Below are 114289 nucleotides of genomic sequence, written 5' to 3' on the forward strand. Positions count from 1 at the left end.
CGCGCTGTGCGCCGCCGCGATCGCGATCCACGCCGCCCTGGTCGCCTCCCACGTCGCCAACCAGACCCTGGCCCTGACGACGACCTCCACCCCGGCCACCGCCAACACCGCCTACGTCGTCTCCGGTTTCGCCGGCGGCGCGCTCGCCTCGGCCGCCGCGGGCCCCGCCTTCGGCCACTGGGGCTGGGGCGGGGTGTGCGCGGTCGCGGCAGTGTGGCTGGTGCTGGGCTGGGCAGCCACGGCGAGCCGGCCGGGGCGGTAGGAGCGGTAGGAGCGGTCCGGGCGGGGATGAGTGCCCCGCCCGGACGGGCAGGGCGCCGACGGCATCACCGGCCCCGGGCCGTACGGCGCCCATCAGGCCGTACGGCACCCCTCGGGCCGTACGACTCCTGCCAGGAGAGCGCCCGCGTCGCTCAGAGAGTGGTGATGTCCAGGCGGCCGTCCGCGTAGTGGCTGCGCAGCACCTTCTTGTCGAACTTGCCCACGCTCGTCTTCGGCACCGACTCGATCACCGTCCAGCGTTCCGGCAGCTGCCACCTGGCGATGTGGCCCTCCTCGGCGAGGAAGGCGCGCAGGGCGGCGAAGTCGGTGGTCGCGCCCTCGCGCAGGACGACCGTGGCCAGCGGGCGCTCGCCCCACTTCTCGTCGGGTACGGCCACCACGGCGGCCTCGGCGACGTCCGGGTGGGACATCAGCGCGTTCTCCAGCTCGACGGAGGAGATCCACTCGCCGCCGGACTTGATGACGTCCTTGGCGCGGTCGGTGAGGGTCAGGAAGCCGTCGGGGGAGATCGTGCCGACGTCACCCGTCTTCAGCCAGCCGTCGTCGCTGAACTTGTCGGCGGGGCGCAGGGGTTCGGCGTCGGGTCCGTTGTAGTAGGCGCCGGCGATCCAGGGGCCGCGCACCTCCAGCTCGCCCGCCGACTCGCCGTCCCAGGGCAGGCGTCCGCCGCCGGGGCCGGTGAGCCGGGCCTCGACGCCGGCCGGGAAGCGACCCTGGGTGAGGCGGTAGGCCAGTTCCTCCTCGGTGCCGACCGCGTGGGCCGGCGGGCGGGCCACCGTGCCCAGCGGGGAGGTCTCCGTCATGCCCCAGGCGTGACAGACCCGCATGCCCAGCTTGTCGAAGGCCTCCATCAGGGAGGGCGGGCAGGCGGAGCCGCCGATGGTGACCTGGGTGAGGGAGGAGACGTTCCGGGGGCGGGCGGTGAGTTCGGCGAGCAGGCCCTGCCAGATGGTGGGCACGGCCGCGGCGTGCGTCGGCTGCTCGGTCTCGATCATCTCGGCGAGCGGGGCGGGCTGGAGGAAGCGGTCGGGCATCAGGAGGTTGACGCCGGTCATGAACGTGGCGTGCGGCAGGCCCCAGGCGTTGACGTGGAACTGAGGGACCACGACCAGGGAGGTGTCCTGGTCGGACAGGCCCATCGACTGGGTCATGTTGACCTGCATGGAGTGCAGGTAGATCGAACGGTGGCTGTAGACGACGCCCTTGGGGTCGCCGGTCGTGCCGGAGGTGTAGCACATGGCGGCGGCCTGCCGTTCGTCCAGCTCCGGCCAGTCGTAGTGGGTGGACCGGCCGGCGATCAGCTCCTCGTACTCGTGCACCCGCGCGCCGGCGCCGGCCAGCGGGGCGCGGTCGCCGGGGCCGGAGACGACGATGTGCTCCAGCGTCGGCAGCTTGGGGAGCAGCGGCGCGAGCAGCGGGATGAGCGAGCCGTTGACGACGACGACCTTGTCGGCCGCGTGGTTGACGATCCACACCAGCTGCTCGGCGGGCAGCCGCAGGTTGAGGGTGTGCAGCACGGCGCCCATGGACGGGATCGCGAAGTACGCCTCGACGTGTTCGGCGTTGTTCCACATGAGCGTGGCGACCCGGTCGTCACCGGTCACCCCCAGTTCGTCGCGCAGGGCGTGCGCCAGCTGGGCGGCACGGGCGCCGATCCCGGCGAAGGTGCGCCGGTGCGGCTCGGGCTCCCCGGTCCAGGTGGTCACCTGTGACGAGCCGTGGACCGCCGCCCCGTGGGTCAGGATCCTCGAGATCAGCAGCGGTACGTCCTGCATGGTGCTCAGCACGGCGGCGTCCTCCTGGGCGACATTGCCTACGCGGTGGGAGAGGTTGCGCTGATTCTGCGCACATACCGCGCGGTATGTCACTAGCGGGAGGAAAATTGGGGTCAGCGGACGAGCATCAGCTCCTCGTCCTCCCGCAGCTTGCCGAGCGCGCGCGACACCGCCGACTTCACCGTGCCCACCGACACCCCGAGCACCTCGGCGGTCTGGACCTCGCTGAGATCCTCGTAGTAGCGCAGGACGACCATCGCCCGCTGCCGCGCCGGCAGCTTCATGACCGCGCGCCACATGGCGTCGTGCAGGGCCTGCCGCTCGGCCGGGTCCTCGCCGCCGGGCGCGTGGTCCGGCTCGGGCAGCTCCTCGCAGGCGAACTCGTCCACTCTGCGCTTGCGCCACTGCGAGGTCCGGGTGTTCAGCAGCGCCCGGCGCACATAGCCGTCGAGCGCCCGCTGGTCCTCGATCCGCTCCCACGCCACGTACGTCTTGGCGAGCGCGGTCTGGAGCAGGTCCTCGGCGTCGCACGGGTTCGCGGTGAGCGAGCGTGCGGCGCGCAGCAGGACCGGCTGGCGGGCGCGCACGTACGAGGCGAACGACGGGTAGGCGGGGCTCCCCCCGCCCGGGCGGGGCCGGGAGTCGTGGAGGGTCTGCCGCGCTGGTGCGGCGGCGGCCGAGGCGCTGGTGCAGACGGGCGTGGTCATGACTCCACGCTAGGAGCGGGTCCCACTCCGCGGATCGGCCGCAGGTCCCGAAGCGGAGTCCCCCTCAGGTTGTAGGGGTGGGGCCGGCTCCACCTCCTGTAGGTGGAGTACGGGGTGCGTTCCGTCTGCGGGTAGGCCCCGAGACCGCGGCCGCCCGGGCCCCCGCGGCTCTCCGCACGACGCCGCCTTCCCTTTTTCGAACATACATACGAGCATAGAGCCATGGCCACCACCGACCGGCAGGCCACGACGCTGGCCCTCGCACACGCGCTGTCAGCCGCCGAACGCGGCCTGGCCGTCATCCCCCTCTCCCGGACGAAGCTCCCGGCCCTGCGCTCCCCCCACCACGCCGACCCCGACCCGGCCGGACCCCGCTGCCACGGCGGCTGCGGCCGGTACGGCCACGGCGTGTACGACGCCTCGGCCGACCCCGCCCGCATCCGCGCCCTCTTCGCCGCCGCCCCCTGGGCCACCGGCTACGGCATCGCCTGCGGACTGCCCCCGTACCACCTGATCGGCGTCGACCTGGACACCAAGTCCGCCACGGACTCCTCGGCCGCCCTGCGCGAACTGGCCCTGCGTCACCTGTTCACGATCCCCGAGACGGTCGTCGTCCTCACCCCCAGCGGAGGCCGCCACCTGTGGCTGACCGGCCCGCCGGACGTCACGGTGCCCAACTCGGCGGGCCGCCTCGCCCCCGGCATCGACATCCGCGGCGCCGGCGGCTACCTGGTGGGCCCCGGCTCCCGCACCGACCACGGCGTCTACGCCACGGCCCCCGGCACCGCCGCCCTGCCTCCCGCCCCCTGTCCGCCGTCCCTCCTGCGCCTCCTCCTGCCCCCGCCGCGCCCGAACCGTCCGGCCCCGCCCGTCCCCGGCGACCACGGCCGCGGCCTGGTCCAGTTCGTCCTCGCCGCGCACGAGGGCCAGCGCAACACCCGCCTGTTCTGGGCGGCCTGCCGCGCCTACGAGAACGGCTTCGGCCCGGCCCTGGAGGCCCCCCTCACCGAAGCGGCCCTGCACACCGGCCTCTCGGAACGCGAGGCCCGCGCGACGATCACATCAGCGGCCCGCATGACGGGCCACCGCCCCTGACGCGGCGGTGGTCAGCTCATTGCCCGCTCGACGGCCTGGATGACGTCGGCGTCGGCCTCCTGCCGCTGCGTCAGCAGGACGGGCACAGCGGACGGCCCCCGACCGGCGTATCCGGTCGGGGGCCGTTCACCCGCGGTGGGTGTGGGATTTGAACCCACGGTGACATCGCTGCCACGACGGTTTTCAAGACCGTTCCCTTAGGCCGCTCGGGCAACCCACCTCGCCCCCGCCCACCTGGGGCGGAGCGGGTACAGCGTACCGGTCCCGAGCTTCACGCGGGGTTCGCGGTCCACACAGGGTCCACCGGCTCCGTTGCGCCCTGCATGATCTCTCACAGCAGTCCCTGGTTCGACACTGCGGAAGCCCAGTGTCGCGCCGCGTCTTGCCAGACCACGTTCCACGCCGGCTCCCGCGTTCGTGTCACCCACCACGCCTCCAGTCCGTAGGAGCGTGCGGATCCGACCGCTCCGCCCCGCGTGGGCCTGTCAGGAGGTGAGGATGGAGATGCCGTCTCCGAGCAGTTTCAGCCCGAGGACGAAGAACAGGACAGCCATCACAGCGACATTGTGCTGAGCTGCCCAGTCTTTCCAGTTTCCGAGCGTTGTCCTGGCCCGCTCTCCCCCGAGGAGGAAAACGCCGACCGGGATCAGCAGGCCGAGCGTGGCGATGACGACGAAGATCGCCAGTGATGCGACCTGCTGCCCGACCGGCAGTCCGGCCGAGCCGATCGCGGCGCCCGCGGCGATGGTCAGCGGGGCGTTCTTGGCGTTGAGCGCGGCCAAGGCCGCTCCGAGTCCGAAGACCTTGACCGGTGTGAGGCGGTCGATCGCTCCCATCCACTTCGGCAGTTTTGCCTGCGAGGGATCCTTTGGGCGCCGCTGCCACTGCCGGGCACCGAAGAGGAGGAGGAATACGCCGAGAGCAAGCTTGAGAGCCCCCACCCAGGTGGCCGGGTGCTTGTGGGCGGAGGCACCGGCGGGGGAGGCGATCGCCAGCATCACCGCGCCCAGTGCCGACAGTCCGAGGATCCAGCCGACGGTGAAGAGGATTCCGCTGAGACGTCCCCGAGGCGTGGCGAGGATGAGGATGACGGCGATGATCGGAAGCGGGCTCACCGCGACGCCGGCCGCGAATCCCAGCACGTCACCGAGAACTGCGCCCATGGCTGCCTCCAGCTGGGGTCAGGGTGGCGATCCAGTCGAGCAAAGGTCTGGCAGGGGCAGGGGCCCGGCCGCCTGTGCGGCGCGGCGGTTCTTGTGCGATCGGTTGCCCCGCGGTTTCACGGCCACGCGGAAGCGGCTGACCGAGCAGGTGACGACCCCGTACTCAGCAGGCACGACCCAGTCCCATCTTCCTGCGCCTGGCTCGATCTGTCCTCGGGAGCTTCTCGGGACGCGAAGATCGCGGCGTCGGCCTGCCGCACCCGTGCTGGCTTTGCCAGGGGCCAAGGTGCGCGGCTGCGCATCCGTGGTGAGGATTGAATCGGGAGGGCGATGGTGCCCTGGTTAGGGCGCTTGGTGACCCTCACACCGATCCGTGGCAGGGGAGTCTCACGATGACAGCACCGGCACAAGCGTCTCAATCAGGTCACCCCGAACGTCCGGGCAGGTCGGATGGGGTCTGCAGCGAGTTCACCGTCTTCACCAAGATCAAGCCGGGTGAGGCCGATGCGCTGCGTGAGGATCTCGCCACGCTCTCCGACGCGGCGGATGCCGAGAGGGTGCATGCGGCGGTGCGCCAGATCGGCACTCTGCATGACGCACGGCACGTGATCTTCGACAATGACACCCGGTTCATGTTCGCCAGCGTCTTCGACGGCTCCTGGGACGCCTACATCGACGACTTCGCCAAGACGGTGGTCGGGGAGCGCTTCGACAAGGTCTTCTCGCACAGCGAAGGTTTCCCCGGCGTCAGCGATCCAGGAGCGAAGGACTGGTTCGTCGCGCACCAGGCGCCCGCGGGGGTCTTCGTCAGCGCCTATCCCGATCTGACCGTCCAGCAGATCTACAAGGACCACCGTGTGGAAGAGGCGTTCGAGGAGGTGCTGGACACCGCCGAATTCCGGGCGGCGCTGGAGAACCCGGCCAACTCGGAGCTGGTGGCGACACCTGCCTTTCAGAAGCTGCTGGAGGAAGCCTCCGCCTAGACACCGGACACGACCGGACCCAACCCTCGGAGCCGACCCGCCACCGGTGGACCGCGTCGGCGCAGGCGGCCTCGGCCGCTGGGGGGCCGCCCAGGCAAAGGCGACGTGGAGGCACGAGCGATCATGAACGCGACGGCAAGCAGCGACGCGGCCAGCGCGCACGTGGACATCGATGACATCCAAAGCGGGGCGTTGCGTCCGCGGCCCGTGCCGTACGAGGGAAAGTTCATCTTCCTGCGTGTCGACGACCGCGACGCGGGGCGCGCCCTGCTGCGGCGGCTGCTCCCGTTGACCTCGGGTGGCCTGCCCAGTGTGGACCTGAGCCAGGATGCCTGGGTGGCCGTGGCGTTCACATATCAGGGGCTGAGGGCCCTGGGGGTGCCCCAGGAGTCGCTGGACAGCTTCCCCCGGGCGTTCCGTGAGGGCATGGCCGCTCGGGCGGAATTGATCGGCGATGTGGGCGAGAACGCCCCGGCCCACTGGGAGGAACCGTTCGGAACGGGCGACGTCCACATCGCGCTGAGCGCCCTGTCCTCCGATGCGGCGCGACTGGACGAGGAACTGGAGCGGGCCCGCGTCGCGTACCAGGAAACCCCGGGCGTCCAGGTCATCTGGCAGCAGGACGTCCACCAGCTTCCGACCGGGCGCACCACCTTCGGCTTCCGCGACGGCATCAGCCATCCGAACATCGAGGGCGTCGGACTGCCGGGCTCCAACCCGCAGGAAGCCCCCATCAAGGCCGGCGAGTTCATCCTCGGCTACCCCGACGAAACCGGCAATCTGCCACCCATGCCCAGCCCCGATGTACTGGGACGCAATGGAACCTACGTGGCCGTTCGCAAGATTCACACCGACGTGGCGGCCTGGCGCCGTTACCTGCGCGCCAACAGTTCCAACGCCGAGGAAGAAGCGCTCCTGGCGGCGAAAATGGTCGGGCGCTGGCCGAGTGGGGCGCCGCTGACACTGTCCCCGGAGCACGACGACCCGGAGCTGGCAGCGGATCCGCAGCGCGTCAACAACTTCCTGTACCGGGAGAACGACGATCGCGGCTTGCGATGCCCCGCCGGCGCGCACATCCGCCGGAACAACCCCCGCGACGCCACCATCATCGGCGACGCACGGATGCACCGGCTCATCCGCCGCGGCACCACCTACGGTCCGCCGCTGCCCGAGGGCGTGCTGGAGGACGACGGTGCCGACCGGGGCCTGGTGGGAGTCTTCATCGGGGCCCACCTGGAGCGGCAGTTCGAATTCATCAAGGCCGAGTGGGTCAACGACGGCAACTTCATCGGCTACCCCGGCGAGACGGACCCGGTGGCCGGACATCACGACGGAACCGGCAGCGTCACCATCCCCGACAAGCCGGTCCGGCGCCGCCTGCGGAACCTGCCCAGCTTCGTGGTCACCCGCGGCGGCGAGTACTGCTTCGTGCCGGGTCTGCGTGCCCTGCGCTGGCTCGCCGAACTGGAGGACTGAGAGGGATTGTCACCCCTTCTGACATCCGGTCACACTCTCTGAGGAGAGGTCGAAGTCATGGCAGCACAGTTCGTCCCCTACACGCCTGACGTCGAAGTCGATGACCCGGCCTTCGACCAGAATCTGCAGACGGTGATCGAGAAGACCGAGAGCTACATCGCCGAGTCCGTCGAGGCCGGTGGCACCGGACAGGCCCTACGGGACGCCCACGCCAAGGGATACGGACTGATCCGAGGAGAGGTGGAGATCCTGGACGGGCTGCCCCCCGAGTACGCCCAGGGCATCTACGCGACGCCGGGAAGCCACGATGCGCTCATCCGTTTCTCCAACGGCTCGCCGCACGCCGGAGCCGACGCGCGACTGGGCGCCGCCACCGGACTGGCACTGAAGATGTTCGACATCCCCGGCCCGACCCTGCTGGAAGACGAACCGGACACGGGCACCTTCGACTACGCCAACATCAACGGACCGATCTTCTTCTGCAACACCGTCGAGCACTATCTCTTCATCCAGGAACTGTTCCTGGACGCGCCGTCCTACTTCTCCCAGGGCCGACCCGGCGCACATCGCTTCTTCACCGAGTTCGTGACCGGCAAGGGAACGCTGAGCCAGGGAGACTGGGCGTGGGACGAATTCCTGGCCTTCCTGCGCCTGTCGAAGACTCCTCCGGCGAACCTGCTGCTGTCGAGCTACTGGACGATGGGCGCGGTCCGGCACGGGGACTACATCGCCAAAGTGCGCATCACCCCCGACCCGGACTCCGCCGCCGCGGTGGTCCGGCGCGCCATCGACCCGGCCTCCGCGCAGGAGGTCTTCCGACCGGCCCTGCAGGCCGAGCTACAGGAGCGGCCTTACACCTTCGACATTCAGGTCCAGCTCTGCACCGACCTGGAGCGGATGCCGGTGGAGGACACGACCGTGGAGTGGCCCGAGCGGCTCTCGCCGTCCGTCACCGTGGCGAAGCTGCGACTGCCGAAGCAGGACATCTCCGGGCCCGAAAACCTGGCGAAGATGGACTCACTGTCCTTCACGCCCTGGCGAGTCACCGCCGAGCACGCACCCCTGGGCAACATCATGCGGGCCCGCAAGGAGGTCTACCGGCGATCCTCCATCGCGCGTCACAAGCTCAATCAACAACCGCGCACAGAGCCGAAGAGCGCGGACGAGGTACTCAGCCCGGCCCAGTGACACCAGCGGCACCGATACGACCGCCTTCAACGGTTGGCCCTTCCTGACCTGTAGCACTCCACACGCGGCGCGCGGCCGGCGGGCAGAGCGACCGGGGCCGGTGCGACGGCGACCGGGGCGGGTTCCTCGGCCGGTGCCGCGTCAGTCACCGAGGTCGCGTCGGACGCGGAAGCCGGGGCAGCATCGTCTGCCGGTTCCGCATTGCCCACGGATGCCGGGTCGGCTGCTTCGGTGGCGCATCCCACCACGCCGAGCACGGCGAACCCATCACAGTGGCCCAGCTCGAACGGCGCCCCTCACCGAGGGACACCCCTTCTGACCAGCACGTCTATGGCCTCTGCGGAGGCGGTGGGATTTGAACCCACGGTGACATCGCTGCCACGACGGATTTCAACACCGTTCCCTCAGGCCGCTCGGGCAACCCACCTCGCCCCCGCCCACCTGGGGCGGAGCGGTACAGCGTACCGGGCTCGGGGCCGGGTGCGTCAGCTGTCGCCCTCTCGGGCTCCCAGGGTGAGGTCGACCGTGTGTTCCTGACCGCCCCGCTTGTAGGTGACCGTCACCTTGTCGCCCGGCTTGTGGGTCCAGATCTCGCCGATCAGGGTGGGGCCGCTGTCGATCACGTGGTCGTCGAGCTTGCTGATGAGGTCGCCGGGCTTGAGGCCGGCCTTGTCCGCGGGGCCGCCGGACTCGACCGCGGCGGAGCCGCCCGTGCCCTGGTCGGTGATCTTCGCGCCGTTGGTGGTGTCCTCCAGGGAGACGGAGGCGCCGATCTTGGCGTACACCGGCTTGCCGGTCTTGATCAGCTGCTGGGCGACGTACTTGGCCTGGTTGATCGGGATGGCGAAGCCCAGGCCGATCGAGCCGGACTGGCCCGAACCGCCGAATCCGCCGCCGCTGCTGCTGGACTGGATCGCCGAGTTGATGCCGATGACCGCGCCGGAGGAGTTCAGCAGCGGGCCACCGGAGTTGCCCGGGTTGATGGACGCGTCCGTCTGGAGGGCGCTCATGTACGACGCCTTGCTGGTGGAGCTGCCGTCGCTGGAGGCCACCGGACGGTCCTTGGCGCTGATGATGCCGGTCGTCACCGTGTTGGACAGGCCGAAGGGGGCGCCGATGGCGATGGTCTCGTCGCCGACGGCCACCTTGTCGGAGTCGCCGAGGGCGAGGGGTTTCAGGTCCGAGGGGGCGTTCTTGAGCTTGATGACGGCGACGTCGTAACCCTGCGCGTGGCCGACGATCTCGGCGTTGTACTTCCTGCCGTCCGGGAAGGTGGCCGTGAGCTTGCCGCCGTCCACCGCGTCCGCGACCACGTGGTTGTTGGTGACGATGTGGCCCTGGGTGTCGAAGACGAACCCGGTGCCCGTGCCGCCCTCGCCGTTGCTGCTCTCGGCCTCGATGGTGACCGTGCTGGGCAGCGCCTTGGCGGCCACGTTGGCGATCGTGCCGGGTGCGCGCCTGACCTGGGCGGCGCCGCTGTCGGAGGCCGAGACGGTGGTGGAGCCGTGGTCGTCGTGGTCCCTGGCCAGGGTGTAGCCGAGGCCACCGCCCAGACCGCCCGCGACCAGCGCGGCCACCAGGACCGCCGCCACGAGGCCGCCGCGTCCGCTGCGCGGCTTGGGGGCGGGCTGCTGGTACGCGGCTCCCCAGCCGGCGCCGGGGCCGCCGGAGCCGCCGTCGCCGTAGGACGGGGTGCCCGGCGGCGGAGGCGGCCAGGAGCCGTCGGCGGCCTGGCCGGGCTGGTGCGCCGGACCGTGCCCCGAGGCCGCGAACGCCGCGGGGGTCTCGGGCGCCCCGAAGGCCGCGGGCGCCTCGTGGGGGACGGGCGGGAGCGGTGCCGTCGGCGCGTTGCCCCCGGGCACGGGGCCCTGCGGGGAGGCGTCGTGAGGGGCCACCGGCACGGGAGGTGCGGACGGGGCCGGGGGTACCGCGTTGCCCTCGTTCTCGGTGCTCACAGCTCTTCTCCTCGATCCACGCCTGTGTCGTCGGTCGCACTCGGTCAGTAGTCAGCTTTTCCCACGGGCCGTCAGAGCACCATAAGCGGTGGCTGTGGGTCCCGGACTCTTCTTTATATAGGATCTTTGACGCAAAGGTCATACAAAGGAACAGGGCGGTCGCCCTCGTTCGCCGACCGGCCGTGCGGGCGCCCCCCGTGCACCCGATGACGGTGGCACCATGACGCCGTGACCCACGCACCACAGCACTCCATCCAGGTCGTCGCCCACCGAGGCGCCTCCGAGGACGCACCCGAGCACACCCTGGCCGCCTACCGGAAGGCGATCGAGGACGGCGCGGACGCCCTGGAATGCGATGTACGGCTGACCGCGGACGGCCATCTGGTCTGCGTCCACGACCGGCGGGTGAACCGTACCTCCAACGGCCGCGGCGCGGTCTCCGCACTGGAGCTGGCCGATCTGGCGGCCCTCGACTTCGGGTCCTGGAAGACGCGCGAGGCCTGGCACGGGCGGGACGAGGAGCCCGACTGGGAGCACCGCCCGGAGGACCGCGAGGAGACGTCGGTGCTCACCCTGGAGCGGCTGCTGGAACTGGTCTCGGACGCCGGGCGGCGGGTGGACCTGGCCATCGAGACCAAACACCCCACGCGCTGGGCCGGTCAGGTCGAGGAGCGGCTGCTGACCCTGCTGAAGCGGTTCGGCCTGGACGCGCCGGATCAGGCCGCCGGGTCGCAGGTGCGGGTCATGAGCTTCTCGGCACGTTCGCTGCACCGCGTGCGTGCCGCCTCGCCGACGCTGCCGACGGTCTACCTGATGCAGTTCGTCTCGCCCCGGCTGCGCGACGGGCGACTGCCCGCGGGCGTGCGGATCGCGGGCCCCTCGATCCGGTTCGTGCGCAGCCACCCCGCGTACGTGGAGCGGCTGAAGCGGGCCGGCCACCAGATCCACGTGTGGACCGTGAACGAGCCCGCCGACGTCGACCTCTGTGCCGGACTGGGCGTCGACGCCATCATCACCAATCGCCCGCGCGCGGTGCTGCGGCAACTGGGGCGCTGACCCCGGAATTCGGAAATCTCGGGATCCGAGACCGGGAAATTCCGTGATTCCGGCCGCTTCCCGGGCGGGAGAAATCACGCCATATCGGTCCATATCTCGCGAACCACGTCACGGAAAGTGCTCCGGCGCGTTCGCTGCGTACGGTCGTGTTCCGAATGCGTCACCGGAAGGGGACTGGCCGGTTTCCGGCACAGACCGATGGGGCATCCACACCGTGGCGTGGGGCGAAGGAGGTCTCGGGGGTGGCGTTGGTGGTGGCACAGGAGGTGCCCACGTCGTCGAGCATGGCCGTACCCCATGGTCCTGCGGGCGTGGGGAAGGCGCGGCGCCGGATGCGTGCGCAGCTGAGCGGCGGTGGCGTCGCGGAATCGGTTGTCGACGATGCCGTACTGATCCTTTCCGAACTCTTGAGCAACGCCTGCAAACACGGCCGGCCCCTGGGCGACGCGCCGGCCGGTGACGGGGACGTCCGCGCCGCCTGGCGCGTCGACGCGCGCGGACGGCTCATCGTGGAGGTCACGGACGGCGGCGGCCCGACCCGCCCGGCGCCTGCTACCCCGTCGGTGACCGCACGCGGCGGTCGCGGGCTGAACATCATCACGGCTCTCGCCGACGACTGGGGCGTCCGGGACGACGTCCACGGTGAGGTGACGGTCTGGGTGGTGGTCCACGAGGACGTCCACGATCCCGATGCCGGGTGCCGTCGCGGCACCCTCCCTACGCGCGTCACACCCGCCGCACCCGGCGCACTGCCGGAGATGACGCTGGCGGACCTGACGTCCACGGACATGACACGCCCGGACCTCGCGGCGGCGGACGTGGCCCTCCCGGACCTGACCCTCCCGGACCTCACGTGCACCGACGGCACCCTCCGGAATCCGGCGTCCGCCGACGGATCCCTGCCGGACCTGGCCCTCCCGGACCTGGCCCTCCCGGACCTGACACTTCCGGACCTGACACTTCAGGGGCTGCCCGCCCTGGGCCTCGCGGACGCCTTCGAGGACCTCGACTGACCCGGCGGCCGGGGCCGGCTCCGGTTCCGGCCGGTCTCGGCCCGTCGTCCACAGGGGGCACACCTCCGGTGCCGAGCGCGCGTACGTTGTCCACAGGTCCCCGTCGCTCCTGGCCCGAACGGCTAGGCTCCGAGCGTACGAGAAGCGCCGTAACCGGGAGACCCCACCATGGCCAAGAAGCGACCCCAGACGAAGGCCAAGCCGCAGCTGACCGACGGGGAGATCCCGGTCGTCGGCGCCCGCGAACCCTGCCCCTGCGGCAGCGGCCGGCGTTACAAGGCCTGTCACGGCCGGGCCGCCGCGCATGCCGCGACCGAGCTGGTGCACCGCCCCTTCGAGGGACTGCCGGGCGAGTGCGACTGGGTCGCCCTGCGCGAGCTGGTCCCGGCGGCGACGGCGGAGCTGACCCTCAGGGACGGCCTGCCCGCGGGCGTCCCGTCGGTCACGCTGGCCACCGTGCTGCCGATGGCGTGGCCCGCGCTGCGCCGCGACGACGGCTCGATCCTGATCGGCCTCCAGAACGACACGGCGTCCGGCGACATCAGCCGCGACCTCGCGGACACGCTGCTGCGCGCGCTGGAGGCGGAGCCCGGCAGCCCGGTGCAGGGCCGCCGTGCCCCCGCCGAGGGTCCCCGGCTCCAGGACCTGCTCGACCCGGAGGGCGCTTTCGAGCCGGTCGTGCACAGCGGCTTCGAGTTCTGGGTGCCGGACGCGGAGAACGCCACGCCCGAGGTGACCGCCTCCCTGGAGCGGGCCAACGCCGCCGCCATCCCGACGGTGAAGCTGGCCGGGGTGGACGCCGCGTACTGGTGCCGGACGCCGGAGAAGAACCACCTGCGCTGGGTCATGCCGCACCCGGAGGAGCAGCTTCTGGACGCTCTCGCGCGGCTGCACGCGGCGGGACGCTCCAGCCTCGGTGACGGCACCCGGCTCGTGGGCTCCTTCCGTGCTCACGGCCTCACCGTGCCGGTCTGGGACCTGCCGAGCGAGGTCGAGGCGGAGGACGTGGAGAAGCCGGCCGCCGAGTTCGCCGAGCGACTGGCCGCCGCGCTCGCCGTCACGGAGCCGCTCACGGCGGACGAGCGCCGGGCGCGCGGCGGACTCACCAACCGGCAGGTCACGCTCAGCTGACGCCCCGCGCGCGAGGGCCGCGGCTGACCGGTCGGTCAGCCGCGGCGCCGGACCGCACACCAGGTGACTCCTGTCACAACTCCCCGCCGCGACAGGGAAATCGGTGTCCGAATAGCCCAGACGGAATTTGCTAACCGCCGATCTCTTGTTACCGTTCCAGTAGCCCGGTTGCTGGTGCATCCCCCGTCGCCAGCAACCGGGTCTCTCCATGTCCGCAGCCGGTGCACAGCACCCCCTCGGGCGCCAACTGCCCCGGGTGCGTTACGAGTTGCTGCCCGAGCGCAACAGCAGCGCCCCGTCGGTGCCGTGCGCGGCGAACTCGGTGACGGCCGTGTAGTCGTCCGGCCGGCCCCGGCTGTGTTCGCGGGGCGTCTCACAGGTGGCGGGCTCGTCGCCGGTACCCGTGACACAGCGCATCTGCACGGTCCGGCCGCCCGGCCCCATCAGGCTCAGCACGGAGTCCAGCGACTCGCCGGTGGCGTTGCGGTAGTAGGTGCGCGCCCAGGTGTCCGCGCCCTGCGTCAGCACACAGGTCTGTGCCTCGATACCGCCGGGAGAGGTGAGTCCGGGGCCGCAGCGGGCGGCGGTGGCGAGGCCCAGGCCGAGCAGGAACGGGGAGCGGCCGGAGTGGGCCGTGCGGGCCTTGGCGTCGCCACGGGGCGCGGCCGGCGCGGCGGCCCGGCCGGTGCCGGCCCCCTGCCCCGCGGACGCCACGGCCAGCGGCAGCGCGGCGACGGCCGCCACGACGCCCAGCAGGGCGAGCAGACGAAGCTTTCGGCCGTCCGGCCCGCCGCGGAACGGCTGGGGGGCGCTGTGTCCCCGGGAATGACGCGGCATGAGCGGAACAGTACGAGCGGACGGGGCCCGTCCGCCGCGTCCGCGCCCGACACCCCCTACAACTCGGGTGCGCTCACACCCGTACGAGTGAGGGCGTCGACCACGGCGTCCACCACGGCCTCCACGTCGGGCACCCACGGCGAGGCCGAGCCGGGCAGCGGGGCACGCTCCCAGCGGACGGCGCCCTGGCCGGTCTCGGACGGGGGCAGGGCGACATAGCCGCCCTCGCCGTGGAAGCGCAGGGAGCCGGGGACGAAGTCCTTGGCGTAGAGCAGTTCGCCGAGCTGCTCCATGGAGTACGGCTTGACCAGCAGCGCCCACCGGGTCGGCGCGGCGATCACCGGGCCCAGCCGCATGCCGCGCCGGTCGAGCAGGGCGAGCGCGCGGGAGGCCGCGAGCGCCGGCAGGCTGACCGCGCAGGGCGCCTTGCCGCCGGTGGCCATGACGACCGGCGCGGCCGGCCGATTGGTCCACCACCAGCGCACCAGGCGCGCGTCGGTGGTGGCCGCGAGCAGGCCGGGGTCGAAGGGGTGCGCGCCGGGCACCGTGCATTCCGGGTCCGGGCAGGCGCAGCGGGCCCGTCCCTGTGGGTCCGGGGCCACGCCCGGGAGTACGGGCCACTGCCATTGCGTCGCGAAGGTCAGGGCCGCGCCGATCAGCTCAGGCTGCCCGTCGTTCCGCCTGGACAGGAGCCTGCGTCGCCTTCCGAGGATCTCGCGCATGAGCGCTCGTTCCTTTCCGTTGCACCGCTGGCAACACCGTGGTCCACATCACACCATGTGTCGATCGCTTCACTGTGCGTACCTGTTGGCGCATCACACCCTTGCGCACGGCAGGGGGAACCCCCGGGGGTCGAGCGTGGGCCGCGTCCATGGTGCGTCTATCACATGCACGGCTGCGGCACGGGGGTGGCGAAGTCTGGCGTTTCGCCGTCGCGCGTGGTTCTTCCGCCTCCGCCACGGGAGGATGGGGCTCGGCCGTCGGTGGCTATGACGCCCGGGTCCGTCGCCAGGTTCCGGGCGGTCCCCAACCACCCCTGGCCTTCTCCGAGTACGTACCCAACACGACCGCTGTGACGCTCCGTGGAGCAAGGCCAGTCGACCGCAATGAACCGATACCTAAGACAGTTTTGAGCCAACTTGCCGGTAAGGCAAGGAGTTCGGGAAAAACCTCGCCCGCCCCATGGACACCAAGAATCCTCGCAGGACAATGCTGGACATCTCCTCACGAGTGCGTGTACATGTGGAGACACTGCCAGCGGCGCAGAATGACATGGGGGTTTGCGATGCTTCTGAGCTATACGCACCGGTCTGAAAGCCGGACACCATGAACGCCCCGCACCCTCCGAAAGTGGCCGGAATCGATCCGGCGGTTCCCACGCCCGCCCACACTGTCGCGCCCACCTCTCCCGCCTCCGTCCCCGCACCGGTCCCCGCTCCGCACCCGCCCGCGCCCGGCGCCGTCCTCCAGGACCGGCTGGCCGGCTGGGTCTCGGACCTCACGACCCTGCACGAACTCACCGAGCGCCTGACGCGCACCAGCGCCCTGGACGCCGCCCTGCACGAACTGCTGGGCGCCGGGGCGTCCCTCGTCGGCGCCCGCCGCGGCCTGGTCGTCCTGGAACCCGGCGACGGCCCCCGCACCACCCTCGGCCTCGGTCTCGGCCGCGCCGACCTGGGCCTCATCGAGACCGTCCCGCACGGCGCCCTGCCGTACGACACGGGCGGCGGCGCCGAGATCGTCCACCCCGATCTGCTCGCCGAGGACGGCCTCGACCCCCGCCACCGCGAGGTGGCCGCCCGCCTCGGCTACGCCGCCAGCTACGCCGTGCCCCTCGCCACCGCGTCCGCCGGCCGCCTCGGTGCCGCCGTCTGGTTCTACGACGAACCGGCCGAACCGCACGAACGGCGGCGCCACCTCGCCGGCCTGTACGTCCGGCACGCCACCGAGCACCTCGCCCGGTTGCTGGAGGTGGAGCGCACGCGTGCGTGCATGGCGACCATCACCGAGGAGCTGCTGCCCGCCCGGCTGCCCCGGGTGGCCGGTGTGCAGCTCGCCGCCCGGCACCGCACCGGCCCGCGCGGCGGCGGCGACTGGTACGACGCCCTGCCGCTGCCGGACGCCGCGCTCGGCCTGTCCGTCGGCTCGGTCACCGGCTCCGGGCCCAGCGCGGTGGCCGCCATGGGCCGGCTGCGCGCGTCCCTGCGGGCGTACGCCGTGATGGAGGGCGAGGACCCGGTGGCCGTCCTGTCCGACCTGGAGCTGCTGCTGCGGCTGACCGAGCCCGCCCGCTCGGCCACCGCCCTGTTCGCCTTCTGCGAGCCCGCCCTGCGCAAGGTCACCCTGGCCGGCGCCGGACACAGCCCGCCGCTGCTCATCGGGGAGCGGCGCACCCGGTTCGCCGAGACCTCCGTCTCCGCCCCGCTCGGCATGCTCGCCTGCTGGGAGGCGCCCAGCGTGGAGATCCAGGCACAGGCCGGGGAGACGGTCCTGCTCTACACCGACGGGCTGCTGCACCGTACCGGCGACCCGATGGACCGCGCCTTCGCCCGGCTGCACGCGGCCGCCGCGGGCGTCCCGCGCGCGGTGCGCCACGATCCGGGAGCCGTCGCCGACCACGTCCTGCGCACGGTCCTGCCGGACGGACTGGACGCGGCGGACAGCGACGAGGACGTGGTCCTGCTGGCGGCCCGCTTCGACTGAGCCCCGCGCCCCGGGACCGGCATGACCGGGCATAACAGGTCATCCGGCCCCGGTCCGCCCGCGGTACGACCGTACGATGATGGAGGTCCCCGCTCGGCCACAAGCAGGAGCGTCGCGGGCCCCGGGGGAGATCACATGGCGTATCGAGGAGGATCACGTGTCCGACGAGCTCAACCCGGCTGTGCCCGACTCCGCTACCGCGGAGGGCCCCGAGACCGAGTCCGACGAGCCCATCAAGCAGCGGAAGAACGGCCTGTACCCGGGCGTCTCCGACGAGCTGGCCGAGAACATGAAGTCCGGCTGGGCCGACACGGAGCTGCGTGACCTGGAGCCGGTGGAGCAGGCCGGGCACACCGCCCGCCGCCGTGCCGCGCTCTCCGCCCGCTTCCCGGGCGAGCGCCTGGTGATCCCGGCGGGCAACCTGAAGACCCGCTCGAACGACACGGAGTACGCCTTCCGTGCCTCCGTCGAGTACACCTACCTCACCGGCGACCAGACCGAGGACGGCGTCCTCGTCCTGGAGCCCACCGCGGACGGCCACCAGGAGACGATCTACCTCCTGCCGCGCTCCGACCGCGAGAACGGCGAGTTCTGGCTCTCCGGCCAGGGCGAGCTGTGGGTCGGCCGCCGCCACTCCCTCACCGAGTCCGAGGCGCTCTACGGCATCCCGGCCGCCGACGTGCGCGAGCTGGCCGAGCAGCTGCGTGAGGCCACCGGCCCGGTCCGCGTCGTGCGCGGTCACGACGCCGGCATCGAGGCCGCCCTGACCGACAAGGTCACCGCCGAGCGCGACGAGGAACTGCGCGTCTTCCTCTCCGAGGCCCGGCTGGTCAAGGACGAATTCGAGGTCGGCGAGCTCCAGAAGGCCGTCGACTCGACGGTCCGGGGCTTCGAGGACGTCGTGAAGGTCCTCGACAAGGCCGAGGCGACGAGCGAGCGCTACATCGAGGGAACGTTCTTCCTCCGTGCGCGCGTGGAGGGCAACGACGTCGGCTACGGCACCATCGCCGCCGCCGGCCCGCACGCCTGCACCCTGCACTGGGTCCGCAACGACGGCCCGGTCCGCTCCGGCGACCTGCTCCTGCTCGACGCGGGTGTGGAGACGCACACCCTGTACACCGCCGACGTCACGCGCACGCTGCCCGTCAGCGGCACGTACAGCGAGATCCAGAAGAAGATCTACGACGCCGTGTACGAGGCCCAGGAGGCCGGCATCGCGGCCGTACGGCCGGGCGCCAAGTACCGCGACTTCCACGACGCCGCCCAGCGCGTCCTCGCCGAGAAGCTCGTCGAATGGGGACTGGCCGAGGGCCCGGTCGAGCGCGTCCTGGAGCTGGGCCTCCAGCGCCGCTGGACGCTGCACGGCACCGGTCACATGCTGGGCCTGGACGTGCACGACTGCGCCGCCGCGCGCGTGGAGACGTACGTCGACGGCACGCTGGAGCCGGGCATGGTGCTCACCGTCGAGCCGGGCCTGTACTTCCAGGCCGACGACCTGACGGTGCCGCAGGAGTACCGGGGCATCGGCGTCCGCATCGAGGACGACATCCTCGTCACGGAGGACGGCAACCGGAACCTGTCCGCCGGACTGCCGCGGCGGTCCGACGATGTCGAGGCGTGGATGGCCGCCCTGAAGGGCTGAACGGTACGAACAGGATGATGGCCGGGCACCGCGGCGGTGCCCGGCCATCGGCACGGGGGCGGGCGCGCGAAGGTCTCACGCGCCCGGGGGAAGGGTGTGCGTGGACGGTTTCCGGTCCGGCGTGGGCGTGGACCTGCATCTCGAACCCGACGCGGCGGACGGGCGCCGGGCCGGGCTGGAGCGGGCCCTGCGGAACGCCGTGCGGGACGGGCGGCTCACCCCCGGCGCCCGGCTGCCGGCCACCCGGCGCCTCGCGGCGGAACTCGGCATCTCGCGCGGCACCGCCAAGGCCGCCTACGACCAGCTCGTCGCCGAGGGCTACCTGACGGCCCGGCAGGGCTCGGGCACCCGGGTCGCCGAGCTGCCGGCCGTCCGGGCGCCGCGGCCGGAGCCGTCCCCACGCGCGCGTGCCCCGCGTCTCGACCTGCGCCCCGGCAGCCCCGACGTCGGCGCCTTCCCGGCCGCGGCCTGGCTGCGCGCGCTGCGCCGCGCCATCGCGACGGCACCCTCACCGGCGTACGACTACGGCGACCCGCGCGGCCGGAGCGAGCTGCGCACCGCGCTCTCCGGCTACCTGGGCCGGGCCCGCGGGGTATGCGCACCACCGGAGCGGATCGTCATCACCTCCGGGTACGTACAGGGCCTGGCGCTCCTGACCCGGGTGCTGGACGGCGCCGCGGTCGCCATGGAGGACCCCGGGCTGCCCTTCCACCGGGACGTGGTGCGGCGCAACGGCGGGACGGTGCTGCCCGCCCCGGTCGACACGCGCGGCGTACGGCCCGGGGAACTGGGCGAGGCGGCGGCCGTGGTGGTCACGCCGGCCCACCAGTACCCGACCGGGGTGACCCTGCATCCCGAGCGGCGCCGGGCGCTGACCGACTGGGCACGCGCGCGCGGCGGCCTGGTCGTCGAGGACGACTACGACGGCGAGTTCCGCTACGACCGGCAGCCGGTGGGCGCGTTGCAGGGGACGGCGCCCGGTCACGTGGCCTATCTGGGCACGGTCTCCAAGACCCTCGGCCCGGCGCTGCGGCTGGGCTGGATGGTGCTGCCGCCGCACCTGGTCGACGCGGTCACCGACGCCAAGCTGCACAGCGACCACCACACCGAGACCATCGGCCAGCTGGCGCTCGCCGAACTGATCGACAGCCACGCGTACGACCGGCACGTGCGCGCGTGCCGGCTGCGCTACCGGCGGCGCCGGGACCAGCTTCTGGACCGATTGGGGGCGCACCGGAGCGTGCGCGGGATCGCGGCCGGGCTGCACGCGCTGATCGAGGTCCCGGACGAGGCCGAGGTGCTGGCCCGCGCTGAGACGGAGGGCCTGGCGCTCGGCACCCTCGGCGACCACTGGCACACCCCGGCCCCCGACCGGCCCCAGGGTCTGGTCGTCGGCTACGGCACACCCCGGGAAGGGATGTATCCCCAGGCACTGGAGGCGCTGGCGAAGGTGCTGGACACCGGCGGCTGAGGCGACACACCGACGCCGGGACGCGCCGACGAGGCGGCGCCGATGACGGGACGCGCCGACAAGGAAGCGCGCCGGCGGCCCTGCCCGGCCGTCAGGCCGTCACGCCGTGAGCAGGGACGGGTCCTTCGTCCACTTGAGGATCTTGTCGAAGCTGACGACCGTCCCGCCCCGGCCCGGCTTGGGCCCGATGTGGACGTGGTCGGCGAGTTCCCGGATCAGACACAGGCCGCGGCCGTGCTCGGCGTCCGGGCGGGCGGGCCGGATGTCCTGGGTGCGGACGGTGCCGGACCCCCAGTCGGCCACCTCGATACGGCACGTCTCACCGTCGAGGTACGCGGTCACCCGGTACGCCTCGGAGGCGCCGGGCGCGAGGTCCCCGCCGTGCTCGACAGCGTTCGCGCAGGCCTCGCTCAGGGCGACGGACAGGTCGTAGGAGATCTCCGGGTCGACGCCCGCCGTCTCCATGGTGCCGATCAGCAGCCGCCGGGCGAGCGGCACGCTCGCGGCGTCGCGCCGCAGATGGAGTGACCACCAGATGCTCATGCTCCAGCCTCCCGGCCGCGGCTCGACATACCGTTACCTATTGCCGCCTGTAGGCGCCCGTAAGCACTGCGTGGGCGTGACGCCGCCCATACAGCCGATGCGCCGGGGGAGGAATCGGTGTATGAGAGGACGGGCTCGGCCGCCCTGCCGTAGGCGCCCGGCGGGCGCAGTGCGATGATGACCCCGCCATGACTGCCCCCCACCCGCGCACGGTGCGCCCCGGAGCCGGTCTCCGGATGCTGCGGGCCGCGGTGTTCACCGCGGTCTGCGTCGCGCTGGCCGCGGCCGGGCACACCCTGGCCTCCTGCGCGCGCGTGCCGCTGTGGACGCTGGGCGCGGGCTTCCTCGGCTCCCTGCTGCTCGTGGCGCCGCTCACCGGTCGGACCCGTTCGCTGCCGGGTATCGCCGCGCTCCTCGCCCTCGGCCAGACCGTGCTGCACACGCTGTTCGGGCTGGGCCAGCAGGGGGCCGCGGCGGCCACCGGCGGGATGACGTCGATGGCGTCGTCCGGACCGGGGTCCGCCGCCGGCGGGACGCTGAGCGACAGCGCGCTCGTCGAGCAGGCCGCGCGCCTGGTGTGCGGCTCGGCCCCGTCGTCCCTCACCCCGGGGCACGCCTTCCGGCTGCTGCTCGACGCGCACCTCATCGACCGCACCGGCCGGCCGACGGGCACCCTGCCCGCCCTGCACCACGCGCACGACGCAACCGGCGCCGCCATGGGGCTGCTGCCCTCGCTGCCGATGCTGCTCGGCCACGTGCTCGCGGCCGTCGTCGCCGGCTGGCTGCTGCGCCGCGGGGACCTCGCCGTGCTGCGGCTGATCGAGCTGTCGGCGCACGGAGTCGTGGAGGGGGCGCTCGTACGGTCCCTGCGCGCGGCGCTGGCGCTGGCGCACGCTCTGTGCGCCGGGCTGCTGCCCGCGGCCGACCCCGGCCCGCGCGGCCGTCGTACCGACCGCGACGAGGCACCGGCCCCGCACACCGCCGTACTCCAGCACACGGTGATCCGGCGCGGCCCGCCCGCCGCCGCGTTCCTCCTCGCCGCCTGACGCGACCCCCGCTCCACGGACCCGGTGGGCCGCCGACACGCGGCACGCGCGCGTGCACACCTTTTTCCAGCGGTACGGCCGGCACACCGGCCCCGCACGCGCGTATTCCTCCTCACCACCGGACCTCACTCAGAGTGGAGTACTTCCTTCCATGAAGGCTTCTCGTATCGCCGCCGCCGCTGCCGTCGCCGGCTCGGCCGTCCTCGTCCTGTCGGCTCCCGCTTTCGCGCACGTCGGCGTGCAGCCGGAGGGCATCGCGGCCAAGGGCGGATACGCGGTCGTGGACTTCAAGGTCCCCAACGAGCGCGACGACGCCTCGACCACCAAGCTCGAGGTCAACCTCCCCGCCGACCACCCGATCGCCTCGGTGATGCCGCAGCCGATCCCCGGCTGGAAGATCGACGTCACCAGGTCCAAGCTGGCCAAGCCGCTGACCATGCACGGCGAGAAGATCGACGAGGCCGTCACCAAGGTGACCTGGACCGCCGACGGCAAGGGCATCGCCCCCGGCTACTTCCAGAAGTTCCCCGTCTCCCTGGGCGCCCTGCCCGAGAACACCGACCAGCTGGTGTTCAAGGCGGTGCAGACGTACTCGAACAAGGAGGTCGTGCGCTGGATCGAGGTGCCGCAGAAGGGCCAGGACGAGCCGGAGAACCCGGCGCCCGTCCTGGAGCTGACCGCCGCCTCCGGTGACGACCACGCCGGCACGACGGCCGCCGCCGACGACACGGACGGCAAGAGCCAGAAGACGGCCGCCGCCGGGGACTCCGGCAGCGGCAGTGACACCACCGCGCGCGTGCTCGGCGTGATCGGCATCGTCGTCGGCGTCGCGGGCGTCGCCTACGGCGTCCTCGCCGGCCGCCGCCGCACCGCCTGAGCCCTTTCCCCAGCGCGCGCCGGGCGTCGTACGGCGCCGTCCGCCGGCCCCGGCCGATGGACCCCGTCGTACGACCCCGGTGCGCGCCGGAATTCACACATCTGGGACATTTTTCTATGCGCAAGAAGACGTTCGCCGCGGCCGTGACGCTCGCCGCCGCCACCCTGACCCTCTCCGCCTGCGGCACCGACGGCAACAGCGACGCGCCGGTCACCGTCGTCTCGGGCGGGTCGGACGCGGGCAAGGCCGCCACCGTTCTCGACCAGCCGTTCAAGAAGCCGGACCTGGTCCTCACCGACACCCACGGCAGGAAGTACGACCTCCGCAAGGAGACCCAGGGCCACCCGACCCTGCTCTACTTCGGTTACACCCACTGCCCCGACATCTGCCCCACGACGATGAGCAACATCGCCGTCGCCCAGAAGACGCTGCCCAAGGCCGAGCAGAACGATCTGCGGGTCGTGTTCGTCACCACCGACCCCGGCCGCGACACCCCCGCCGAGCTGGGCAAGTGGCTCAAGGGCATCGATTCGCGGTTCATCGGCCTCACCGGCGACTTCGCCGCCGTCAAGGCCGGTGCCCGCTCGGTCGGCATCGCCGTGGAGCCGACCACGAAGGACAAGAACGGCAAGCTCGTCTCGGTGCACGGCACCCAGGTCATCGCCTTCTCCCCGAAGACGGACGCTGGTTACGTCCTCTACGGCGAGGACACCACGGTCGACGACTACAGCCGGGACCTGCCCAAGCTCGTCAGGGGAGCCAACCCGTGAGGCGTCGCACGGCCGTCCTGGCCGCCGGTGGGCTCGCGGGCGCGCTGACGCTCACGGGCTGCTCCGGATCCGGTTCCGCTTCCGGCCCGGACCGGGCCGAGCTGTCCGTCAGCTCCCCGTACATGCCCCAGCCGGTCTCCGCCGAGATGGCCGCCGGCTTCCTGACGATCACCGACAAGGGCGGCGCCGGGGACGAGCTGACCTCGGTCAGCAGCGATGTCGCCGGCCAGGTCACCATGCACAGCACGGAGGGCGGCGCCATGGCGGAGAAGTCCTCCTTCGCGGTGCCCGCCCACGGCCGGCTCGTGTTCGAGAGCGGCGGCAACCATCTGATGTTCGAGAAGCTGAAGCGCGCGCCGAAGCAGGGCCAGACGGTCACCGTGAAGCTCACGTTCGCCCGGTCGGGCCGCCTCACCGTCGAGATGCCGGTGGAGTCCGCCACGTATCACCCGTCGACCGGCCACTGAGGGAGGGACCACCGTGACCCGGACCATCACCCCCCGCCTGCGGTACCTGGTGCTGCTGTTGCTCGCCGTCACCGGCGCGCTGCTGGCGGGCGCCGGACCGGCCTCCGCGCACGCGGCACTGACCGGCAGCGACCCCGCGCAGGGGGTGGTGGCCGACAAGGCGCCCACCCAGGTGTCGCTCACCTTCTCCGAGAAGGTGGCGATGAACGACGACTCCCTGCGCGTCCTCGACCCCAGGGGCAAGCCGGTCCAGACGGGCAGCCCCGCGAACATCAGCGGAACGACGTACGCCGTGCGGCTCAGGAGCGGCCTCGGCAAGGGCACCTACACCGTCACCTACCAGGTCGTCTCGGCGGACAGCCACCCCGTCTCCGGCGCCTACACCTTCTCCATCGGCGCGCCCTCGCAGACCGTCGTGCAGGACACCGGGCCGGCCGCGGGCGGCGGAGTCGTGGGCGCGCTGTACGCGTTCGGACGGTACGTGTCCTACGCCGGTTTCCTCGTGCTCGCCGGCGGTGCGGCCTTCGTGCTCGTCTGCTGGCAGCGCGGCGCGGGCGTACGGGCCCTGCAACGGCTGGTGGCCGGCGGCTGGGTCGCGCTGACCGCGGCCACCCTCTGGCTGCTGCTCCTGCGCGGCTCGTACACCACCTCCGGCAAGCTCGCCGATGTCTTCGACCTCGGTCTGCTCGGCCAGGTGCTCCAGACCAAGACCGGTGCCGCGCTGGTCTCCCGGCTGCTGCTGCTCGCCGCCGCCGCGCTGTTCGTCGCCGTCCTCTTCGGCACCTACACCCGGCGCGAGGAGCAGCAGGAGAAGCGCGACCTGACCTTCGGGCTCGCGGTCGGCGGGGGCGTCGTCGCGGCCGGACTGGCGACCAGTTGGGCGATGGCCGAGCACGCCTCCACCGGACTCCAGCCGGGCATCGCCATGCCGGTCGACGTCGTCCATCTGCTGGCCGTCGCCGCCTGGCTGGGCGGGCTCACCGCGCTGCTGGTCGCCCTGTACCGGGCGCCCGCAGATACCCCGGTCGGGGCCGTCGCCGTGCAGCGGTTCTCCCGGGTGGCCGCCGGCTCCGTCGTCGCGCTGGTCGCCACCGGCGTCTACCAGTCCTGGCGGCAGCTCGGCTCCTGGTCGGCGTTCACCGGCACCGGGTACGGGCAGCTGCTGCTGGTCAAGATCGGGCTGGTGGCGCTGCTGGTCGGCGTCGCGGTGATGTCCCGGCGCTGGACGGCCCAGCTCAGGGACCCGGCCGTCCGTGCCGAAGAGACGGAGAGGTCCGAGGCCAGGGAACCGGTCCCCGTATCGAGGGTGACCGGTGGCGACACCGACGCCGAGACCGAGGCCTGCGGCACGGCGGCGGGTGGCGGCGACGGAACCGCTGGCGGCGGCAAGGAGGCCGACGACGGCTCCGCTTCCACCGCCGGTGCCGACCAGGGCCCCGGCGAGGACGCCGCTCCCGGTGACTCGCGGCGTGCCGCCCAGCTCGCCCGGCAGCGCGTGGCCGTCGACGCCGCCCGGCGAAAGCGGCTGCGCGACGCCGATCCGCAGCGCTCGGGCCTGCGCCGCTCGGTGCTCGCCGAGACCGGCGTCGCCCTGGTGCTGCTCGCAGTCACCACCGCGCTGACCCAGACCGAGCCGGGCCGCACCGAGCAGGAGGCCAAGGCAGCCACCTCGGCCGCGTCCGGCTCCGCCACCTCGTCCCCGTCCGGGGCCCTCACCCTGGACATGCCGTTCGACACCGGCGGCACCGACGGCAAGGGCGTCGTCAGCATCGACCTCGACCCCGCGCGGGTGGGCGGCAACGAGATGCACGTCTACGTCCAGCGCCCCAACGGCCGGGCCTTCGACGTCCCCGAGGTGAAGATCTCCTTCACCCTCCAGGCGAAGAAGATCGGCCCGCTGCCCGTGACGCCCGACCACATCACCACCGGCCACTGGTCGGCGACCGGGGTGCAGATCCCGATGGCCGGCGACTGGACCGTCGCCGTCACGGTCCGCACCTCCGACATCGACCAGACGACCGTCTCCAAGCACGCGCAGATCGGCTGAACCACCATGTCCGACCAGTCCCTCCCGCAGACCCGTACGCCCGGCACGCCGGTGGCCGGGCCCGTGTCCGGGGCGCGCGGTGTCTCCCGGCGCGCCCTGCTGGGCACGGCCGGCGCCGCCGGGCTCGCGCTCGGCGCGGCGGGCGGTGCCGTGGGGTACGCCGCCGCGCCCGCCCAGGCCGCTCCGCTGTCCTCGGTGGGCTCGGGCCGGGCGATGTTTCACGGGAAACATCAGCCCGGCATCACCGAGGGACTCCAGGCCTGCGGCCATCTCGTCGCCTTCGACCTGGCGGCGGGCGCGGGCCGCAGGGAGGCGGCGGCCCTGCTGCGCCGCTGGTCGGTGACGGCGGAACGGCTGATGGCGGGCGAGGCCGCCCCACACGACGACACCGCGGTGGCCCGGGACGCGGGTCCCTCCTCGCTGACCCTCACCTTCGGCTTCGGTCACGGCTTCTTCGCGCGGACCGGCCTGGAGAAGCAGCGGCCCGGCGCCCTCGACCCGCTGCCGGACTTCTCCTCCGACCGTCTCGACCGGGCGCGCAGCAACGGCGACCTGTGGGTGCAGATCGGCGCGAACGACGCCCTGGTCGCCTTCCACGCCCTGCGCGCGATCCAGAAGGACGCGGGCTCCGCCGCGCGGGTGCGCTGGCAGATGAACGGCTTCAACCGCAGCCCGGGCGCCACCGCCCACCCCATGACGGCCCGCAACCTCATGGGCCAGCTCGACGGCACCCGCAACCCCAAGCCGGCCGACACCGACTTCGAGAAGCGGATCTTCGTGCCCGCGTCGGGCGAGCCCGCCTGGATGGCGAACGGCTCCTACGCCGTCGTACGCCGCATCCGCATGCTCCTGGACGACTGGGAGGGGCTGTCGCTCACGGCGCAGGAGCAGGTCATCGGGCGCCGCAAGGCCGACGGGGCACCGCTGTCCGGGGGCGGCGAGACGACCCCGATGGACCTGGAGAAGACCGACGCCCGCGGCGAGTACGTCGTCCCGCTCACCGCGCACGCCCGGATCACCCGGCCCGACAAGAACGGCGGCGCGGCCATGCTCCGGCGCCCCTTCTCCTACCACGACGGCATCGGCCCGGACGGCACGCCCGACGCCGGGCTCCTCTTCATCTGCTGGCAGGCGGACCCGTTGCGCGGCTTCGTACCGGTGCAGCGCAAGCTCGACCGGGGCGACGCGCTGTCGAAGTACATCCGTCACGAGGCGAGCGGTCTGTTCGCGGTGCCGGGAGGCGCGGCCGAGGGCGAGTACGTGGGGCAACGGCTGCTGGAGGGCTGACGGGAAAACGGCCGCGGGAGGGCCGATGCGCGTACGCGCATCATCGCCCGTCCGGGGGACGATCCGGGTTGAAACCACCCGGTCGAGTGGCGCCCATGAGATGGCGGGACCGGCCGGCCCCGCGGCCATTAGGGTGAGGGCATGCCAGCGAGCTATGCCTATCTCGGCCCGGAGGGCACCTTCACGGAGGTCGCCCTGCGCACGCTTCCGGAGGCGGCCACCCGGGAGCTGATCCCGTACGTGTCGGTGCAGTCCGCGCTGGACGCGGTACGGGCCGGTGAGGCCGAGGCCGCGTTCGTGCCGATCGAGAACTCGGTCGAGGGCGGGATCACCACCACCCTGGACGAGCTGGTCGCGGGCGCGCCGCTGACGATCTACCGCGAGGTGCTGCTGTCCATCACCTTCGCGCTGCTGGTCCGTCCCGGCACGAAGCTCGCGGACATCAAGACAGTCTCCGCCCACCCCGCGGCCCAGCCGCAGGTGCGCAACTGGCTGCGCGCCCACCTCCCGGAGGCGCTCTGGGAATCGGCCGCCTCCAACGCGGGCGCCGCCCGCCTGGTCCAGGAGGGCCGCTACGACGCCGCGTTCGCCGGTGAGTTCGCCGCCGCCCGGTACGGTCTGGAGGCGCTGGAGACCGGCATCCACGACGCGGAGAACGCCCAGACGCGGTTCGTGCTGGTCGGCCGCCCGGCCCGGCCCGCCGCGCCGACCGGTGCCGACAAGACCTCGGTGGTGCTGTGGCAGCGGGACGACCACCCCGGTGCCCTGCGCGACCTGCTCGGCGAGTTCGCCTCGCGCGGCATCAACCTCATGCTGCTCCAGTCCCGGCCGACCGGCGCCGGCATCGGCAACTACTGCTTCTGCATCGACGCCGAGGGCCATATCGCCGACCGGCGGATGGCGGAGACGCTGATGGGCCTGAAGCGCATCTGTCTCCAGGTGCGCTTCCTGGGTTCCTACCCGCGCGCGGACGTCACGCCGGACGCGGTCCGTCCGACGCTGCCGGGGACGTCGGACGAGGAGTTCATGGCGGCGGCGGACTGGGTGGCGCGCTGCCAGGACGGCCGGTTCTGACCAGCCGTTCCAGCCGGTCGTACCTGCACACCAACGTTATCCACAGAAGTTATCCACAGGCTCCCTTCTCGACCTGGGGACAAGTCGACAGTGGAGGCACGGCAGGTCGACAAATCGCCCTAGACCACCCGGGCGCCGCTACCCTCCGTAGGATCACCCTTCGTTCAGCCGTTTGCTTCGATTCATCTATCAGGGCGACCTTTTTCCACCCGAACGCGGGTGTCGATGGGGTTTGACCCGGGAATTCTTCGGCCCGTCCGGGGTTTCCGGAGTGATCAATTCCGAAATCCACAGATCTTCCACACAGCCTGTGGATAACTTATCGGGGGGTGCGGATCTCTGTGGACAACCGAGTCGCCAAATCCCCTCCCCCGCAAGGAGATCCGGTCAACGCGGCGGCCGTCGCGTGCCCCGTCCCAGGGAGTGGGACACCTTTCCTTGACACGTTCGGCAATTAGCTCATACCGGAACGTAAGCGGCGAATCACAACACCCCGAATAGTGATTCGTGAGCCACGACCGCGCACCGGTAGCCTTGGCCCCGTGATTGACCTTCGCCTGCTCCGTGAGGACCCCGACCGTGTGCGCGCGTCCCAGCGCGCCCGTGGAGAGGACGTCGCGCTCGTCGACGCCCTCCTGTCTGCCGACGAGCGGCGCAGGTCCTCCGGCGTCCGCTTCGACGAGCTGCGCGCCGAGCAGAAGCAGCTCGGCAAGCTGATCCCCAAGGCCTCCCCCGACGAGAAGGCCGAGCTGCTCAAGCGTGCCGAGCAGCTGAAGGCCGACGTCAGGGCCGCCGACACCGAGCGCGACGCGGCCGACACCGAGACCCAGGAGCTGCTGCTCCGGCTCGGCAACCTGGTCCACCCCGACGTGCCCGTCGGCGGCGAGGAGGACTTCGTCACGCTGGAGACGCACGGCGCTATCCGTGACTTCGGTGCCGAGGGCTTCGAGCCCAGGGACCACCTGGAGCTGGGCCAGCTGCTCGGCGCGATCGACGTCGAGCGTGGCGCCAAGGTCTCCGGCTCCCGTTTCTACTTCCTCACCGGTGTCGGCGCCCTGCTGGAGCTGGCCCTGGTGAACGCGGCGATCGCGCAGGCCTCCGCGGCCGGTTTCACGCCGATGCTCACCCCGGCGCTGGTCCGCCCGCAGTCCATGGCGGGCACCGGCTTCCTCGGCCAGGCCGCCCAGGACGTCTACCACCTCGACAAGGACGACCTGTACCTGGTCGGCACCTCCGAGGTGCCGCTGGCGGCCTACCACATGGACGAGATCATCGACGCCGACAAGCTGCCGCTGCGGTACGCGGGCTTCTCGCCCTGTTTCCGCCGCGAGGCCGGCTCGCACGGCAAGGACACCCGGGGCATCTTCCGCGTGCACCAGTTCGACAAGGTCGAGATGTTCTCGTACGTCGCTCCCGAGGACTCGCAGGCCGAGCACCAGCGCCTGCTGGCGTGGGAGAAGCAGTGGCTGGAGTCGCTGGAGCTGCCGTTCCGCGTCATCGACGTCGCCTCCGGCGATCTCGGCTCCTCGGCCGCCCGCAAGTACGACTGCGAGGCGTGGATCCCGACCCAGGGCAAGTACCGCGAGCTGACCTCGACCTCCGACTGCACCGAGTTCCAGTCCCGCCGCCTGTCCATCCGGGTCCGCGACGGCAAGCAGGTCAAGCCGCTCGCCACGCTCAACGGCACGCTGTGCGCCGTCCCGCGCACGATCGTGGCGATCCTGGAGAACCACCAGCTGGCCGACGGCTCCGTCCGGGTCCCCGAGGTGCTGCGCCCCTATCTGGGCGGCCGTGAGGTCCTGGAGCCGGTGTCCCGGTGACCTTCCCGTACGGGCTCATCGCCACCGACCTCGACGGCACGCTGCTGCGCTCCGACGAGTCGATCTCGCGGCGCACCCGGGACGCGCTCGCCGCGGCGACCGCGGCGGGCGCCGCGCACATCGTCGTCACCGGCCGCGCGGTGCCCTGGACCCGGCACATCCTGGACGACCTCGGCTACGACGGCCTCGCCGTCTGTGGCCAGGGCGCCCAGGTGTACGACGCCGGCAGCCACCGCCTGCTGACCTCCGTCACCCTGGACCGGCAGCTGGCGGGCGTGGCCCTGGCCAAGATCGAGGCCGAGGTCGGCCCGCTGTACCTGGCGGCCAGCCGGGACGGCCTGGACGGCGAGGTGCTGGTGGGCCCGGGATACGCGGTCACGGGCAGGCTGCCCGCGACACCGTTCACGGACGCGTCCGACATCTGGAGCGCTCCGCTGAACAAGATCTACATACAGCACCCGTCGCTGGGCGACGACGAGCTGGCGGAGGCCGCCCGGCAGGCGGCCGGCGGCTTCGTCACGGTGGCCATGGCGGGCGCGGGCATCGTGGAACTGCTCCCGCTCGGCCTGTCCAAGGCCACGGGCCTGTCCCTCGCCGCCCGCCGGCTTGGCCTGAAGGCCGCCGACACGATCGCCTTCGGCGACATGCCCAACGACATCCCGATGTTCGCCTGGGCCTCCAGGGGTGTGGCCATGGCCAACGCCCATGAGGAACTGAAGGCGGTGGCCGACGAGGTGACGGCCTCCAACGAGGACGACGGGATCGCGGTCGTACTGGAGCGTTCGCTGGCGTAGCGCTCGCGTGTCGGGCCCGCGGCCCGGCATCGAGCGCGGAATGCGACGGGGGCCGCTCGCGCGGCCCCCGTACCTCTTGCTCTTCGCCCCGCGTACCTCTTACTCCTCGCCCGCCAGCGTCAGCGCCCGCAGCTTCTGCCCGGCGTACCAGGTGGCGAGCACGGTGACCGCCACCAGCAGCACGGTGGCCGTCGGCAGGCTCACCTCGGAGGTCACCAGGTCCCCGCCGGCCAGCTTGTGGGCGACGGCGAGCGACCACTGCTGGACGCTCAGCGTGCGCGCGCCCGGCACCAGGGAGCCGAACAGCGCCTCCCAGACCAGGGCGTAGACCAGCCCGAAGACCACCGCGTGCCGGGAGACGGTGCCCAGCAGCAGGAACAGCGCGGAGTAGGCGATGGAGGAGATCAGCGCGGCGACCGTGTAGGCGACGGCGATCTGCTGGCCGTTGCCGTTCAGGATCAGGCCGGCGATCAGGGTCGGCACCGCCGAGAAGACCATGGTGACGCCGACGGCGACGATCAGCTTGGTCAGGATGATGGTGGGCCGCTTGAGCGGCTTGGACAGCAGGTAGACGACGGAGCCGTCATCGATCTCCGGGCCGATCGCGCCCGTCCCCGCGATGACACCGATGATCGGCACCATGGTGGCGAGCGCGAAGCCGCCGAGGACGTCCGACGCCGTCTGGTCGTCGGCTCCGGTCAGGCCGCGCACGGCCACGGAGATCACGATCAGCAGCAGCGGCAGCGCGCCGAGGATGAGGGCCCGGCGGCGGCCGAGCAGGGCACGGTAGGTGAGTCGGGCGACGGTGGGGTCATACATCATGGGCCTCCTACGCCGCGACCAGGTACGAGAAGACGGACTCCAGGGACTCGTCGGACGGCGAGACCGTGAGCAGCCGGATGCCGTGGTCCCTGGCGACCTTCGGCAGCAGGGCGGTGAAGCGGCCGAAGTCGACGGCCTGGACGCGCAGCGCGCCCTCGGTCACGTCGACCTCGATGCCGGACGTCGACGGGTCGGCGATCAGCGCGGCCGCGAGGGCGCGGTCGTCGCTGGAGCGCACCAGGTAGCGGTGCGGGCGGTCGGTCATCAGGCGGCGGATCCGGCGGAAGTCACCGCTGGCCGCGTGGCGTCCGGCGACGACGACCTCGATGTGCCGGGCGAGCTGCTCGACCTCCTCCAGGATGTGCGAGGAGAACAGCACCGTGCGGCCCTCGTCGCCCATCCTGCGCAGCAGCTCCATCAGCTGCATGCGCTGACGCGGGTCCATGCCGTTGAACGGCTCGTCCAGCAGGAGCAGCGACGGGTCGTGGACGAGGGCGCTCGCCATCTTCACGCGCTGCCGCATGCCCTTGGAGTAGGTGGAGATCTTCCGGTCCTGCGCGTACTCCATCTCGACCGTGGCGAGGGCGCGCTGGGCCGCCTTGGCGCCCAGGCCGTGCAGCTCGGCGTTGGCGACGACGAACTCGCGGCCGGTGAGGAAGTCGTACATCGCCTCCCGCTCGGGGACGATGCCGATGTGCCGGTAGATGGCCTCGTTGCGCCAGACCGGCTGCCCGTCGAGGGTGACCGTGCCGGTGGAGGGGGCGAGGAAGCCGCCCATCATGTTGATCAGCGTGGACTTGCCGGCGCCGTTGGGGCCGAGCAGACCGGTGACGCCGGGGCCGATGGTCATGGTGATGTCGTTGACGGCGACGACGTTGCCGAACCAGCGGGACACGTGGTCGATGGTGAGCGTGGTCACAGTCCCACCTTCTTGTAGCGGCGGTTCAGGAGGCCGTAGCAGGCCGCGATCAGGGCCAGGACGAGGACGACGTACACGGCACCCTCCCCGCTGGACGGGCCTACCCCGCCGGGGAAGCCGGAGCTGCCGCCGAGGAGGGCCGACTGCACGCCGTCGATCAGCGTGACCGGCGAGAACAGGCCGATCCACGGGACGGCGCCGCCGCTGCCCTGGGCGTCGGCGATGGCCTGGAGCGTGGACACGGCGCCGTAGGAGATGGTCAGTACGGCGATCACGGCGGCGATGCCGAAGCCCCGGCGCGGGGTGACTGCGGCGATGACCAGGCCGATACCGGCGAAGAGCAGGGAGAGCAGGACCACGCAGACCAGTCCCTGGGCGAATTTCTCCGTCTGGTGGACGAAGCCCATCTTGGACAGCAGCGCGCCGATGTACATCACGAGCAACGGCGCGCCGGTGAGGACGAACAGGGCCGAGGCGAGCGCCGCGAACTTCGCGCGCACGTAGTCGGCGCTCTCGATGGGCCGCGAGAAGTACAGCGGTACGGTTTTGAAGCGCAGGTCGCGGGAGACCGCCTGGGGGGCCTGCGAGGCGACGTACAGGCTGATGACGGCCTGCATGGTGATCGCGTAGCGGGTGTAGGACACCGGCAGTTCGTGCGCCTTGGTGGCGACGGCGACGGCCACCATGATGGCGGCGGGCACGCACATCACCGCGAACAGCAGCATCGGCAGCACCTTGGACTTTACCGACCGGCCCAGGCCGTAGGCGCCGCGCAGGGACTGGGAGTACAGCGAGCGGCGGGCGTAGGCGCGGCCGAGGCGGGGACCGTCGTAGCCGCGGTAGCCGATGTCGTGGATGCGGGACCGGTCGCCGGTGGGCGTTGCCGGGGGATGCTCAACCGCCATGGCCGACGGCCTCCTTCCGCTGTTCGTCGTTGCCGGTGAACACCTCGGAGATGTGGTGCCGGCGCTGTTCCATGCGCACCAGGCCGAGCCCGAGGTCGGCGACCACGTCCCGGACGAGGTCGTTCGTCTCCTCGCCCGCGGCGGTCAGCAGCAGGATGTGTCCGGCGCCGGGCAGGCCGCCCGCCTCGGCGTGGGTGTCGACCCCGCGCGCCTGGAGCGCCTCGCGGACCGCGCGGGTGCCGTCGGGGTGGCTGTCGCTGTCGGTGACCTCGATCGCGAGGGTGGTCGTGGTCTGGGTGAAGTCGGTGGTGGAGCTGGAGCGCAGGAGCTTGCCGCCGTCCACGACGACGACGTGGTCGCAGGTGCGTTCCAGCTCGCCCAGCAGGTGGGAGGTGACCAGGACGGAAATGCCGAAGTCGGTGTGGATGCGGCGGATCAGGCCGAGCATCTCGTCGCGGCCGACCGGGTCCAGGCCGTTGGTCGGCTCGTCCAGGAAGACCAGCTGCGGGTCGTGCACCAGCGCCTGCGCGAGCTTCACCCGCTGTTTCATGCCCGTCGAGTAGCCGCCGATCGGGCGGTACCGCTCCTCGTACAGGCCGACGTGGCGCAGGGTGTCGGCGGTGCGTTCGCGGGCCGCGGTGGGCGGCAGGCCGGACATGCGGGCCATGTGCACGACGAACTCGGTGGCCGAGACGTCCGGCGGCAGGCAGTCGTGCTCCGGCATGTATCCGACGCGCTCGCGGATGGCGGCGCCCTTGGTGGCCACGTCCAGGCCGAGCACCTCGGCGCGGCCCTCCGTGGCGGGGGACAGACCCAGCAGGATCTTGATCAAGGTGGACTTGCCGGCGCCGTTGGCCCCGACGAGTCCGGTCACACCGGGTCCGATGTCCATGGACAGCCGGTCGAGCGCGGTCACCCGGGGGAACCGCTTGCTCAGGCTTTCGGTCGCGATCACAGTCACGGCTCCGACAGTAGTGATCGGGACCACGCCGGTCGTCAGACTTCAGAGCCGTTTCACGTCAGCCCTAGGTAGTACGGGGCCCTACGGGAGGCCCACCCAGGGGTGGTGCGGGACGGCCGCCGAACGCCGGCGGACTCCGGGACCACCCCTATTGACGACACCTCTAACAACTGCCACATTCACCAGTGTCAAGTTACGGACGCGTACCGCGGTCGACGGACGCGTCGCCGGGGCGAGTCGCCGGGACGACGGGACGGGGCGGCATGACGACGGCAGTGAGCGGCGGACCCTCCGTGGACCTGCGGGGGTTCCGAAGAGTGCAGCGTCTCGCCTACGAGTGCGCGGAGGCGGTCGCCGCACGCCTCGAACCGGGCGTGACCGAGCGCGAGGCGGCCCGGATGCAGCGCGAATGGCTGTGCGGGCGCGGGGTGCGGGACTGGTTCCACCTGCCCTTCGCCTGGTTCGGGGACCGTACGGCGTTCACGGGCTTCCGTGTCCCGCTCCAGTTCTTCCCGACCGGCCGCGCGCTGGAGCCGGGGATGCCGTTCATCCTGGACATGGCCCCGGTGTACGAGGGGTACACGGCGGACATCGGCTACTCGGGCTCCCTGGGCGTGAACCCCGTGCAGAACCGGCTGATGGCCGATCTGGAGGCGCACCGTGAGCTGATCCTGCGCGAGGTGCGCGAGCGGCGCCCGCTGCGGGAGATCTACGAGGACGTGGACCGGCTCATGACCCGCCAGGGCTACGCCAACCGGCACCGGGCGTACCCCTTCGGGGTGATCGCCCACAAGGTGGGCCGGGTGAGACAGCGGCGCTGGTCGCCGCACCTGTTCGGGTTCGGCACCCAGTCCCTCAAGGGCCTGGCCGCCGACGCGCTGCACGGCCACCGCGAGGGCTGGTCGCCGCTGTGGTCGCCGTACCGCTTCTCGGACCACCCGCCGCGGCCGGGCCTGTGGGCGGTCGAACCCCACCTCGGCTTCCGCGGCACGGGCGCGAAGTTCGAGGAGATCCTGGTGGTGACCGACTCCCGGGACCCCGCGGAGAGCGCCTTCTGGCTGGACGACGACCTGCCGCACGTGCGGCGCTGGGCGGAGGAGAAGTGACACGGACAGACGCGCGTGAGCGCTGGGTGCGCACCGGCGGGGTCGAGCTGTGCGTGGCCGAGCTGGGCGACCCGCAGCGGCCGACGGTCGTCCTGCTGCACGGCTATCCGGACAGCAAGGAGGTCTGGTCCCAGGTCGCGGACCGGCTCGCCGACCGCTTCCACGTGGTCCTGTACGACGTCCGGGGCCACGGCCGCTCGACGGCACCCCGGCCGCTGCGCGGGGGCTTCACGCTCGCCAAGCTCACGGACGACTTCCTCGCCGTCGTGGACGCGGTGAGCCCGGACCGGCCGGTGCACCTCGTCGGGCACGACTGGGGCTCGGTGCAGTCCTGGGAGTTCGTCACGGTCGGCCGCACGAAGGACCGTATCGCCTCCTTCACCTCGATCTCCGGGCCCTCCCTCGACCACTTCGGACACTGGATCGACGCGCGGGTGAAGCGTCCGACGCCCCGCCGGGTCGGCCAGCTCCTCGGCCAGGGCGCCCGGTCCTGGTACGTCTACCTGCTGCACACCCCGCTCCTGCCGGAACTGGCCTGGCGCGGCCCGCTCGGCAGGCGCTGGCCTCGGATCCTGGAGCGGGCCGAGCGGATCTCCGACGGCGACTACCCCACCGCCTCCCTGCCCGGCGACGCGGCCCACGGCGCCTGGCTGTACCGGGACAACGTCCGTGCCCGGATGCGCAGGCCGCGCCCGGACGCGTACGCGCACGCGCCCGTGCAGCTCATCACGCCCCAGGACGACGCGTTCCTCTCCGAGCGGCTCTACGACGACCTGGACCGGTGGGTGCCGCGGCTGACCCGCCGCACGCTCCCGGCCCGGCACTGGGTCCCGCGCACCCGTCCCGACCAGGTCTCGGCCTGGATCGCCGAATTCGTCACGTCCGTGGAAGGCGGCCGTCCCGCCCCCCAGGGCACCGGCCCCCATGCCGACCGGTTCGGCGGACAGTTGGTGCTGATCACCGGCGCCGGCAGCGGCATCGGCCGGGCGACCGCGTTCGCCTTCGCGGAGGCCGGCGCGCGCGTGATCGCCGTCGACCGGGACGCCGAAGCCGCGACCCGCACCGCCGAACTGTCCCGGCTGGCCGGCGCGCCCGACGCCTGGGCCGAGCACACGGACGTCTCCGACGAGCAGAGCATGGAGAAACTCGCCGAGCGCGTCCACCGCGAGTACGGCGTACCGGACGTGCTGGTCAACAACGCGGGCATCGGCCTGTCGGGCTCCTTCTTCGCCACGACGGCCGACGACTGGCGCAAGGTCCTGGACGTCAACCTGTGGGGAGTGATCCACGGGTGCCGGCTCTTCGGCGCCCGCATGGCGGAGCGCGGTCAGGGCGGCCACATCGTCAACATCGCGTCCGCCGCGGCGTACCAGCCCTCCCGCGCCCTGCCGGCCTACAGCACCTCCAAGGCGGCGGTACTGATGCTCTCGGAGTGCCTGCGCGCCGAACTGGCCTCCCAGGACATCGGCGTCACGGCGGTCTGCCCCGGCTTCGTCAACACCGGCATCACCTCCACGGCCCGCTTCACCGGCGTCGACGAGGCCGAGGAGCGGCGCCGCCGGCAGCGGTCCGCCCGCCTGTACGGCCTGCGCAACTACCCACCGGAGAAGGTCGCCACCGCCATCCTGGACGCGGTGGCCCACAACAGGGCGGTCGCCCCGGTGACCCCGGAAGCCCGGGCCGCCCACCTGCTGTCCCGGTTCCTGCCGGGCACGCTGCGCAGAATCGCCCGGGTCGAACCGAAACTGTGAGCGGGTTCCGGCGGTGGCCGGGTCCGGCGCGCCGGACCCGGCCACCGTGGGCCACACCCCCCGCCGCACTCCCCGCCGCACCGAGGACCGTTCGCGAAGCCCCCTGACCGGCCCACCACTTGTCCACACCTTCGCCAAATCCCCTGTGGATAACCACACTTGGCTGTGGACCAAACCTACGGAGAAAAAACCCTGCGTGATCCACGTCTCTCCCGCACGCTGGACCCATGAGCGAACGACGCACCGTGCAGGTGTCCAAATACCTCTCCAGACACCTGCGCCACCAGCCCGAGCGCATCGGGATCACCCCGGACCCGGGCGGCTGGGTGGACGTCGACACCCTGATCACCGCGGCCACCGCGCACGGATTCCGGTTCACGCGGGACGAGCTGGACCACGTCGTCGCCACGAACGACAAACAGCGCTTCGTGACGGAGGGCAACAGGATCCGGGCCAGCCAGGGGCACAGCATCGAGGTCGACCTCGGACTGCCCCCGGCCACTCCGCCGCCGCACCTCTACCACGGGACGGTGGAGCGCAGCCTGGACGCGATACGCGCGGAGGGCCTCAGGCCCATGGACCGGCACGACGTCCACCTCTCCGCCGACCGGGAGACCGCCACCCGGGTCGGCGCCCGCCGGGGCCGGCCCGTGGTGCTCACCGTCGACTCCGGCGCCATGCACCGCGACGGCCATGTGTTCCACCTCAGCGCCAACGGAGTCTGGCTGACGGCGGCCGTACCCCCGCGTTACCTGCGCTTCCCGGACCCGCGCTGAGCACCGGCTCGCGCCGGGCGCTTAGGCTCGGACCCATGAGTCTGCGTCTGAGCACCGTGATCCTGCCGTACCGCCGCTGGAGCGAAGGCGGCCGTGCGTCCTGGGTGAGGGCCGAACAGCTCGGCTTCCACACGGCGTACACCTACGACCACCTGTCCTGGCGCAGCTTCCGTGACGGCCCCTGGTTCGGCGCGATCCCGACGCTGGCCGCGGCCGCGGCGGCCACCGACCGACTGCGCCTGGGCACGCTCGTCACCTCGCCGAACTTCCGGCACCCGGTCACGCTGGCCAAGGAACTCGTCAGCCTCGACGACATCTCCGGCGGCCGGGTCACCCTGGGCATCGGCGCCGGCGGCACCGGCTTCGACGCGACCGCCCTCGGCCAGGACCCCTGGAGCCCACGGGAGCGCGCCGACCGGTTCGCCGAGTTCGTGCCCCTCCTCGACCGTCTGCTCACCGAGGACACCGTGTCGCAGGAGGGCCGGTTCTACTCGGCGCACGAGGCGCGGAACATACCCGGCTGTGTGCAGCGCCCCCGGCTGCCGTTCGCGGTCGCGGCCACCGGCCCCCGCGGTCTGAAGCTGGCCGCACGGTACGGCCAGGCCTGGGTGACCACCGGCGACCCGAAGCTGTACGAGACCGGCACCCCCGAGCAGTCCGTCGAAGCGCTGCGCGGGCAGCTCGGCAGGCTGTCCGAGGCCTGCGAGGCCGCCGGCCGGGACGTGACCGGGCTGGACAAGGTCCTGCTGACCGGCTTCACCCCGGACCGCGGCCGGCCGCTCGCGTCCGTGGACGCCTTCGTGGACTTCGCCGGCCGCCACCAGGCGCTGGGCTTCACCGAGATCGTGATCCACTGGCCCATCCCGGACTCCGACTTCGCCGCGGACGAGAAGGTCTTCGAGCGGATCGCCGCCGAAGCCCCGGCCCAGCTGGCCTGAGCCCCGCCGGGACCGGGGAGCCGGTCCCGGCACCAGGAGCCCGCCGACCCCGGTAAGGGCCGCTGAGCGTCATCTGCGTCTCATCTGTGCGCACTTCCGCACGACCGTGCAGGCATATGCGCGAGAATGACCGGGTGACCTCAGCGACCAGACAGCCCGGGACCCCGTCCGCCGCCATCCGGCCGCGGCTGATCGCCACCGACCTCGACGGCACCCTGCTGCGCGACGACAAGTCGGTCTCCCCGCGGACCGTCGCCGCGCTGGCCGCCGCGGAGGCGGCCGGCATCGAGGTCTTCTTCGTCACCGGCCGGCCCGCCCGCTGGATGGACGTGGTCAGCGACCACGTCCACGGTCACGGCCTGGCGATCTGTGGCAACGGCGCGGCCGTGGTCGACCTGCACGGCGGTCCCGGCGCCCACCGGTTCGTGAAGGTACGCGAGCTGCTCCGGGAGAACGCCCTGAACGCCGTACGGCTGCTGCGCGAGGCGGCACCCGGCACGGTCTTCGCGGTGGAGCAGACCTACGGCTTCCACCAGGAGCCGGACTATCCCAAGCTGCACATGGAGATCCCCGACAGCCTCCGGCCCGCCGAGGAACTGCTCGCGCCCGACGGCCCGGACGCGGACCAGCCCGTCCTGAAGATCCTCGCCTACCACCCGTCGCTCGACCCGGACGCCTTCCTCACCCTGGCCCGCCTCGCCGTCGGCGGCCACGCCAACGTCACCCGCTCCAGCCCCAGCGCCCTGCTGGAACTGAGCGGCCCCGACGTCTCCAAGGCCAGCACCCTCGCCCTGTGCTGCGCCGAGCGCGGCATCTCGCACGAGGAGGTCGTGGCCTTCGGGGACATGCCCAACGACGTCGAGATGCTCACCTGGGCCGGCCAGTCGTTCGCGATGGGCAACGCCCACCCGGACGTCCTCGCCGCCGCGTCGGGCCGCACGGTCGCCAACAACGACGACGGGGTCGCCGTGGTGATCGAGAACCTGCTCACGGACCACACCCCGTAACGCTCCCCGATCGCCCTTGCCGATCCCGGCTCCCGGCGGAGCCGCCTACCGGGAGCTTCCGGCCGTGGCGGCCGGGGCTCCCACCAGGGACTCCGCCTCCGCCTCCCGCCGGGCCAGCTCCCGCAGCGGCCCCGCCTCGGTGATCAGCCGGGTGTACGGCCCCCGCTGCACCACCCGGCCCGCGTCGAGCACGAGCACCTCGTCCACCGCGTCCAGCCCCGCGAGCCGGTGGGTGATCAGCACTGTCGTACGGCCCTCGGTGGCGGCCAGCAGGTCGGCGGTCAGCGCGTCCGCCGTCGGCAGGTCCAGATGCTCGGCGGGCTCGTCGAGCACCAGCACGGGAAAGTCCGCCAGCAGCGCGCGGGCCAGCGCCAGCCGCTGCCGCTGCCCGCCGGACAGCCGCGCCCCGTGCTCGCCGACCAGCGTGTCCAGGCCCTCGGGCAGGGAGTCCACCCAGTCCAGCAGCCTGGCCCGGGCCAGCGCCTCGCGCATACCGGCCTCGGTGGCGTCCTTCCTGGCCAGCAGCAGGTTCTCGCGCACCGAGCTGTCGAAGAGGTGGGCGTCCTGGGCACACAGCCCGACGAGCCGCCGCACGTCGTCACCGGCCAGCGCGCAGGCGTCCACACCGGCGAGCGTGTACGAACCCGCCTCCGGGTCGAGGAACCGCAGCAGCACCTGGGCGAGGGTCGACTTGCCGGCCCCGGACGCGCCGACCACCGCGACCCGGCGGCCCCGCTCCAGGGTCAGGTCCAGCCCGGCCAGCGCCTCCCGCCGCTGTCCCCCGTACCGTGCGGTCAGCCCCTTGACGACCACCGGGAACGGCGAGGCGGGCGCCTGCCGGGGCCGCTCGGGCTCGCGTACGGGCTCGGGGGCGTCCAGGACCTCGTACACGCGCTCCGCGCTGCGCCGCACCCGCTGCCGGTGACGCAAGGCGAGCGGCAGCCCGAGGACGGCCTCGAACGCGGCCAGCGGGGTCAGGACGACCACGGCCATCGCCACGCCGTCGAGCCGGCCGGCCGCCACCGCCTGGGCCCCGAGCAGCGCGGTGGCCGTGACGGTCAGCCCGGAGACGAGCGCGGTCAGTCCGTCACCGAGCCCGGTGACGGTGGCGGCGCGCGCGGCGATCCGGGTGAGGGTGCCGTCGGCTCGCCGGACCGCGACCGTACGGCCGGGCAGCGCACCGGTGACGGTCAGCTCCGCGGTGCCGGTGAGGAGGTCGGTCACCCGGGTCGCCAGCACTCCCCGGGCGGGCGCCAGCCGCCGCTCGGTCCGCCGGGCCACGCGTGCGGTCAGCAGGGGGACGCCCACGCCGGCCGCGAGCAGACCCGCCGCGAGAGCGGCGCCGGCCTCGGGCAGCAGCCAGGCCGTGAAGCCGACGGAGGCCGCGGAGACGGCCAGGGCGACCGCGGCGGGCAGCAGCCAGCGCAGCCAGTAGTCCTGGAACGCGTCCACGTCCGCGACCAGCCGGCTGAGCAGATCACCGCGGCGCACGGTACGCAGCCCGGCGGGCGCGAGGCGTTCCAGGCGCCGGTAGACCGCGACCCGGGTGTCGGCCAGCATCCGCAGGACGGCATCGTGCGACACCAGCCGCTCGGCGTACCGGAACACGGCCCGCCCGATCCCGAACGCCCGCGTGGCGGTCACGGCCACCATCAGGTACAGCACCGGCGGCTGCTGCGAGGCCCGCGAGATGAGCCACCCGGACGTCGCCATCAGCCCCACGGCACTTCCGACGGCCAGACTCCCGAGCCCCCAGGCAAGCCCCATCCGCCCGCGCCGGGACCCACCGCCGCGCAAGACCCGCCCGAGAACCGTTCCACCGGCCTCGGCCCCCACCGGCCCGTGCCCAGCACGCCCAGTTCCTACCGGCTGGCCGAGGCCGGCGGCGGCGGGCCCACCGGATCCAGCCCCCACCGGCGCACCCGCCTGCCCGCCCGGCCCAGCCACCTCCGGCTCGTCCTCCAGGGCGCCGAGACGGGCGCGGGAGTCCAGGCCCCTGGTCGGCCGGCTGCCCGCCGAATGCGTCACCAGCCCGCCTCGACCCAGCCGCACCACCCGGTCAGCCACCTCCAGCAACGCCGGCCGATGCACGACGAGCAACACGGTCCGACCCACCGCAAGCCTGCGCACCGCAGCGACGACCTCCCGCTCCGTCACTCCGTCGAGCGCGGCCGTCGGCTCGTCCAGCAGCAGCACGGGCCGGTCCGCGAGGAACGCCCGCGCCAACGCCAGCCGCTGCCGCTGCCCCGCCGACAGTCCCGCCCCGTCCTCCCCGAGCAGGGTGTCTGCCCCCTCGGGCAGCGCCGCCACGAACTCCCACGCCCCCGCGTCCCGCAGCGCACGCCGTACGGCGGCGTCGTCCGCTTCCGGCCGCGCGAGCCGTACGTTCTCCGCGACGCTCCCGGCGTACAGGTGCGGTCGCTGCGGCACCCACGCGATCCGCGACCGCCACTCCGCCACGTCCAGCCCGGCGAGATCGGCCCCTCCGATCCGTACCCGCCCCTCGCTGGGCCGTACGAACCCCAGCAGCACGTCCAGCAGCGTCGACTTGCCCGCTCCGCTCGGCCCCACCAGGGCGACGATCTCCCCGGGCTCCACGGTGAAGGACACACCGGTCACGGCATCCTCGGAGCGCCCGGGATGGCGGACGGTGACGCCGTCGAAGACCACCGCGCCCGCGGGCACCACGCCGGTACCCGGCTCCGCCACCGGTGTCTCCAGCACGGTGAAGATCTCCTCCGCGGCGGCGAGCCCCTCCGCCGCCGCGTGGTACTGCGCGCCCACCTGCCGCAGCGGCAGATACGCCTCGGGCGCCAGCACCAGGATCAGCAGCCCGGCATACAGCTCCATCTCGCCGTGGACCAGCCGCATCCCGATCGCCACGGCGACCAGCGCGACGGACAGCGTGGCGAGCAGCTCCAGCGCGAACGAGGAGAGGAACGCGATCCGCAGCGTCCCCAGCGTGGCCTGCCGGTACTCCCCGGTGATCCGCCGGATGGATGCGGCCTGCGCCTTGGCCCGGCCGAACACCTTCAGCGTGGGCAACCCCGCCACCACGTCCAGGAAGTGTCCGGACAGCTGCGACAGCGACCGCCATTGCCGGTCCATCCGGGACTGCGTCGCCCACCCGATCAGCATCATGAAGAGCGGAATGAGCGGCAGGGTACCGATGATGATCGCCGCCGACACCCAGTCCTCGGTGACGATCCGGGCGAGCACCGCCACCGGCACGACCACCGCGAGCCCCAACTGCGGGAGATAGCGCGAGAAATAGTCGTCCAGGGCGTCGACCCCGCGTGTGGCCAGGGTGACGAGCGAGCCGGTCCGCTGTCCGCTCAGCCATCCGGGTCCCAGAGTCGCCGCCCGGTCCAGGAGCCGCCCGCGCAGTTCCGACTTCACGGCCGCGCTCGCCCGGTGGGACGCGAGTTCGGTGAGCCAGGCGACAACCGCCCGACCCACGGCCACGGCCGCCAACAGCAGCAGGGGAGTGCCCAGTTCGGCCGCAGACTTCCCGTGCTGGAACGCGCCGACGACGATCTCGGCGACGAGCATCGCCTGGGCGATCACCAGCCCCGCACCGACGGCACCCAGGACGACGACCGCCACGAGGAAGAACCGGGTGGCGCGGGCGTACCGCAGAAGGCGTGGATCGATTGGTTTCACGTGAAACAGGCCCTTCGGTCCTGAGGGTGTGTTTCACGTGAAACACACCCTCGGCGGACTCAGTGCGCGGTGCCGGCAGCGGCGTCGGCTGCGATGTGCTGGGTGCCGATCCGCTTGCGGAACACCCAGTAGGTCCAGCCCTGGTAGAGCAGGACGATGGGTGTGGCGATCGCCGCACACCACGTCATGATCTTCAGGGTGTACGGGCTCGACGAGGCGTTGGTGACCGTCAGGCTCCAGTCGCTGTCGAGGGTAGACGGCATGACGTTCGGGAAGAGCGACAGGAAGAGCATCGCCACGGTGGCCACGATGGTGATGCCGGACAGCGCGAACGCCCATCCCTCACGCCCGAGCTGGTTGGCCACGAGGGCGGCCACCAGGGCGGCCACCGCCACGATCAGGGCCACCAGGCTCTTGCCGTCACCGCTGTCGGCCTGTGTCCACCACAGGAACGCCAGCGCCGTGACGGCCGTGCCGAGACCGACCCACCGGGCCAGCCTCCGTGCCCGCACCCGGATGTCGCCGACGGTCTTGAGCGCGGTGAACACCGCCCCGTGGAAGGTGAACAGCGTGAGCGTCACCAGGCCGCCGAGCAGGGCGTGGGGGTTGAGCAGGTCCCAGACGCTGCCGACGTACTCGAAGTTCCGGTCGATCCGCACGCCCCCGACGATGTTCCCGAACGCGACGCCCCACAGGAACGCCGGGAGCAGCGAGGTCCAGAAGATCGCCGTCTCCCAGTTGCGCTGCCAGTTCTCCTCCGGGCGCTTGGCCCGGTACTCGAAGGCGACGCCCCGGACGATCAGGCAGACCAGGACGAGGAGCAGGGGCAGGTAGAAGCCGGAGAAGAGGGTGGCGTACCACTCCGGGAACGCGGCGAAGGTCGCGCCGCCCGCGGTGAGCAGCCACACCTCGTTGCCGTCCCAGACGGGGCCGATGGTATTGATCAACACCCGGCGCTCGGCCCGGTCACGCGCCAGCAGTCTGGTGAGGATCCCGACTCCGAAGTCGAAGCCCTCCAGGAAGAAGTAGCCGGTCCACAGGACGGCGATCAGGACGAACCAGACGTCGTGAAGTTCCATGACTGTTCCCTCGGCCTAGTACGAGAAGGCCATCGGCTTGTCGGCGTCACGGGTGTCGCCGCCGATCTTCGTGGGCGGGTTGAGGTCGGCCTCGGTCAGCTCCGGCGGGCCGGCCTTGACGTACTTCGCGAGCAGCTTCACCTCGACGACGGCGAGGATCGCGTACAGCGCGGTGAAGACGGTCATCGAGAGGAGGACCTCACCCTGCGAGACACCGGGGGAGACCGCGCTCCGGGTCTGGAGGACGCCGTAGACGGCCCACGGCTGGCGGCCCATCTCGGTGAAGATCCAGCCCCAGGAGTTGGCGATCAGCGGAAACGCCAGGGTCCACACCGCGATGCGCCAGTACCAGGGGGTGAGCTTCGGTCCCAGGGTCTTGTTCCTGAACAGCACCAGGTGGGGCACCTCGTCGTCGCCGACCCTGAGGTGCTGCGCCAGCATGAACTTTGTGCGCGTCAGCCAGAGCCCGGCCAGGCCGATGGCGAAGGAGGCCATACCGAAGCCGATCATCCAGCGGAAGCCCCAGAAGGCGACCGGGATGTTGGGCCGGTAGTCGCCGGGCCCGAACTTCTGCTGCTCGGCCTTGTTGACGTCGTTGATGCCGGGGACGTACGAGGTGAAGTTGTCGTCGGCGAGGAAGGACAGCAGGCCGGGTATCTCCACGGCCACGGTGTTGTGGCCCTTGTCGACGTCACCGTAGGCGAAGATCGAGAACGGTGCCGGCTTCTGACCGTCCCACAGCGCCTCGGCGGCGGCCATCTTCATCGGCTGCTGCTTGAACATGACCTTGCCGAGCACGTCACCGCTGACCGAGGTGAGCAGACCGGCGACGACCACGGTGATCAGACCGAGCCGCAGCGAGGTCTTCATCTCGCGGATGTGCTTCTTGCGGGCGAGGTGGTAGGCGGAGATGCCCACCATGAAGGCGCCACCGGTGAGGAAGGCGGCGGACAGGGTGTGGAAGGCCTGGCTGAGGGCGGTGTTCTGGGTCAGCACGGCCCAGAAGTCGGTCAGCTCCGCCCGCCCCTTCGCCTTGTCGATCCGGTAGCCGACGGGGTGCTGCATCCAGGAGTTGGCCGCGAGGATGAAGTACGCCGACAGCACCGTTCCGATCGAGACCATCCAGATGCAGGCCAGGTGGATCTTCTGCGGCAGCTTGTCCCAGCCGAAGATCCACAGGCCGATGAAGGTGGACTCGAAGAAGAAGGCGATCAGCGCCTCGAAGGCGAGTGGAGCACCGAAGATGTCACCGACGAACCGCGAGTAGTCCGACCAGTTCATGCCGAACTGGAACTCCTGCACGATGCCGGTGACCACGCCCATCGCGATGTTGATCAGGAAGAGCTTGCCCCAGAACTTCGTCGCCCTGAGGTACTTCTCCTTCTCCGTGCGCACCCAGGCCGTCTGGAGCCCGGCCGTGAGGGCGGCCAGGGAGATCGTCAGCGGGACGAACAGGAAGTGGTAGACGGTGGTGATGCCGAACTGCCAGCGCGCCAGTGTCTCCGGCGCCAGAGCCAGGTCCACGTCGTCACTCTCCTTACTTACGCCGTGGTACAGCGGCGATTTGCCCCGCTTGTCATCTACATACCGGAGCAATCGGGATGCGCTTGTGAACGCGTTCACATTCACAAGCCATTATGCACGCACTGATTTTCGGCTGCCGAAGGGGGGTCCCCCCTCCGCCTCCACGTCAGGACCTTGGCAGCGACTTCAACATCTTGTTGAATTGCCCGCCATGCGGATACGTGTCTCCTGGCCCGCGGGCAACATCACCGCGACCCTCGACGCAAGCGCACCGACCGCCCGGACCCTCGCGAAGGCGCTGCCACTCGCCTCGACCGCGCATACCTGGGGTGAGGAGGTGTATTTCGACACAGGCGTCTCTGTTTCACGTGAAACGGACGCCCGGCAGATCGTGGCACCGGGCACGGTCGCCTTCTGGACGGACGGCGACGCGCTCGCCCTGCCCTACGGCCCCACGCCGATCTCAGGCTGGGGATCCCCCCGGAGCGAGTTCCGGGGGGAGTGCCGTCTCGCAAGTCCGTGCAACGTCCTCGGAAACGTGGACGGGGACGCCGGCGTCCTGGCGACCGTACGAAACGGCGACCCCGTCCGTGTGGAGCTGATCGAGGAGTAGAGAACAGCGGGTGGGCTACAGCTCCCCGCGGAACGCCTCCGCGGCCTTCAGGAAGATGTCGTTCGCCTCGGTCTCCCCGACCGTCACCCGCACACCCTCGCCCGGGAACGGCCGGACCACCACACCGTGCTTCTCACAGGCCTGGGCGAAGGCGACCGTCCGCTCCCCCAGCCGCAGCCATACGAAATTGGCCTGCGTCTCGGGCACCGTCCAGCCCTGGTCCCGCAGCGTGTCGACCACGCGAGTGCGCTCACACACGAGCGAGCCGACCCGGCCCAGCAGCTCGTCCTCGGCCCGCAGCGAGGCGATCGCCGCCTCCTGCGCGAGCTGGCTCACCCCGAACGGCACCGCCGTCTTGCGCAGCGCGGCCGCCACCGGCTCATGGGCGATCGCGAAACCGACGCGCAGCCCGGCGAGCCCGTACGCCTTGGAGAACGTGCGCAGGACGCAGACATTGGGCCGCTCCCGGTACAGCTCGACACCGTCGGGCACCTCGGGATCGCGGATGAACTCGCGGTAGGCCTCGTCCAGCACCACCAGCACGTCACCGGGCACCCGGTCGAGGAACCGCTCCAGCTCGGCCCGCCGTACCACCGTGCCGGTCGGGTTGTTGGGGTTGCAGACGAAGATCAGCCGGGTCCGGTCGGTGATCGCGTCCGCCATCGCGTCCAGGTCGTGCACATCACCCGGCGTCAGCGGCACCTGCACCGACCGGGCGCCGCTGATCTGCGCGATGATCGGGTACGCCTCGAACGACCGCCAGGCGTAGATCACCTCGTCACCCGGCCCGCTGGTGGCCTGCACCAGCTGCTGGGCGACCCCGACCGAGCCGGTGCCGGTGGCCAGGTGGGAGAGCGGGACGCCGAAGCGGTCCGACAGCTCGTTCATCAGCCCGGTGCAGGCCATGTCCGGGTAGCGGTTGAAGGTGCAGGCCGCCGCGGTCACGCTCTCCAGCACACCGGGCAGCGGCGGGTACGGATTCTCGTTGGAGGACAGCTTGTAGGCGACCGGTCCGCCGGTCGCCGCCGGCTTGCCCGGCTTGTAGGTGGGGATCCCCTCCAGCTCGGCACGCAGCTTGGGGTTCGTCTCGCTCACCGCAGTCCTCCTCGCCACCACCGGCGGACCATCGACGCCGCCGGCTTCCCATACTCCTCACCTTAAGAGGATTCGACGCCCCTGCGTACAGGCGCGGGACGAGCAGGTGTGCGAGCGCGGTACGCAAACAGGACGAGACCCCGCCCACTCCGACGGCATCCCGGGCATCACCGCACGAAGGCGTGCGTTTCGGGGGGCGCGCCGTACATATATCTACGCGCCCGTAGCTCGCGCCGTGGCGCGCGTCCCCCGTGAAGGTGAGTTGAGACCTCTTCGAGACCTCGGACCCTCGGCAGGTCCATCCGCGTCGACACGTCACGTCGTACCATTGGGTCGAACAACTACCTTGGTTTCCAAGGGAGTTGACTCCGTATGACCATGCAGAATCGTGCCTGTCAACGTGCGCATATGCGTCCGCACTACCCCACCGCATGAGCCCTACTATCGGCTCGCCATGACAGCAGCAGGGAAGCACCAGGTGAGCCGCGCGGAAACCTCGCGTCGAGGCAACCGGCCCGGCCGGGCCGGCATCAGAGACGTCGCCGCAGCAGCCGGGGTCTCCATCACGACCGTCTCCGACGCCCTCAACGGCAAGGGCAGGCTGCCGGACGCCACCCGCCGCCATGTCCGCGAGGTCGCCGACCGGCTGGGGTACCGCCCCTCGGCCGCCGCCCGCACCCTCCGTACCGGCAAGTCCGGGCTGATCGGCCTGACCGTGACGACGTACGGGGATGAACCTTTCACCTTCACGGAGTTCGCCTACTTCGCCGAGATGGCCCGGGCCGCCACCTCCGCCGCCCTCGCCCGCGGCTACGCCCTGGTCATCCTGCCCGCGACGTCCCGCCACGACGTCTGGTCCAACGTCGCCCTCGACGGCACGATCGTCATCGACCCCTCCGACCAGGATCCCGTGGTCAGCGAACTGGTGCGGCAGGGACTGCCCGTAGTCTCCGACGGCCGCCCGGCCGGCGAGCTCCCCGTCACCGCCTGGGTCGACAACGACCACGCCGCCGCCGTACTCGACATCCTGGACCACCTCGCCGAGTCGGGCGCCCGCCGCATCGGCCTGCTCACCGGCACCTCGACGGACACGTACACCCACCTGTCCACCTCCGCCTACCTGCGCTGGTGCGAACGGGTCGGCCAGGAACCGGTCTACGAGGCCTACCCCGCGCACGACCCCTGCGCGGGCACCGTCGCCGCCGACCGGCTGCTCGGCCGCCCCGACCGCCCCGACGCCGTCTACGGCCTGTTCGACCCCAACGGCACCGATCTGCTCGCCGCGGCCCGCCGCTACGGGCTGCGCGTCCCCGAGGACCTGCTGGTGGTGTGTTGCAGCGAGTCCGCGGTCTACGCCGGCACCGAACCGCCCATCACCACGCTCTCCCTGAAGCCACGCCGCATCGGGACGGCGGTCGTGCAACTGCTCATCGACGCCATCGAGGGGGTCCAGGGAGACCGGCCGGTCGAGCAGGTGATACCGACCGAGCTGATCGTGCGCACCTCGTCCCAGCGCCGTCCGCCGCGCACGACGGTCAGCCCACCCCGTACGCCGGACGACACGTGACGCCGGAGCGGCACCGCGGGCGCCCGGGGGACAGGGAGCCCGTGGCGCCCTGACGGGGTCCGGGCCGGCGGACGCGTGACCGGCCGACGCCCCGGTCACCCGACAGCCCGCCGAACACCTGCCCAAACGGGGCGAAAGCCGCGGTGAACCGGAGTCTTGTTCCGATTCACCACCCCTGGGTCATCACATGGCGCTACGCGCATTCCTATGATGGGCGCACGACACCGCGGACCGCTGCGACCAGGCAGTCCGAAGCGGTGCAGATGCGGCGCGATGGTGGAGGGGTCTGATGACTCAGGGGGCCGGTCAGGGACCCGAGGTGGAGCGGACGGCGACGCTACGCGACTTCCGGGTACCCGCGTACGTCCATGAGACCGCTCCGTACGTCCACGGGCTCCACCCGGGCGACGCCGAAGCGCCCGCCGAGGAGGCGTACCCGGAGGGTTACACCCCCACCCAGCGGGATCTGCCGGTCATCGGACCCGGTGACACCCTCCAGGTCCCCGTCGAGCCGGCCACCGCAGCCCCGGCACCGCAGCCCGTCGCCGGTCCCGGACCGCTCTACGTCGTCGGTGACGTCCACGGCTACCTCGACGAACTGATGACCGCCCTACAGGCGCAGGGCCTGGTCGACGCCTCGGGCCAGTGGTCCGCCGGCACCTCCCGGCTGTGGTTCCTCGGCGACTTCACCGACCGCGGCCCCGACGGCATCGGCGTCATCGATCTCGTGATGCGGCTGTCCGCCGAGGCCGCCGCGGCCGGCGGCTACTGCAAGGCCCTCATGGGCAACCACGAGCTGCTGCTGCTCGGCGCCAAGCGGTTCGGCGACACCCCCGTCAACTCCGGCGCGGGCACCGCCACCTTCCAGGCGGCCTGGCTGCTGAACGGCGGCCAGAAGACCGACATGGACCGCCTCCAGGACCACCATCTCCAGTGGATGGCCCGGCTCGACGCCGTCGAGGAGGTCGACGGCCACCTGCTCATCCACTCCGACACCACCGCCTACCTCGACTACGGCGACTCGATCGAAGCGGTCAACGACACCATCCGCGAGGCACTGACCCGCAACGACGCGGACGAGGTCTGGGATCTGTTCCGCAAGTTCACCAAGCGCTTCTCCTTCCGGGACGAGGGCGGCGCCGACGCCGTACGCTCCCTCCTGGATACGTACGGCGGCACCCGGGTGGTTCACGGGCACAGCCCGATTCCCTACCTCCTCGGTGAGGTCGGTTCCGAGGAGGGCGAGGACGGCGCCGGCCCGGCCGTCGAGGGACCACACGTGTACGCCGACGGCCTCGCCATCGCCATGGACGGCGGGGTGACCATGGCCGGAAAGCTACTCGTTCAACAACTCCCCCTGAGCGGCTGACCGTTCCCCGGGCACGGGTCCCCGGCCGCGAAAGCGCAGGCCGGAACGCAATTTCCGGTAACCCCTGTCACCGTGCGCCGTGCCGGCTCTACCATCGGCTTATCCGTAGCAGGCTCCCCTCCGTTTCTGCCCGACGGCTCGCCGGCGTGCGAGCCCCAGCCCTACGGAGCACCGGGGGATGCACATGAACAGCGTTCCGCAGCACCTTCAGAGCGAGGACCGCCAGGATTTCGAGCGGCTCCTCGATGAGGCGCTGCGCTCCGCACCCGACCGACCGGAACTGGCCGCTGTGGGTCAGCGGCTCGATCCCGAACAACTGCGCACCATGGCACGAAGCGCCAGCGCCCTGATCACGGCAGCCGCGGCGGCCGAGTACCAGCACTACGTCAAGGTCCGAGACGAACTGCGTCACCCGGCGTTGTCCGTCCAGGCCGCCGCCGGAGGCCCCGGCGCGGTGGAGCCGGATCCGGACACCACGGACCTCGCCACCGCCCTCGGGGAGGCCGCCGAGAGCACCGGCGCGGGCGCCGTCGCCGTCATCGCCGTCCTCGCTCCCCTCCTCTCCGGGACCGCGGCCGTCCTCTTCCTGCTCGTCGGCTACCTCCTGAAGGTGCTGGATCCCGGGCAGACCTTCGCCCGGACCATGCTCACCACCGGCTGGGTGTTCGGCGCTCTGACGGCGGCCGGGATCCTCGTCGCCGCCGTCGGACTGCTGCTCACCGCCCTGCGCAACAGCACCTCGCCGGAAGCCCGCGCCCGGGAGGCGGCGCACGAGGAACTGGCCAGGGCCAGAGCGGCGTGGCAGCAGGCGCTGCTGGAGCGCGGCATCCTGCCGTTCCTGCGGGAGGCGCTCACCGAACCGGGTCCGCCCGCCGTGCGCCGTACGGCCCCGCCCGCCCCGACGACCGGCCGCATCCCGCGGCTGGGCTACGACCGTCCCGGCTTCAGCAGCCCCGGGGACGACGGCACCACGAGCGGCCGCCCGAGCTTCACCAGCCCCGACTACACGAGCCCGGACTACGGCGGCCCGGAGCACCAGCCCGACTGACCGCACCCGCGGCAGCTCGGTCCCGTGCGCCGGACGACTCCGGCCCGCCGCGCCGGCCGTCCCCTCAAGGGCCCGGCCGGCGCGGCGAGTTCACCACGCCTTTCAGTCGGCGACCGGCAGGTACACCCGGTTGCCCGCCGCCGCGAACTCCTGCGACTTCTGGGCCATGCCCTGCTCGATCTCGGCCCGGTCGCCTCCGTGCTCGCGCCGGATGTCCTGCGAGATCTTCATGCTGCAGAACTTCGGCCCGCACATGGAGCAGAAGTGGGCCGTCTTGGCGGGTTCCGCGGGCAGGGTCTCGTCGTGGAACTCCCGTGCCGTGTCCGGGTCCAGGGCGAGGTTGAACTGGTCCTCCCACCGGAACTCGAAACGGGCGTCCGACAGCGCGTCGTCCCACTCCTGAGCGCCCGGGTGCCCCTTGGCCAGGTCGGCCGCGTGCGCGGCGATCTTGTAGGTGATGACACCGGTCTTGACGTCGTCCCGGTTGGGCAGGCCCAGGTGCTCCTTGGGCGTGACGTAGCAGAGCATCGCCGTGCCCCACCAGGCGATCATCGCGGCGCCGATACCGGAGGTGATGTGGTCGTACGCCGGCGCGATGTCCGTGGTCAGCGGGCCGAGCGTATAGAACGGAGCTTCATCGCAGATCTCCTGCTGAAGGTCGATGTTCTCCTTGATCTTGTGCATCGGGACGTGCCCGGGGCCCTCGATCATCGTCTGTACCTGAAAACGCCTGGCGACGCGGTTGAGTTCCCCGAGCGTCCTCAGTTCCGCGAACTGTGCCTCGTCGTTGGCGTCCGCGATCGAACCGGGCCTGAGTCCGTCGCCCAGCGAGTACGTGACGTCGTAGGCGGCGAGGATCTCGCACAGCTCTTCGAAGTTCTCGTACAGGAACGACTCCTTGTGGTGCGCCAGGCACCACGCGGCCATGATGGAGCCGCCGCGCGAGACGATGCCCGTCTTACGGTTGGCGGTGAGCGGGACGTACGGCAGCCGGACGCCCGCGTGGACGGTCATGTAGTCCACGCCCTGCTCGGCCTGCTCGATGACGGTGTCCTTGTAGATCTCCCAGGTCAGTTCCTCGGCCCGGCCGTCGACCTTCTCCAGAGCCTGGTAGAGCGGCACCGTGCCGATGGGGACGGGGGAGTTGCGCAGGACCCACTCACGGGTGGTGTGGATGTTGCGGCCGGTCGAGAGGTCCATGACCGTGTCGGCGCCCCAGTGGGTCGCCCAGGTCATCTTCTCGACCTCCTCCTCGATGGAGGACGTCACCGCGGAGTTGCCGATGTTGGCGTTCACCTTCACCAGGAACCGCTTACCGATGATCATCGGCTCGATCTCCGGGTGATTGACGTTGGCCGGCAGCACGGCCCGGCCCGCCGCGATCTCCTCGCGGACCACCTCGGGAGAGACGTTCTCCCGGATGGCCACGAACTCCATCTCCGGCGTGACCTCGCCCCGTCGGGCATAGGCGAGCTGCGTCACCGGCCGGCCGCTCCGGCCCCGCCGCGGCTGGCGCGGGCGCCCGGGGAAGACCGCGTCCAGGTTGCGCAGCCCGCCGCGTGGCGAGGTGTGCCGGAGCCCGTCGTCCTCGGGGCGGACGGGACGCCCCGCGTACTCCTCGGTGTCACCGCGGGCGATGATCCAGTTCTCCCGCAGCGGTGACAGGCCCCTGCGGACGTCCGTGTCGGCAAGCGGATCGGTGTACGGCCCCGACGTGTCGTACAGCGTGACCGACTCCCCGTTGGTGAGCTGCACCTGACGGACCGGCACGCGCAGGTCGGGGCGCGAGCCCTCGACGTACGCCTTGTGCCAGCCAATGGACTTCCCGGCCTCGTCGGACTTCTCGTCCCGAACGGAGGCAGGCGTGCGTGCGTCCTTGTTGGTCATCGGACCTACTCCCTACGCCGGCATTACCCGGTAACAGGTTCGGCGGTCGACGCAGCGATTCCCGTGTGCCGATGTCCTGCGTGGAACCTGTTGGTTCCACGTGAAACATCGCGTCTACGGAGGTCAGCGCCCTCTCAGCCCGGTGCTCCGAGCTCCCGCGTGTGCAAAGGTGCCTCCACGCTAGCGGCATGGAGGGCGCGGTGAACAGTGGGCCCCCACCGTTCTTGCGATGATCGGACGGTGACCAGGATGGAGCAGTACTCGCATCAGCCACCCGATCCGCCCGGCCGAGACGGCCCGGGACAGGACCACGCGCACGGCCACGGAACCGGTGACGGCGGGCGCGACGGTCACGCACAGGGCCACGGAGCCAGAGAGAGCGGCCATCACGGTCACGCGCACGGCCACGGCCCGGCCGCGCCGGTCTCCCAGCATCTGCGGAAGGTGATCGCGGCGATCCTGATCCCGTTCACCGTGGCGGTCGTCGCAGGTCTCGCGGTGCTCTGGCCCGGCGGAGCCCCGTCCCACTCACGCACCGGCGTCGGTTTCGACCGGCAGACCCAGCAGGCCACGGTCACCCGGGTCACCGAGGTCAGTTGCGCGTCGGTGAACGCGTCGGGCGGCGCCCCGGCCGGCGCCCCCTCCGCCACCGGCGGCGCCCCCGCGAAGCAGGAGGCCGACAAGACCTGCAAGAAGGCGACCGTCCGCGTCGACACCGGCGAGGACACAGGCCGCACGTTCACCGAGATCGTGCAGCCGGACCAGACGCGGCAGCTGCACCGGGACGAGAAGGTCGTCGTCGCCTACGAGCCTTCAGCACCGAAGAACCTCCAGTACTCGGTGACCGATGTGAACCGGACGTTCCCCATGGCGTTGCTCGCGGGGGTCTTCGCCGTGGCCGTCGTCGTGGTCGGCCGGCTGCGCGGCCTCATGGCCCTGGTCGCGCTGGCGGTGAGCTTCCTCGTGCTGACCCTGTTCATCCTGCCCGCCATCCTCCAGGGCTCCGATCCGCTGGTCGTGGCCGTGGTGGGAGCGAGCGCCATCATGCTGATCGCGCTGTACATGTGCCATGGCCTGTCCGCCCGTACGTCGGTTGCGGTGCTCGGCACGCTGATCTCCCTGTCGCTGATCGGCCTGCTCGGCTCGCTGTTCATCGGCTGGTCCGCGCTGACCGGCAACACGGACGACAACACCGGTCTGATCCACGGCCTGTATCCGTCGATCGACATGAGCGGTCTGCTGCTGGCCGGTGTCATCATCGGCTCGCTCGGCGTCCTGGACGACGTGACGGTGACGCAGACGTCGGCGGTCTGGGAACTGCACGAGGCGAACCCGACGATGGGCTGGCGGGGGCTGTACCGGGCGGCCATCCGTATCGGCCGCGATCACATCGCCTCCGTGGTCAACACCCTGGTGCTCGCCTACGCCGGCGCCGCCCTGCCGTTGCTGCTGCTGTTCTCGATCGCCCAGAGCAGCGTGGGGACCGTGGCCAACAGCGAACTGGTGGCCGAGGAGATCGTACGCACGCTGGTGGGCTCGATCGGCCTGGTCGCCTCGGTGCCGGTCACCACCGCGCTGGCCGCGCTGGTGGTCTCGGCCGACCGGCCGGGAGCGGCTGCACCGCTGCCTGCCGGGGGGCGTCCCGCACCGGCGCGCGGCGGCCGGGGCCGGCGCCGGAAGCGGTGAACGCGGCGGGGCTGGGGCGGTGGTGCCGTCCACCGGTTGCAGAAGCGTTCCTGCACGGGCGCGGACGAGATGACGGTGCGTCGGCGCCTCGTACCGTGACGCTTCAGCCGGCGCTCTGTTCCTCGGCCAGGATGCGGTCCAGCGCCTCGTCGAGATGAGCGTCGAAGTCCGCCAGCGCGCCCTCCTGACCGAGCGGCACGAGCTTGTCCGTCCGGTCGAGGAAGGCCACCAGCGGCGGCGCCGACGAACGGAACAGTGCCTGGTCCCCGCCCACCTGAAGCCGGATCAGCACTTCGCCCAGCACCTCGGAATCGGCGGGAGCGATGCGCACATCACCCTCCCCGCAGGGCCGCCCGACCCCGTCGATCAACAGCTCGCGCCCGAACGCCCAGGTCACCGGGGCGTCACCGGGCAGATGAAAGGTGAGCCGCACCGCGTACGGATCACAGGTCTCGTAGCGCAACTCCACCGGGATGCGGAAGGAGAGCTCCTCCGATACGAGAAAGCTCATCATGACTTCTGCCTGTACGGACTCGCGCATCGCCTACCCCGTCATATGACATCGACTGGCCGGGATTGATCCCTCTAGCCATGGTCAAATCTTGCTGAAAGTATGCAATAGATCACAAGGAGTAAGTTTTCACATACTGATAGAGAGCGTGAGCGAGCCGACGTGCCGCCCGATCTCCGTCTGGAGCCGGCGGGCGGCGGGCAGCAGCCGGTCGGCCCGCTGGGCGGGCAGGGAGATGGCTAGGGTGGCCGCGGTCGTACCGACCGTGATGGGGACCGCCGCGCAGACCGTCCCGAGCGCGTACTCCTGACGCTCCACCGTCAGTTCCATGCGCCGGGTGCGGGCCAGTCGCCGCAGCAGCACGCCGTGGTCCCGAACGGTGTACGGCGTGAGGGGCTCGGCCGGGTAACGGGCGAGGTGGTCGCGCCGGGCGTCCTCGTCCAGCTGGGACAGCAGGCACTGCCCGATGGCATGGGCGTGGCCGGTCTCGCGGAAGTCGGCCCACTCCTCGACCGCGGGTGCCTCGCGGGACTCGGAGACGCACATCACGTCGATCTCACCGTCCCGGTACATCGCGTAGTACACCGGCACACCGATCGAATCGCGCCAGTGCGCGAGCATGTCCGCCACCGAGCTGCGACGTTTCTGCTGTGCTCCGCTGCTCGCAAGCCGCGCGGCGGCGTCACCGAGGAAGAACAGCCCCTTCTCGCGGTACAGATAGCCCTCGTGCACGAGGGTGCGCAGCAGGTGGTACGTCGTGGGCAGTGCGAGGCCCGTCTCCCGGGCGAGCTGCTTGGCGGGGGCGCCGTAGGGGCGGCCGGCGACGGCCTCGAGCAGGCGCATGGCGCGCTGGACGGATCCGATGAGCGTCGCGCCGGCCGGTGGCCGAGGGGCGGCGGCCGTGGGCTGTCCGGGGAGAGCGGCGGCCGTGGGCTGTCCGGGGAGAGCGGCGGCCGTGGGCTGTCCGGGGACGGCCAGGGGAGCCGGTCGCCGAAGGGGAGGCGCGCACGGGCGCGGTGGGACGGAGGGTGGTGCGTGGGGTTCTGCCGGTGCGGTGTCGACCGTGGCCAAGGGGTACTCCCGTAGCGCGAGGGGGCAGCCCGTGCGGGGAAGAGCACGGAGGGGGGACTGCGCCACCCACGGGGCCGGATCCCGTGGGGAGTTCCGGACTCTAACCGTCGGCCACCGCGCGCAGACGGCTCCCGGGGAAACTTCCCTCCCCCGAGGGAACCGGTGACCCCGTCACCGGCCGCCGGGCCCCCTCGGTCTCACCAGTCGCTGCGCGACGCGGAGCTCGCCGTGAACTTGCGTACGACGTAGATCAGTCCGCCGACCAGGGCGACGAAGACCAGCGCCTTGAACAGCAGGCCGATCACGAACCCGACGACGGTCGCTATCAGGCCGCCGAACACGACCAGGGCGATGACCGGCACCGCGACCCACTTCACCCACCACGGCATACCCGCGAAGATCTCCCGCATCGTCCTCGTCCCTCGTGTTTCGTGCGCTGTTGATGTCCTGCACCCGATGCTAGGGCCGCGAAGGGGCCGCACGGGGGCCGCGCATCCCTTGTCCTCCCCTGATCCGTCCCCTAGGGAGTCCGGGGTCCGGGCTCACGCCTCGGGCGGAGAGAACACGACGAGAACCCTGAGGTCCTCGCTGATGTGGTGGAACCTGTGCGGCACCCCGGCCGGCACGTACACGACGCTGCCCCGCGCCACCTCCGTCGTCTCCGGACCGACCGTGATCGACGCCCGGCCGCTGACGACGAAGTACACCTCGTCCTGGTGGTGGGGCTTCTGCGGGTCGTGCTCACCCGCGTCGAGGGCGTACAGGCCTACCGACATGTTCCGCTCGCGCAGGAACTGAAGGTAGGCACCTTCATGGGCGGCGCGCTCCGCCTCCAGTTCGTCCAGCCGGAATGACTTCATCGCCGTCGCCTTCGCCTCACTGTTCAGGGTGCCCCTGCTCGCCGACCGCAGGGTCTGCCACGATCAGACACATGAAGAATTTCGTAGTCAAGACGATCGCCAACGCGGGCGCCCTGGCGGTCGCCGTGTGGCTGCTCGACAAGATCACCCTCACGGGTGACAACACCGCGAAGAAGGCCGGCACGCTGATCGTCGTCGCGCTGATCTTCGGCCTGGTGAACTGGCTGGTCAAGCCGGTTGTGAAGCTGCTCACCCTGCCGCTGTTCATCCTGACCCTCGGCCTGATCACCCTGGTCGTCAACGCTCTGATGCTGCTGCTGACCTCCTGGCTGTGCGGCAAGCTCGACCTGAGCTTCCACGTGGAGGGCTTCTGGACGGCCGTGCTCGGCGGCCTGATCATCGCGCTCGTCTCCTGGGCGCTGCACGTCGTCCTGCCCGACGAGGACTGAGTCCGCCATGACCTACCGCGTCTGCTTCGTGTGCACCGGCAACATCTGCCGCTCCCCGATGGCCGAGTCCGTCTTCCGTGCGCGTGTGGCGGAGGCCGGGCTCGCGGGCCTGGTGGCGGTCGACAGCGCCGGCACCGACGGCTGGCACGAGGGCGAGCACGCCGACCCGCGCACCGTCTCGGTCCTGGCGGAGCACGGATACGGCGGTGACCACGTCGCCCGTCGGTTCGAGCCGTCGTGGTTCGCCCGTCTCGACCTCGTGATCGCTCTCGACTCCGGTCACCTCGGGGCCCTGCGCCGCCTGGCGCCGACCGGGACGGAGGCGCGCAAGGTCCGCCTGCTCCGCTCGTACGATCCCACCGCCGGCGACGACCTCGACGTACCCGATCCGTACTACGGACACCGGGACGGCTTCGAGCGGTGTCTTGAGATGGTGGAGGCGGCGAGCACGGGTCTGCTCGCCGCCGTACGGGAAGAGCTGGAGGGACGGGCCGCATGAGCGACGCCACGAAGAACGAGGGCCGTACCGGGGACGGCACGCGCGCGGTACGGGCCGGGCTGCCCGAGCCGGTCAAGCACGAGCCGACCCTGCCCGGCCCGGTGTTCGCGGCCCACTTCCATCTGCCCGGCGAGGTGTCGGGGCCGTACGCGTACGGCCGTGACGACAATCCGACCTGGACGCTTCTGGAGCGCGCCGTCGGTGAGCTGGAGGCGCCCGGGCATGAGGACGTCGAGACTCTGGTGTTCGCCTCGGGCATGGCGGCGATCTCCGCCGTGCTGTTCTCCCAGCTGCGCGCGGGCGACGCGGTCGTGCTGCCGTCCGACGGCTACCAGGTGCTGCCGATGGTGGGCGCCCAGCTGGAGGCGTACGGCATCGAGGTGCGCACCGCGCCGACCGGTGGCGACGCGCAGCTGGACGTGCTCGACGGCGCCCGGCTGCTGTGGATCGAGTCCCCGTCGAATCCGGGGCTGGACGTCTGCGACATCCGGCGGCTCGCGGAGGCGGCACACGCGCGTGGTGCTCTGGTGGCCGTCGACAACACCCTCGCCACCCCGCTCGGGCAGCGCCCGCTGGAGCTGGGCGCCGACTTCTCCGTGGCCAGCGGCACCAAGCAGCTGACCGGCCACGGTGACGTCCTGCTGGGCTACGTCGCCGGCCGGAACTCCGAGGCGATGGCCGCCGTACGCCGCTGGCGCAAGATCGTCGGGGCCATCTCGGGGCCCATGGAGGCCTGGCTCGCGCACCGGTCCATCGCCACGCTCCAGATGCGTGTCGACCGGCAGAACGCCACCGCGCTCGCTCTCGCCGAGGCCCTGCGGCAGCGGCCCGAGATCTCCGGCCTGCGCTACCCGGGGCTGTCCGACGACCCCTCGCACAAGATCGCCGCGCAGCAGATGCGCCGTTACGGCTGTGTCGTCTCCTTCACGCTGCCCACGCGCGCGCGTGCCGAGCGTTTCCTCGGGGCCCTGCGCCTGGTGGAGGACGCGACCAGCTTCGGCGGGGTGCGGTCCACGGCCGAGCGCCGCCGCCGCTGGGGCGGGGACGCGGTCCCGGACGGCTTCATCCGGATGTCCGTGGGTGCCGAGGACCCCGAGGACCTCGTGACCGACGTCCTGCGCGCCCTGGACGAGTCCGCGGACTGAGCCGGGAGGGCCCCGGCCCCGGGCGGCATGCCGAGCAGGCCTTGATGACGGTCCGAGCCTCCCCCCCTCGTGGCTCGGACCGTCTGCGGCTCCGCTCAGGAAGAGCCGCGCGAACCAGGCTAGTTGACTCTGCGTCAGTGTCCAATCACGCTAGCGACAGGAGCCTATCGACATATTTATAGTTGGTGCCTGCCTGGGGGGCCGGAGGAGGCAGGTACAAGGAGGCATGCCATGGATCTGGCCCTGCTGCGGACCTTCGTCACCGTGCACCGGGCCGGTTCCTTCACTCGCGCCGCCGCACTGCTCGGCCTCTCCCAGCCCGCCGTCACCTCGCAGATCCGCACGCTCGAACGCCAGCTGGGCAGACCCCTCTTCCTCCGCCAGGCGCGCGGCGTCATCCCGACGACCATCGGCGACGAACTCGCGCACAAGGCCGCACCGCATCTCGACGCCCTGGTGGAGATAGCCGAGAGCGGCCTGGCCGAGGAGTCCTCGCCCCGGACGCTGCACCTGGCGGGGCCCCCGGAGTTCACCGCCGAACGCGCCCTGCCCGCCCTCGCGGGGCTGACCGGCGAGGACGGCCGCCGCCTGGCACTGCGCGCCTCCTTCGGCACCGCCGAGGAAGTGCTGGAGGGGCTGGCCTCCGGCCACCACGACCTGGCCATCAGCACGGCCCGGCCACGGGGGGCACTGCTCAGCGCCACTCCGCTCTGCGACGAGGAGCACGTCCTGGTCGCCGCGCCGCGCTGGGCCGACCGCATCGGCTCGGAAGCGCTGCGGCTGAAGGGCGCCCCGGCCCTGGACCACCTGCCCGTCGTCGAGGTCCACGAGTCGCTGCCGTTCGTCGCGCGCTACTGGGCCTCCGTCTTCGACTCCCGCCCGGCCGCCTCGGGCACGGTCGTCGTTCCCGATCTGCGGGCCGTTCTCTCCTGCGCGATCGCGGGAGCCGGACTGGCGGTGCTGCCCCGCTATCTGTGCGGTCCGGCCCTCCGCCAGGGCACCATCGTCACCCTGCACGACCCGGCGGTCCCACCGCTGCGCACGTACTTCCTGGTGGTGCGCAACGGCACCCTCGCCCTGCCCCTTGTCGCCCGGGCCTGCGAGTGGCTCCAGCGTGCCGCCACGGTCTGGTACTGACGCCGGTCGGCCGGGCGCGCACGCACTGCGGTGATGTCGTGGCGCTTTGCGATGTTTCACGTGGAACCAGCGGGGCCACATTTCTCCCATGACCGTCCGACCCGTGGTCAAGCGCACCGCCCGTGCCGTTCTCCTGGACGGTGACGACCTGATCCTCATCAAGCGCACCAAGCCCGGCGTCGATCCCTACTGGGTCACCCCCGGTGGCGGAGTCGAGCCCGGGGACTCAACCGTCGTGGACGCCCTGCACCGGGAGGTGTACGAGGAACTCGGTGCCAAGATCGCCGATGTCGTGCCGTGTTTCGTGGACACCGTCGAGCACATCGGCGAGGACAGCAGCACGACCGGCGTGAAGGTACAGCACTTCTTCGTCTGCCGGCTGGAGTCCATGGACCCCTCGCTGCGTCACGGCCCCGAAGTGGAGGAACCGGCCGGGGAGTACGAGATCGTCCGCGTCCCGTTCACCCGCGTCGGCATCGCCTCCGTCCACCTCGTCCCACTGTCCCTGCGTCACTACCTCGACGGCAACATCGAGGGGGTGCGCGCCATGCACGCCCCCGACCTCGGCTGACACGGTCAGTCCGCGACGACGAGCCGTTCCTCCACCGCGTCGTGCCGTATGCGGCTCGGCGGGATTCCGCTGTCCCGCAGCGCGTCGATGCCGCTGCGGATCATCCCGGGCGGCCCCGACAAGTAGGCGTCGTACTCGTTCCAGGGGCCGTACCCCCGTACGGCGTCCGGGAGCCGCAATCGGGCCTGCTGGTCGGTGACCGCGCGAACCGTCAGCCAGGGATGACCCTGCTGAAGCCCGAGCATGGTCTCGATGGCATACAGGTCGTGCTCGGTGCGGGCGCCGTAGAACACCTCGACGGGCCGGTGCCGGCCGTGCCCGGCGACATCCTCGACCAAGGCCTTGACGGGCGCTATGCCGGTGCCACCGCCCAGGCAGAGCAGGCCGGTGTCGGTGGTGTGGTCGACGGTCATCGAACCGGCCGGCGGGCCGAGCCGGATGATGTCTCCGGGCCGTGCCCGGTGTGTCAGCGCGTTCGACACCCAGCCGGCCGGGACCGCCTTCACATGGAACGTCAGCAGACCGTCCGGCCGGGGCGCCGAGGCGAAGGAGTAGTGCCGCCACACCCGTGGCCACCAGGGCGTCTCCACGCTCGTGTACTGGCCCGCGAGAAAGGGGTAGGGCTGGTCGGGGCGGACCGTGAGGACGGCGACGTCCCGGGTCCGCAGCTCATGGGCGACGATCTCGGCCTGCCACCAGGCGGGGGCCCGCAGCTCGTCCGCCGCCGCCGCGTCGATCATCACCTGGGAGATCGTCGTGTACGCCCGTATCCACGCCGCCTCGGTCTCCGGGTTCCACAAGGTGCCGGCGTACTTGCTCAACGCGCCGAGCAGGCATTCGCCCACTGCCGGATAGTGCTCGGCACGCGTTCCGTACTTACGGTGCCCACGGCCCAGGTTCTGGAGGTGGTCGACGAGAACGCGCGTGTTGTCCAGATGCTCGGCCGCCGTGAGCAGCGCCCTCAGCAGACGGTCCCGCTGGGTGTCCATCGCGGCCGGGAACAGCGACCGCAGTTCGGGATGGCGGACGAAGAGGAGGGCGTAGAAATAGGAGGTCACCTTGTCGGCGACCGGGCCGATCTCGGTCATGGTGCGGCGGATGAGGAGCGCGTCCGCAGAGACCTCATCGGTGGCCGGCGCCGACCACCGCACCTGCACGGGCTGCGGGGCCGGGGCATCACTCCGTGGGACCGCGGAGTACCCCTGGGGGAGCGCCGGTGCGGTCCTCGGATCAGCTCCCTCCGGCGCTGCCTGATCACCGGCCGGCGGCGGAGCCGATAGATCCCTGTGCGGCATGAACCAGCCGCCCCCGTCCTCGCCCGACATGCCGTTCTCCCCCGACGTGGTGGTCGGAGTGTCCATGGTGTGCCCTCGCCTCGAACATCTCTCGGTCGGTCCGCGCGCCCCGCTCCTCGCGAGGCGCATGCATTCCCCCGGCGGGTGGCCGGCCGTAGCACTCGGTCCGCAGCCTCCCATCCCGATCGGCTGCCGCGGTCGCATACCCGGAAACGTGGGTCTCGATCTCTCCTTCTCGTTAGGCTGTGCGCCCCGGAACGAGTCGCCGTCCACCCCGCGGCCCGTCCATGCCCCGTCGAACAGAAAGACGGTGATGACGTAAGGCTGGTTGGCTGCCTGTGTTTCACGTGAAACACCCGCAGCTGTCCCCGTGCTGGCCACAAGACCACGAGATGGCCAAAAGCACGTGCGTCTGCATCGAAACGGGTGGACGGCGAGGGTCTCGGTCGGACAGCCTGACCTGCGTGCCGACTCCTCCCCTCGCCGCTCTGCCCATCCGCCGCCTGACGCTTCGCGACCTCACCGCGTGCGCCGATCTGTCCGAAGACCGGGGGTGGCCACGCGAGGAACACAAGTGGGGTTTCCTGCTCACGGCCGGGAAGGGTCTGGGCATCGACGATCCCGCGGGTGGACTCGTCGCCGCGTGCGTGGTCACGGAGTACGGCCCGTGGGGGCAGCCGGATCTCGGCGCCGTCGGCATGGTCCTGGTGGCCGGACGTCACGCCCGCCGAGGTGTCGGCCGCCGCTTGATGCAGCACGTCATGTCGACCATGGGAGCCACCCCGCTGACCCTGCACGCCACGCCCCACGGCCGCCCCCTGTACGAGGAGCTGGGCTTCAAGGTGACGGGCCGGGCGGAGATGCTCACGGGCGACTTCGTTCCGGGCGGGCCCGAGCCGAGGGTCCCCACCCGTGCTGCCACGGCGGACGATCTCCAGGCGATCCTGCGTCTCGACGAAGAAGTGTTCGGCACCGACCGCACCCCCCTCATCACCCGGTTGCCCGCCTTCGCCGATCAGCTGCGGGTGGCCGAGGAGGGTGGCCGGCTCATCGGTTACACGGCCGCATGGCCCAACATGGACACCCACGTCGTCGGTCCGCTGATCGCCCGGGACACCGAGACCGCCAAGGCGCTCGTCGCCTCGTTGGCGGCTCACACGGACCGTCCGCTGCGCACCGACATCGACGTGCGCCATGAAGAGCTGCTGACCTGGGCGAAGGCACGTGGGCTGGCCTCTGTGGCCTTCAACGCCGTGATGACCTACGGCATCACGGAGCTTCCGGGGGACTGGACCCGGCGGTTCGCACCGCTGACGGTGGCCGCGGGCTGAACCGCCGTACGACGCACGCAGGCCCCGCCGCTCGAAGCGGCGGGGCCTGCGTCACTGACTACGGCCGGGTGCTCAGGCGAGTGCCCGCACGGCCGCGGTGGCGAAGCCGTGGTCCTGCTCCGGTGCGCCGCCTCCGACGCCGATGGCGCCGATCAGCCGGCCGTCCCGGTGGACGGGGACACCGCCGGCGATGAACAGCAGGGGCCGGTCCAGCGCCGTGGGCAGCGTGTGGAAGAGGCCGCCGGGCTGGACGGCATCGACGAGGTCGGCGGTGGGCGCGTTCAGCTGGAGCGCCGTGTAGGCCTTGCGGGTGCTGGTCTCACCGGAGATGAGCACGGCCCGGTCGTCCCGGCGGAAGGCGAGCAGGTTGCCCCCGGCGTCCAGGACGGTGACACTGACGGTGACTCCGGCGTCCTCGGCCGCTCGGCGGGCCGTGCTGATGAGCAGCTCGGCGTCCTCGATGGTCAGCGGGGCGACGGCGGTGGTGCTCATGGAACTGTCTCCTTGGTGGTGCTGAGGTGGATGTCTGCCGTACCGGGGGCGCGCCCCGGTACGGGTGTCCGGCGTGCCGGACGGCTCAGTGGTGGGCGGGCGTCCACTGCCCGGGGGCGGCTGCGGTGGTGCGTGCGGCGTCGCGACGCTCCAGGGCGGCCGAGAGGACGGCGAGGACCAGAGCCGCGCCGGCGAGGACGGCGCCGACCCAGTTGGGGGCTGTGTAGCCGAAGCCGGCCGCGATCACGAGACCGCCGAGCCAGGCGGACAGGGCGTTGCCCAGATTGAAAGCGCCGATGTTCACCGCCGACGCGAGTGTCGGAGCGCCGTGGGCCTGGTCGAGGACGCGCTTCTGTAGCGGGGGCACCGTGGCGAAGCCGAGGGCGCCGATCAACGCGATGGTCGCGGCGGCTGCGATCTTGTTGTGGGCGGTGAGCGTGAAGAGAGCGAGGACGACGGCCAGGGCGCCCAGGGAGACGTACAGCATCGGCATGAGGGCGCGGTCGGCGAACCTGCCGCCGAGGAGGTTGCCGCCGACCATGCCCAGGCCGAAGAGGACCAGCAGCCAGGTGACCGAGCCGTCGGCGAAGCCGGCGACATGGGTCATCATCGGCGCGATGTACGTGATGGCCGCGAAGACGCCGCCGAAGCCGAGAACGGTCATCGCCATGGCGAGCAGGACCTGGGCGTTCTTGAACGCGGCCAGCTCGTGTCGCAGGTGGACGCCGTGCGGACGCGGCAGATCGGGCACGAGTTTGGCGATGCCGGCGAGACCGATGACGCCGAGGGCGGCGACGACGGCGAAGGTGACACGCCAGCCGGCGGTCTGTCCGACGAGTGTGCCCAGCGGGACGCCGACGACGTTGGCCACGGTCAGACCGGTGAACATCATGGCGATGGCGCCGGCCTTCTTGTGCGGCGGGACCAGCTCGGCGGCCACGACCGAGCCGATGCCGAAGAAGGCACCGTGGGCGAGCGACGCGACCACGCGTCCGATCAGCATGACCGAGAAGGCCGGGGCCACGGCGGAGAGGAGGTTGCCGGCGATGAACAGGCCCATCAGCAGCATCAGCATCCGCTTGCGCGGGACCTTGGTGCCGAGAACGGTCATCAGCGGGGCACCGGCGACCACACCGAGCGCGTAGCCCGTCACGAGCAGGCCCGCCGTGGGGATGGAGACCCCGAAATCGCCCGCGACCTCGGGCAGCAAGCCCATGATCACGAACTCGGTCGTTCCGATACCGAAGGCCCCGATCGCGAGGGCCAGAAGCGCGAGAGGCATGGGGGGACACCTTCCCAGACGATTGCAGAAGCGCTTTGCGTTCGTCCACAATAATTGCAGACGCGGGTAATCTGCAAACGCCGTATGGTGCGAGCGGTGCCCTATCCTGGTGGTGCAGCCGCTCCGGGACGGAGGAAACGCCAATGACAGCGACGGACCCCGCGCTCACCGCGCTCGCCCAGGGGTGGTGCGCCCTTTCTGCGCTGCACGGAAGGATCGAGGCGCACATCGAGCGCGCCCTACAGGCCGGGCACGACCTGAGCGTGCGCGAGTACTCCCTGCTCGACGTGCTCAGCCGACAGCACGACGGCGAGGGCGGGCATCTCCAGATGAAGCAGGTCGCCGACGCGGTCGTGCTCAGCCAGAGCGCCACCACCCGCCTGGTGACCCGGCTGGAGGACCGCGGCCTGCTGGAGCGGTATCTGTGCCCCACCGACCGGCGCGGCATCTATACCAACGTCACTCCGGCGGGCCTGCGCCTGCTGGACGAGGCGCGGCCCACCAATGACGCCGCCCTGCGCGAGGCCCTGGACGAGGCCTCCAGGAACGCCGAACTGGCGCCGCTGGTCCGGGCGGTGGAGTCCCTGAACGTGCCCGCATAGGGTGCGGACATGGGAGATCTTGAAATACGGGACGCGACCGCCGACGACCTCCCGGCGATCGTCGCCATGCTCGCCGACGACCCGCTGGGCGCACAGCGCGAGTCACCCGACGATCTGACGCCGTACCGGGCCGCGCTGGAACGCCTCGACGCCGACCCGAACCAGCACCTCGTCGTGGCGGTGCGCGAAGGCCGTGTGATCGGGACCCTCCAGCTCACGATCATCCCCGGCCTCTCGCGCAAGGGAGCCACCCGCGCGCTCGTCGAGGCGGTCCGGATCCACGCCGACGAGCGCGGCAGCGGGCTGGGCAGCCTGCTGATCGAGTGGGCGGTCGACGCGTCCCGGCGGCTCGGCTGCCATTTGGTGCAGCTGACGTCCGACAAGTCACGCACCGACGCTCACCGCTTCTACGAGCGGCTGGGCTTCACCGCGTCCCACGAGGGCTTCAAGCTGCGCCTCTGACCGCCGTACCGGGCGGACGAGAGGGCCGGGAACCGAGCAAGGGGTGTGTTTCACGTGAAACACACCTCTTGGATGTCGTGCGGCTAGCCGATGCCCCGCCACCCCTCGGCGTCGACCCCGCCGGGAACCGGTGCCGCAGGATCGTACGGCTGCCGTGTGAACACGAACGAGCCGAGGTCGAGGTGGTTCACGGTTCCGTCGGAGCCCCGTACCGGCCGCAGCGGTTCGCCGGCGTAGTAGCCCTCCACACCCGTCCACGTGCCGTCGCCGTTCGGGCGGAAGCGGGCACGGCGGCCGCCACCGCTCAACGGTGCCAGCACGAGGAGGCCGTCGGCGGTCGCTCGCAGGGCGAAGGCATGCGTGCCCCAGTACCACTGCCCCGCCAGCTCCAGCACCGCCGGATCCACCTCCCGCAGGGGCCGCCAGGGCTCGGGGATCCGCGGCTCCGCCTCGGCGACGATCCGGACGAGGTCCGCGCCCACCGCACCCAGCAGCGGTCCGCTCGTGCAGTTGGCGAGGACCACCGCGGCCACGTCGTCCTCCACGCTGAGGGTGAGGTTCGCCAGGAATCCCGGCAGGGAACCGGAGTGCCCGACGAGGAGCCGGCCGTCGCGCCGCTGGATCTGCATCCCCAGGCCGTAGGTGGCCCCGTCCATCACGTCCGCGGACTCGGTGGGAGCCGCGGGGGTGCGCATCTCCTGTACCGACTCCGCACTCAGGACCCGGTCGTCTCCCCGGGCCAGGAAGGCGGCGAACCGCGCCAGGTCCCCCGTGGTCGACCAGAGCTGGCCGGCCGGCGCCATCCGGCCCAGGTCCTCCAGCGGCTCGGGCAGCAGGGCATCGGCCCACGGGTGCACCGCCCAGCCACCCGCGTGCGGGGCCCGCGGCTGAGCGCTCGTCCGGTGCAGTCCCAGTGGCTCCAGGACCTCGTCGCGCAGCACCTTCTCCCAGGAAGCGCCGCGCACCTCCTCCACCAGGGCGCCGAGCACCGTGTAACCGGGGTTGGAGTAGTGGAAGCGCCGGCCGACAGGATGCAGCAGGGGCTGGTCACCGAGCACATCGCTCAGCTCGGGCCGTAGCGCACCAGGGGTGCGCTCCCACCACGGACCGGGTGACTCGGCCGCCAACCCCGCGGTGTGCGCGAGCAGTTCCGCGATCGTGGCCTCCCCCACGCCGGTGCCGGGCAGATGCCTCTCCAGCGGATCACCGAGGTCGAGCGCACCCTCGTCGCGCAGCCGCATCACCAGCACGGCGGTGAAGATCTTGGTGAGGGAGCCGATCCGGTACTGCACGGTCCCGTCCGGGCCGTGCCCGTCCACGGAGGTCCGCGCACCGTGCCACACGGTCTGTCCGTTCCGTACGACGGCGGCAACGAGCGAGGGAGCCCGCCCCTCGGCCTGTGCGACGGCGATCCGGTGCAGCAAGGCACGCCGGGTGCCGGGGAGCAGTACTTCCTGAGATGACGTCATGGGCACAGTCCACCGGTTGCGGCGCCGGACGTCGAATGTGGACCTGCGCGGTGCGAGGGCATGGCCGGAAGGACGCGCGGACCGAAGAGGGGACTGTACCGGCGGGGCGGACAGTGCCATGGTCATCTCCCGGCGCGTTGAGCCAATGAGCGCCGGAGCCACCGGCCTTCACGGGATCGGTGACCGACGAAACCCACTCGCACCACTCCGATAACATGTTCTAACTTACGACGATCGCCCCATCACCTGCCCTTACCGGAAAACCATGCCGGCCAGCACGATGAGTGACCCATTCCACCAGCCCCTATCAAATCGGCCGAACCATTGATACTTATGGCATCGCGGGTATTTTCACGAATAAGGCGCGGAATCCAATCTTCCGCGTGGCGCCGTCCACGGCCCCTGCTGTGGGCCGCGGTGGGCGTGGTGGCCCTCGTGTTCCTCATCGCGCTGGAGATCGCCGCTCGTCGCTACGGCCTGCCGGGGCCGATCACCAACCAGGTGAAAGAAGTCGTGGTCGCCCCGAAATCGGGGCCCCTGCTGTACGCCAGCATGGCTTTGATGATGGTCGTACTCACCTGGCGGCAACGGTTGATCGCCGCTGGTGTCGCGATCGGCATCGACGTCGTCTTCCTGCTGGTGCGCTGGGCGGCCGACGCCAAGCTGGGCTTCGGCAACGGCGCGCTGTGGGTGGTCCTGGGCTACGCGGTCATCGCTGTCACGCGTCGCACCGGACGGGAACGCGTCCTGCTGCTGAAGGGCGTCGGGCTGGGCCTGATCCTGGTGGCCGGCCGCAAGACCGGTGACACCTGGCTGCTCATCACGTCGAAGACCCGGCCGACGGTGCTCGACCAGTACGTGGCGACCGCCGATCACGCGCTGGGCAACCCGTCCTGGGTGGCAGGCCGGATCGTCAGGGCCACCGGCCCGATCGGCGACCATGTCCTCGACTACGTCTACATCCAGCTCGCGGTGGCCGCGGTCGTAGTCGCGCTCTACCAGCTGCGCAACGTGGCGGCCGAGCGCCGGTTCCCGCGCCACCATCTGGTGCGCACCTTCCTGGTGATCGGCCTCCTGGGGCCCGGCATCTACATGCTCTTCCCCGTGGTCGGACCCATCTTCGCCTACGGCGCCGACGGCGGGCACTGGGCGGTGGCCGACCAGTGGCCGCACACACCGCCGGTCATGGCGACCCCGCACGACATGCCGTTCGACGGGATCACCCCGCGCAACTGCATGCCGAGCCTGCACACCGCGTGGGCCACCGCGATCTTCATACATTCCCGCAAGGCCCCGCGGCTTCTGCGCTTCGCCGGCACCTTCTGGCTGATCGCCACACTCGGCGCCACCCTGGGCTTCGGCTACCACTACGGCACGGACATCATCGCCGGCGTGGTGTTCACCCTCACGATCGAGGCGGCTCTGCGCTCGCTCGAACGCGGCTGGGACCGGTCGGGAATCCAGCTCGTCGCTTACGGCACGACGGTCTTCGCCGCTCTGCTGGTGTCCTACCGCTATCTGCCGGTGCACATGGCCGACCATCCGTCGGTGTTCGGGCCACTCCTCGTTCTGGCGATGGTCTCCGTGATCTACAGCTACGTACGGACCACCCGACCGTGGGAACCGAAAACCGCACCGGTCCCCCAACCGGAACCCCAGCCGGAACTGGTCTGAGACCCGGAGCGAATCCGAGGGCGTCCCTCACACCCGCCGCTGCCGGGCGGACACCCGCCTGGCAGCCGTAACCACTCAGGTCAGGTGCCGGCGCTGTGAGGCGTACGGTTCACACTCGCGCCGTTCACCCGCGCCGTTCTGCCGACGGTGAAGACCGGTCCGACCGGGCTCGACGATCATTACAGTCCGGTCTCATGACGACGGTAACCACGCGCACGGTCGAGTACCCGGCCGACGGCCTGACGATGATCGGACACCTCGCGCTCCCCGCCGGTGTCGGCCGCCGGCCCGCGGTGCTGCTCGGACCGGAGGGCCCGGGACTCAGCGACGTCGAACGCCGCCGGGCCGACGCGCTCGCCGAGCTGGGATACGTAGCGCTGGCCTTCGACCTCCACGGCGGGCGCTATCTGGGCGACCCCGAGGAGATGCTGGCCCGGTGCATGCCGCTGCTCGCCGACCCCGGCCGGATGCGGGGCATCGGCCACGCGGCGCTCGACGTGCTGCGAGCGGAACCGCGGACCGACCCCGACCGGATCGCCGCTATCGGCTACGGCACCGGGGGCGCCATCGGGCTGGAACTCGGGCGCGACGGCGTCGACCTGCGCGCGATCGGGACGGTCAACGCGCTGACCACGGGCCGACCGGGCGAGGCGGCGCGCATCCGCTGCCCGGTGTGGGCCGGGGTCGGTTCGGAGGACCCCATCATGCCGCCGGCACAACGGGACGCGTTCGCCGCCGAGATGCAGACCGCGGGCGTCGACTGGCGCCTCGTGGTCTACGGCGGAGCGTTGCACGCCTTCCACCACCCGCCGGTCGACCACACGGTGCGCCCCGGCGTCGGCTACCACCCGCGACACGCGCAGCGAGCCTGGCGCGACATCATCGGCCTGCTCGCCGAGTGCCTGCCCGTAACGGAGCGAGCCGGAGCCTCAGGACTGCCGTCGTGATGACGCGACAGCGGGAGAAAGGACACAGCGCCTGAGGCGCTGCATGAGCAGCGGCTGCAAGGGCCGGATCGCGCTGTCAGTCCGGTCCTTCGGCCGCGCGGCCCCTTGAGAGGCGGGCTTCGATGCCGTCGAGCAGGAAGTCGAGACCCATCCGGAAGGTATGGTCGGCGTCCAGGTGGGCGGCATCGCGGACCACCGTGGCCAGCGCGGGGAATCGGCCGGTGGCGAAGGTCCGCTCCAGATAGGGCCCGAGTGCGGCCTGCCAACGCTTCTCGTCCATCCCGGTGGCCCGCTCGGCTCGCCGCTCGGCGATCTCCCGACGCACCGCTCCGATCACGTACGCGTCGACCGCGGTGACCACCGGCATGACGGCGTCCACATCAACGCCGCCCAGCGCGGCCATCACGGCCTCCCCCCTGGCCAGTGCGTGCGGCCCGAGCTGCGGACGACCACCGAGCAGATCGGCGAGCCATTCGTGCTCGTGAGCGGCCTGCCGGGTGGTCTCGGCAAGAGACCGCAGCACCTCCCGCCAGCCGTCTCCGACCGGCCGGATCTCCGCGTGGACCGCGTCGACCATCAGATCGAGCAATTCCTCCTTGCTGGTGATGTAGCCGTACAGCCGCATCGGCCCGACGCCGAGCGCGGTGGCGACCTTGCGTATCGACACCGCCTCCAGGCCGTCCGCGTCGGCCAACCGGATCGCCGCTCGCACGATCCGCTCCCGGTTCAGCGGGGCCGGCACGGGTCGGTTCGGTGGCTCCGGCCTCTCCCACACCAACATGCCGCTAACCATACCTAGCACCGCCCGGTACGGTGTATTGAGCTAATACGACGTATCGAGAGAGGTGACCATGACCATCGCCATCGTCGGAGCCGGACTCGCGGGCCTGGTTCTCGCCCGTGTGCTCCACATGAACGGCATGGACGCCGTCGTGTACGAACGCGAACCGTCACGCGGCGCGCGTGGTCAGGGCGGCATGCTCGACCTGCACTCCGGCACCGGACAGCGGGCGCTGCGCGAGGCCGGCCTGATCGACCAGTTCCACGCCATCGCCCGCCCTGAAGGCCAGGACCTCCGGCTTCTCGTGCCGGACGGCACCCTGCTGCTCCAGGAGGACACGCCCGACGACTCCCCGGTCGAACGACCTGAGGTCGACCGCGCCGATCTGCGCAACCTGCTGCTGGACTCCCTCCCCGCACACGCGGTGCGCTGGGGGCACGCGGTCGAGTACGCCGACCACGGCTCACTGCACTTCGCCGACGGCAGCAGCGCGACGTATGACCTGCTGGTCGGCGCCGACGGCGCGGACTCCCGGGTCCGCACGCTTCTCACCGACGCTCGCCCGGCGCACACCGGCCAGAACGTCGTCGAGCTCGGCATTCCCGACATCGACCGCACTCATCCCGACCTCGCGGCGATGGTGGGACGAGGCAACTTCTGGGTGCTCGGCAACGGACAGTCCCTGTCGGCGCAGCGCAACGGCGACGGCCGCGTACGCATCTACCTCAGCTTCTGCACCGCCGCGGACTGGTTCGCCACCAGCGGGATCCCGTTCGACGACCCAGCCGCCGCCCGGGTGCGGCTGACCGACCTTTACGCCGGCTGGGACTCACGGTTCACCGCACTGATCGCCGCCTGCGACGACATGATCCTGCCCCGCTCGATCACCACTCTCCCGGTCGGCCTGACCTGGCCGTCGACACCGGGCGTCACACTGCTCGGCGATGCCGCGCACCTGATGCCGCCGGTGGGGCAGGGAGCCAACATGGCGCTGCTCGACGGCGCACTGCTCGGCCTCCGGCTGGCCGCGCGCCCGGACGACTTTCGCACCGCCGTCAGAGAATACGAACGCGAGATGTTCGCACGCACCAGCGCCGCCGGCCGGCAGTCCGCGCACGTTCAGGAGATCCTGATGTCGCCGGACGCCGGCCAGAGAATGCTCGCGTTCTTCCGACCTGGCTGATGCGGCCGAAGGTGACCAGGCACCCGGCCACCCCGCGTTTCAAGGACTCACCGCACGACGGTCACCGCCGCTGGGGCGCTCTCGGCGCGTGGCAGGGAGACGAAGCCGGGACACCCCCGGCTCGGGATGCGGGTCGGGAGCATCCGTGGTGGCCGTCGTCGGTACCCTGCGGCGACATGACCGGGTGCGGCAGGGCGTTCAGGTGCCCGTGTGTCCTCGGGATTCCCCTGTCGTGCCGGTCCATCCCTTGTCGAGGAGGGTGAAGACCCGGTCGAGGGCGGCCTCGGTGTCCTCCCGCCCCCGGACGAGGGTGACGGCGTCGAGAGCGAAGTGTGCCAGTGCCTGGCAGCCGGCGTCGTCGGCGGGCAGCCCGGTGTCGGCGGCGATCGCGGCGGCCAGGGCGTTCTCGTGGCGCAGCCACATGCGGCGGGCGTACTCACGCAGCACCGGCGTGGTGTCGATCAGGCGGAGGAATTCGGCGAAGCGGGGGTTGCTGTGGACACGCCGGGAGCTCTCCTCGCGCAGCAACTGACGCAGCGCCTGCGGGATCGAACGACCGAACGGGCGGTCGCGGACGGCGGCGACCAGCGCGGCCTCACGGTCGGTGTCCTGGTCGAAGACCAGCGCTTCCTTCCCGTCGGGGAAGTGCTTGAACAGCGTGGTCACCGAGACATCGGCGGCCTCGGCGATCTCCCGCACGCCGACCGCGTCGTAGCCGCGCTCCAGGAACAGCTTCAGCGCCGCGTCCGCCAGGGCTTGGCGGGTGGCGGCCTTCTTGCGCTCACGGCGCCCCATCTCGGTCACACTCCGACCCTAACAGAAAGTTGAGCCGGTACTTAAGTGTAACGGTTGCATGTTTGTACCCGGTGCATCTACGGTCCGTGGGGTCAGGACAGCGCGACCGACAGGAGCGGACCATGACGACCACACCCCGAATCGCCATCATCGGCGGCGGGCCCGCCGGGCTGATGTGTGCCCGGATCCTGCAAGGACACGGCATCGCGCCGACGGTGTACGACGCCGATGCCGCCGCAGACTCCCGTGACGCGGGAGGAACGCTCGACCTGCACGCCGACTCCGGCCAGATCGCGTTGGAGGATGCCGGGCTGATGGACGCCTTCCTGGCGTCGGCCCGCGTCGAGGGCCAAGCCAAGAGCCGCCGGGATCACCACGGCACGGTCCTGGCGGAGTTCACCCCCGCCGCGGGCGACCGGGCAGCGCCCGAGATCGACCGCGGGCACCTACGGACCATGCTGCACGAGCACCTGTGGCCCGGCACGGTCCGCTGGGGACACAAGCTCGTCGAGGCGACACCGCTCGGCAAGGGCGTGCACCGCCTGGAATTCGCCAACGGTGCCAGTGCGGAAGCGGACCTGGTGATCGGCGCCGATGGCACCTGGTCCAAGGTTCGCCCCCTGCTCACCGACGCGGTGCCGGAGTACCTGGGGGTCTGTTTCCTCGACGTACGGTTCGACGCCGTGGACACCCGGCACCCCGCGATCGCCGCGCTCGTCGGTGCCGGGCACATGTTCGCCAACGACTGCGACGGCCGCGCGGTGATCGTTCAGCGCAACAGCAACGGCGTGGTCCGCGGCTATGTGTCGTTCCGTGCCGAGCTGGACTGGCACGTCAAGGCCGGGGTGAGCCTCGCCGACCGCGAGTCCGTCCGGTCCTGTCTGCTGCGGGAGTTCAGCGGCTGGTCCTCGGCCATGCGGTCGCTGATCACCGACAACGACGGTGACTACGTGTCGCGTTCCTTCTGGGCACTACCCGCGCCGCTGACCTGGGACCGCGTCCCCGGGGCCACCCTGATCGGCGACGCCGCCCACGTCATGGCTCCCTTCGGTGGCCACGGCGCGAACCTCGCCCTGCTCGACGGCGCCGAACTCGCGCACGCCATCAAGGAAGAGGCGGGCCTCGACGAGGCTGTCTCACGCTATGAAGCGGCGATGTTCGCCCGGTCCGGCGAACTCGCCATGGGTTCGAACAACGCGCTCGAGCGGTTCTTCGCCACCACGTCCCCGAACGCGCCGCACCTGCCCCCGGACCATGCGCGGGAGCACCGGGACTACCAGGCCAGGGCAGCGGAATACCGCCGTCGGCAAGCCGAGTGAGAGTGCACGCCGCTGCCCTGCGGCGACGACCTTGTGCCGGGTTGCCGGAGGCGGGTGACATTCGCATGCCGGGCAACGACTGTGCGCATGCGGAGGATCTCGCCGCGATCCTCACCCCGCCCTCGACGGACACCCAGGCAGTACGCCTACTTCGGTGCCTGGAAGCCGCCGATCTTTCGTTCGAGCAGTTCGGCCAGCCGCAGCGGGGTGCGGTCCTCGAACATCGGGCCGATGAGCTGCACTCCCACCGGCAGACCCTCGGGGGATCGGCCCGCGGGTATGGCGGTGGCGGGTAGCCCGGGCATGGTGGGTAGACCGGCCCAGACGAGCTGATCCAAGTACGGGTACTCGACGCCGTCGATGTCGATCCGGCGTTCCCTCGGATCGGGGTTGTGGTCGTGCGGGAACGCGGGAGTGGGCGTGATGGGACACACCACGGCGTCGAATTCGGCGAAGAGCTGCCGCCAGACGTGGCGGTGGAGCTCGCGACGGTTGTCCGCCTCCATCCAGTCGCGGTGGCTGAACACCATGGCGCGCAGCCGCGCCGCATCAAGAGTCCGGTCGTCCGCGCTCAGTCCGGCGGCGCGTGTCCGCAGCTGCTCATACCCCTCGACGGGAAAACGTGCGACGGAGCTCGAAAACAACAACTGCGTGTAGAGCAGCGCGGCTTCGGCCAGATCGGGCAGCAGCGGACTGTGCCGCTCGACGCGGGCGCCGCCGTCGGCAAGCGCGTCGGCCACCCTGTTCACGCCCGCCCGTACAGCGGACCCGGTCGGAATGAACGGATGCTCCTCGAGGACCAGGACCCGGAAATCGCAGAGCCGCTCGTGGCGCGCGGGCGGCAGCGCCAAGTCGTACGCCACACCGAGCGTCAGCGGGTCCGGCCCGGCCATGACATCGAGCAGGAGCGTGAGGTCGCGGGCAGTGCGTGCCATCGGACCGACGACGGCGAGGTCCAGGTCGACCGGCAGTGCCGGCGCGGACGGCGGGACCATACCGCGGTTCGCCGCCAGCCCGAGCGTCGGCTTGTGCGCGTAGACACCGCAGAAATGCGCGGGGGTACGCAACGAACCGGCGAGGTCGGAGCCGATGGACAGCACGCCGAATCCGGACGCCAGTGCCGCCGCCGATCCACCGGAGGATCCGCCCGACGTACGACCGTGATCCCACGGGTTGTTGGTGGTGCCGTAGATCGGGTTGAAGGTCTGCACATCTTGCAGCCCCAAGGGCACATTGGTCTTACCGAGCACCACCGCGCCGGCGGCCTTGAGCCGCGACACCTGCACCGCGTCCTCGGCCGGCAGGTAGTCCCGGTGCGGCGGCATGCCCCAGTTCGTGGGCAGCCCGGCGATGTCGTAGGACTCCTTGACCGTCACCGGAATGCCGAGCAGCGGCCCGTCCTCACCGCGGGCGCGTGCCTGGTCGGCACCGCGCGCGGCGGCCCGGGCACGGTCGAAGTCCGGCACACAGATCGCGTTGATCTCCTTGTCGTCCCGTTCGATACGGGCGATCGCCTCGTCGGTCAGTTCCGCCGAGGTCACTTCACCGGCACGTAAGGCGGCCGCAAGTTCTTCGGCCGTCGCAAAATTCCACTCCATGAATCGGACCGTATCGGCCTCTGGAAGAAGCCACGAAATGTCGCTTCGCACAACGGGTTGGATGTCCCCATACTCATGAAGTCCTTGCCAGCCGAGGGCAATTCGCCCGACCGCTGGCGACGGCGACGCGCGGAGGCTTCGCCTCCGCCGTCATGGCCGCCTCGCCCCGATGCCCGCCCACATCGCGGCGGAGGCCGGGTACCGGTTGCTGTCGTCCAGAAAGTCGATCAGGCCGAACAGTGAGTCTGATCGGCTCTTCACCTGTGCAGCCGATGTGCAGCCGGGCCTGAGATGGTGCAGCGGGTCTTGAGACCCCGCGAGAACTCCGATCAGGTCTGAGCCATGTCCACGAAACGGGAGTAGTGGCCCTGGAAGGCGACCGTGATCGTGGCGGTGGGGCCGTTACGGTGCTTGGCGACGATCAGGTCGGCCTCGCCCGCGCGCGGGGACTCCTTCTCGTACGCGTCCTCGCGGTGCAGCAGGATGACCATGTCGGCGTCCTGCTCGATGGACCCGGACTCACGCAGGTCGGAGACCATCGGCTTCTTGTCGGTGCGCTGCTCGGGGCCACGGTTGAGCTGGGAGAGGGCGATGACCGGGACCTCCAGCTCCTTCGCGAGCAGCTTGAGGTTACGGGACATGTCCGAGACCTCCTGCTGGCGGCTCTCGGCGCGCTTGGAGCCGCCGGACTGCATCAGCTGGAGGTAGTCGATGACGACCAGCTTCAGGTCGTTGCGCTGCTTCAGGCGCCGGCACTTGGCGCGGATCTCCATCATCGACAGGTTCGGGGAGTCGTCGATGTACAGGGGTGCGGCCGAGACGTCCGGCATGCGGCGGGCGAGCCGGGTCCAGTCCTCGTCGGTCATCGTGCCGGAGCGCATGTGGTGCAGGGCGACCCGGGCCTCGGCGGACAGCAGTCGCATCGCGATCTCGTTGCGGCCCATTTCGAGCGAGAAGATGACGCTCGGGAGGTTGTTCTTGATCGAGGCGGCCCGCGCGAAGTCCAGTGCGAGCGTCGACTTACCCATGGCGGGACGGGCCGCGATGACGATCATCTGCCCCGGGTGGAGGCCGTTCGTCAGGGAGTCGAAGTCGGTGAACCCGGTGGGTACGCCCGTCATCTCACCGCTGCGTGAGCCGATCGCCTCGATCTCGTCGAGAGCGCCCTCCATGATGTCGCCGAGCGGCAGATAGTCCTCGCTCGTGCGCTGCTCGGTGACCGCGTAGATCTCTGCCTGGGCGCTGTTGACGATCTCGTCCACGTCGCCGTCGGCCGCGTATCCCATCTGTGTGATGCGCGTGCCGGCCTCGACCAGGCGGCGCAGGACGGCCCGCTCGTGGACGATCTCCGCGTAATACTCGGCGTTGGCCGCCGTCGGCACGGTCTGGACGAGGGTGTGCAGATACGCGGCCCCGCCGACCTTGTTGATCTCGCCGCGCTTGGTGAGTTCGGCGGCGATGGTGATCGGGTCGGCCGGCTCACCCTTGGCGTAGATGTCCAGGATGGCCTGGTAGATCGTCTCGTGCGCGGGCTTGTAGAAGTCGTGGCCCTTGAGGACCTCCACGACGTCGGCGATGGCGTCCTTCGACAGCAGCATGCCGCCCAGCACCGACTGCTCGGCGTCCAGATCCTGGGGAGGCACCCGCTCGAAGGACGAGCCCGCACCCTCCCAGGCACCGTTGTCCCGGCCCCGGTCGTGCTGTTCGTCACGGCCCCGGCCGCCGTCACCACGCCGCCGGGAGGCCGGCAGACGATCACTGGGCCCACTGTCGGCCCACGGATCGTCCAAGGGCTCGGAAATGCTCACCGAGCCACCTCCTCCCGTCCGCACGGCGGACCTCGCCGTGACGTCTTTTGTACGGCACGGCACTGACAAACAAGAGGCCCAACTCCGCTTGTGACGCGTCTGATTTGTGACGTTTCCCGGGCCGGAACAGAGATGCTTCCGGGGCCGCGAGAAGGAGCGGGCGCCGGACCACGGTAGGCCCGTCGGCACCGTCAGCCAATCTGGTTATCCACAGGCCATGTGGACGACCGCCCGGATGCTGTGGAGAACTCGCCGAAACCTGTGCACGACCCGGTGGACAGCCCTGTGAACAAGCCCTCGATACCCTGGAGAGAAACCCGTTGACCAGCGCTTTTGCCGTCCACCGGCTGTGCAGAAGAAAAACTTTCCCCATCGGACCAAGATCGCTTCGAACGGTTCCCGAAAGGACACGCCATGAGATGGCAAGTAAGGATCAATAGCTAGTTGCATCACTTACCTGTGGACGATTAGATTGGCGCGCATGACACAGGCTCCAGCGACCTCCCGCGCCACCCGGCGACGGCACGACCGGGACATCGTCGCACTGGCCGTCCCGGCCTTCGGCGCCCTCGTCGCCGAGCCCCTGTTCGTGCTGGCGGACAGCGCCATCGTCGGCCATCTCGGGACCGCTCAGCTCGCCGGTCTCGGCGTCGCCTCGGCGCTCCTCACCACCGCCGTGAGCATCTTCGTCTTCCTCGCCTACGCCACCACGGCCGCCGTCGCCCGCCGCGTGGGAGCCGGTGATCTCCAGGCAGCCATCCGGCAGGGCATGGACGGGATCTGGCTGGCGCTGCTGCTCGGTGCCGCGGTCATCGCCGTCGTCCTGTCCCTCGCCCCGGAGATCGTGGACCTCTTCGGCGCCTCCGCCACAGCGGCCCCCTATGCCACGACGTATCTGCGCATCTCCGCACTGGGCATCCCCGCCATGCTCGCGGTCCTGGCCGCCACCGGTGTCCTGCGCGGCCTGCACGACACCCGGACTCCCCTCTACGTCGCGGTCGGCGGCTTCGTCGCCAACGCCGGACTGAACCTGGTACTGGTCTACGGCGCCGGACTCGGCATCGCCGGCTCCGCCTGGGGCACGGTCATCGCACAGTGCGGGATGGCGGCCGTCTACCTGGCCGTCGTCGTCCGCGGGGCCCGACGGCACGGCGCTTCCCTCCGCCCGGACGCCGCCGGCATCCGGGCCTCAGCCCGGGCGGGTGTCCCCCTCCTCGTCCGCACCTTGTCCCTGCGGGCGATCATCATGATCGCGACGGCGGTCGCGGCACGGCTCGGCGACGCCGACATCGCCGCCCATCAGATCACCCTGTCGCTGTGGAACCTGCTGGCCTTCGCGCTCGACGCGATCGCCATCGCGGGGCAGGCCATCATCGGCCGGTACCTCGGCGCCGAGGACGCCGAGGGCGCACGCGAGGCATGCCGCCGCATGATCCAGTGGGGAATCGCGACCGGTGTCGTACTCGGCCTGCTCGTGGTGGCCGCCCGGCCGCTGTTTCTGCCGTTGTTCACGAATGATCCCGTGGTCCAGGATGTCGCCCTGCCGGCACTGCTGCTGGTGGCGCTCTCCCAACCCGTCTGCGGGATCGTCTTCGTCCTGGACGGGGTTCTGATGGGCGCGGGCGACGGCCCGTACCTGGCCTGGGCCATGGTCGTCACCCTGGCGGTGTTCGCCCCGGTGGCCCTGCTGGTGCCCGCTCTCGGTGGCGGGCTCACCGCGATCTGGGCGGCGATGGCGCTGATGATGACGGTGCGCATGCTGACCCTGTGGCTCCGTGCACGCTCGGGCCGCTGGATCGTGACGGGCGCGGCCCGCTGACCGTTTCACGTGAAACACGACGCGGCCCCGCTCCCGGCCATGGGGAAGGGGCCGCACCCTTACGGGTACGGCCCCTTTCACCTGCTCAGGTGAGCACAGTGATCACGCAGCGATCAGGCCGCGACGACCTCGATGTTGACCTTGGCGGCAACCTCGGGGTGCAGACGCACGGACGTCTCGTGGGCGCCCAGGGTCTTGATCGGAGAGGTCAGCTCGACGCGGCGCTTGTCGACCTCGGGGCCACCGGAAGCCTTGATCGCGGAGGCGATGTCGGCCGGGGTGACGGAACCGAAGAGACGACCGGAGTCGCCGGAGCGGACGGCCAGAGTGACCTTGACGCCCTCGAGCTGGCCCTTGATCTGGTTGGCCTGCTCGATGGTCTGGATCTCGTGGATCTTGCGAGCGCGACGGATCTGCTCGACGTCCTTCTCGCCACCCTTGGTCCAGCGGATAGCGAACTTCCGCGGGATCAGGTAGTTGCGAGCGTAACCGTCCTTGACGTCGACGACGTCGCCCGCGGCACCGAGGCCGGAGACCTCGTGGGTGAGGATGATCTTCATGAGTGGGTCACCCTTCCCTTATCGCGCGGTGGACGTGTAGGGCAGCAGCGCCATCTCACGGCTGTTCTTGACGGCCGTGGCGACGTCACGCTGGTGCTGCGTGCAGTTGCCGGTCACGCGGCGGGCACGGATCTTGCCGCGGTCGGAAATGAACTTCCGCAGCATGTTCGTGTCCTTGTAGTCCACGTACGTGACCTTGTCCTTGCAGAATGCGCAGACCTTCTTCTTCGGCTTGCGCACAGGCGGCTTCGCCATTGGTGTTTCTCCTGTGTGATCAAGAAGTTGGGATACGACCCACCCTCAGCCCGAGGGCTTAGAAGGGGGGCTCGTCCGAGTAGCCGCCGCCGTTGCCGCCGGAGCTTCCGCCCCAGCCGCCGCCACCCTGGCTGCCACCGGCGGGAGTGCCGGTCGCCCACGGGTCGTCGGCCGGAGCGCCGGCGCCGGCACCCTGCTGGGCGCCACCGGAGCCACCGCCCCAGCCGCCGCCCTGCTGGCCGCCGCCACCGCCGCTGTAGGCACCCTGGCCACCGCGGCCGCCACCACCGGCGGTCTTGGTGACCTTGGCCGTGGCATTGCGCAGGCTGGGGCCGACTTCCTCGACGTCCAGCTCGTAGACCGTGCGCTTGACGCCCTCACGGTCCTCATAGGACCGCTGCTTCAGCCGGCCCTGCACGATGACGCGCATGCCTCGCTGGAGCGACTCGGCGACGTTCTCCGCCGCCTGACGCCAGACCGAGCAGGTCAGGAAGAGGCTTTCGCCGTCCTTCCACTCGTTCGTCTGGCGGTCGAAGGTGCGGGGAGTGGACGCGACGCGGAACTTCGCGACCGCCGCACCGGACGGGGTGAAGCGCAGCTCGGGGTCGTCGACAAGATTGCCGATGACCGTGATGACGGTCTCGCCTGCCATGGGGGAACCTCTCGGCGGGTTTGCTGCTGGCTGCTTGGTGCTGCTACTCGAGTCCCGGGATCAGCTGAGCGGAAGCTCAGTGCATCTCGGGGCGGAGGACCTTGGTCCGGAGGATCGACTCGTTCAGGTTCATCTGGCGGTCGAGCTCCTTGACGACCGCAGGCTCGGCCTGAAGGTCGATGACCGAGTAGATGCCCTCGGGCTTCTTCTTGATCTCGTAGGCGAGACGACGACGGCCCCAGGTGTCGACCTTCTCAACCTTGCCGCCGCCATCACGGACGACGGACAGGAAGTTCTCGATCAGCGGGGAGACAGCACGCTCCTCGAGATCGGGGTCGAGGATGACCATCACCTCGTAGTGACGCATGTGGAACCCACCTCCTTCGGACTCAGCGGCCACGGTCGTTCCGTGGCAGGAGGGTTGTGATGCGTACGCAACGGTATCGGCCACCACTGACAATCGAGGGCCCCGAGGGGACACCCGGTGGGCGTGGGCAGACACCGTGCAGACGGTACAGACTACCCGCACACCCGCTTCCGGTTGAAATCCTGGCGCCGAGGCCGTCAATCTGTACGCATCGGGTGTCGACGGCGCTACGATGCGCCGCTTCCGCAGGAGGTGCCCTATGGCACAGGCATTGCAGCCCAACACAGCCGGATCCCTGTTCGCGACGGACGGCAAGTCCCATCCGCTCCAGGACGCCCTCATGGCGGTGACGCTGGTCCTGGGGCTGCTGTCCTTCATCACGTCGTTCTTCCACGGCCTCCACCTGCTGACGTCCTGGGCCGGCCTGGCCGGGCTCCTGGTCGGCTTGTACGGACAGTGGATCTCCGTGACCACTCGCGAGCGCTTCGGTCTGATCCTGGGCCTCGGTGCCTCGGGAATCGGTTTCCTGCTCGGCATGGCACACGGCGGACTGTTCGGCGGGCTCATCTAGCTGACCCGTCCGGGCTAAGGCCCGTACGCCCAGTCGGGGCGCTCGCGGGGCGCAGTAGGCTTCGGCGCGAGAGCCGGAGCCCCTGTACCCATGGGGACACACCAGCCCGAGGAGCGCCCCGACATGAGCCTGACCCTGAGGACCATCAGCCGTGAGCAACATCTGGCTTATATCCAGAGCCTGCCTGCGGCGAGCCACATGCAGGTCCCGGCATGGGCCGATGTGAAGGCCGAGTGGCGCTCGGAGAGCCTCGGCTGGTTCGACAAGAGCGGCCAGCTGGTCGGCGTCGGCCTGGTCCTCTACCGCCAGCTGCCCAAGATCAAGCGCTATCTGGCGTACCTGCCCGAGGGCCCGGTGATCAACTGGTACGCGCCGAACCTGGACGACTGGATCCAGCCGATGCTGGCGCACCTGAAGCAGCAGGGCGCCTTCTCCGTGAAGATGGGCCCGCCGGTGATCATCCGGCGCTGGAACGCGGACACCATCAAGAGGGGCATCCAGGACCCGGACATCAAGCGGCTGCGCGACCTGGAGGCCGACTTCATCGAGCCGCGCGCCTTCGAGGTGTCCGACAAACTGCGCCGCATGGGCTGGCAGCAGGGCGAGGACGGCGGTGCCGGCTTCGGTGACGTGCAGCCCCGCTACGTCTACCAGGTGCCGCTGGCCAACCGTTCCCTGGAAGAGGTCCACAAGAACTTCAACCAGCTGTGGCGCCGCAACATCAAGAAGGCCGAGAAGGCCGGCGTGGAGGTCGTCCAGGGCGGCTACCAGGACTTGGCCGAGTGGCAGCGGCTGTACGAGATCACGGCCGTCCGCGACCACTTCCGGCCCCGCCCGCTGTCGTACTTCCAGCGCATGTGGACGGCCCTCAACACCGAGGACCCCAACCGCATGCGGCTGTACTTCGCCCGGCACAACGGGGTGAACCTGTCCGCGGCGACCATGCTGATCGTCGGGGGGCACGTCTGGTACTCCTACGGCGCCTCCGACAACATCGGCCGCGAGGTCCGGCCGTCGAACGCGATGCAGTGGCGGATGCTGTGCGACGCCTACGCGCTCGGCGCCACCGTCTACGACCTGCGTGGTATCTCCGACTCGCTGGACGAGACCGACCACCTCTTCGGCCTCATCCAGTTCAAGGTCGGCACCGGCGGCCAGGCCGCCGAGTACCTCGGCGAGTGGGACTTCCCGCTGAACAAGCTGCTCCACAAGGCGCTCGACATCTACATGTCGCGCCGCTGAGCCGCGCGGGCGTTTGATTCCATAGCCTTCACAAGTTCTCACCTCACCGATCCACCGCAGTCACGAGAAAGGTCCCGGGACCGGCCATGGCGCTCACGCTCTACGTCGACACCGCGCGCTGGCGTGCGCACCACAAGCACGTGCAGGAGCAGTTCCCGGGGCTGGTCCCGGTCTGCAAGGGCAACGGCTACGGCTTCGGGCACGAACGGCTGTCGGAGGAGGCCACACGGCTCGGTGCCGATCTGCTCGCCGTCGGCACCACGTACGAGGCCGCGCGCATCAAGGACTTCTTCGGCGGTGACCTGCTGGTGCTGACGCCCTACCGGCGTGGCGAGGAGCCGGTGCCGCTGCCCGACCGGGTGGTGCGCTCGGTGTCGTCGATCGACGGTGTCTACGGCCTCGTCGGCGCCCGTGTCGTCATCGAGGTGATGTCCTCGATGAAGCGGCACGGCGTCAGCGAGCAGGAGCTGCCGCAGCTGCACCAGGCCATAGAGAACGTCCGGCTGGAGGGCTTCGCCATCCACCTGCCGCTGGACCGCACCGACGGGTCGGACGCCGTCGAGGAGGTCATCGGCTGGATGGACCGGCTGCGCGCGGCCCGGCTGCCGCTGCACACGATGTTCGTCAGCCATCTCAAGGCGGACGAGCTGGCCCGGCTCCAGCACCAGTTCCCGCAGACCCGGTTCCGCGCCCGCATCGGCACGCGGCTGTGGCTGGGGGACCACGACGCCACCGAGTACCACGGTGCCGTCCTGGACGTCACACGCGTGGCGAAGGGCGACCGGTTCGGTTACCGGCAGCAGAAGGCGGCCTCCGACGGCTTCCTGGTGGTCGTGGCGGGCGGTACGTCGCACGGGGTGGGCCTGGAGGCCCCGAAGGCCCTGCACGGCGTCATGCCGCGGGCCAAGGGCGTCGCACGGGCCGGGCTCGCCACGGTCAACCGGAACCTCTCGCCGTTCGTCTGGGGCGGCAAGCAGCGTTGGTTCGCCGAGCCGCCGCACATGCAGGTGTCCATCCTGTTCGTCCCCGCGGACGCCCCCGAGCCGAAGGTCGGTGACGAGCTGGTGGCGCATCTGCGGCACACCACCACCCAGTTCGACCGGATCGTGGACCGCTGAGCCCGTCCGGACAGCGCGAAGGCCGTACCCCGGGATTCCGGCGTACGGCCTTCTGCATGATCTGACAGGTGAAGGGGAGGGCTGTTCGCTCAGAGCGAACTGTCGTTGCCGGCCGGTGTTCCGGGCCTGCCCCAGTCCACCTGCGGCCCCTGGAAGCGGGCCGCGTGCGGCGACGGACGGGCCGCCGCGCCGAACACGAAGGCGTCCTCCGCGCCGTCGAGCACCCCGCCCGAGGGATCGTCGTCTCCGGCCCTGCGCACGACGTCCCGCTCCGGCATGAGGATGTCCCGTACGACGACGGCACACAGGTACAGCGTGCCCAGCAGATGGACGACGATCGTCCAGTGGTAGCCCTGCGTCGGCAGGCCCTTGTGGGCCTCACCGCTGGTCGTGTAGGCGAGGTACAGCCAGATGCCCAGGAAGTACGCCACCTCGCACGCCTGCCAGACCAGGAAGTCGCGCCACTTGGGCCGGGCGAGGACCGCCAGCGGCACCAGCCACAGGACGTACTGCGGGGAGTAGACCTTGTTGGTGAGGACGAAGGCCGCCACCATCAGGAACGCCAGCTGAGCGAAGCGCGGGCGGCGCGGAGCCGTGAACGCCAGCGCGGCGATGCCGAGGAAGCACAGCACCACCAGCACCATGGCGGCGCTGTTGACGAAGCCGGTGGTGGGCGGGTGGCTGGAGTTCTGCGACCAGATCAGCCAGAAGGAGCCGAAGTCGACCCCGCGCTCCTCGCTGAAGGTGTAGAACTTCGCCCAGCCTTCGCGGATGTGGAAGCCCGACGCGTCGTGCGTGAGCATCACGGGCAGGTCCACCACGAGCCAGGCGACCACCGCGCCGGCCACGGCCTGACCGAGCTGCCGCCATCTGCCGGCCCGCCAGCAGAGCACCAGCAGCGGACCGAGCAGCAGGACGGGATACAGCTTGGCGGCCGTGGCGAGGCCCAGCAGGACGCCGAAGGCGAGGGCCCGGCCCCGCGACCACATCAGCATCGCGGCGGCCGTCAGAGCCACCGCCAGCAGGTCCCAGTTGATGGTCGCGGTCAGGGCGAAGGCGGGCGCCAGGGCGACCAGCAGGCCGTCCCAGGGGCGCCGGCGATGGGTGCGGGCCACGCAGACGGCGACGACCGCGGCGCACACCATCAGCATCCCGGCATTGACGAACCAGTACCACTGCTCCTGGTGCTGGATGCTGCCGCTGTGCGGGGTCAGCCAGGAGGCCACCTCCATGAACAGGCCGGTCAGTACCGGGTATTCGAGGTAGCCCATGTCGCCCGGCAGCTTGTCGAAGTACGGCACGAGATGGTCGGCGAACCCACGGCCCTGGTAGAGGTGCGGGATGTCCGAGTAGCAGGCGTGCGTGTACTGGCTGCTGGCGCCGAAGAACCAGGCACTGTGGTAGCAGGGCGCCTTCTGGACGAGACCGAGGGCGAACATGCCGATCGCCACGAGCACCACGATCCGTACGGGCGTCCACCAGGAGATCCCGGACAGGGCGCGCTGCCCCAGCGGGCCGCCGATCAGCTCACTGCCGGCGGCGGCGACCTCGTCCTCCCTGGTCGGCTGCACCGGTAGTGCCGTGGCGGCCCGCACGGGCTCGGGCTCGCGCATGCTCGCGGGCGTCATCTCTGCACTGGGCATGAGGCACATCCTGCCGTACCTGCCCCGGAACACGCCGAGGGCCGCCGCACCTCGTGGGTGCGGCGGCCCGTGTTTCACGTGAAACACCCTCCGTTGGCGATATGAGCACCAACGGGGCAGATCGCCTCGCTAACCGGTCGGGCCTCCGAAGAAGCCTCCGTTGCCGTTGCCGTTGCCCCGGGTGTTCCCGTTCCCGACTGTGTCCGTGGGCGTCGGGGTGGTGCCTCCGTCGGTGCCCCCGCCCGTGTCCGTGCCACCGGTGCCGGTGGTGTTCCCGTCGCAGGTGTTGCCCCACCCGAAGGTGCAGGACGCGCTGGCCGAGGGAGACGGCGTGGGCGTCGTCTCGCTGGGCGTCGGACTCGGTGTGGCGCTCGGCGTCGGAGTCGGAGTCGGGGTGAACGTGGCGCTCGGGGTCGGGGAGGGGGCGCCCACCTCGTCCTGGACCGAGCCGATCTCGGTGGCGGACGGGAAACCGGGATCGTTTTTGCCCTTGAGCGCGGTCCTCATGTACTCGGTCCACACCGATGTCGGGATGTCGCCACCGTGGATGGAGTCCACGCCCGCCGTGCCGTTCATGGACAGCAGCTTGTGGTCCTTGGGGTTCTCGCGGAACATCGCCACCGAGGTCGACAGCTGCTGGGTGTAGCCGACGAACCAGGCCGACTTGTTCTCGTCGGTGGTACCGGTCTTGCCGGCCGCCGTCCGGCCGAGAGCCTTGGCGTTCGTGCCCGTGCCGTTCTGGATCACGTTCTCCAGGACGTCGGTGACGTTGTTCGCGATGTTCGGGTCCAGTACCTGCTGGGGGGCGGGCCTGGGCTTGACGAAGCTGGGCGCGTCCGCGCCGTTGACCTTGACCGCGGTCACGGAGTACGGGTCCGCCTGCTTGCCGGACGCGGCGAACGTCGCGTAGGCGTCGGCCATGCGGATCGCGCTGGGCGTCGACGTACCGATGGCGAAGGACGGGTTGAGGTCCTGCGACATGCTGTCACCGAGGATGCCGGCGGACTTGGCGACGTCCCGGACGTGCGTCATCCCCACGTCGACGCCGAGCTGCACGAACGGTGTGTTGACGGACTGCTCCATCGCCTTGCGCAGGGTGATGTACCCCCACGGATGGTCGCTCTCGTTGTTCTGGAAGAAGTACGAGTTGTCCTTGTTGAGGTAGAACGACCCGTCCGGCTTGTGGACCTTCAAGTGGTCGTTGCCGTTGTACTTGCTCAGCGGAGAGAGACCCTCGCCCTTGGAGTCGTACGTGCCGTACTTCATGGCCGCGGCGAGCACGAACGGCTTCCAGGTCGAACCCACCGGGACGCCGGAGGTGTCCGCGTTGTTCGTGAAATGCCCGTTCTCGTAGCCGTCACCACCGTAGAGAGCGACGATGGCGCCGTCCCTGGGCACCACCGAGGCCGCGCCGAACTGGACGTACTTGTCGAGGTCGCGGTGCTTCGGGTCGAGCCGGTCCTTCTGCACGTTCTTGACGGCCTTGGACAGGGCGTTGACCTTGCCCTTCTGGAACGTCGTGTAGATCTGGTAGCCGCCCCGGTCGAACTGGGCCTCCGTGATGTCGGAGTGGGCGAGGACGTACTTCTTCGCCGTGTCGGCCAGGTAGCTGATCTGCCCGGTCATGCCCTTGGTCGCCTTGCGCCCGTCCGGCATCGGGTACTTCTTGATCGCCTTCTTGTACTCGGCGTCGCTGAGGCGCTTGTCCTTGTGCATCTCGCCGAGGATCCAGGCCCAGCGGGCCTGGGACCGCTTCTTGTTGGCCGGGGCGCTCGCCGACTTGTCGAGATCCTGGGCGCCCGCCGGGTCGTAGTACGTCGGGCCCTTGAGCAGAGCCGCGAGGACGGCGCACTCGCTCGGCTGGAGATCGACCGCGTCCTTGCCGTAGTAGGTCTGCGCCGCGGCCTGGATGCCGTACGCGCCCCGGCCGAAGTACGAGGTGTTCAGGTAGCCCCGCAGGATGTCGTTCTTCTTCAGCTTCGTGCCCACCTTGATGGAGATGAACATCTCCTTGAACTTGCGGGTGAGCGTCTGGTCCTGGCTGAGGTACGTGTTCTTCACGTACTGCTGGGTGATGGTCGAGCCGCCCTGCGTCTGACCGCCCCGCGCCATGTTGGCCACGGCACGCGCGATGCCCATGGGGTCGATACCCGAGTCCTGGTAGAAGGACTTGTTCTCGGCGGAGATCACGGCGTAGCGCATCGCCACGGGGATCTGCTCGATGTTGACGTTCTGCCGGTTGACGCCGGTGCCCGTGGCGACCATCTGGCTCTTGTCGGCCCAGTAGTAGACGTTGTTCTGGGACTTGGCCGCGTCGTTCTCGTTGGGGATCGAGACCATCGCGTACCCGATGCCCACCATCGCGACCAGACCGCCGAGGAAGCCGATGAACAGGCCGCTGACCAGCTTCCAGGACGGCACCCAGCGCCCCCAGCCGTGCCTGCCGGCCCGGGGATAGTCGATCAGCCGCTTCTTGCCGGGTGCCGTTGTCGCCCGGCCCCTGCCGCGTCCGGGGCCGCCCGGACCACCCGGACCACCACGCCGGCCGTCCGGGGCCACGGCGTCGGCCGGTCTGCGGCGGCCGCCTTTCTGCGCCGCCCGGCGGGCCTCGGCACGGCTGCCGTAGGCATCGCCTCCCGAGTCCTGGGAATCCGGACCGTAGGAACTGGACGCATAGGAGTCGGCAGGGGACCCGGTGGCGCCTCGCGGTGCCGCACGGCGGCCGGGGGACGAACCGGACTGGCCGCGTCGGGCCGCGGCACGTCCGCCTCCCTGCGGCTGCGGCGGTTTGCGACGGTGCTCGCTCATCGAACGATTTACTCCTCGGGCAGGCGCACCCGTGCGCGCCTGGAACGGCGGCTGGTTTCCGGTCCCCCCGAAGTACGGATGTGGTCGGTTCCGCATTCACCCGTACTGCACCGAGGACGACGACGCGTCCCGGGCGCCACGTGGTTCCCGGTGGCGTGCATGCCGCACAGACTACGCACCGCCAAAACCTGCCGAGCCCCGAAGTTCACCCCAAAACAGGCAACTTGCCTCCAACGAATCGGTGATGTGATCCCGTTCACCGTCATCCCCCTTGTCGCTCACAGTCGGCCGTTCTATCGTGCTGATGTATCGAGTCGATACATCAGCACGGTATAAAGACACGGACAGGCACTGCGAGACCTGCGGGATCGGCCTGCGGGACCGGGAGGAGGCGACGATGAGCCGGCGTTCCGGCATCCTCGAGTTCGCCGTACTCGGCCTGCTCCGCGAATCCCCGATGCACGGCTACGAGCTGCGCAAACGCCTGAACACCTCACTGGGTGTGTTCCGTGCGTTCAGCTACGGGACGCTGTACCCCTGCCTGAAGACGCTGGTCACCATCGGCTGGCTGATCGAGGAGCCGGGAAGCACCCACGAGGACGCGCTCGCCGCCCCTCTCGCCGGCCGCCGCGCCAAGATCGTTTACCGGCTGACGGCGGAAGGCAAGGAGCACTTCGAGGAACTCCTCTCGCAGACCGGCCCCGACGCGTACGAGGACGAGCACTTCGCCGCACGGTTCGCCTTCTTCGGGCAGACCTCGCGCGACGTGCGCATGCGCGTGCTGGAGGGCCGGCGCAGCCGCCTTGAGGAGCGCCTGGAGAAGATGCGCGCCTCCCTGGCGCGCACCCGGGAGCGCCTGGACGACTACACGCTTGAGCTACAGCGCCACGGCATGGAGTCCGTGGAGCGCGAAGTGCGCTGGCTGAACGAGCTCATCGAGAGCGAGCGGGCCGGGCGGGACCTGAAGGGTTCCGCATCCGGGGGGCCCGCTCAGCAGGACACCACCACAGGATCGACGGGCGGCCTGCCCCGCCCCGGGGACACCTCCGGGACGGATACGCCCGACGACACCGCCACGTGAGCGCCCAGTCAGGGCCTCACTCGTACACACAGGGAGCAACCGGAATGGGTTCGGTTCGCGTAGCCATCGTCGGCGTGGGCAACTGCGCGGCGTCGCTGGTGCAGGGAGTCGAGTACTACAAGGACGCCGACCCGGCGTCCAGGGTCCCCGGCCTGATGCACGTGCAGTTCGGTGACTACCACGTGCGCGACGTCGAGTTCGTCGCCGCGTTCGACGTCGACGCCAAGAAGGTCGGCCTGGACCTCGCGGACGCGATCGGCGCCTCCGAGAACAACACCATCAAGATCTGCGACGTTCCCAGCACCGGTGTGACGGTCCAGCGCGGCCACACCCTCGACGGTCTCGGCAAGTACTACCGCGAGACCATCGAGGAGTCGGACGCCGAGCCGGTCGACATCGTCCAGATCCTGAAGGACAAGCAGGTCGACGTCCTGGTCTGCTACCTCCCCGTGGGCTCCGAGGCCGCCGCGAAGTTCTACGCGCAGGCCGCCATCGACGCCAAGGTCGCGTTCGTCAACGCCCTCCCGGTGTTCATCGCCGGCACCAAGGAGTGGGCTGACAAGTTCACCGAGGCCGGTGTGCCGATCGTCGGTGACGACATCAAGTCCCAGGTCGGCGCCACCATCACGCACCGCGTCATGGCGAAGCTGTTCGAGGACCGCGGTGTCGTCCTCGACCGCACGATGCAGCTGAACGTCGGCGGCAACATGGACTTCAAGAACATGCTCGAGCGTGAGCGCCTGGAGTCCAAGAAGATCTCCAAGACGCAGGCCGTCACCTCCCAGATCCCCGACCGGGACCTCGGCGAGAAGAACGTCCACATCGGCCCGTCGGACTACGTGGCCTGGCTGGACGACCGCAAGTGGGCCTACGTCCGTCTCGAGGGCCGCGCCTTCGGTGACGTCCCGCTGAACCTGGAGTACAAGCTCGAGGTCTGGGACTCCCCGAACTCCGCGGGTGTCATCATCGACGCCCTGCGCGCCGCGAAGATCGCCAAGGACCGCGGCATCGGCGGCCCGATCCTGTCGGCGTCCTCGTACTTCATGAAGTCCCCGCCGGTCCAGTACTTCGACGACGAGGCCCGCGAGAACGTCGAGAAGTTCATCCGCGGTGACGTCGAGCGCTAGCCACAGCTGATCGCCGGCTCGGCACAGCGGCGCATCGCACAACGCTCCTGCCAGGGCGGTGAAGGTCCCCGGGTCCCCTGACCCGGGGACCTTCCTCATGTGTGAGGCTGTGCCCCATGCCTGTCGTACGAGACCTGCGTCTCCTGTCGCGTCTGCGGTACTTCCGGCGTCTGCTGTACGTCCGTCTCCTGTCCCAGGGGGCCGACGGCGTCTTCCAGGTCGCGCTCGCCGCTTACGTCGTCTTCTCCCCGGAGAAGCAGACCTCGGCCGCCGCGGTCGCCTCGGCGATGGCGGTCCTGCTGCTCCCCTACTCCCTGGTGGGCCCGTTCGCCGGGGTCCTGCTGGACCGCTGGCGGCGCCGGCAGGTCTTCGTGTACGGCAACCTGCTGCGGGCCGTACTCGCTGCGGCCACCGCCGGCCTCATCATCGGCCGTGTCCCCGACTGGCTGTTCTACGTCTCCGCTCTCTGCGTCACAGCCGTCAACCGCTTCGTTCTCGCCGGGCTGTCCGCCGCCCTGCCCCGCGTGGTGGACGCCGAGCGCCTGGTGCTGGCCAACTCGGTCTCACCCACGGCCGGCACGCTCGCCGCGACCGCCGGCGGAGGCCTGGCTCTCGGTGTGCGGCTCCTGGCCTCGGGATCGGACGCCGCGGTCGTACTGCTCGGCGCGCTCCTGTACCTGTGCGCGAGCCTGGCGTCACTGAGCCTGGCTCCCGGCCTCCTCGGTCCCGACCGGCATCCGGCTCGCCCTCACCTCGGTACGGCACTCGCCGAGACGGCACGCGAACTGTCCGCGGCCGTGCGGCACCTGGCCGCGCCCCGGCGCCGGGAGGCCGCCTGGGCCCTGGTCGCGATGACGCTGATGCGCTTCTGCTACGGCGCGCTTCTCGTGCTGCTGCTCATGCTCTGCCGCTACGCCCTCTCCGACACTCCCGAAGAAGGACTGCGCCTGCTCGGGCCGGCACTGGCGCTGTCCGGCGCGGGATTCTTCGCGGCGGCCGTGGTGACACCCTGGGCGGCGGGCCGGCTCGGCCCCAGCCGCTGGATCGTGGTGTGCTCCGGTACGGCGACGGTGCTCGTCCCGGCTCTCGGTCTCCCTTTCGCCACCGCCCCGCTCCTGGCCGCGGCCTTCGTCCTGGGCGTGATCACTCAGGGCGCCAAGATCGCCACGGACACCCTCGTACAGGCAGGTGTGGACGACGACTTCCGTGGCCGCGTCTTCTCCGTGTACGACGTCCTCTTCAACGTGGCCTTCGTCGGCGCGGCAGGTGTGGCGGCCCTGATGCTGCCACCGGACGGCCGCTCGAGCGTACTGGTGGTGCTGGTCGCCCTGGTCTACGGCGGGATCTCCGTGACTCTGGCCCGCTTCGCACGACATGAGGCCGGACGCGACGAGGGGCGGTGTTTCACGTGAAACACCGCCCCGGATGCCGTCAGCCCGCGCAGGTGTTTCACGTGAAACACCGCCGGGGCACAGTCCGGCTCAGCTTTGCGCGGCCCACCACTCCTTGAGGGCCTCCACCGCGGCGTCCTGTCCCATCGGGCCGTTCTCCAGGCGCAACTCCAGCATGTGCTTGTACGCCTTGCCGATGACCGGGCCGGGCCCGACGTCCAGGATCTTCATGATCTGGTTGCCGTCGAGGTCGGGACGGATGGAGTCCAGCTCCTCCTGCTCCTGAAGCTGGGCGATGCGCTCCTCCAGGCCGTCGTAAGCCCGGGACAGCGCGGCCGCTCTCCGCTTGTTGCGGGTGGTGCAGTCGGAGCGGGTCAGCTTGTGCAGGCGGTCCAGCAGCGGCCCCGCGTCACGGACGTAGCGTCGGACCGCCGAGTCCGTCCACTCCCCGGTGCCGTACCCGTGGAAGCGCAGGTGGAGCTCGACCAGCCGTGAGACGTCCTTCACCAGCTCGTTGGAGTACTTCAAGGCGGTCATGCGCTTCTTCGTCATCTTCGCGCCCACCACCTCGTGGTGGTGGAAGGAGACACGGCCGTCGTCCTCGAAGCGGCGGGTACGCGGCTTCCCGATGTCGTGGAGCAGCGCGGCCAGCCGGAGCGTGAGATCCGGCCCGTCCTGCTCCAGCGCGATCGCCTGTTCCAGGACGATCAGCGTGTGCTCGTAGACGTCCTTGTGCCGGTGGTGCTCGTCGCGCTCCAGGCGGAGCGCCGGCAGCTCGGGCAGGACGTGCTCGGCGAGCCCGGTGTCCACGAGTACGGTCAGTCCCTTGCGCGGATGGGCGGACAGGACGAGCTTGTTCAGCTCGTCACGGATCCGCTCCGCCGAGACGATCCTGATACGCCCGGCCATCTCCGTCATGGCGGTGACGACCTCGGGGGCGATCTCGAAGTCCAGCTGGGCGGCGAACCGGGCGGCCCGCATCATGCGCAGGGGATCATCCGAGAACGACGCCTCGGGCGTGCCCGGGGTCCGCAGCACGCGCGCCGCGAGGTCCGCCAGACCACCGTGCGGATCGATGAACTCCTTCTCCGGCAGTGCCACGGCCATCGCGTTCACCGTGAAGTCACGACGGACCAGGTCCTCCGCGATGGAGTCGCCGTACGACACCTCGGGCTTGCGCGAGGTGCGGTCGTAGGCCTCCGACCGGTAGGTGGTGATCTCGATCTGGAAGTCCCAGTCGGTGTCGCCGACGCGGGCACTCTTGTGTGCGCCTACCGTGCCGAACGCGATCCCCACCTCCCAGACCGCGTCCGCCCATGGCCGGACGATCTTCAGTACGTCCTCGGGGCGGGCGTCGGTGGTGAAGTCCAGGTCATTGCCGAGCCGGCCGAGCAGCGCGTCGCGGACCGAACCGCCGACCAGGGCGAGTGAGAACCCGGCCTCCTGGAATCGGCGGGCGAGGTCGTCGGCGACGGGAGCCACCCGCAGCAGCTCGGCGACCGCGCGCTGCTGCGCCTGGCTCAGGGCAGAGGGAGTGTCTTCGTTGGGGTTCGGCACAACAGAAAAGGGTACGTGCCCGCGCGGCCGGGGCGCCCCGTCGAACGGCGCGGACAGCTCCTTCCATACCCGTGCAAGCGCTGCTCTTGCGGCGTACAGCCGCTCTCCCGTCGATACTGGATATAGAGGACGGGTCGCCGTTCTCCTTCCGATCTTGTGGAGGAGACCGCGGCACTTCCCCTCGGCGCGCATCGTTACCATGCGTGGACGCACATTCCGACGACCACTGACGACGACGAGGGACGGGCGAGCGCGTGGCCGAGGCGGCTGACTTCCAGGGGACCAGTGCCTCATCTGCCCGCCGGTGGATGCGACGCGCGGGAGCACTGCTCACCGGGGCGCCTCTGCTGGCCGGTCTCCTCCAGCTGCCCGCCGCGACGCCCGCGCAGGCCGCGTCCTCGGCCCCGGTGTCCGTCTCCCTGGACAACCTGAGCCCCCGCGTACCCACGGACGGCGACACTCTGACCGTCGCCGGCACGGTCACCAACAACGGCAAGCGGACCGTCACGGGCGCCCACGTGAACCTGCGGGTAGGGCCCCGGCTCACCACCCGCTCGGCCATCGACTCCATCGCCCGGCACTCCGACGAACCGCAGGGCGGCACCGGCACCGAGGTCGACGACAAGTACGAGGAGAAGTTCGCCACACTGCCCCCGGGCGTCGCCGAACACTTCAGCATCTCCGTCCCCGTGGACAAGCTCGACCTCGGCGAGGACGGGGTCTACGAGTTCGGGGTCTCCCTGTCCGGGCAGACCTCCGCACAGCCCTGGGACCATCTGCTCGGCATCCGGCAGACGTTCCTGCCGTGGCAGTCGTCCGAGGCCGACACCCGGACCAGGACGACGTTCCTGTGGCCGCTGATCTCCACCGTGCACATGACGGCCAAGACGGGGGCCGGTGACCTTCAGACACCGGTGTTCCTCGACGACGACCTGGCCAAGGAGCTGGCACCGGGCGGCCGGCTGGCCCAGATGGTGGATCTGGGCAAGGACCTCGACGTGACCTGGGTGATCGACCCGGACCTGTTGGCCTCGGTCGACGCGATGGCCACGGGCAACTACCGCCTTCCTGATGCCGACGGCACCACCACGCCCGGCTCCCGGGAACACCAGGCGGTCGCCAAGCAGTGGCTGGCCGGACTCCAGAAGGCGGTGGCCGGCAAAGAGGTCGTCGCCCTGCCCTTCGCCGACCCGGACCTGGCTTCCCTGGCGCACAGGGGCACCAGCGTCACCGGTTCTCTCAGCCACCTCAAGGACGCCACCGACGTCGCCGCGACCACGGTGAAGACGGTGCTCCACGTCACGCCGACCACCGACTTCGCCTGGCCCGTGAACGGCGCCGTGGATCCGTCGATCATGAAGGTCGCGACGTCCGCCGGCGCCGACCGGGTGATCGCCCGCAGCGACAGCCTCCAGGAGACCGCCGGCCTGCCCTACACGCCGTCCGCCGCCCGCCCGGTCGGCGGGGGCACCACGGCGGTGGTCGCCGACGCCCGGTTGTCCCGGGCGTTCGAGGGTGACATGACGAAGGCGGGCTCGGCCACGCTCGCCGTACAGCGGTTCCTGGCGCAGAGCCTGGAGCTGAACGCGCAGACGGACGAGGAGCGCAGCGTCGTCGTCGCCCCGCAGCGCGTGCCCACGGCGAGCCAGGCACAGGCGATGGCGGCAGCGCTGAGGGAGCTCCAGGACAGCGGCTGGTCCCAGTCGCAGGACCTCACCGCGGCGGCCAAGGCCAAGCCCGACCCGGGTGCCACCACGCGCATCCCCTCGACGTCCGTGTACCCGCGCTCGCTGCGCCGGCAGGAGCTGCCGCGCGCGGTCTTCGGGCAGATCGCCCGTACCCAGGACAAGCTCGACAACTTCCAGGTCATCCTCACCGACCGGTCCCGCGTGGCCACCCCGTTCGGGCTGGCCATACACCGGGAGATGTCGACGTCATGGCGCGGTAGCGGCGACGAGGCGGCCGGTTACCGGGACGGTGTGGAGACGTGGCTCGACGAGCTGGCCGATCAGGTCAGGCTGATCGACAAGTCGGAGACCAAGCTCTCGGGCCGCAGCGCCACCATCCCGGTGACCGTCCAGAACCGCCTGGTACAGCCGGTCGGCCACCTGGTGCTGCGCCTCACCTCCACCATGCCGACCCGCCTCAAGATCGGCGGCAAGGCCTACGACGAACAGCCGGTGGACGTCTCCGGCGGGCACAGCCAGTCGGTGAAGTTCACCACCTCGGCCAACGCCAACGGCCGGGTGACGGTCATCGCCCAGTTGTTCACCGAGGACGGTCAGGAGTACGGCGACGCCGTCACCTTCGACGTGAAGGTCACCGAGGTCACCCCCACCGTGATGCTGGTCATCGGCGGCGGCGTGCTGCTCCTCGTCCTCGCCGGTTTCCGGATGTACACCCAGCGCAAGCGTGCCGCCGCCCGGCAGGCCGGCGAGGACGGTTCCGGCACGGCGGAAGGGGACACGGACGAACCGGGGAACCCCGGGGCCCCTGGGGACCGTCTCCAGGAAGAGCCCGACTCCGCCTCCGGGGCAGGCGGCCCGGAGCAGCGGAGTGACCCTGCGCCGGACACCGCACCGGAAAGCGCCGACCCGTCCGGGACGGGTGAGAGAGTGGACCGTTGAGCGATGTCGTGGCCGGTGGGCCCGGGACGATGAGGTGGGGTAAGCATGAGCGCGCCGTACGACGGTGACCGCGGCGAGGGCGCTGCCGGTTCGGGCTACCCCGAGCCGTCGCCCGAGCCTGGCCAGGTGCCGCCGCAGCACGCGGCGGACATGTACCTCCAGGACACCTACGAGCAGGATCCCTACCGAGCGCACGACCTGTCCGCCCAGGACCCGGTCGCCGAGGCGCTCTACGACCGCGCCGCGCACCCGCCGCCGCCGGCGGGGACGTACGACCCGCAGCAGCCGCTGTACGCCCCGCCCGCCCGGTCGCCGTACTCGCCCGACCCGCACGTGTGGGCGCAGACACCGGCCCCCGAGCCGGAGGCGCCGGCCCCGTATCTGCCGTACGGCGACGACCCGCGCACCACCCAGTTCGTGGGCGTGGACGACCTGGTCACGCACTCCGGCGAGGAATACCACGAGCCGGACGCCTTCGCGCATCTCTTCAGGGACCAGCAGCACAGCGGCGGGCACTCGCCCATGGATCCGCCGGTCGTCCCCGGCCCGGCCGGCGCGCCGGGCGGCGGTCACGGCGGTCCGTACGGCCAGGGCCCGCAGCAGGACAACCCGTACACCGGGGACTCCTACCCGGCCCAGGCCTCCTACGCGGCCGGTCCCGGCGCCGGACACCCGGCGCAGTCCCCGGTGCCCGCCCCGGCCGCAGCGCCGGGCCCGCCCGGTGTCCCGGGCGGTACCCGGACCGCCGGGCCGGAGGAGCGCGCGGCCGACGCCGCTCCCGGTGCTCCCGCCGCGCCCGCCAAGAAGGGCGGACGGGCCACCGGACTGCTGAAGTCCAGCGCCGTCATGGCGGCGGGCACGATGGTTTCCCGCCTCACCGGCTTCGTCCGCTCCGCGCTGATCGCCGCGGCACTGGGCCTCGGCTTCCTCGCCGACTCCTTCCAGGTGGCCTACCAGCTGCCGACCATGATCTACATCCTCACCGTCGGCGGCGGCCTGAACTCCGTGTTCGTGCCGCAGCTGGTGCGCTCCATGAAGGAGGACGAGGACGGCGGCGAGGCCTTCGCCAACCGGCTCCTGACCCTGGTCATGGTGGCGCTGGCGGCGCTAGTCGGTCTCGCGATGTTCGCCGCGCCCCTCCTGGTGCGCCTGCTGTCGAACCCGGTCGCCACCAACCCGGCGGCCAACGACGTCGCCGTCACCTTCACCCGCTACTTCCTGCCCTCGATCTTCTTCATGGGCATCCATGTGGTGATGGGGCAGATCCTCAACGCGCGCGGGAAGTTCGGCGCGATGATGTGGACCCCGGTCCTGAACAACGTAGTCATCATCGTGACGCTCGGCCTGTTCATCTGGGTCTACGGCACCGCGGCCAACTCCCACATGACCGTCACGAACATCCCGCCGGAGGGCCAGCGTCTGCTCGGCATCGGTGTGCTGCTCGGTCTGGTCGTCCAGTCGCTGGCGATGATCCCGTATCTGCGCGAGACCGGGTTCCGGGTGCGGCTGCGCTTCGACTGGCGCGGCCACGGCCTGGGCAAGGCCGCGATGCTCGCCAAGTGGACGGTCCTGTTCGTGCTCGCCAACCAGGCGGGCGCCATGGTGGTGACGCAGCTGTCCACCGCCGCCGGCAAGGACTCCGGCATCAAGGGCGTCGGCATCGCCGCCTATGCCAACGCCCAGTTGATCTGGGGTCTGCCGCAGGCCATCATCACCGTCTCCCTGATGGCCGCCCTGCTGCCGCGCATCTCGCGTTCGGCCGCCGAGGGTGACGGCGGCGCGGTCCGGGACGACATCTCGCAGGGTCTGCGCACCACCGCGGTCGCCATCGTCCCGATCGCCTTCGGCTTCCTCGCGCTCGGCGTCCCCTTGTGCACGCTGATCTTCGGCTCCGCGGGCACCGGCGCCGCCGTGAACATGGGCTACATGCTGATGGCCTTCGGTCTCGGCCTGATCCCGTACTCGGTGCAGTACGTCGTCCTGCGCGCCTTCTACGCCTACGAGGACACCCGCACCCCCTTCTACAACACGGTCATCGTGGCCGCGGTCAACGCGGGCGCCTCGGCCCTGTGCTACTTCCTGCTGCCGCCGCGCTGGGCGGTCGCCGGCATGGCAGCCGCCTACGGCCTCGCCTACGCCATCGGTGTGGGCATCGCCTGGCGGCGGCTGCGCAAGCGGCTGGGCGGCGACCTGGACGGGGCCCGGGTGCTGCGCACGTACGCGCGGCTGGGCATCGCCTCCGTGCCGGCGGCCCTGCTCAGCGGCGCGGCCGTCTACGCCATCGGGCACACCCTCGGCCAGGGCGTCGTCGGCTCGTTCGCGGCGCTGCTCGCCGGCAGCGTCGTCCTGCTGGGTGTCTTCTTCGTGGCGGCCCGACGGATGCGCATCGAGGAACTCAACTCGCTCGTGGGTATGGTGCGCGGGCGTCTGGGGCGTTGAGGCGGGGGTAGGCGCACAACCATCGTCCGCCGCTGTGTGTCGTGCATAGCGCCAGACTGTGGGCACAATTGGTTTCGGCGTCGGACAGCGTGCAACGGATGGGGAGGCAGGGACGACGGTGGCGGAACGGAGCACGGCTGCCGTCGACGTGGCAGACACCAGCGGTGAGCAACCGCTGACCGCCAAGGCGGACCAGTCCACGGCCGACGGGGTGGCCAAGAACCCGGAGCGGGACACGGACAGCGACCAGGCACAGGGAAGTGGCGGCACCGAGAGTCCCGCACAGAAGGCTTCGCCTCTGGAACTGCACAGCGGTCACAAGCTGGCCAGACGGTACCGGCTGGAGGAGTGCGTCACCCGTCTGGACGGCTTCAGCAGCTGGCGAGCGGTCGACGAGAAACTCCGCCGTGCCGTCGGCGTCCATGTCCTGCCCGCGAACCACGTCCGGGCCCGCTCCGTCCTCGCCGCCGCCCGTTCCTCCGCGCTGCTCGGCGATCCGCGTTTCGTCCAGGTCCTCGACGCCGTCGAGGAGAACGACCTCGTGTACGTCGTGCACGAGTGGCTGCCCGACGCCACCGAGATGACCACGCTGCTCGCCAGCGGCCCGCTGGAACCGCACGACGCCTACCAGATGGTCAGTCAGATCTCCTCGGCCATGGCCGCGGCGCACCGCGAGGGTCTCGCCCATCTGCGGCTGAACCCGAACGCCGTACTGCGCACCTCCACCGGCCAGTGGCGCATCCGCGGCCTCGCGGTGAACGCCGCGCTGCGCGGCGTCAGCTCCGACACCCCGCAGCGCACCGACACCGAGGCCATCGGCGCACTGCTGTACGCGGCGCTGACCCAGCGCTGGCCGTACGAGAACGACGCCTACGGCCTGTCCGGCCTTCCGAAGGACATCGGCCTCATCGCACCGGACCAGGTGCGGGCCGGGGTGCACCGCGGTCTGTCCGAGCTGACCATGCGCGCCCTGGTGAACGACGGGGCCACGGCGTCCCGTCACGAGGCTCCGTGCACCACGCCGGAGGAGCTGGTGAAGGCGATCGGCGAGATGCCCCGCATCCGCCCGCCCGAGCCGTCGTTCACGGCCCCGCCGGACTACCAGCGCACCACCTACCAGCAGGGCACCTACGGTCGCCCGGCGCCGCACCCCGGGGTCGGTCAGCCGATCGCGGCCCCGCCGCCCCCGCTCCAGAGCCGCACCGGCAAGGCCCTGAAGTGGGCGGTGTCGGCGCTCCTGATCGCCGCCCTGGGCCTGGGCAGCTGGCAGCTCGCGGATGCCCTGATGGACCGGAGCGACACGTCGGACGACACCAACAAGAGCCAGACGACGGACGACGGCGACAAGAGCCCCGAGAAGACCAAACCGGTGCCGATAAAGATCGAGCACAGCCAGGAGTTCGTCGCCGGGGGGAACGCCCAGCGCCCGGACGACGTGGCCAAGACGTACGACGGGGACGCGTCCACCTACTGGAGGACGAGGAGCTTCAACGAAGGCCCCACGATCGCGCCGTTCAAGCCGGGCGTCGGCATCGTCTACGACCTCGGCTCGGCCCGGAAGCTCAGCACCGCCACCCTGGACATGCGCTACGCCGGTGACCACACGACGGTCGAGCTGTACGCGGCCGACTCGCTGACACCGCCGTCGCTGGACTCGATGGCCCAGATCGGCAAGGTCACCACGACGGGCACGAACGCTACGGTGAAGGTCACCAAGTCGGTCAGGACGCGGTACGTCCTCGTCTGGCTGACGGCCGTACCCAATTCAGGGTATGACTCCGCCCTGTACGCCGAGGCCGGCTACAAGCAGGCCATCGGCGAAGTGAAGTTCACGGGCTGACGTCTCACCCGGACCGGAGGGGGCAGATGGCGGAGGGCGCCGTATACGACGGAGCGAGCGACAAGGATCTGCTCGCCCGTCACGTGGAAGGCGATCCCGAAGCCTTCGGTGAGATCGTGCGACGGCACCGGGACCGGCTCTGGGCGGTCGCGCTACGGACACTGGGGGACCGGGAGGAGGCCGCCGACGCGGTACAGGACGCCCTGGTCTCCGCCTACCGGGCCGCCCACACCTTCCGGGGACAGTCGGCCGTCACCACATGGCTGCACCGGATCACCGTGAACGCCTGTCTGGACCGGGTCCGCAAGGCGGCCTCGCGCAAGACCGCCCCGGTCGATGACACCGAGCGGCTGGAGCAGCTGCTGGAACCGCACGAGTCCGCCTCGGCGCCCGCCGAGCGCAAGGACGTGCACCGCCAGCTCCTCGAAGCGCTCGGCACCCTTCCGCCGGAGCAACGGGCCGCCCTGGTCCTGGTGGACATGCAGGGCTACCCGGTGGCCGAGGCCGCGCGGATCCTGGAGGTGCCGACGGGGACGGTGAAGAGCCGGTGCGCCCGGGGCAGAGCCCGGCTGCTGCCTCTGCTCGCTCATCTCCGGCCCGAGGGGGGCGCGGATCCGCGGTCCGCCCGTACCGGGGGCGGTGAAGAAGCCGATGGCGCCGGCGGGCGGAAAGAATCCGGCCCGGGGCGGAACCGGGCGCTGGGGACATCCGTCCCACCGGCGACGGGATCACCGAGCGGACGCCCCCTGGACACGGGGCCGAGCGATTCAGCCGTAGTGAAGGGCGGAGGTGGGCGAGCGTGACTTCCACGACGGACACGGCCGGGCACCCGGACGTCGCCGACATCTCCGACCTCACCGAGGGCCTGCTTCCTCCGGACCGGAGCAGCGATGTGCGGCGTCATCTGGGCACGTGTGAGCCGTGCGCGGACCTGTACGTCTCTCTGGAGGAGATCCGGAGCCTGCTGGGATCCGTGCCGGAGCCGGAACGGATGCCGGACGATGTGGCCGCGCGTATCGACGCCGCTCTGTCCGCCGAGGCCCCGCGTGCCGGCGGCGAAGTCACCGCCGACCATGTTTCACGTGAAACGGCGACCGTGGCGGATCGTCCCGCCGGACGACCGCGTGCGACGACCGGGCCCGGGCGCAAGCCGTCGGAGCGTGGCCGACGCCGCCGGTTCGTCCTGGGTGCCGTTCTCACGGCCGCGGTACTGGGGGGCGGCGGCCTGGTCGTGACGTCACTGGGTGACAACGCCGGCCACACGACGGCCCATGGGACGCCGACCCCTTCCGCCGCCGCCTTCTCCGGTGACAGCGTGCAGAACCAGGTGCGCGGACTCCTCGCCATGAAGAAGGGGTTGCCGCAGGACAGCGAGAAACCACGGTCGGACATCGAGGGCGGGTCGGACACGCCGGGGGTGACGCCGGGTCCGCACCCCTTGATCCAGACCGCCGTCCCCGTCCCCGACTGTGTCCGGCAAGCGCTCAGCCGGGGCGCTGACGTCCTGGGCGCCAAGACGGGTACCTATGCGGGGAAGTCCGCCTACCTCGTCGTCGTGGCCGATGCTCACGACACCAAGCGGGTCACCGCGTACGTGGTCGATGAGGCCTGCGTGCGGCAGCGGAGCAGCGCGGCAGCCGGCGAGATTCTGCTGAAGCAGTCCGTCGCGCGTCGCTGAGTCAGCTGGAACGCTTCTTCGGCGCCGGTGCGCATGCGTGTGCTCGGACACATCGGGAATGCGCGCCCCGTAGGATCCGTTGGGTGGGTGAGAGTCCTGAAAAGGGCTCTCACCGGTCGACTGACGCTGACCAGAGACGAGGAATCAAGCCGTGAGCGACGTCCGTAACGTGATCATCATCGGCTCCGGGCCCGCCGGCTACACGGCGGCGCTCTACACCGCCCGCGCGTCGCTGAAGCCCCTGGTGTTCGAGGGCGCCGTCACCGCGGGCGGCGCCCTGATGAACACCACCGAGGTGGAGAACTTCCCCGGCTTCCGCGACGGCATCATGGGGCCCGACCTCATGGACAACATGCGGGCGCAGGCCGAGCGCTTCGGCGCCGAGCTGGTTCCGGACGACATCGTCTCTGTCGACCTGACCGGTGAGATCAAGACCGTCACCGACACCGCGGGCACCGTCCACCAGGCGAAGGCCGTCATCGTGACCACCGGGTCCCAGCACCGCAAGCTGGGGCTGCCGAAGGAGGACGTGCTGTCCGGCCGCGGTGTCTCCTGGTGTGCCACCTGTGACGGGTTCTTCTTCAGGGACCAGGACATCGCCGTGATCGGCGGCGGTGACACCGCGATGGAGGAGGCCACCTTCCTCTCGCGGTTCGCCAAGTCCGTGACGATCGTCCACCGCCGGGACACCCTGCGTGCCTCGAAGGCGATGCAGGAGCGTGCCTTTGCCGACCCGAAGATCAAGTTCGTCTGGGACAGTGAGGTCGCCGAGATCCAGGGCGATCAGAAGCTCTCCGGACTGAAACTGCGCAACCTGAAGACCGGCGAGCTGTCCGAGCTGCCCGTCACGGGTCTGTTCATCGCGATCGGCCACGACCCGCGCACCGAGCTGTTCCAGGGACAGCTGGACCTGGACGCGGAGGGTTACCTGGAGGTCGCCGCTCCGTCCACGCGCACCAACGTGACCGGTGTCTTCGCCGCCGGCGACGTGGTCGACCACACCTACCGCCAGGCGATCACCGCAGCCGGTACCGGCTGCTCCGCCGCTCTGGACGCCGAGCGTTTCCTCGCCGCCCTCGCGGACGAGGACCAGGCGGAGCCCGAGAAGACCGCCGCCGTCTGACCTTCCTCTTCTCCCCTCGCCCCACCGCACGACCAAGGTAAGGAGCCCGCCGTGGCCGGCAACCTCAAGATTGTGACCGACGATTCCTTCGACCAGGACGTCCTGAAGAGCGACAAGCCTGTTCTGGTGGATTTCTGGGCGGCCTGGTGCGGCCCGTGCCGCCAGATCGCCCCGTCGCTGGAGGCGATCGCTGCCGAGTTCGGCGACAAGATCGAGATCGTCAAGATCAACATTGACGAGAACCCGGGCACGGCCGCCAAGTACGGCGTCATGTCCATCCCGACCCTGAACGTCTACCAGGACGGCGAGGTCGCCAAGACGATCGTCGGCGCCAAGCCCAAGGCCGCGCTTCTGCGCGACCTTGACGAGTTCATCACCAAGTGACGTTTCACGTGAAACACGAATGGGCCAACCCCCCGGGGTTGGCCCATTCGCATGGGGCGGCCGCGTGCCGACGGTGGCCCGTCGGCCCTCGGCCTTCCGCCTAGAGCGGCCTCAGTGCGGGTTCCTTCTGGACCGCTCCCAGGAGGCGGTCGAGTGCCATCTCCACGTCTTCCTTCCAGGAGACCGTGGACCGTAGTTCCAGCCGCAGCCGGGGATGTGCGGGATGCTGACGGACCGTCTTGAAGCCCACGGCAAGCAGATGGTCGGCGGGCAGCAGGCAGGCGGGCTCCTTCCAGTGAGCGTCGCCGAACGCCTCGATCGCCTTGAAGCCCCGGCGCAGCAGATCCTTGGCGACCGCCTGCACCAGCATCCGGCCCAGTCCCTGCCCCTGGTAGCCGGGCAGGATGAAGGCCGTTATCAGCTGGACCGCGTCCGGTGAGACCGGGCTCGTGGGAAAGGCCGTGGAGCGCGGCACATAGGCCGGCGGGGCGTAGAGCACGAAGCCTGCCGGCACGTCGTCCACGTAGGCCACCCGGCCGCACGACCCCCAGTCCAGCAGGACGGCGGAGATCCAGGCCTCTTTCTCCGTCGCGGAGGTGCCCGCTGTCACCGCCGCTTCGCCGCTGACGGGGTCCAGTTCCCAGAAGACGCATGAGCGACAGCGCTGGGGAAGGTCCTGAAGGTTGTCCAGCGTGAGCGGCACGAGCCGACGCCCCATGAAGGGTGATCCTCGCTTCCTTGGCCCGCCGCATCGTGTGCGGCTGTCAGAGTGCTCCGCTCCCTGAGCAGGCTGCCGACGAATCCGCCGACCGCGCCGAGGCCCAGGCCCGCGCTCACCAGTCCGGTGCGGCTCATCGATCGCATGGCCCCGACTCCCGCTCAGAGATGCAGATGCTGTCCGGTGGATGCGCCATACCTGTTCGCATCGTATCCACGATGCGATTCACTCGATACCGCCTCAAAGCAAAGAGCGGGCCGTGTTCCGGCATACACCGGACACGGCCCGCTCCCTGCACGACGGGACGGATCCGCCCGAGGGTCAGTCGTGCGTCTCCTCGTCGGCGTCCTCCTGAAGACTCTTCTGGAGGGCCAGCTTCTCGCCCGGGGCAAACGTGCTGAGGATCCGCTCCAGGTCGTCCGGCGAAGCGAACTCGACGGTGATCTTGCCCTTCTTCTGCCCCAGTTCGACCTTCACCCGCGTCTCGAAGCGGTCCGACAGCCGGGTGGCCAGCTCGCTCAGCGCCGGAGAGGGCACCGAGCCGGCCCGGGGGCCCCGGGAACGCGAGGCCTTCTGAGGCCGCGATCCCATCAGCGTGACGATCTCTTCCACGGACCGCACGGACAGCCCCTCGGCCACGATCCGGTGCGCCAGCCGGTCCTGCTCCTCGGAGTCCTCCACGGCCAGCAGTGCCCGGGCATGACCGGCCGAGAGCACTCCGGCGGCCACCCGCTTCTGCACGGTGGGCGACAGCTTCAGCAGACGCAGGGTGTTGGAGACCTGCGGTCGGGAGCGTCCGATCCGGTCCGCCAGCTGATCATGCGTGCAGTTGAAGTCCCTCAGCAGCTGGTCGTAGGCAGCGGCCTCTTCGATCGGGTTGAGCTGCGCCCGGTGCAGGTTCTCCAGCAGCGCGTCCAGGAGGAGTTTCTCGTCCTCCGTGGCCCGGACGATGGCCGGGATGGCCTCCAAGCCGGCCTTGCGGCAGGCGCGCCAGCGGCGCTCGCCCATGATCAGCTCATAGCGGGCCGGTCCCAGCTGGCGCACGACGACGGGCTGGAGGAGGCCGACCTCCCGAATGGAGGTGACCAGCTCCTGGAGCGCGTCCTCGTCGAAGATCTCACGCGGCTGGCGCGGGTTCGGCGTGATGTCGTCCAGCGGGATCTCGGCGAAGTGGGCGCCCATCGGAGGCGCGGGCACCTCCACCCCCGGGCTCACCGGGGTCACCTCGTCCTCGCGTACGACAGGCGGCAGCGTGGCCACCTTCGCCGCGGCCACCCCCCGGTCGGTCGTCAGCACCGGGACGGCGGCGGGGGAGGTCGATGCTCCGCCGCCCATCGCCGCCGGCGGCGGGGTCTTCTCGGTCGGGGCAGCGGGGATCAACGCGCCGAGTCCACGGCCCAGTCCCCTCCGTCGCTCGCTCACTGGATGCCCTCCACCATGTTCGGGTCGTTCTGGACGCCGATGTGGGCGTGGCCGGCGTCGTAGCCGACACCGATGCCCCTCAGCGCGATTTCTCGGGCCGCCTCAAGGTAGGAGAGGGCACCGCTCGATCCTGGATCGTAGGTCAGCACCGTCTGCCCGTAACTCGGCGCCTCGGAGATACGGACGGAGCGGGGAATGCTCGTCCGCAGTACCTCGTCGCCGAAGTGGGTGCGCACCTCTTCGGCGACCTGGGAAGCGAGGCGCGTCCGGCCGTCGTACATGGTGAGCAGAATGGTCGACACATGCAGCGTGGGGTTGAGGTGCCCCCGCACCAGGTCGACGTTGCGGAGCAGTTGGCCCAGACCCTCCAGCGCGTAGTACTCGCACTGGATCGGGATGAGAACCTCCTGGCCCGCGACCAGCGCGTTGACTGTCAGCAGGCCGAGGGAAGGCGGGCAGTCGATGAGGATGTAGTCCAACGGCTGCTCATACGCCTGAATCGCCCGCTGGAGCCGGCTCTCCCGGGCCACCAGGGACACCAACTCGATCTCCGCACCCGCGAGATCGATGGTGGCCGGGGCACAGAAGAGGCCCTCGACATCAACGACAGGCTGGACGACCTCGGCGAGAGGCCTGCTCTCCACCAACACGTCGTAGATGGAGGGGACCTCGGCGTGGTGGTCGATCCCCAGAGCCGTGGAGGCATTGCCCTGCGGGTCGAGGTCGACCACCAGGACTCGGCTGCCGTGCAGAGCCAGCGAGGCGGCAAGATTGACGGTCGTCGTCGTCTTGCCCACGCCACCCTTCTGGTTGGCGACCACGATCAGTCGGGTCTGCTCCGGTCGTGGCAGGCCTTCCCCGGCACGGCCGAGGGCCTCCACCGCCAGTTGGGCCGCTCGACCGATGGGAGTGTCGTCCATCGGGGGCGGTGTTTCACGTGAAACATCCGCCCCCATCGACTCGGTGCGGGGACCGGGGACCGGATCGGTCATCGGTCCCGCGATGTTGGCGTCGGACCGCACGGATTCACTCTCCTCGACATCAGGCTCGCAATGAACAGAGCCTCCCATGCCGTCGGGGTGATGAACCAGTGAGGCCTGGTCTTCTGTGGAGAAATCCACCTCTGTGGACAACTCCGTGACCCGGGAGGGGGGCGGGGCCCCCGGGGAGGGGGGCTCCTGTCCGAGCGAGCCGAGGGACTTCCGGTCGCGGGGCTCGGCCGCGGCGCGACCGCGACCGATGATGCCGTGCAGCAATGAGCGACGTTTCACGTGAAACACGATGCACAGCGCCTGCGACCGAAACTCCGCGACACTCCGGAGTATCGCGAAGGGGCAGCTTGTGTGGAGTACGGCTCGTCGTCAGGACGGATCAGCGACGGCGGCGGACACGACCGGTACGGGCCGCCTTCGCACGCTTGGCCGCGAACCGCACACCCCCCGGGCTCTCCCCGACCTCGACCCGCACCACGGTGGACAGCGGGTCGACCACACCCTCGCCCACATGCAGGATGGACGTCTCCACCGCGCCGAGCTTGCTGAGGGCAGAGGCCGCGGCCTTCAGCTCCTCCTCGGCCGTGTCGCCCTTCAGCGCGAGCATCTCGCCGTACGGACGCAGCAGCGGAATGCCCCAGGTGGCCAGGCGGTCCAGCGGAGCCACGGCACGAGCGGTCACCACGTGCACCGGAGGCAGCTTGCCCATGACTTCCTCGGCACGGCCGCGCACCACGGTGACGTGGTCCAGGCCGAGCAGCTCGACGACCTCGCTGAGGAAGTTGGTACGCCGCAGCAGCGGCTCCAGCAGGGTGATGTTCAGGTCGTCACGGACCAGGGCCAGCGGGATACCCGGCAGACCGGCACCCGAGCCGACATCGCAGACCGTCACGCCCTCCGGGACGGCCTCGGACAGCACCGCACAGTTGAGCAGGTGGCGCTCCCACAGGCGGGGCACCTCCCGCGGGCCGATGAGGCCACGCTGCACGCCCGCCTCGGCGAGCAGCTCCGCGTACCGCACCGCATCCGCGAAGCGATCACCAAACACTTCCCGCGCCTGCGCGGGCGCGGGGGGAAGCTCCGCTGCCTCCGTCACGGGGACCGTCCTTCCGTACAGCGCCGGCGCTTCGCGCACCGGCCCACCAGAACTACCAGGCTGACAAATATTCGGCCCCGCCTGCTCAACAGACGGGGCCGGTGAAACGCAAGGGTCCGATCAGGCGGGCAGTACGACGACGAACCGCTGCGGCTCCTCGCCCTCGGACTCGCTGCGCAGTCCGGCGGCCTTGACCGCGTCATGCACGACCTTGCGCTCGAACGGGCTCATCGGCGCGAGCTTCACGGGCTCGCCGCTGCTCTTGACCTCGGCGGCGGCCTTCGCGCCCAGCTCGGACAGCTCGGCCCGCTTCCTGGCCCGGTACCCCGCGATGTCCAGCATCAGCCGGCTGCGGTCGCCGGTCTCCCGGTGCACCGCCAGACGCGTCAGCTCCTGAAGCGCCTCCAGCACCTCGCCGTCCCGGCCGACCAGCTTCTCCAGGTCGCGGCTGCCGGTGTCGCCGATGATCGACACGGCGGCGCGGTCGGCCTCGACGTCCATGTCGATGTCGCCGTCGAGATCGGCGATGTCCAGCAGACCTTCGAGGTAGTCCGCCGCGATCTCACCCTCCTGCTCCAGGCGGGAGAGGGTGTCTGCACCCTCGGCAGCGGCGGAGGTGGTGCCTTCCGTCACGGGATGGGCTCCTTCTTACTTCTTGGACGGGGACTTGGGCCGCTGCGGGCCACCCTTGCGCTGGCCGGACTGCGCCTTGCTGCGGGTGCCGGAGCCGGACTTCTGGGGCTGCTTGGCAGCGGCGGGCTTGGCGCCCTGCGGCTCGTCGGCCTTCTCCAGCGACGGCGAGTCGTCACCCGGCTGCCTGGGCGCGCCGGACTGGCGCTGGGACTTGCTCTGCCGCTTCGGCTGCTGGCGCCGGGCGGCGGTGTCGGTGCCCGTCACGGCCGCGGTGGTGGTCACGCCGTCCTCGGTCTGCGCCGCGGCCTGGGCCGTGCTCCGTACCACGGTGCCGTCGGTCTGGGCGGCGAAACCGGCCTTGTTCAGCGCGTTGACGAACTTGCGCTCGAACTCGTTGCGGTCGCGGCCCTTGGCGACGATCGCCTTGATGATGGCCTTCTCACCGCGCCGGCGGATCTTGCCGTGCTGGGTGACGTGCTTGGTCAGACGCTCCAGGTAGGCGGCCTGCGCCTTGGAGCCCGGCGTCGGGTTGTTGCGGATGACGTACATCTGCTGGCCCATGGTCCACACGTTGGTGGTCAGCCAGTAGACGAGGACACCGACCGGGAAGTTGATGCCGAAGACGGCGAACATGACCGGGAAGACGTACATCAGCATCTTCTGCTGCTGCATGAACGGCGTCTTCACCGTGGTGTCGACGTTCTTCGTCATCAGCTGACGCTGCGTGTAGAACTGCGAGAACGACATCATCACGATCATGACCGCGGTCACGACCCGGACGTCGGTCAGCGTGGCGCCCAGCGCCTCGACCGTGCTCGCGCTGTCCATGAACTTGGCGGCGAGCGGGGCACCGAAGATGTGCGCCTGACGGGCGCTGTTGAGCAGCTGCTCGTCGATGACGCCGATCTGCTTGTGCGAGGCGATGCCGCTGAGCACGTGGTACAGGGCGAAGAAGAACGGGGACTGCGCCAGGATGGGAAGGCACGAGGAGAGCGGGTTGGTGCCCGTCTCCTTGTACAGCTTCATCATCTCTTCGGACTGGCGCTGCCGGTCGTTCTTGTAGCGCTCCTGGATCTTCTTCATCTCCGGCTGGAGCGTCTGCATCGCGCGCGTCGACTTGATCTGCTTCACGAAGAGCGGGATCAGGCAGATGCGGATCAGGATCACGAGGGACACGATGGACAGGCCCCAGGCCCACCCGGTGTTGGGGCCGAAGATGGCGCCGTACACCGTGTGGAACTGGACGATGACCCATGAGACGGGTGTCGTGATGAAGCTGAAGAGGCTGGCAATCGTGTCCACTAATCATGCTCCTTGGGCATGGGACGAGGTCTCTGCGGCCGGGCTCGGGGGAAGCTCGTAAGCAGGCTTCTCGGGCTTCGCTTCGATGGCCGGTGCGGCGGAGGGCCCGCCCTTGCGTGCGCGCCAGGCGTTGCGCAGCCTTTCGTGCCACCGCGGGCGCTTACGCGGAGGGACATGGTCCACACCGCCGAGCGACCACGGATTGCACCGGAGGATGCGCCAGGCGGTGAGTGCCGTTCCCTTGACCGCACCGTGCCGGTCGATGGCCGTGTAGCCGTAGTGCGAGCACGACGGGTAGTACTTGCACACCGGCCCCAGCAGTGGACTGATCGTCCACTGGTACAGCTTGATCAGAGCCAGCAGCGGGTACTTCATCGCGCGCCCCCTCCCAGCAGCCGCTCCAGGGCGGCGTCCAGGTCTCGGGCCAGCTGTGCGTGGTCTGCGTCGCCCGCTCCGGGCAGCGCTCGTACGACTACCAGGCTACCGGGGGGGAACAGGGCGACTCGGTCACGCATCAGATGACGCAGTCTGCGCTTCACTTTGTTGCGCACGACCGCACCACCCACGGCCTTGCTCACGACGAAACCCGCACGCGTCGGGGGAGCGCTCTCCCCAGGCGCGTGCGGGTCCGTGGCACCGCTACGAAGGTGGACGACGAGGGTTGGGCGGCCTGCCCGGCGCCCTCGTCGTACCGCGGTCGCGAAGTCCTCGCGCCGCCTCAGCCGGTTCTCGGTGGGCAGCACGATGTCATGACCTGACCGGGATCAGGCGGACAGTTGGGCGCGACCCTTGCTGCGGCGGGACGCGAGAATCGCGCGGCCGGCACGGGTGCGCATACGCAGCCGGAAGCCGTGGGTCTTCGCGCGACGACGGTTGTTCGGCTGGAAGGTGCGCTTGCTCACTCGGGGGCTCCAGAAGAAATCGGTAGTGGCGGGGTGCCGTCCTGGCTGTCACCGTGCGCCCACGAGTAGCTCGCTTCACGCCCGAGTGCACCGCTTCCCGATCACCCCAGGTGATCTGTGCCCATCGGAGGCAGGCGGCAGCAGCCATCGACAACTCGACCTGGTTACGGTACGCGCGGCCGGGCCGTCCGGTCAAACCGGGGCCAGCCGAGAGACACTGTCCACAGGCTGGGGACAACAACTTGAACCCTACCCGCCGCGCTGACTACCGTGGCTGGACTCCGATTCGTTCCCTTGTCCCACTCACCACCCGATTCAGATCCCCGATCCGTCCCCCGGACCACACGTTCGTGGGACCTGTGAGAGAGCGTGCCCTGTGGCTGACGTACCTGCCGATCTTGCCGCAGTGTGGCCACGCGTACTGGAGCAGCTCCTGGGGGAGGGCCGCGGTCAGGGCGTCGAGGTGAAGGACGAGCACTGGATCCGGCGCTGCCAGCCGCTGGCGCTGGTCGCCGACACCGCGCTGCTCGCCGTACCGAACGAATTCGCGAAGGGCGTACTGGAGGGCCGTCTCGCGCCGGTCGTCAGCGAGACGCTGAGCCGCGAGTGCGGCCGGCCCATCCGGATCGCGATCACCGTGGACGACTCGGCGGGCGAACCGCCGGCGCCCCCCGCGCAGCAGGCGCCCGCGTCGCGCTACGAGGAGCAGGAACTGCCCTCGGGGCCGTACGAGGGCTACGGCCGCCACCGCGGGCCCGACCAGATCCCGGGCACCGAGCCGGGTGGCGAGCAGTCCCCGCAGGGCCGCCCGGACCAGCTCCCGACCGCCCGCCCGGCCTACCCGTCGGAGTACCAGCGCCCCGAGCCCGGCGCCTGGCCCCGCCCCGGGCAGGACGACTACGGCTGGCAGCAGCCGCGGCTCGGCTTCCCCGAGCGCGATCCGTACGCGTCGCCGTCGTCCCAGGACGGTTACGGCTCCGGGGCGGACGCTTACGGCTCGTCGTCGCAGGACTACCGGCCGCAGGGCAGGGACCGGCCGTCGTACGGGCAGCAGCGCGGTGACTACGACGCCCCGCGCGCGCCCTACGAGCCGTCCCGCCCGGACTACGACTCCGCGCGGAGCGAGTACGACTCCTCCCGGGCCGAGTACGACCAGCGCGACCCGGTCCGCCGTGAGCTGCCCGGTTCGTCGGCGCACCGCGGCGGTCACGGCCGCCCGGACCTGTCCGGACCGCCCGCCGGGCAGCCGGCGAAGGGGAGCGGGCCCGGGGAGCCGACCGCGCGGCTGAACCCCAAGTACCTGTTCGACACGTTCGTCATCGGCGCGTCGAACCGGTTCGCGCACGCCGCGGCGGTCGCGGTCGCCGAGGCGCCGGCGAAGGCCTACAACCCCCTGTTCATCTACGGGGAGTCGGGGCTCGGCAAGACGCACCTGCTGCACGCGATCGGGCACTACGCGCGCAGCCTCTATCCGGGCACGCGCGTGCGGTACGTGAGCTCGGAGGAGTTCACCAACGAGTTCATCAACTCGATCCGCGACGGCAAGGGCGACAGCTTCCGCAAGCGGTATCGCGAGATGGACATCCTGCTCGTCGACGACATCCAGTTCCTGGCGGACAAGGAGTCGACGCAGGAGGAGTTCTTCCACACCTTCAACACGCTCCACAACGCCAACAAGCAGATCGTGCTGTCGAGCGACCGGCCGCCCAAGCAGCTGGTGACGCTGGAGGACCGGCTGCGGAA

100 protein-coding genes, 2 tRNA genes, 1 pseudogene and 1 riboswitch (2 of these 104 cut by a window edge) are annotated in these 114289 nt (G+C 70.6%); of the genes and pseudogenes, 57 read left to right on the plus strand and 46 right to left on the minus strand.

Features of this window, described 5'->3' with window-relative positions; genetic code table 11:
- Positions 1-262 carry the end of an MFS transporter gene (locus AB0F03_RS12030; RefSeq protein ID WP_361989387.1) on the plus strand. Its footprint begins 953 nt before the window's first position, so the window shows 262 of its 1215 coding nt (coding positions 954-1215); its start codon lies beyond the left edge, outside the window; it ends in the stop codon at positions 260-262.
- A 151-nt stretch (positions 263-413) separates the two neighbouring features.
- On the opposite strand, the gene AB0F03_RS12035 is transcribed toward AB0F03_RS12030, so the two are convergent.
- Together AB0F03_RS12035 and AB0F03_RS12040 are read right to left on the minus strand one after the other, a co-directional pair.
- The gene (locus AB0F03_RS12035; protein WP_361989389.1) at positions 414-2069 is read right to left on the minus strand and encodes a long-chain fatty acid--CoA ligase; all 1656 of its coding nucleotides are present in this window, start codon (positions 2067-2069) and stop codon (positions 414-416) included.
- Positions 2070-2170: 101 nt separating this feature from the next.
- Positions 2171-2764, minus strand: a complete 594-nt coding sequence (locus AB0F03_RS12040) for a SigE family RNA polymerase sigma factor (RefSeq protein WP_361989392.1) — start codon at positions 2762-2764, stop codon at positions 2171-2173.
- Between the two features lie 222 nt (positions 2765-2986).
- Here AB0F03_RS12040 and AB0F03_RS12045 point away from each other — a divergent pair, with 222 nt between their 5' ends.
- Entirely contained in the window at positions 2987-3859 is an 873-nt protein-coding gene (locus AB0F03_RS12045; protein WP_361989395.1) for a bifunctional DNA primase/polymerase, read from the plus strand.
- Positions 3860-3992: 133 nt separating this feature from the next.
- Here AB0F03_RS12045 and AB0F03_RS12050 read toward each other — a convergent pair.
- Positions 3993-4079, minus strand: a tRNA-Ser gene (locus AB0F03_RS12050).
- Positions 4080-4344: 265 nt separating this feature from the next.
- Positions 4345-5022, minus strand: a complete 678-nt coding sequence (locus AB0F03_RS12055) for a GAP family protein (protein WP_361989397.1) — start codon at positions 5020-5022, stop codon at positions 4345-4347.
- Between the two features lie 392 nt (positions 5023-5414).
- Between AB0F03_RS12055 and AB0F03_RS12060 the strand changes: the two genes are divergently transcribed.
- The 3 genes from AB0F03_RS12060 (at position 5415) to AB0F03_RS12070 (ending at position 8669) form a co-directional block, all read left to right on the plus strand.
- Positions 5415-6005 carry a hypothetical protein gene (locus AB0F03_RS12060; protein ID WP_361989400.1) on the plus strand — a complete coding sequence of 197 codons (591 nt, stop codon included), beginning with the start codon at positions 5415-5417 and terminating at the stop codon, positions 6003-6005.
- Positions 6006-6128: 123 nt separating this feature from the next.
- Entirely contained in the window at positions 6129-7481 is a 1353-nt protein-coding gene (locus AB0F03_RS12065) for a Dyp-type peroxidase (protein ID WP_361989403.1), read from the plus strand.
- Between the two features lie 57 nt (positions 7482-7538).
- Positions 7539-8669, plus strand: a complete 1131-nt coding sequence (locus AB0F03_RS12070; protein WP_361989406.1) for a catalase family protein — start codon at positions 7539-7541, stop codon at positions 8667-8669.
- Between the two features lie 340 nt (positions 8670-9009).
- Here AB0F03_RS12070 and AB0F03_RS12075 read toward each other — a convergent pair.
- Both AB0F03_RS12075 and AB0F03_RS12080 read right to left on the minus strand, forming a co-directional pair.
- Positions 9010-9104, minus strand: a tRNA-Ser gene (locus AB0F03_RS12075).
- A gap of 50 nt (positions 9105-9154) precedes the next feature.
- A complete protein-coding gene (locus AB0F03_RS12080; RefSeq protein WP_361989408.1) occupies positions 9155-10624 on the minus strand; it encodes a trypsin-like peptidase domain-containing protein in 1470 nt (489 codons plus the stop codon).
- Positions 10625-10852: 228 nt separating this feature from the next.
- Here AB0F03_RS12080 and AB0F03_RS12085 point away from each other — a divergent pair, with 228 nt between their 5' ends.
- The 3 genes and pseudogenes from AB0F03_RS12085 to AB0F03_RS12095 all read left to right on the plus strand — a co-directional run bounded on the left by AB0F03_RS12085 (position 10853) and on the right by AB0F03_RS12095 (position 13824).
- Positions 10853-11680, plus strand: a complete 828-nt coding sequence (locus tag AB0F03_RS12085; protein WP_361989410.1) for a glycerophosphodiester phosphodiesterase — start codon at positions 10853-10855, stop codon at positions 11678-11680.
- Positions 11681-11835: 155 nt separating this feature from the next.
- A pseudogene (locus AB0F03_RS12090) lies at positions 11836-12387 on the plus strand (ATP-binding protein); the annotation flags it as partial.
- A gap of 474 nt (positions 12388-12861) precedes the next feature.
- The gene (locus AB0F03_RS12095; protein WP_361989413.1) at positions 12862-13824 is read left to right on the plus strand and encodes a DUF5926 family protein; all 963 of its coding nucleotides are present in this window, start codon (positions 12862-12864) and stop codon (positions 13822-13824) included.
- A gap of 261 nt (positions 13825-14085) precedes the next feature.
- On the opposite strand, the gene AB0F03_RS12100 is transcribed toward AB0F03_RS12095, so the two are convergent.
- A complete protein-coding gene (locus AB0F03_RS12100; protein WP_361989416.1) occupies positions 14086-14661 on the minus strand; it encodes a hypothetical protein in 576 nt (191 codons plus the stop codon).
- 56 nt (positions 14662-14717) lie between these two features.
- Positions 14718-15383 (minus strand): bifunctional DNA primase/polymerase, encoded by a 666-nt coding sequence (locus AB0F03_RS12105; RefSeq protein ID WP_361989419.1) that lies wholly within the window; start codon positions 15381-15383, stop codon positions 14718-14720.
- Between the two features lie 604 nt (positions 15384-15987).
- Between AB0F03_RS12105 and AB0F03_RS12110 the strand changes: the two genes are divergently transcribed.
- From AB0F03_RS12110 to AB0F03_RS12120, 3 genes are all read left to right on the plus strand, one after another.
- Positions 15988-17364 (plus strand): PP2C family protein-serine/threonine phosphatase, encoded by a 1377-nt coding sequence (locus AB0F03_RS12110; RefSeq protein WP_361989422.1) that lies wholly within the window; start codon positions 15988-15990, stop codon positions 17362-17364.
- A 157-nt stretch (positions 17365-17521) separates the two neighbouring features.
- On the plus strand, positions 17522-19006 hold the full coding sequence (locus AB0F03_RS12115) for an aminopeptidase P family protein (protein ID WP_361989425.1): 1485 nt from the start codon (positions 17522-17524) through the stop codon (positions 19004-19006).
- Between the two features lie 100 nt (positions 19007-19106).
- A complete protein-coding gene (locus tag AB0F03_RS12120) occupies positions 19107-20477 on the plus strand; it encodes a PLP-dependent aminotransferase family protein (protein WP_361989428.1) in 1371 nt (456 codons plus the stop codon).
- A 99-nt stretch (positions 20478-20576) separates the two neighbouring features.
- Here AB0F03_RS12120 and AB0F03_RS12125 read toward each other — a convergent pair whose 3' ends face one another.
- Positions 20577-21020 (minus strand): ATP-binding protein, encoded by a 444-nt coding sequence (locus tag AB0F03_RS12125; protein ID WP_361989431.1) that lies wholly within the window; start codon positions 21018-21020, stop codon positions 20577-20579.
- 188 nt (positions 21021-21208) lie between these two features.
- Here AB0F03_RS12125 and AB0F03_RS12130 point away from each other — a divergent pair, with 188 nt between their 5' ends.
- The 9 genes from AB0F03_RS12130 to AB0F03_RS12170 all read left to right on the plus strand — a co-directional run bounded on the left by AB0F03_RS12130 (position 21209) and on the right by AB0F03_RS12170 (position 31202).
- Positions 21209-22066: a hypothetical protein gene (locus AB0F03_RS12130; protein WP_361989434.1), complete on the plus strand. Its 858-nt coding sequence runs from the start codon at positions 21209-21211 to the stop codon at positions 22064-22066.
- 151 nt (positions 22067-22217) lie between these two features.
- Positions 22218-22943, plus strand: a complete 726-nt coding sequence (locus AB0F03_RS12135; RefSeq protein ID WP_361989437.1) for a YcnI family protein — start codon at positions 22218-22220, stop codon at positions 22941-22943.
- A gap of 116 nt (positions 22944-23059) precedes the next feature.
- Positions 23060-23713, plus strand: a complete 654-nt coding sequence (locus AB0F03_RS12140) for an SCO family protein (protein WP_361989440.1) — start codon at positions 23060-23062, stop codon at positions 23711-23713.
- On the plus strand, positions 23710-24180 hold the full coding sequence (locus AB0F03_RS12145; RefSeq protein ID WP_361989443.1) for a copper chaperone PCu(A)C: 471 nt from the start codon (positions 23710-23712) through the stop codon (positions 24178-24180). The genes AB0F03_RS12140 and AB0F03_RS12145 overlap by 4 nt, the downstream gene beginning before the upstream one ends.
- Positions 24181-24193: 13 nt before the next feature.
- The gene (locus AB0F03_RS12150; RefSeq protein WP_361989445.1) at positions 24194-26227 is read left to right on the plus strand and encodes a copper resistance protein CopC; all 2034 of its coding nucleotides are present in this window, start codon (positions 24194-24196) and stop codon (positions 26225-26227) included.
- Positions 26228-26233: 6 nt separating this feature from the next.
- On the plus strand, positions 26234-27514 hold the full coding sequence (gene efeB / locus AB0F03_RS12155; RefSeq protein WP_361989448.1) for an iron uptake transporter deferrochelatase/peroxidase subunit: 1281 nt from the start codon (positions 26234-26236) through the stop codon (positions 27512-27514).
- A 141-nt stretch (positions 27515-27655) separates the two neighbouring features.
- Entirely contained in the window at positions 27656-28588 is a 933-nt protein-coding gene (gene pheA, locus AB0F03_RS12160) for a prephenate dehydratase (protein WP_361989451.1), read from the plus strand.
- Between the two features lie 542 nt (positions 28589-29130).
- The gene (gene serS, locus AB0F03_RS12165; protein WP_361989454.1) at positions 29131-30408 is read left to right on the plus strand and encodes a serine--tRNA ligase; all 1278 of its coding nucleotides are present in this window, start codon (positions 29131-29133) and stop codon (positions 30406-30408) included.
- The gene (locus tag AB0F03_RS12170; RefSeq protein ID WP_361989457.1) at positions 30405-31202 is read left to right on the plus strand and encodes a Cof-type HAD-IIB family hydrolase; all 798 of its coding nucleotides are present in this window, start codon (positions 30405-30407) and stop codon (positions 31200-31202) included. Before serS ends, AB0F03_RS12170 begins: the two co-directional genes overlap by 4 nt.
- A gap of 99 nt (positions 31203-31301) precedes the next feature.
- Here AB0F03_RS12170 and AB0F03_RS12175 read toward each other — a convergent pair whose 3' ends face one another.
- Genes AB0F03_RS12175 through AB0F03_RS12190 form a run of 4 tightly spaced genes read right to left on the minus strand, consistent with a single transcriptional unit; the run spans position 31302 to position 34803 of the window.
- Positions 31302-32021: an ABC transporter permease gene (locus tag AB0F03_RS12175; RefSeq protein WP_356819386.1), complete on the minus strand. Its 720-nt coding sequence runs from the start codon at positions 32019-32021 to the stop codon at positions 31302-31304.
- A gap of 10 nt (positions 32022-32031) precedes the next feature.
- Positions 32032-32943 (minus strand): ABC transporter ATP-binding protein, encoded by a 912-nt coding sequence (locus tag AB0F03_RS12180; RefSeq protein WP_121787943.1) that lies wholly within the window; start codon positions 32941-32943, stop codon positions 32032-32034.
- Complete coding sequence (locus AB0F03_RS12185; protein ID WP_361989460.1) at positions 32940-33848, minus strand: ABC transporter permease; 909 nt, start codon at positions 33846-33848, stop codon at positions 32940-32942. Before AB0F03_RS12185 ends, AB0F03_RS12180 begins: the two co-directional genes overlap by 4 nt.
- The gene (locus tag AB0F03_RS12190; protein WP_361989985.1) at positions 33838-34803 is read right to left on the minus strand and encodes an ABC transporter ATP-binding protein; all 966 of its coding nucleotides are present in this window, start codon (positions 34801-34803) and stop codon (positions 33838-33840) included. The genes AB0F03_RS12185 and AB0F03_RS12190 overlap by 11 nt, the downstream gene beginning before the upstream one ends.
- 269 nt (positions 34804-35072) lie before the next feature.
- Between AB0F03_RS12190 and AB0F03_RS12195 the strand changes: the two genes are divergently transcribed.
- The 5 genes from AB0F03_RS12195 to AB0F03_RS12215 all read left to right on the plus strand — a co-directional run bounded on the left by AB0F03_RS12195 (position 35073) and on the right by AB0F03_RS12215 (position 40387).
- Complete coding sequence (locus tag AB0F03_RS12195) at positions 35073-35915, plus strand: M24 family metallopeptidase (RefSeq protein WP_361989463.1); 843 nt, start codon at positions 35073-35075, stop codon at positions 35913-35915.
- Entirely contained in the window at positions 35912-37666 is a 1755-nt protein-coding gene (locus AB0F03_RS12200; protein ID WP_361989466.1) for an SDR family oxidoreductase, read from the plus strand. The genes AB0F03_RS12195 and AB0F03_RS12200 overlap by 4 nt, the downstream gene beginning before the upstream one ends.
- 227 nt (positions 37667-37893) lie before the next feature.
- Positions 37894-38442, plus strand: coding sequence for an RNA 2'-phosphotransferase (locus AB0F03_RS12205; RefSeq protein ID WP_361989469.1), 549 nt, complete (start codon positions 37894-37896; stop codon positions 38440-38442).
- Between the two features lie 35 nt (positions 38443-38477).
- Entirely contained in the window at positions 38478-39380 is a 903-nt protein-coding gene (locus AB0F03_RS12210; RefSeq protein WP_361989471.1) for an LLM class flavin-dependent oxidoreductase, read from the plus strand.
- Between the two features lie 116 nt (positions 39381-39496).
- Positions 39497-40387: an HAD-IIB family hydrolase gene (locus AB0F03_RS12215; RefSeq protein WP_361989474.1), complete on the plus strand. Its 891-nt coding sequence runs from the start codon at positions 39497-39499 to the stop codon at positions 40385-40387.
- 45 nt (positions 40388-40432) lie between these two features.
- Here the strand turns inward: AB0F03_RS12215 and cydD are convergent, their stop codons facing one another.
- The 3 genes from cydD to AB0F03_RS12230 are packed head-to-tail and all read right to left on the minus strand — an operon-like array spanning position 40433 to position 46653.
- Positions 40433-44050, minus strand: coding sequence for a thiol reductant ABC exporter subunit CydD (cydD, locus tag AB0F03_RS12220; RefSeq protein WP_361989476.1), 3618 nt, complete (start codon positions 44048-44050; stop codon positions 40433-40435).
- A 59-nt stretch (positions 44051-44109) separates the two neighbouring features.
- A complete protein-coding gene (gene cydB / locus AB0F03_RS12225; protein ID WP_361989479.1) occupies positions 44110-45129 on the minus strand; it encodes a cytochrome d ubiquinol oxidase subunit II in 1020 nt (339 codons plus the stop codon).
- Positions 45130-45144: 15 nt separating this feature from the next.
- On the minus strand, positions 45145-46653 hold the full coding sequence (locus AB0F03_RS12230; RefSeq protein WP_361989482.1) for a cytochrome ubiquinol oxidase subunit I: 1509 nt from the start codon (positions 46651-46653) through the stop codon (positions 45145-45147).
- A 211-nt stretch (positions 46654-46864) separates the two neighbouring features.
- Between AB0F03_RS12230 and AB0F03_RS12235 the strand changes: the two genes are divergently transcribed.
- Positions 46865-47266: a cyclophilin-like fold protein gene (locus AB0F03_RS12235; RefSeq protein ID WP_361989485.1), complete on the plus strand. Its 402-nt coding sequence runs from the start codon at positions 46865-46867 to the stop codon at positions 47264-47266.
- Positions 47267-47281: 15 nt separating this feature from the next.
- Here the strand turns inward: AB0F03_RS12235 and hisC are convergent, their stop codons facing one another.
- Positions 47282-48361, minus strand: coding sequence for a histidinol-phosphate transaminase (gene hisC / locus AB0F03_RS12240; protein WP_361989487.1), 1080 nt, complete (start codon positions 48359-48361; stop codon positions 47282-47284).
- Positions 48362-48815: 454 nt separating this feature from the next.
- Here hisC and AB0F03_RS12245 point away from each other — a divergent pair, with 454 nt between their 5' ends.
- The 3 genes from AB0F03_RS12245 to AB0F03_RS12255 all read left to right on the plus strand — a co-directional run bounded on the left by AB0F03_RS12245 (position 48816) and on the right by AB0F03_RS12255 (position 52345).
- The gene (locus tag AB0F03_RS12245) at positions 48816-49928 is read left to right on the plus strand and encodes a LacI family DNA-binding transcriptional regulator (RefSeq protein WP_361989490.1); all 1113 of its coding nucleotides are present in this window, start codon (positions 48816-48818) and stop codon (positions 49926-49928) included.
- 289 nt (positions 49929-50217) lie between these two features.
- Entirely contained in the window at positions 50218-51297 is a 1080-nt protein-coding gene (locus tag AB0F03_RS12250) for a metallophosphoesterase (protein WP_361989493.1), read from the plus strand.
- 178 nt (positions 51298-51475) lie between these two features.
- On the plus strand, positions 51476-52345 hold the full coding sequence (locus AB0F03_RS12255; protein WP_361989496.1) for a hypothetical protein: 870 nt from the start codon (positions 51476-51478) through the stop codon (positions 52343-52345).
- 102 nt (positions 52346-52447) lie between these two features.
- Here AB0F03_RS12255 and thiC read toward each other — a convergent pair whose 3' ends face one another.
- Positions 52448-54232, minus strand: a complete 1785-nt coding sequence (thiC, locus tag AB0F03_RS12260) for a phosphomethylpyrimidine synthase ThiC (protein ID WP_361989499.1) — start codon at positions 54230-54232, stop codon at positions 52448-52450.
- Positions 54225-54401: riboswitch (TPP riboswitch) on the minus strand. It overlaps the preceding gene by 8 nt.
- A gap of 80 nt (positions 54402-54481) precedes the next feature.
- Between thiC and AB0F03_RS12265 the strand changes: the two genes are divergently transcribed.
- On the plus strand, positions 54482-55918 hold the full coding sequence (locus tag AB0F03_RS12265; protein ID WP_361989988.1) for a YibE/F family protein: 1437 nt from the start codon (positions 54482-54484) through the stop codon (positions 55916-55918).
- 103 nt (positions 55919-56021) lie between these two features.
- Here the strand turns inward: AB0F03_RS12265 and AB0F03_RS12270 are convergent, their stop codons facing one another.
- The 4 genes from AB0F03_RS12270 to AB0F03_RS12285 form a co-directional block, all read right to left on the minus strand.
- On the minus strand, positions 56022-56459 hold the full coding sequence (locus AB0F03_RS12270) for an SsgA family sporulation/cell division regulator (protein ID WP_356819159.1): 438 nt from the start codon (positions 56457-56459) through the stop codon (positions 56022-56024).
- A 99-nt stretch (positions 56460-56558) separates the two neighbouring features.
- Entirely contained in the window at positions 56559-57293 is a 735-nt protein-coding gene (locus tag AB0F03_RS12275; RefSeq protein ID WP_361989991.1) for an IclR family transcriptional regulator C-terminal domain-containing protein, read from the minus strand.
- A 404-nt stretch (positions 57294-57697) separates the two neighbouring features.
- The gene (locus AB0F03_RS12280; RefSeq protein ID WP_361989502.1) at positions 57698-57910 is read right to left on the minus strand and encodes a DUF5326 family protein; all 213 of its coding nucleotides are present in this window, start codon (positions 57908-57910) and stop codon (positions 57698-57700) included.
- Between the two features lie 132 nt (positions 57911-58042).
- Complete coding sequence (locus tag AB0F03_RS12285; RefSeq protein WP_361989504.1) at positions 58043-58360, minus strand: cupin domain-containing protein; 318 nt, start codon at positions 58358-58360, stop codon at positions 58043-58045.
- A 71-nt stretch (positions 58361-58431) separates the two neighbouring features.
- On the opposite strand from AB0F03_RS12285, the gene AB0F03_RS12290 reads away from it, so the two are divergent.
- The 5 genes from AB0F03_RS12290 (at position 58432) to AB0F03_RS12310 (ending at position 62161) form a co-directional block, all read left to right on the plus strand.
- Positions 58432-58809 carry a phage holin family protein gene (locus tag AB0F03_RS12290; RefSeq protein WP_361989506.1) on the plus strand — a complete coding sequence of 126 codons (378 nt, stop codon included), beginning with the start codon at positions 58432-58434 and terminating at the stop codon, positions 58807-58809.
- A 7-nt stretch (positions 58810-58816) separates the two neighbouring features.
- Positions 58817-59308 carry a low molecular weight protein-tyrosine-phosphatase gene (locus tag AB0F03_RS12295; RefSeq protein ID WP_361989509.1) on the plus strand — a complete coding sequence of 164 codons (492 nt, stop codon included), beginning with the start codon at positions 58817-58819 and terminating at the stop codon, positions 59306-59308.
- Positions 59305-60453 carry a cystathionine gamma-lyase gene (locus AB0F03_RS12300; RefSeq protein WP_361989511.1) on the plus strand — a complete coding sequence of 383 codons (1149 nt, stop codon included), beginning with the start codon at positions 59305-59307 and terminating at the stop codon, positions 60451-60453. Before AB0F03_RS12295 ends, AB0F03_RS12300 begins: the two co-directional genes overlap by 4 nt.
- Positions 60454-60684: 231 nt before the next feature.
- Positions 60685-61590: a LysR family transcriptional regulator gene (locus AB0F03_RS12305; RefSeq protein WP_361989514.1), complete on the plus strand. Its 906-nt coding sequence runs from the start codon at positions 60685-60687 to the stop codon at positions 61588-61590.
- An 88-nt stretch (positions 61591-61678) separates the two neighbouring features.
- Positions 61679-62161 carry an NUDIX hydrolase gene (locus tag AB0F03_RS12310; RefSeq protein ID WP_356819146.1) on the plus strand — a complete coding sequence of 161 codons (483 nt, stop codon included), beginning with the start codon at positions 61679-61681 and terminating at the stop codon, positions 62159-62161.
- A 5-nt stretch (positions 62162-62166) separates the two neighbouring features.
- On the opposite strand, the gene AB0F03_RS12315 is transcribed toward AB0F03_RS12310, so the two are convergent.
- Entirely contained in the window at positions 62167-63522 is a 1356-nt protein-coding gene (locus AB0F03_RS12315; RefSeq protein ID WP_361989517.1) for a globin domain-containing protein, read from the minus strand.
- A 398-nt stretch (positions 63523-63920) separates the two neighbouring features.
- Here AB0F03_RS12315 and AB0F03_RS12320 point away from each other — a divergent pair, with 398 nt between their 5' ends.
- Positions 63921-64787 carry a GNAT family N-acetyltransferase gene (locus tag AB0F03_RS12320; RefSeq protein WP_361989520.1) on the plus strand — a complete coding sequence of 289 codons (867 nt, stop codon included), beginning with the start codon at positions 63921-63923 and terminating at the stop codon, positions 64785-64787.
- A gap of 72 nt (positions 64788-64859) precedes the next feature.
- Here AB0F03_RS12320 and AB0F03_RS12325 read toward each other — a convergent pair whose 3' ends face one another.
- Together AB0F03_RS12325 and AB0F03_RS12330 are read right to left on the minus strand one after the other, a co-directional pair.
- Entirely contained in the window at positions 64860-65279 is a 420-nt protein-coding gene (locus AB0F03_RS12325) for a heme-binding protein (protein ID WP_361989523.1), read from the minus strand.
- A gap of 85 nt (positions 65280-65364) precedes the next feature.
- Complete coding sequence (locus AB0F03_RS12330; protein ID WP_361989525.1) at positions 65365-66561, minus strand: MFS transporter; 1197 nt, start codon at positions 66559-66561, stop codon at positions 65365-65367.
- 143 nt (positions 66562-66704) lie between these two features.
- Here AB0F03_RS12330 and AB0F03_RS12335 point away from each other — a divergent pair, with 143 nt between their 5' ends.
- Together AB0F03_RS12335 and AB0F03_RS12340 are read left to right on the plus strand one after the other, a co-directional pair.
- On the plus strand, positions 66705-67163 hold the full coding sequence (locus AB0F03_RS12335; RefSeq protein ID WP_121787915.1) for a MarR family transcriptional regulator: 459 nt from the start codon (positions 66705-66707) through the stop codon (positions 67161-67163).
- 9 nt (positions 67164-67172) lie between these two features.
- Positions 67173-67625 carry a GNAT family N-acetyltransferase gene (locus AB0F03_RS12340; RefSeq protein WP_361989528.1) on the plus strand — a complete coding sequence of 151 codons (453 nt, stop codon included), beginning with the start codon at positions 67173-67175 and terminating at the stop codon, positions 67623-67625.
- Positions 67626-67708: 83 nt separating this feature from the next.
- Here AB0F03_RS12340 and AB0F03_RS12345 read toward each other — a convergent pair whose 3' ends face one another.
- On the minus strand, positions 67709-69094 hold the full coding sequence (locus AB0F03_RS12345; RefSeq protein WP_361989531.1) for a serine hydrolase domain-containing protein: 1386 nt from the start codon (positions 69092-69094) through the stop codon (positions 67709-67711).
- A 333-nt stretch (positions 69095-69427) separates the two neighbouring features.
- Here AB0F03_RS12345 and AB0F03_RS12350 point away from each other — a divergent pair, with 333 nt between their 5' ends.
- Positions 69428-70768 (plus strand): phosphatase PAP2 family protein, encoded by a 1341-nt coding sequence (locus AB0F03_RS12350; RefSeq protein WP_361989534.1) that lies wholly within the window; start codon positions 69428-69430, stop codon positions 70766-70768.
- 194 nt (positions 70769-70962) lie between these two features.
- Positions 70963-71715, plus strand: a complete 753-nt coding sequence (locus AB0F03_RS12355) for a dienelactone hydrolase family protein (protein WP_361989536.1) — start codon at positions 70963-70965, stop codon at positions 71713-71715.
- A gap of 76 nt (positions 71716-71791) precedes the next feature.
- Here the strand turns inward: AB0F03_RS12355 and AB0F03_RS12360 are convergent, their stop codons facing one another.
- Entirely contained in the window at positions 71792-72496 is a 705-nt protein-coding gene (locus tag AB0F03_RS12360; protein ID WP_361989539.1) for a TetR/AcrR family transcriptional regulator, read from the minus strand.
- A 70-nt stretch (positions 72497-72566) separates the two neighbouring features.
- On the opposite strand from AB0F03_RS12360, the gene AB0F03_RS12365 reads away from it, so the two are divergent.
- Complete coding sequence (locus AB0F03_RS12365; RefSeq protein ID WP_361989541.1) at positions 72567-73679, plus strand: NAD(P)/FAD-dependent oxidoreductase; 1113 nt, start codon at positions 72567-72569, stop codon at positions 73677-73679.
- Positions 73680-73877: 198 nt separating this feature from the next.
- Here AB0F03_RS12365 and AB0F03_RS12370 read toward each other — a convergent pair whose 3' ends face one another.
- On the minus strand, positions 73878-74474 hold the full coding sequence (locus AB0F03_RS12370) for a helix-turn-helix domain-containing protein (protein ID WP_361989994.1): 597 nt from the start codon (positions 74472-74474) through the stop codon (positions 73878-73880).
- Between the two features lie 122 nt (positions 74475-74596).
- On the opposite strand from AB0F03_RS12370, the gene AB0F03_RS12375 reads away from it, so the two are divergent.
- On the plus strand, positions 74597-75793 hold the full coding sequence (locus AB0F03_RS12375) for an NAD(P)/FAD-dependent oxidoreductase (protein ID WP_361989544.1): 1197 nt from the start codon (positions 74597-74599) through the stop codon (positions 75791-75793).
- Positions 75794-75939: 146 nt separating this feature from the next.
- On the opposite strand, the gene AB0F03_RS12380 is transcribed toward AB0F03_RS12375, so the two are convergent.
- Both AB0F03_RS12380 and dnaB read right to left on the minus strand, forming a co-directional pair.
- A complete protein-coding gene (locus tag AB0F03_RS12380; protein WP_361989547.1) occupies positions 75940-77391 on the minus strand; it encodes an amidase in 1452 nt (483 codons plus the stop codon).
- 329 nt (positions 77392-77720) lie between these two features.
- Positions 77721-79199 (minus strand): replicative DNA helicase, encoded by a 1479-nt coding sequence (dnaB, locus tag AB0F03_RS12385; protein WP_361989550.1) that lies wholly within the window; start codon positions 79197-79199, stop codon positions 77721-77723.
- A 481-nt stretch (positions 79200-79680) separates the two neighbouring features.
- On the opposite strand from dnaB, the gene AB0F03_RS12390 reads away from it, so the two are divergent.
- Entirely contained in the window at positions 79681-81018 is a 1338-nt protein-coding gene (locus AB0F03_RS12390; RefSeq protein ID WP_361989553.1) for an MATE family efflux transporter, read from the plus strand.
- A gap of 113 nt (positions 81019-81131) precedes the next feature.
- Here the strand turns inward: AB0F03_RS12390 and rplI are convergent, their stop codons facing one another.
- From rplI to rpsF, 4 genes are all read right to left on the minus strand, one after another.
- Positions 81132-81578, minus strand: a complete 447-nt coding sequence (gene rplI / locus AB0F03_RS12395; protein WP_361989556.1) for a 50S ribosomal protein L9 — start codon at positions 81576-81578, stop codon at positions 81132-81134.
- Positions 81579-81596: 18 nt separating this feature from the next.
- Entirely contained in the window at positions 81597-81833 is a 237-nt protein-coding gene (gene rpsR, locus AB0F03_RS12400) for a 30S ribosomal protein S18 (protein WP_003949403.1), read from the minus strand.
- A gap of 58 nt (positions 81834-81891) precedes the next feature.
- Positions 81892-82485: a single-stranded DNA-binding protein gene (locus tag AB0F03_RS12405; RefSeq protein ID WP_361989559.1), complete on the minus strand. Its 594-nt coding sequence runs from the start codon at positions 82483-82485 to the stop codon at positions 81892-81894.
- A gap of 76 nt (positions 82486-82561) precedes the next feature.
- Positions 82562-82852 carry a 30S ribosomal protein S6 gene (rpsF, locus tag AB0F03_RS12410; RefSeq protein WP_121787906.1) on the minus strand — a complete coding sequence of 97 codons (291 nt, stop codon included), beginning with the start codon at positions 82850-82852 and terminating at the stop codon, positions 82562-82564.
- 259 nt (positions 82853-83111) lie between these two features.
- Between rpsF and AB0F03_RS12415 the strand changes: the two genes are divergently transcribed.
- From AB0F03_RS12415 to AB0F03_RS12425, 3 genes are all read left to right on the plus strand, one after another.
- On the plus strand, positions 83112-83423 hold the full coding sequence (locus AB0F03_RS12415; protein WP_361989562.1) for a hypothetical protein: 312 nt from the start codon (positions 83112-83114) through the stop codon (positions 83421-83423).
- A gap of 123 nt (positions 83424-83546) precedes the next feature.
- Entirely contained in the window at positions 83547-84665 is a 1119-nt protein-coding gene (locus AB0F03_RS12420; protein ID WP_361989565.1) for a peptidoglycan bridge formation glycyltransferase FemA/FemB family protein, read from the plus strand.
- Positions 84666-84751: 86 nt separating this feature from the next.
- The gene (locus AB0F03_RS12425) at positions 84752-85783 is read left to right on the plus strand and encodes an alanine racemase (RefSeq protein WP_361989568.1); all 1032 of its coding nucleotides are present in this window, start codon (positions 84752-84754) and stop codon (positions 85781-85783) included.
- Between the two features lie 89 nt (positions 85784-85872).
- On the opposite strand, the gene AB0F03_RS12430 is transcribed toward AB0F03_RS12425, so the two are convergent.
- Both AB0F03_RS12430 and AB0F03_RS12435 read right to left on the minus strand, forming a co-directional pair.
- Positions 85873-87426, minus strand: coding sequence for a glycosyltransferase 87 family protein (locus AB0F03_RS12430; RefSeq protein ID WP_361989570.1), 1554 nt, complete (start codon positions 87424-87426; stop codon positions 85873-85875).
- 129 nt (positions 87427-87555) lie between these two features.
- A complete protein-coding gene (locus AB0F03_RS12435) occupies positions 87556-89847 on the minus strand; it encodes a transglycosylase domain-containing protein (protein WP_361989573.1) in 2292 nt (763 codons plus the stop codon).
- 784 nt (positions 89848-90631) lie between these two features.
- Between AB0F03_RS12435 and AB0F03_RS12440 the strand changes: the two genes are divergently transcribed.
- From AB0F03_RS12440 to AB0F03_RS12450, 3 genes are all read left to right on the plus strand, one after another.
- The gene (locus tag AB0F03_RS12440; RefSeq protein WP_361989576.1) at positions 90632-91315 is read left to right on the plus strand and encodes a helix-turn-helix transcriptional regulator; all 684 of its coding nucleotides are present in this window, start codon (positions 90632-90634) and stop codon (positions 91313-91315) included.
- A gap of 44 nt (positions 91316-91359) precedes the next feature.
- The gene (locus AB0F03_RS12445; protein ID WP_361989579.1) at positions 91360-92442 is read left to right on the plus strand and encodes an inositol-3-phosphate synthase; all 1083 of its coding nucleotides are present in this window, start codon (positions 91360-91362) and stop codon (positions 92440-92442) included.
- A 116-nt stretch (positions 92443-92558) separates the two neighbouring features.
- A complete protein-coding gene (locus AB0F03_RS12450) occupies positions 92559-93854 on the plus strand; it encodes an MFS transporter (RefSeq protein ID WP_361989581.1) in 1296 nt (431 codons plus the stop codon).
- Positions 93855-93923: 69 nt separating this feature from the next.
- Here the strand turns inward: AB0F03_RS12450 and AB0F03_RS12455 are convergent, their stop codons facing one another.
- Positions 93924-95390 carry a CCA tRNA nucleotidyltransferase gene (locus AB0F03_RS12455; protein ID WP_361989583.1) on the minus strand — a complete coding sequence of 489 codons (1467 nt, stop codon included), beginning with the start codon at positions 95388-95390 and terminating at the stop codon, positions 93924-93926.
- A 254-nt stretch (positions 95391-95644) separates the two neighbouring features.
- Between AB0F03_RS12455 and AB0F03_RS12460 the strand changes: the two genes are divergently transcribed.
- The 7 genes from AB0F03_RS12460 (at position 95645) to trxA (ending at position 105481) form a co-directional block, all read left to right on the plus strand.
- On the plus strand, positions 95645-98017 hold the full coding sequence (locus AB0F03_RS12460) for a DUF6049 family protein (RefSeq protein ID WP_361989586.1): 2373 nt from the start codon (positions 95645-95647) through the stop codon (positions 98015-98017).
- Between the two features lie 45 nt (positions 98018-98062).
- Positions 98063-100456, plus strand: coding sequence for a murein biosynthesis integral membrane protein MurJ (gene murJ / locus AB0F03_RS12465; RefSeq protein ID WP_361989589.1), 2394 nt, complete (start codon positions 98063-98065; stop codon positions 100454-100456).
- A 118-nt stretch (positions 100457-100574) separates the two neighbouring features.
- Entirely contained in the window at positions 100575-102296 is a 1722-nt protein-coding gene (locus AB0F03_RS12470; protein WP_361989591.1) for a protein kinase family protein, read from the plus strand.
- Positions 102297-102322: 26 nt separating this feature from the next.
- Complete coding sequence (sigM, locus tag AB0F03_RS12475; protein ID WP_361989594.1) at positions 102323-103099, plus strand: RNA polymerase sigma factor SigM; 777 nt, start codon at positions 102323-102325, stop codon at positions 103097-103099.
- Entirely contained in the window at positions 103096-103974 is an 879-nt protein-coding gene (locus AB0F03_RS12480; RefSeq protein WP_361989596.1) for a hypothetical protein, read from the plus strand. The genes sigM and AB0F03_RS12480 overlap by 4 nt, the downstream gene beginning before the upstream one ends.
- A gap of 151 nt (positions 103975-104125) precedes the next feature.
- Positions 104126-105097, plus strand: coding sequence for a thioredoxin-disulfide reductase (gene trxB / locus AB0F03_RS12485; protein ID WP_361989599.1), 972 nt, complete (start codon positions 104126-104128; stop codon positions 105095-105097).
- A 51-nt stretch (positions 105098-105148) separates the two neighbouring features.
- Complete coding sequence (trxA, locus tag AB0F03_RS12490; RefSeq protein WP_361989602.1) at positions 105149-105481, plus strand: thioredoxin; 333 nt, start codon at positions 105149-105151, stop codon at positions 105479-105481.
- A gap of 100 nt (positions 105482-105581) precedes the next feature.
- Here trxA and AB0F03_RS12495 read toward each other — a convergent pair whose 3' ends face one another.
- The 9 genes from AB0F03_RS12495 to rpmH form a co-directional block, all read right to left on the minus strand.
- Positions 105582-106199: a GNAT family N-acetyltransferase gene (locus AB0F03_RS12495; protein ID WP_361989604.1), complete on the minus strand. Its 618-nt coding sequence runs from the start codon at positions 106197-106199 to the stop codon at positions 105582-105584.
- A 321-nt stretch (positions 106200-106520) separates the two neighbouring features.
- Complete coding sequence (locus AB0F03_RS12500) at positions 106521-107621, minus strand: ParB/RepB/Spo0J family partition protein (RefSeq protein WP_361989607.1); 1101 nt, start codon at positions 107619-107621, stop codon at positions 106521-106523.
- Positions 107618-108691 carry a ParA family protein gene (locus tag AB0F03_RS12505; RefSeq protein WP_361989610.1) on the minus strand — a complete coding sequence of 358 codons (1074 nt, stop codon included), beginning with the start codon at positions 108689-108691 and terminating at the stop codon, positions 107618-107620. Before AB0F03_RS12505 ends, AB0F03_RS12500 begins: the two co-directional genes overlap by 4 nt.
- Before the next feature lie 301 nt (positions 108692-108992).
- On the minus strand, positions 108993-109709 hold the full coding sequence (gene rsmG, locus AB0F03_RS12510) for a 16S rRNA (guanine(527)-N(7))-methyltransferase RsmG (protein WP_121787888.1): 717 nt from the start codon (positions 109707-109709) through the stop codon (positions 108993-108995).
- A 120-nt stretch (positions 109710-109829) separates the two neighbouring features.
- Positions 109830-110342: a R3H domain-containing nucleic acid-binding protein gene (locus tag AB0F03_RS12515; RefSeq protein ID WP_361989613.1), complete on the minus strand. Its 513-nt coding sequence runs from the start codon at positions 110340-110342 to the stop codon at positions 109830-109832.
- A gap of 15 nt (positions 110343-110357) precedes the next feature.
- Entirely contained in the window at positions 110358-111644 is a 1287-nt protein-coding gene (gene yidC / locus AB0F03_RS12520) for a membrane protein insertase YidC (protein ID WP_361989616.1), read from the minus strand.
- 3 nt (positions 111645-111647) lie between these two features.
- Complete coding sequence (yidD, locus tag AB0F03_RS12525) at positions 111648-112019, minus strand: membrane protein insertion efficiency factor YidD (protein ID WP_361989618.1); 372 nt, start codon at positions 112017-112019, stop codon at positions 111648-111650.
- Positions 112016-112387, minus strand: coding sequence for a ribonuclease P protein component (gene rnpA / locus AB0F03_RS12530; protein ID WP_361989621.1), 372 nt, complete (start codon positions 112385-112387; stop codon positions 112016-112018). Before rnpA ends, yidD begins: the two co-directional genes overlap by 4 nt.
- Before the next feature lie 21 nt (positions 112388-112408).
- The gene (rpmH, locus tag AB0F03_RS12535; RefSeq protein WP_356819078.1) at positions 112409-112546 is read right to left on the minus strand and encodes a 50S ribosomal protein L34; all 138 of its coding nucleotides are present in this window, start codon (positions 112544-112546) and stop codon (positions 112409-112411) included.
- 376 nt (positions 112547-112922) lie between these two features.
- On the opposite strand from rpmH, the gene dnaA reads away from it, so the two are divergent.
- A protein-coding gene (gene dnaA / locus AB0F03_RS12540) for a chromosomal replication initiator protein DnaA (RefSeq protein ID WP_361989624.1) crosses the window boundary here: on the plus strand, positions 112923-114289 show its 5' portion. Its footprint extends 565 nt past the window's final position; the window shows 1367 of its 1932 coding nt (coding positions 1-1367); the start codon lies at positions 112923-112925; its stop codon lies off the right edge, out of view.

This window comes from Streptomyces sp. NPDC028722 (assembly GCF_040637655.1).
Lineage (GTDB): Bacteria > Actinomycetota > Actinomycetes > Streptomycetales > Streptomycetaceae > Streptomyces.

What these genes read in the sequence shown, in the direction of transcription:
- AB0F03_RS12355 (WP_361989536.1), top strand. Translation starts at nt 70,963, where the DNA reads ATGACGACGGTAACCACGCGCACGGTCGAGTACCCGGCCGACGGCCTG.
- AB0F03_RS12255 (WP_361989496.1), top strand. Translation starts at nt 51,476, where the DNA reads ATGCACATGAACAGCGTTCCGCAGCACCTTCAGAGCGAGGACCGCCAG.
- AB0F03_RS12105 (WP_361989419.1), bottom strand. Translation starts at nt 15,383, where the DNA reads ATGCGCGAGATCCTCGGAAGGCGACGCAGGCTCCTGTCCAGGCGGAAC.
- rplI (WP_361989556.1), bottom strand. Translation starts at nt 81,578, where the DNA reads ATGAAGATCATCCTCACCCACGAGGTCTCCGGCCTCGGTGCCGCGGGC.
- AB0F03_RS12405 (WP_361989559.1), bottom strand. Translation starts at nt 82,485, where the DNA reads ATGGCAGGCGAGACCGTCATCACGGTCATCGGCAATCTTGTCGACGAC.
- AB0F03_RS12335 (WP_121787915.1), top strand. Translation starts at nt 66,705, where the DNA reads ATGACAGCGACGGACCCCGCGCTCACCGCGCTCGCCCAGGGGTGGTGC.
- AB0F03_RS12250 (WP_361989493.1), top strand. Translation starts at nt 50,218, where the DNA reads ATGACTCAGGGGGCCGGTCAGGGACCCGAGGTGGAGCGGACGGCGACG.
- AB0F03_RS12350 (WP_361989534.1), top strand. Translation starts at nt 69,428, where the DNA reads ATGGCATCGCGGGTATTTTCACGAATAAGGCGCGGAATCCAATCTTCC.
- AB0F03_RS12370 (WP_361989994.1), bottom strand. Translation starts at nt 74,474, where the DNA reads ATGGGGCGCCGTGAGCGCAAGAAGGCCGCCACCCGCCAAGCCCTGGCG.
- AB0F03_RS12065 (WP_361989403.1), top strand. Translation starts at nt 6,129, where the DNA reads ATGAACGCGACGGCAAGCAGCGACGCGGCCAGCGCGCACGTGGACATC.
- AB0F03_RS12360 (WP_361989539.1), bottom strand. Translation starts at nt 72,496, where the DNA reads ATGTTGGTGTGGGAGAGGCCGGAGCCACCGAACCGACCCGTGCCGGCC.
- AB0F03_RS12185 (WP_361989460.1), bottom strand. Translation starts at nt 33,848, where the DNA reads ATGGCGGTTGAGCATCCCCCGGCAACGCCCACCGGCGACCGGTCCCGC.
- AB0F03_RS12270 (WP_356819159.1), bottom strand. Translation starts at nt 56,459, where the DNA reads ATGCGCGAGTCCGTACAGGCAGAAGTCATGATGAGCTTTCTCGTATCG.
- AB0F03_RS12070 (WP_361989406.1), top strand. Translation starts at nt 7,539, where the DNA reads ATGGCAGCACAGTTCGTCCCCTACACGCCTGACGTCGAAGTCGATGAC.
- AB0F03_RS12110 (WP_361989422.1), top strand. Translation starts at nt 15,988, where the DNA reads ATGAACGCCCCGCACCCTCCGAAAGTGGCCGGAATCGATCCGGCGGTT.
- AB0F03_RS12135 (WP_361989437.1), top strand. Translation starts at nt 22,218, where the DNA reads ATGAAGGCTTCTCGTATCGCCGCCGCCGCTGCCGTCGCCGGCTCGGCC.
- AB0F03_RS12315 (WP_361989517.1), bottom strand. Translation starts at nt 63,522, where the DNA reads ATGGACACTCCGACCACCACGTCGGGGGAGAACGGCATGTCGGGCGAG.
- AB0F03_RS12420 (WP_361989565.1), top strand. Translation starts at nt 83,547, where the DNA reads ATGAGCCTGACCCTGAGGACCATCAGCCGTGAGCAACATCTGGCTTAT.
- AB0F03_RS12495 (WP_361989604.1), bottom strand. Translation starts at nt 106,199, where the DNA reads ATGGGGCGTCGGCTCGTGCCGCTCACGCTGGACAACCTTCAGGACCTT.
- thiC (WP_361989499.1), bottom strand. Translation starts at nt 54,232, where the DNA reads ATGACCAACAAGGACGCACGCACGCCTGCCTCCGTTCGGGACGAGAAG.
- AB0F03_RS12390 (WP_361989553.1), top strand. Translation starts at nt 79,681, where the DNA reads ATGACACAGGCTCCAGCGACCTCCCGCGCCACCCGGCGACGGCACGAC.
- AB0F03_RS12300 (WP_361989511.1), top strand. Translation starts at nt 59,305, where the DNA reads ATGAGCGACGCCACGAAGAACGAGGGCCGTACCGGGGACGGCACGCGC.
- AB0F03_RS12290 (WP_361989506.1), top strand. Translation starts at nt 58,432, where the DNA reads ATGAAGAATTTCGTAGTCAAGACGATCGCCAACGCGGGCGCCCTGGCG.
- AB0F03_RS12140 (WP_361989440.1), top strand. Translation starts at nt 23,060, where the DNA reads ATGCGCAAGAAGACGTTCGCCGCGGCCGTGACGCTCGCCGCCGCCACC.
- AB0F03_RS12195 (WP_361989463.1), top strand. Translation starts at nt 35,073, where the DNA reads ATGACGACGGCAGTGAGCGGCGGACCCTCCGTGGACCTGCGGGGGTTC.
- AB0F03_RS12445 (WP_361989579.1), top strand. Translation starts at nt 91,360, where the DNA reads ATGGGTTCGGTTCGCGTAGCCATCGTCGGCGTGGGCAACTGCGCGGCG.
- AB0F03_RS12325 (WP_361989523.1), bottom strand. Translation starts at nt 65,279, where the DNA reads ATGAGCACCACCGCCGTCGCCCCGCTGACCATCGAGGACGCCGAGCTG.
- sigM (WP_361989594.1), top strand. Translation starts at nt 102,323, where the DNA reads ATGGCGGAGGGCGCCGTATACGACGGAGCGAGCGACAAGGATCTGCTC.
- AB0F03_RS12100 (WP_361989416.1), bottom strand. Translation starts at nt 14,661, where the DNA reads ATGCCGCGTCATTCCCGGGGACACAGCGCCCCCCAGCCGTTCCGCGGC.
- AB0F03_RS12130 (WP_361989434.1), top strand. Translation starts at nt 21,209, where the DNA reads ATGACTGCCCCCCACCCGCGCACGGTGCGCCCCGGAGCCGGTCTCCGG.
- AB0F03_RS12040 (WP_361989392.1), bottom strand. Translation starts at nt 2,764, where the DNA reads ATGACCACGCCCGTCTGCACCAGCGCCTCGGCCGCCGCCGCACCAGCG.
- cydB (WP_361989479.1), bottom strand. Translation starts at nt 45,129, where the DNA reads ATGGAACTTCACGACGTCTGGTTCGTCCTGATCGCCGTCCTGTGGACC.
- AB0F03_RS12440 (WP_361989576.1), top strand. Translation starts at nt 90,632, where the DNA reads ATGAGCCGGCGTTCCGGCATCCTCGAGTTCGCCGTACTCGGCCTGCTC.
- AB0F03_RS12205 (WP_361989469.1), top strand. Translation starts at nt 37,894, where the DNA reads ATGAGCGAACGACGCACCGTGCAGGTGTCCAAATACCTCTCCAGACAC.
- AB0F03_RS12215 (WP_361989474.1), top strand. Translation starts at nt 39,497, where the DNA reads ATGCGCGAGAATGACCGGGTGACCTCAGCGACCAGACAGCCCGGGACC.
- rpsF (WP_121787906.1), bottom strand. Translation starts at nt 82,852, where the DNA reads ATGCGTCACTACGAGGTGATGGTCATCCTCGACCCCGATCTCGAGGAG.
- AB0F03_RS12375 (WP_361989544.1), top strand. Translation starts at nt 74,597, where the DNA reads ATGACGACCACACCCCGAATCGCCATCATCGGCGGCGGGCCCGCCGGG.
- AB0F03_RS12425 (WP_361989568.1), top strand. Translation starts at nt 84,752, where the DNA reads ATGGCGCTCACGCTCTACGTCGACACCGCGCGCTGGCGTGCGCACCAC.
- AB0F03_RS12330 (WP_361989525.1), bottom strand. Translation starts at nt 66,561, where the DNA reads ATGCCTCTCGCGCTTCTGGCCCTCGCGATCGGGGCCTTCGGTATCGGA.
- AB0F03_RS12095 (WP_361989413.1), top strand. Translation starts at nt 12,862, where the DNA reads ATGGCCAAGAAGCGACCCCAGACGAAGGCCAAGCCGCAGCTGACCGAC.
- AB0F03_RS12235 (WP_361989485.1), top strand. Translation starts at nt 46,865, where the DNA reads ATGCGGATACGTGTCTCCTGGCCCGCGGGCAACATCACCGCGACCCTC.
- AB0F03_RS12305 (WP_361989514.1), top strand. Translation starts at nt 60,685, where the DNA reads ATGGATCTGGCCCTGCTGCGGACCTTCGTCACCGTGCACCGGGCCGGT.
- AB0F03_RS12285 (WP_361989504.1), bottom strand. Translation starts at nt 58,360, where the DNA reads ATGAAGTCATTCCGGCTGGACGAACTGGAGGCGGAGCGCGCCGCCCAT.
- AB0F03_RS12380 (WP_361989547.1), bottom strand. Translation starts at nt 77,391, where the DNA reads ATGGAGTGGAATTTTGCGACGGCCGAAGAACTTGCGGCCGCCTTACGT.
- AB0F03_RS12175 (WP_356819386.1), bottom strand. Translation starts at nt 32,021, where the DNA reads ATGTATGACCCCACCGTCGCCCGACTCACCTACCGTGCCCTGCTCGGC.
- efeB (WP_361989448.1), top strand. Translation starts at nt 26,234, where the DNA reads ATGTCCGACCAGTCCCTCCCGCAGACCCGTACGCCCGGCACGCCGGTG.
- AB0F03_RS12365 (WP_361989541.1), top strand. Translation starts at nt 72,567, where the DNA reads ATGACCATCGCCATCGTCGGAGCCGGACTCGCGGGCCTGGTTCTCGCC.
- AB0F03_RS12310 (WP_356819146.1), top strand. Translation starts at nt 61,679, where the DNA reads ATGACCGTCCGACCCGTGGTCAAGCGCACCGCCCGTGCCGTTCTCCTG.
- yidD (WP_361989618.1), bottom strand. Translation starts at nt 112,019, where the DNA reads ATGAAGTACCCGCTGCTGGCTCTGATCAAGCTGTACCAGTGGACGATC.
- AB0F03_RS12505 (WP_361989610.1), bottom strand. Translation starts at nt 108,691, where the DNA reads ATGGGAGGCTCTGTTCATTGCGAGCCTGATGTCGAGGAGAGTGAATCC.
- AB0F03_RS12295 (WP_361989509.1), top strand. Translation starts at nt 58,817, where the DNA reads ATGACCTACCGCGTCTGCTTCGTGTGCACCGGCAACATCTGCCGCTCC.
- AB0F03_RS12345 (WP_361989531.1), bottom strand. Translation starts at nt 69,094, where the DNA reads ATGACGTCATCTCAGGAAGTACTGCTCCCCGGCACCCGGCGTGCCTTG.
- AB0F03_RS12060 (WP_361989400.1), top strand. Translation starts at nt 5,415, where the DNA reads ATGACAGCACCGGCACAAGCGTCTCAATCAGGTCACCCCGAACGTCCG.
- AB0F03_RS12415 (WP_361989562.1), top strand. Translation starts at nt 83,112, where the DNA reads ATGGCACAGGCATTGCAGCCCAACACAGCCGGATCCCTGTTCGCGACG.
- AB0F03_RS12125 (WP_361989431.1), bottom strand. Translation starts at nt 21,020, where the DNA reads ATGAGCATCTGGTGGTCACTCCATCTGCGGCGCGACGCCGCGAGCGTG.
- AB0F03_RS12450 (WP_361989581.1), top strand. Translation starts at nt 92,559, where the DNA reads ATGCCTGTCGTACGAGACCTGCGTCTCCTGTCGCGTCTGCGGTACTTC.
- AB0F03_RS12055 (WP_361989397.1), bottom strand. Translation starts at nt 5,022, where the DNA reads ATGGGCGCAGTTCTCGGTGACGTGCTGGGATTCGCGGCCGGCGTCGCG.
- AB0F03_RS12280 (WP_361989502.1), bottom strand. Translation starts at nt 57,910, where the DNA reads ATGCGGGAGATCTTCGCGGGTATGCCGTGGTGGGTGAAGTGGGTCGCG.
- AB0F03_RS12340 (WP_361989528.1), top strand. Translation starts at nt 67,173, where the DNA reads ATGGGAGATCTTGAAATACGGGACGCGACCGCCGACGACCTCCCGGCG.
- AB0F03_RS12265 (WP_361989988.1), top strand. Translation starts at nt 54,482, where the DNA reads ATGGAGCAGTACTCGCATCAGCCACCCGATCCGCCCGGCCGAGACGGC.
- AB0F03_RS12245 (WP_361989490.1), top strand. Translation starts at nt 48,816, where the DNA reads ATGACAGCAGCAGGGAAGCACCAGGTGAGCCGCGCGGAAACCTCGCGT.
- rpsR (WP_003949403.1), bottom strand. Translation starts at nt 81,833, where the DNA reads ATGGCGAAGCCGCCTGTGCGCAAGCCGAAGAAGAAGGTCTGCGCATTC.
- murJ (WP_361989589.1), top strand. Translation starts at nt 98,063, where the DNA reads ATGAGCGCGCCGTACGACGGTGACCGCGGCGAGGGCGCTGCCGGTTCG.
- AB0F03_RS12430 (WP_361989570.1), bottom strand. Translation starts at nt 87,426, where the DNA reads ATGCCCAGTGCAGAGATGACGCCCGCGAGCATGCGCGAGCCCGAGCCC.
- AB0F03_RS12210 (WP_361989471.1), top strand. Translation starts at nt 38,478, where the DNA reads ATGAGTCTGCGTCTGAGCACCGTGATCCTGCCGTACCGCCGCTGGAGC.
- AB0F03_RS12045 (WP_361989395.1), top strand. Translation starts at nt 2,987, where the DNA reads ATGGCCACCACCGACCGGCAGGCCACGACGCTGGCCCTCGCACACGCG.
- pheA (WP_361989451.1), top strand. Translation starts at nt 27,656, where the DNA reads ATGCCAGCGAGCTATGCCTATCTCGGCCCGGAGGGCACCTTCACGGAG.